This is a genomic window from Marinobacter xestospongiae, assembly GCF_023156385.1.
GTDB classification, from domain to species: domain Bacteria; phylum Pseudomonadota; class Gammaproteobacteria; order Pseudomonadales; family Oleiphilaceae; genus Marinobacter; species Marinobacter xestospongiae.
In genome coordinates, this window is sequence record NZ_JAKZAK010000022.1 from 1 (window position 1) to 103,478 (window position 103,478).

The following is a 103,478-nucleotide window of genomic DNA, read 5'->3' on the forward strand; positions in this document are numbered from 1 at the left end:
GCAGCCTGAGCCAGGGAAACAACCGAATCATAGCTTAGGGACACCATCAGGTTGTCCAACTGATTGGGTCCACCTCACAATTGACCAACTCTCGAATTCCGGCCAGGCGAGTTACAATTTAATTGAGCAATCTGGTAACCAATTAAAAATCAAAGATCCAGCAAAATTGCCCAGTATCTGTGTTGGTTGTGGATCGGAATCTGATTTAGTCAAAGTAAAAGAAAGGCTTAGATATGTGAACCCGGTTGTTATGTTGTGGATTTTGCTCAGTCCGCTCGCATTGATCATTGCATATTCCGTTTTCAGAAAAGATGTAAATATAGAGTTTGAGAGATGTAGTTCATGTCATAATAAAAAAGTCATTTGGTCAAAAATATCAATGATCTCGTGGTTGAGTTTTGTTGGTTCAATAATTTTAAGGTTTCAATTTGACGGGGTAGTTGGTGTGTTTTTTGGCGTCATGATTTTTGCGTTTTTTTTGTTTTCTTTGTTCGCATCTGCCATGAAAGATCCTGGGGTTTCGGTAAAAAAATATAGTGAACCATATTTTTATCTCAAAGGGTTGAAGAAGTCTGTTGCTAGTAAAATTGTTAATGGTTAAAAAGCCATTAATCTAAAAATCTTGTGCCGGGTTCTCACCACCTTACTTGTCCGTCGTGCGTGAAGCCGGTCCTCCGTCTAGGAGCGAGCGTCTAGCTGTGATTGCCTCACCCGCATAGTGATACTATAGTGTCACTATCAATTTGGATCAGGGTGAGCCCATGAAAGTTGAGCTTGTTACAAACCTTAAGCGTCAAGCTACAAAAATCTTGGCAGACCTGCGTCTGTCCAAAGAGCCGGTACTGATCACTGAACATGGCCAGCCATCCGCTTATCTTGTTGATGTGCAGGATTACGAGTTCATGCAGCGCCGACTTGAGCTACTTGAGGGGCTCTCACGGGGAGAGCGAGCTGTACTAGAGGGAAGAATGTACAGCCAAAGTGAGGCCAGGGAGAAAATGAGTAAATGGCTGAAGTAATCTGGACAGAGCCCGCCCTTCAAGAACTGGATGCCATCGCTGAGTATATTGCTCTAGACAATCCTGCTGCCGCACGCGATCTGGTCCAACTGGTTTTCGATAAGACCGAGCGTTTGGAAAGCTTTCCTCAATCCGGGCGGATTCCTCCCGAACTCCCCAATTCGGTATACAGAGAGGTCGTGGTTCCGCCGTGTCGTATTTTCTATCGTCAGGACGAGAGGCGGGTTCTCATCCTCTATGTCATGCGAGAGGAGCGGCAGCTTCGTGCGTACATGCTTGGAAGCAGCTAACCAGGCGCGTCACTCGGATGCCTTTGCCTCTGCTTTGCTACGCCAAAGCTACCGGCCCGGTGCGCTTCGGCGTCATACGGACGCTCGTCTTGACGTACGTACCTAAAGGCGTACACTTGGTTAAAAATTGAACTCACAAGAGGTGCGTCATGGCAGGAATCACAGCGACTGAGGCGCGCAGCAACCTTTATCGGTTGATTGACGAGACCGCCGAGTCCCACCAACCAATCGTCATTATGGGTAAGCGGAACAAAGCCGTTCTGGTTTCTGAGGAGGACTGGTCCGCAATTCAGGAAACACTCTACCTGCTCTCCGTACCTGGTATGCGGGAGTCTATTCGTGAGGGGATGGATACCCCCGTGGATGAATGTGATGAGGAGCTGGACTGGTGACATGGAAGTTGGTTTACACCAGGCAAGCCCAGAAAGATGCAAAAAAGCTTGCCTCCAGCGGTCTCAAACCAAAAGCCCAGGAGCTGTTAGCGCTGATAGCGGAAGATCCATACCGCAAGCCGCCTCCGCTTGAGAAGCTCATTGGTGATCTGGCGGGGGCCTATTCGCGCCGCATTAATATTCAGCATCGTCTGGTCTACCAAGTGCTAGAGGACGAGCAAGTGGTGAAAGTTCTCAGGCTCTGGAGCCACTACGAATAATGCATAACCAGCCGCTGTTGCCGGACAATCTTCCCACCGCTTCGCGGCTCCAAAATTGTCGCAAAGCTCCGCTATAAATCAGGGTTTAGCCATCAATGGAGTGGCGCAAGGGCGATTACCTAATCACTGACGATTCCAAGGTGCAACTGGGTATCGTCCACCGCTTGCTTGCGGCAACCTATTGGGGTGGCCGCCGTCCTCAAGAAACCGTCGAGCGTATGATGGTGTTGCAAACCCGCGATGCTCAAGGATTGTACGAGAAGTTTGGCTTCTCTGGAAATAGTGCTCGGCTTCGCGGGTCTTGTAGCACCGAAGCCAGACGAAGAGTCAGCCGATGTTGTCGGTCGACTTCACGGAACAGCAGTAATCCGGCATCGGAGGTGATGTGGCCACCAGAGAAATCGGCTTCAATCTGGCGGCGTGCGAGTGGCGAGAAAGTCAGTTTTTCAGGTGCCATTTGGAAGCGGCTGTTGGTGTTGGTTTCTTGGGTAAGGTCTTGAAACCTTAGCACTTTCAGCCGGACGTGATATTCACATGAAGTCAGGCTTCGTCATATGAAACTTGAAAACATTGAAATGCTCATTGATGGCTCGGGTGAAATTACCGTTGGCAGAGCTGGGCCGGTTCGTTGTGCGGCGACCGCATCTGATGAAGGGCAGTGCCTTGCGATGTTAGTTCGTCAGCCTGAAGAGCCATTCGAGGATTTGCTCGCACGATTGGATCGCGCCATTGCTGATGCAGTCGAGGAACAGATATTTGTTGATGAAATCAATGAATAGGCTGTCAAACGTCATACATCATTGCGACCGGATGCCGCGTGCCGGGGTTTCAATCTGTTGGGTGCCGCTCGTTTAGAGGCCGAAAGCCTTGGCTGGTGTTTGCTGACCCTCGCACACTATACTGTACTACAATGTATTAACCCGCATTGGAGGTACAGTCATGAGCGTTACCACCGTTCGTCTTCAGGCAGAAGTTGAAGAGCACCTGGAAGCAATCGCCGGCAGGCTCCACCGGAGCAAAGGCTGGGTGATTAACCAGGCGCTTTCGGAGTACATCGAAAAACAACAGCGTGAGCAGGCGCGTTGGCAGCAAACGCTTGATGCAATGGAGTCGGCGGCACAAGGAAAGGTAGTCGATGCTAACGACGTCCATAGCTGGCTCAATAGCTGGGGAACCGAAAACGAGCAGGATGCGCCGAGGTCAGGTAATTGAAACTGGTTTACACGGACGAAGCCATTGAAGACTTGAAGCGCCTTAGGGAATTTATAGCAGTCCACAATCCCTCTGCGGCCTCCAGGATAGCGGCCGAGCTGGTGACCAAGATCGAATTGCTACCAGACTTTCCAAAGATGGGCACACCGGTTGAAATGGCGCCGCTTCCCGATTCCATCCGCGATATGGTTTTTGGCAATTACGTTGTCCGTTATTCAGTACATGGGAGTGCCATTATCATTCTTCGGGTATGGCATGAAATGGAAGGTGAACGGTAGCAATTTAACCAGCCGCTGTTGTCGGAAATTGTCCAGCGTTACGCAGCTCCAAAATTGTCGTAGAGCGCAGGGTTAACTGTCTTATGAGCTTTTCTGTAGCCTCGCTATCACTCAGGGAAGATTTACTCGATGAGTTGCAATGCAACATTAAGAAACTTATTGAATTGCAAATTCAGAAGCTTTTTAAGAGTAACGTGTTCAGTTTTGTTGGCATCCGCTATTAGTGGGTGCGAAGTGATGTATGGCGTTGTCCTGATGGCTTCTTGCGGTTTTTCTTCGGACCTGGAGATCCACCCTGAAACATTGCCAGTGGCAATCGTGGGCCAACCTTACCGCGTGGATATTTCAGCTTCGGGAAAGCAAGCGCCAATTGGAGATTTTTATTTGTCTGCTGGTCAACTTCCGGTGGGTCTTGAGTTTATCTTTTTGGATAATAGATCAGGTGAATCTACGGCTGCTATCGAAGGTGTTCCATTAGAAACGGGAAATTTCCCGATCGCTGTTGGAGCGAGGACTTATGGTACCCACTGTGCCGGTCAAACAGCCAATAACGAATATGCATTGGAAGTTATTGATAAATAAAATTATTCACTGGGATTAAATTTGGCCGGATTTTTATTCGCTCTACGTTCGAGTCAAAAGTTTTAGTCTGCTACATTCGCAACTTGCCTGACTTGGCGTCGGCTTTGATGGAGGAATTGACATTGAAATCAGGAATCTTTATAGCATCGATACTTTTGCTGGTTGGATGTGCGTCTCAAGGACAAACTGTTCCTGCAGTAATCGATAAAGACGCAGTTATTGAGCCTGTTATCGAACAAAACGCGGCTGGAGAAGCCTCAATCATGACGAATCCGGCCCTGAAGTCTTACAGGGAGGAATATGTTAATGCAACCGAGCATAAGGCGTTTGCTCAGTCAGAGAGTGGTGCCTGGTCCTGGAAGTCGAATAGAACCTCAATAGGTTACGCAATAGATAACGCTCTAATTGGGTGTCAAAGGAACAATAGAAGATACGAAGAAGAGTATCCGTGTAAGATAATCAATATCGATGGAGTATGGGCCAAAGAGCACTAGATTTCAGAAAAACTGAATGAGGATTGCTCGAAACCACAAAATAATAGTGTGGTTTCCGGTCTTTCAATCAACCATGAAAAAGGGCAGTGATGAATAAGCGAAACGCATGGATAGCTGGAATCGCCTCTTTATTGGTCCCGGGATTGGGGCACATGTACGCAGGAGCTCCAGGGCGGGGACTGATGATTGTCGCCTGTTTTCTGAGTAGCCTCTTGCTGGGAGGAGTCTTCGGGGCATTTTCTACGAAATATGGCATGGTAATGCTCGCAGCCATTGCTTTACTGTTCTCCGTTGTTCTTATCGTCAGTGCGGTAGTTGAGGCCCGCCGTAGTGAAGAGTATGAGTTGCGCTGGTTTAACCGATGGTACTGGTATGTCGCAGCCTTTCTGGTCGTATCGCTGGGGCTTCAGGCGTTCTTTGTATTTCGCGGTTCCATACTCGGGTATGAATCCTTTCAGATCCACGCCCAGTCGATGGTGCCGACTCTTGAGGTTGGTGACTTCATCGCGGTTGATACGCGTTACCGGGAGCCGGCAATCGGTGATGTTATCGTATTTCATCCGCCTACAGATCCGGAAGGCTCGTATGTCAAACGTGTGGCAGCAATCGGTGGTGACAGGATTGCAATTCAAAATGGCGACGTGGTGGTAAACGGGGTTGTGGAAGACAAGCTTTTCGTGCCTGCTGATTCGAGAGGAAGAGAATATTCGGTGAGTATGGCTACCCGGCAAGTACCCGAAGGCAGTTTTTTCGTGCTTGGTGATCTGCGCGATAATAGTAATGACAGTCGCTTCTGGGGTACGGTTTCAGACGATAACCTTGTCGGCAAGGTCACATACATTTGGTATTCGAGTAACGCTAAGCGAATCGGGACACGCGTTCGCTGATTTTAATCCGCCCATCGCAACAAGGATTGTATTCGCTCATGAACATCAACCTGGCTATGGTCCCTTTTATTCTCGGCTTCGTAACGCTGGTGCCGGCGGCTCTGGCCGCTCTGGTTGCCCGGAAGCAGAAGCGCTCCGTTGGCATGTGCGCGCTGGTGGCGTTTGTCCTGGGGATGATCAGCATGATTGGTGGCTGGGTGTACCTGGCCGTGCTGACGTTGCTGCCTCCTGCCACCCCGGATAATCCGCCGGGTAATGCCGGATAACGCCAAAATGTGGTGACGGCTTTGCATCGCCGGAGGCCTCCATCGTCATGAAGGTTCTGCTGCTGCCGGGAATGGATGGCACCGGTCAGCTCTTCGAGCCGCTGCTGAGGGCGTGGCCGGGTGATCTGGCGCCGACGGTGGTGTCTTTGAACCATCTGTCGGCTGACGGTTACCGGGAACAGGTGGCGCAGCTTTGCGGCCAGTTGTCGGCGGCCCCGGTGGTGATCGTGGCGGAATCCTATTCGGGCCCCATTGCCTATGCACTGTGTCGGGAACTGGGAAGCCGGGTGGCCGGGGTGGTGTTTCTGGCAAGTTTTGTCTCCCGACCGTGTGGGGTGGTTCGGCTGGCGCGGCGATTACCGGCGGCGTCACTGCGACTCGACTGGTTGCCGGATCGGTTGCTCAATGGCATTGGATTTGGTGGTCTTGGCACGGCGGCGTCGATGGCGTCGGTTCGGCTGGCGGTGCAGGATGTTGCCCCGGCGGTTCTCAAGCAGCGGTTGAGCAACATGGCTGTGCTCAGGGAGCCTAGCGAGCGTATTTCAACGCCTGCGGTCTACATTCGCCCAACCCGTGATTACCTGGTCAGCCAGGCCGCTGTCGATATGGTCGCCCGGGTATTTCCCGCGCTCAGGGTAATCCCCCTGGAAGGCGGTCATTTCATCGCGCAAGGCCAGCCTGATGCCTGCGCACAGATCATTTTGCAGTTTGTACGCCAGGGCTTTCCTTCCTCTGATCGCGCGGGGCATTAGACGTCAGACGTTGGGGAAAGGACCCAATCAATATCAAATGCAGTGCCGGAATTGGCTATAAGGAAAACCATGATTCGCAGAAAGCGTCCACTTCGAATGGGAGTGTGTTTGCTGGTATTGGCCGTTGCGAGTCTCCTGGTCGGTCTGTTGAGCGGCTTTGAGGCTGGTGGCCGCTCATACGAGAACTATGGTTTTCTCCACGTATTGGGGATTGGAGTAGTTCTGTTGGTTGGCTCTGCACTGGTCGGCTATGGAATCTCCAGCAAAAGCCCTATGGGGAAGCTGGGAAGGTCCGTCTATCGTGTCTACCTGCGTAGCAAGCGCAGATGATACGGTTGCTGGTGGCTGACACTCTGCCCTGGCCAAGTCCGCTGACGAGAACGCTATGATCGAACTGCAACGGCCGAAGGATCTGGCGCGACTGCGTCGTCTTGCCCTGAACGCCCAGGGCCTGCTACAGGCGCAACCGTTTGGCCGTGGTTTGGCGGGTGCGCGGCGGGCCATTGGCCACGTTGGCTATGTCCAGATTGATACCATCTCGGTGGTTGAGCGCGCCCACCATCACGTCCTTCACACCCGGGTGCCCGGCTTCGAGTCGGTCATGGTCGACCGGATGCTGCGGGACCGGGATATCTTTGAGTACTGGTCCCACGCCGCGGCCTTTCTGCCCATCGACGATTTTCGTTTCTCATTACCCTACAAGCACGCCATCAGAAGCGGCCAGACGCACTGGTTCCGGAAGCCGGACCGAGCGCTGATGGCGGAGTTGCTGGCCCGCATTCGTGCCGAAGGGCCGCTGCGGTCCCGGGATCTCGAAGCCGGTGCTCGCAAGCAGGCCGGCTGGTGGGACTGGAAACCTGCCAAGAAGGCGCTGGAGCAGCTGTACATGGAAGGCGAGCTGATGGTCAGTGACCGCGAGGGCTTCCAGAAAAGCTACGACCTGACCGAGCGGGTGTTGCCTTCGGACGTCGACACCCGCATGCCCACCACCGACGAGTTTGCCAGCCACCTGCTTGAGCAGCAGTTGCGCTGCCATGGCCTGGTGTCGCTCAAGGGGCTGACCTACCTGCGCCGCAACGCCGATCTGCGTCAGGCCGTTAAGGCGTTGGTGGATGACAGGCTGGCGCAGGGGAGGTTGGAACCGGTGCGGGTGAACGGGGGTGAGGTGTTTCTGCTGGTCGCGGGGGCGCTCGATCAACCCCTGCCGCGGCTGGGCAACCGTTTGCGAATCCTGTCGCCGTTCGACAACAGCGTTATTCAGCGCGACCGCCTCCGGGCCCTGTTCCAGTACGACTACCAGATCGAGTGCTACGTGCCGAAAGCCAAGCGCCAGTATGGCTACTTTTGCCTGCCGCTGCTGTACCGCGACGAATTTATTGGCCGCATGGACTGCAAGGCCCATCGCAAGCGCCGGCAGCTGGAAATCAAGTCGCTGCACTTTGAGCCGCATCGCTTTGGCGACGACGCGGTTGTATCGGCCTTTGCCGATGCGATCGGCAACTTCTGCCGGTTTCAGGGTTGTGAGTCGGTGTCGTTGACGGCGGTTTATCCGCACCGGCTGGCCCAAACTCTGAACCTTGCGCTGGAATCCTTGCGGTGATGCCAGTCTGGGCGCGTTATTGTTTTGGGGTTTGTAGCACCAGCTCCGCTTGCGAACGGTTAGACGCTCTGTCGTCAATTACGGTATAACGTGCAGTCAGGGCTGAATCGGACGGGCCCGAAACAATTGGACTGTGGATACGATTGATGGACCGATACCGGACCCTGATCCTGCTGGCAGGCCTGTGGCTGCTGGCCTTTGGTGCCCAGGCGGAGCCGCGGGTAGTACTGGGCGATGGCGACATTGAGCTGACCGACTTTGCCATTGGCTACTTCGTCGACCAGAGCAAGGCCTTGTCCTATCCACAGGTTCGCAACCAGACGTTCACCGAAACCGGCAACCGAACCACCCTGGGCACCAACGCCCGGGTCACCTGGTATCGGGTGATCCTCGATAACCCTGGCCCTCAGCCCCGCACGGTCAGCGTGCACCTGCCCCACGCTTACCATGTACAGGAAGTGGCGCTTTATGAGGAGCAGGGAGGGCGCCTGGTGCGCGACGAGCACCTGGCCCTGGATGAGGCCGCCGACAGCCCGCTGATGTATCGCGGCGTGGTGGTGTACTCGCTGACGGTGCCGGCGGGGGCGTCCACCACGCTCTATGTCCGCAGCCATTCCTACTCCCACCAGTGGTTTGCCCTGGAGATTCTCGATCAGGACCATTCCCGGCGGACGCTGATGGGCAGCAAGCACGACATTGCCCTGATGGTGGGGATGATGCTGGCGCTGGTGTTCTACAACTGCCTGTTGTACTTCGCCACCAGCAAGAAAGAGAACATCTACTACTCGCTCTACCTGATTTCCGGGCTGGTGTGGATTGCCCTGTCCTACGGGCTGGTCGCCAGTCTGTTCAATGCCTATGGCGCAACGGTGTTCCAGCTCAACATGTCGCTGATCACCATGCCGATTTTCCTGCTGTTGTTCATGATGTCGATCTTCGACACCCGGCGACTCTATCCCACCGAACACCGCTGTCTGCAGGCGTTGCTGGTGCTGTTGGTGGCCACGCTGGCGTACAGCGTGTTCGATATTTCCGGCGCGCTGAAACCGGCCAGCAGCCTGGCGGCCCTGATGATGGTGGTGACGTTTTCGGTGAGCATTTCGCTGTACCGCAAGGGCAACCCGCTGGTGAAATTCTTTCTGGTGGGGCACACCTTCTTCGTGGTGTTCAACGGTATTGCGGTGCTGTTTTACAAGGGCCTGATTGCACCCAGCTACTGGAGCAGCCATGGCGTTGGTATTGGCATCGTGCTGGAAGCGCTGACCCTGGCGTTCATTATTTCCTACCGGATCAAGGTGCTGGAGGACATCCGCGCGTCCCAGGACGAACTCAAGAAGCAGGCGGCCACCGATCCATTGACCCGGCTCTACAATCGCCGGTATTTTCACTCCGAAGCCGACTTCCTGCTGGAGCTGGCCAAGTCCCGGGCGGAGCCGCTGTCAGTGCTGGTGCTGGACATCGACCATTTCAAGCAGGTGAACGACAGCCACGGTCACCATGTGGGCGACCAGGTCATCGTGCGTCTGGCCCAGGTGCTGCGGCAGTTCAGCCGTTCCAACGATCTGGTGGCGCGCTTCGGCGGCGAGGAGTTTGTGATGCTGCTGCCCAACGCCGACCGTGCGGAGGCGGAAATCTGCTCGGAACGGATTCGCGCCGCGACCGAGTCGTTGGCGGTGGCGGTAGACGCCAGCACCAGCCTGGGCTTCACCATCAGCATTGGTATTGCCGAAGTCGCTGTTGGCCAGGAGAGCACTGAGGCGGCTATCAAACGGGCCGACCGGGCACTCTACAGGGCCAAGCGCAGCGGTCGTAACCGGGTCTGTGTCGATCTGCCGGCACCGGCCTGAACCGCAAGGGTGGCCCCGCGAAGGCCGCCACCATCCCGACAGAGGAGCTGTCGGAGACCATCCACCAGGGACAGGATGTAACACATCATGACACCAACCCGTGTGCTGGCCGCGTTGCTGGCCGGCCTTGCCATCACTGCTGTTCAGGCGCAGGAATACGGCACCAACCCGATGCCCCAGGACATCGCGTCGCTGAGTTCATCGGACTACACGGTGATTGAGCGTTTTGCTGACACCTTTCGGGGCAATGGCAGCATGAACCCCGGCCTCTATCGGGTCTGCGACCGCTACACCCTGATGCTCAATCCGGCGGCCCAGCGGCAGGAATTTCCTGACCAGCACTACACGATTCCGGCGGATGATCCGCTGTTCGATGAGCTGATGGAGCTTGCGGCCAAAACCCGACATGCTTACTGCAATGTGGATTACGATGCCGTTGCAGAGCAGGCGCTGGCGGCGTTTTTGAGTGATCCGGCCTTCAACCGTCGATATCTGCCGGCGATGCGCCGGATCTCCCGCCATAAGCCGGAGCCGGGCGACCAGAACCGGGCCTATCAGGGCTTTGACCGTGCCCTGGAGAACTACCTCAGGGCAGAACGCCAACCGCTGTTGGATCGTTACTTCGCCCAGGTTCAGGAACTGCACGATCGCTACTTTGCCTGCGAAGGCTGTCAGTGATCCTTCATCAACACGATAGAGAGGAAAGCCGGCTCCGGTGTCCGGGGCTGGCGTTTGGGTATGGATAAGCAACCTGAAAAAGTGGTTCGCATCGCCACCGAGCGGGCCGAACAGCGTCGCCGTGGCTGGCGCTACCGGGTTCAGAAAACGGCTCCGTTGCTGATGGCGGCGGTGCTGGTAGTACTGGCGGTACTGTTTCACGAATCCGACAGCACCGTGCCGGTGATGGATGCGGATGAGCCGGTGAGCCGGGTGAACGCCGATGGCGACCTGGTGGTGACGATCCCGGCAGACCGTCGTGGTCATTATGTGTTTGCCGGCCGGATCAACGGTCAGCCGGTGAAGTTCCTGCTCGATACCGGCGCCACCCGGGTGGCGATTCCCGGCGGCGTGGCCAACCATCTCGATCTTACCCGCGGGGTGATGTACCAGACCCACACCGCCAATGGCACCTCCATGGCGTACCACACCCTGCTGGATTCGGTGCAGGTCGGCGGTATTGAGCAGCGCACGGTCAATGCGGCGATCCTGCCGGATTTTGACGGCGATGAAATACTGTTGGGGATGTCGTTCCTGAAAGAGCTGGACCTCCGCCAGAGCGGAGGCCAGCTGATCCTGACCCTGCCGGCCCGCTAGCGCTCCTGCTGGCTGACCGCCTGCCCCGGCGACGGGGCACCGGCCAGGGTGCGGTACAGGCCGACCATGGCCAATACCGTGTCGGTGCGGCCTTGGCTCAGGGCCTGGTCACTGGCGAGCTGTTCCCGCTCGGCGTCGAGCACCTCGAAGTAGCCGATGTAGCCCTGGCGGTAGCGGGTCCGGGCCAGGTCCGCCGCGGCCTGGGCTGCCTCGGCGGCGGTCTCCAGCTGGGCAGTGCGCAACTGACTGCGCTGGTAGCGTATCAGCCGGTTCTCGGTTTCCTCGAGGGCTTCCAGCACCACCTGGCGGTAGTCGGCCAGGGCCGCACGGGCGTCCGCATCCTCGGCGTCGATGCGGGCCTGGACCCGGCCGAAATTGAGGAAGGTCCAGTCGATACCCAGAGCGACCCGGCGGGACTCCGCGCCGGCGCTGAACAGGTCGCCGCCGTCCAGGGCCACGGTACCCAGCAGGGCATCGAGGCTGAAGCGGGGGAACAGGTCGGCGGTGGCCACGCCAATGTCGGCGGTGGCCGCCGCCAGCTGGCGTTCGGCCTGGCGCACGTCCGGGCGCCGGCGCAACACGTCACCGGGGCTACCCACCGGGATGGCGGGGATGACCGTGGGCAGCGCCGTGGCTGGCTGCAATTGCGCCACCAGCTGTCCCGGCGCCTGACCGGTCAGCACCGCCAGGCGATGCATGCGGACGCGAATGTCCGCCTCCAGCCGGGGCACCACGGCGCGGGTGCTGGCCAGCTGGGCGCGGGCCCGCAGGACATCAAAGTCGGTGCTGCGGCCGGCGTCCATGCGGGCGCTGACGATGGCCAGGGAATCCTGTTGCAGGGTGACATTGCGCTGGGCCACCGTCAGCTGCTGTTGCAGCCCCCGCAGTTCAAAGTAACTGCTGGCCAGTTGCCCGACCAGCGCCACCCGCAAGGCGTCCAGTTCCGCTTCGCTGGCCTGCAGCCGGGCACCCTGGGCCTCGGTGGCGCGGCGCAGGCGACCGAACAGGTCCAGTTCCCAGCTGGCGTTGGCGTCGATCCGGAACCGTTCAATGTCGCCGTCCCCGCCAGCGGGCCGCTCTGATTCGGGCAGGTGCAGTGCCGCCGCAGAGGCGCCTGTGCCAATTGTTGGCAACTGCTCGCTGCGGCTGCCTCGCAGCAGTGCCTTGGCCCGCTGGTAGCGGGTCAGCGCCGCCTGCAGGTCGAGGTTGGCGGTGAGGGTCTGGTCGATCAGTTGCGCCAGCAAAGGGTCGCCAAAGCCGCGCCAGAAGCGGGCTTCCTCAGCCGCATTGAAGGACTGCTGGTTGTGCTCGGTGCTGAACCGGGCCGGAGCCTCCAGCACCGGCGGCTGGTAGTCCGGGCCGACGGCGCAGCCGGCCAGCAGCACGAAGCTGCTGGCGATCAGGCGCATCTTAGGCATGGTTTCCTCCTGGCAGGGCTGCCGGGTTCTGGTCGTCGTCCCCGGACAGGGTGGAGCTGTGGTGGCTGGTCAGGGGCTTGCTGCCGGACAGCTTGCGCAGGGCCACGTAGAACACCGGGGTCAGGAACAGGCCGAACAGGGTGACCCCGATCATGCCGGCGAACACCGCGGTGCCCAGCGCGGCCCGCACTTCGGCGCCGGCACCGGTGGCCAGCACCAGCGGCACCACGGCGGCGGTGAAGGTGATGGACGTCATGATGATGGGGCGCAGGCGCAGACGGCAGGCTTCCAGTGCCGCATCCACAATGCCCCGGCCCTGCAGTTCCAGCTCACGGGCAAATTCGACGATCAGGATGGCGTTCTTGCAGGCGAGGCCGATCAACACCACCAGACCAACCTGAACAAAGATGTTGTTGTCGCCATCGCCGAACCAGACGCCAATCAGTGCCGACAGCATGCACATGGGCACGATCAGGATCACCGCCAGCGGCAGGGTCCAGCTTTCGTACAGCGCCGCCAGTACCAGGAACACCAGCAGGATGGCCAGCGGGAACACCACCAGCGCGGCGTTGCCCTGGTTGGCCTGCTGGTAGCTCAGGTCGCTCCACTCGAAGTCCATGCCCGGCGGCAGCACCTGTGCGGCAATGCCGCCGAGGGCGCCCATGGCCTGGGCCGAAGACAGCACCCGGGGGTCGGATTCGCCGGCCAGGTCTGCCGCCGGGTAGCCGTTGAAGCGGATCACCGGGTCCGGACCGAAGGTCTCGCGCAGGGTCACCATCGAGCCGATGGGTACCATCTCGCCCTGGTCATTGCGGGTCCGCAGCCGGGCGATGTCTTCAATGCTGTCGCGGTAGGGGGCATCGGCCTGGGCAATCACCTGCCAGGTACGGCCAAACTGGTTGAAGTCGTTGACGTAGCTGGACCCCAGGTAGGTCTGCAGGGTGTCAAACAGCTCGGTGAGCGGCACCCCCTGGGCCTTGGCCTTGAGGCGGTCCACCTCGGCATCCAGCTGTGGCACGTTGGCCTGGTAGCTGGTCACCGGGAAGCTCATGCCCGGAGTCTGGGCAACGGTGCCCTGGAACCGGTTGACCGCTTCCTGCAGGGCGCCATAGCCCAGGTTGCCGCGGTCTTCGATGAACATCTGGTAGCCAGACCCGCTGCCCAGGCCGAGGATCGGTGGCGGCATGAAGGAGAAGGCAAAGCCTTCCTTCAGCCCGGCGATCTGCTGGTTGATCCGGGCGTTGATCTGTTCGGCACTGAGGCTGCGTTCCTCGAACGGCTTGAGGGGGAAGAACACCACACCGGTGTTGGAGGTGTTGGTGAACTGCAGCGCATTGAGGCCCGGGAAGGCGATGGCATGATCGACGCCGTCGGTTGCCATGGCAATGTCGGTGACCTTTTGCAGCAGCTCATCGGTACGCTCCAGTGAGGCCCCCTCCGGCAGTTTCACGCCCGCCATCAGGTACAGCTTGTCCTGCACCGGGATAAAGCCGGGTGGCACCACCTTGAACATGAAGCCGGTGGCGGTGAGCAGCAGGGCATAGACCACAAACACCGCGCCGCGGCGCCGCAGCGACCGTGAAACACCGCCTTCGTAGCGGCGGGCACTGGCGTCGAAGAAGCGGTTGAAGGGCCGGAACAGCCAGCCGAACAGGGCGTCAATCAACCGTTGCAGACGGTCTTTGGGCGCACTGTGAGGTTTCAGCAGCATCGCCGCCATGGCCGGAGACAGAGTCAGGGAGTTGATGGTGGAAATCACCGTGGAGATGGCGATGGTGACCGCGAACTGACGGTAGAACTGGCCGGTGACACCGGACAGGAACGCCATCGGAATAAACACCGCACACAGCACCAAGCCAATGGCGACGATCGGGCCAGACACCTCTTTCATCGCCTGGTGGGCCGCCGCCAGCGGTTTAAGGCCTTCCTCAATGTTCCGTTCGACGTTTTCCACCACGACGATGGCGTCGTCCACTACGATGCCGATGGCCAGCACCAGACCGAACAGGGTCAGGGTGTTGATGGAGTAGCCCAGCAGGTACAGCGCCCCGAATGTGCCCACCACCGACACCGGCACCGCCAGCAGCGGGATGATGGAGGCGCGCCAGGTCTGCAGGAACAGGGTGACCACCAGCACCACCAGCAACACGGCTTCCAGCAGGGTGGAAATCACCGACTTGATGGAATCGCTGACAAAAATGGTGGTGTCGTACACCGCCTCGTAGCCGACGCCGTCCGGGAATAGCTCAGCGGCCTCGTCCATGGTGGCGATTACGTCGTTACGGATCTGCAGGGCGTTGGCGCCCGGGGCCTGGAAAATACCGATCGCGACGGCGTCTTTGCCGTTGAGCTGGGAGCGCAGGGTGTAGTCGCCGGCGCCCAGCTCCACCCGGGCGACGTCCGCCAGCCGCAGGATTTCGCCGTCGTCGCCGCGCTTGAGCACGATGTTGCCGAACTCTTCTGGAGTTTCCAGGCGGCCGCGGGCGTTGATCAGGGTGAGAAAGTCACTGTTGGCCACCGGCTCGGCACCGAGCTGGCCGGCGGACACCTGCACGTTCTGTTCGCGCATGGCCCGTACCACATCGCTGGCGGTCAGGCCGCGGGCGGCAATGCGCTCCGGATCAAGCCAGGCCCGCATGGCGTAGTCGCCGCCCCCGAAAACCTGGGCATTGCCGACGCCCTGGATGCGGGCCAGGCGATCGCGCACGTGTAGGCGGGCGTAGTTGCGCAGGTACAGGGTGTCGTAGCGGTCATCCGGTGAGGTCAGGTGCACCACCATCAGGAAGGTGGGGGACTGCTTCTGGGTGGTCACACCCTGGCGACGGACCGCTTCCGGTAACCGCGCCAGGGCCTGACTGACCCGGTTTTGCACCTTCACGGTGGCGTCGTCGGCGTCGGTTCCGGGGCGGAAGGTGACGGTCAGTTGCAGCACGCCGTCTGACCCGGCCACGGACTTGAAGTACATCATGCCTTCAACGCCGTTGATCGCTTCTTCCAGTGGCGTGGCCACGGTGTCGGCAATCTCCTTGGGGTTGGCGCCGGGGTAGACGGTGCGCACCATCACCGACGGCGGCACCACTTCGGGGTATTCGCTGATCGGCAGATTGGGGATGGAAATCAACCCGATGGCGAAAATTATGATGGATACCACGGCCGCAAAGATCGGCCGGTCCACGAAAAATCGCGAAAAATTCATGACAAAAGGCTCCTGTGCGACAGCCGTGGAGGCTGTCGCCGGTCTCTGGTTCCCTGGACGTGGGGTGTTAGATCACTGCGATCCGGGCCCCTGGCCCGGTCCGGTTCAGGGGCTGGCAGCCACCACGGTGGTGTCGTCCCCGGTCTCCCGCATTGCCACCTGTTGCGGGCTGACTTCCATGCCGGGGTAGAACACTTTCTGAACGCCGTTGACGATGACCCGGTCACCGTCCGCCAGACCGTCGCGGATCACCATCAGGTCATCGACCTGGCGACCTACGGTGACGTGGCGGGGCGTGGCCTGGTTCTGGTCATTGATGACGTAGACAAAGCGACGGTCCTGGTCGGTCAGTACGGCTTTGCGGTTGACCATCAGGGCCTGGTCCAGCTGCGCCACCGGCATTTCGACCCGGGCGAACTGGCCGGGTTTGAGGCGTTCACCGGGGTTGGCCAGAACGGCGCGATACTGCAGGGTGCCGGTGCTGGCGTTGAGCTGGTTATCGATGAAGTCCAGCTCACCGCTGAGGGGCTGGTCGCTGTCGTTGCCGAGCTGGATTTTCACCGTTTGCGGCCCGCCAGCGGCCAGCAGCGCCTGACTGGCGGCAGCGGTCTGTTCATCCGCTTCGAAATAGACGTACATCGGGTCGACGGACACCACCGTGGTCAATTCGGTCTGGTCGGCGTTGGCCAGGTTGCCTCGGGTGACCAGGGCGCGGCCGGCGCGACCGCTGACCGGTGCGGTCACCCGGGTGTACTCCAGGTTCAGCTCTGCGCTGGTGAGTGCCGCCCGGGCGGCTGCCACGCTGGCCTGGGCGCCCATCAGCGCGGCGTCGCGCTGGTCGTATTCCTCCTGGGAGATGGCCCGGCTCTTCAGCAGGCTGCGGGCCCGGCCGGCTTCGCTGCGGGCCAACGCCAGCTGGCTGTTGGCCTGGGCCAGCTCGGCCTGGGCAGCCTGCACCCGGGCTTGATAGGGGCGGGGGTCGATCTGGAACAGCAGATCGCCGGCTTCTACCAAGGCGCCTTCGTCGAACGCCACCTGCTGGATGTAGCCGCTGACCCGGGGCCTGAGCATGACCGCGTCGGTGGCCGCCACCCGGCCGGTGAAGGATTGCCACAGGGTGACCGGCTCGGCCAGTACCTGCGCCACGTCCACTTCCGGCGGCGGTGGCATGGTCATGGCTTCCTCGCTCTGGGCCTCACAGCCGCTCAGGAAAATGGCCAGCACCAGGGCCAGGCCGCCTGCCAGCGGTGAGCGCCGGCGTGTGTCGTTGGTCAGACGTTCCATGATTCTCTGCTCCCGTTGTCGAATAGGTACCAGCACCACCTGTTGCGACCGTTTTTGCCGGTGACTGTCCCCTCAATCGTTTGGGCGAGGGACAAATCGACAGCCACCGTAATGCCTCAAGTAAACTTGAGGTCAACAGGTTATTGTCGTTGCTACAGCTGGGCGGGGTGATGCTCTGGGTCGATGGAAGGTTTCTCCACGAATGGTTGAGAACCTTACCGAGTCGGGACAAACGGGTGGTATCGGATTACTGCGAAACGATTGCCTGATTCTGCAAAGCGATTAAGAAAAGGTTATGGCATGGGGTGCTGGGTTCATTCTATAGTCTCTGTTATAAAAGGCTTTTATTGTGATTCGGCCGAATTGTCGAACGTTCAAGGTGTAACAAAAGTGCAACGCCTATCGACGGTGATGGCTTGCCCGTTCCTGTTTTTTGATTGCCTATTACTGCAAAAATTCTCGTTGGCAAACCAAGTGATTCCTGTCCCGCCGTATACTTCGACGCAGTGTTCGGCGATCGCTGAGCGGATGTGATTCACCAGATGGGGCATGCACCAGGAACGGGAGTGACCGATGTTGACCAGTAATCAGGAAACTGGCGTGGAACTGGACGCCGACATTGAGCAGATGCGCCAGCGCATTGCCTCGACGGTGGAGCGCTGGACGCCGAACCAGCAGGTGCAGGACACCCTGGTGCCCGGGTTGCAGCTGTTCCGGTCCGACAACCCGACCAGTTGCACCGCCACGGTGTACGAACCGTCGGTCTGTTTTATGGTGCAGGGCACCAAGAGCGTCAGCTTTGGCGACCGGGAGCTGTTCTACCAGGCCCTGACCTACATGGTGTCCTCGGTTCACCTGCCGGTGCTGGGCCGCATTCTGGACGCATCGCCGGAGTCGCCCTACCTGGCGTTCAAGCTCACTTTCGATCCCCAGGAAGTCAGTAACCTGGTGCTGGAAATGGGCGCGCAGTTGCCGCCGGTGAACGATTGCTGCGCCGAGGGTAACTGTGCGCTCAGTATGGCCACCATTGAACGCCCGCTGCTGGATGCGCTGTGCCGGTTCACTGGCCTGCTGGATGTTCCCCAGGACATTCCGGTGCTGGCACCGCTGATCCGGCGGGAGATCCTCTATCGGGTACTGCTGGGGGAAATGGGGCCGCGGATGCGCAAGTTCGCGGTGGCGGATTCGTCAGTCCAGCGGGTTTCCAGGGTGATTGCGGTACTCAAGGACCGCTACACCGAATCTCTCAAGGTGCGGGAGCTGGCGGATGAGGTGAACATGAGCGAGTCGGCGCTGTTCCACACCTTCAAGCAGGTGACCCGGATGTCGCCGCTGCAGTACCAGAAAAAACTGCGGCTGCATGAAGCCCGCCGGCTGATGCTGTCGGAAGGGCTGGAGGCCGCCACCGCCAGCTACCGGGTTGGCTACGAGAGCCCGTCCCATTTCAGTCGGGAGTACAGCCGCCTGTTTGGCGCACCGCCACGGGCGGATGTGATCAAGCTGCGGGGCGAACAGGCGGTGACGGCGCTGTCCTAGGGAGACCCTCAAAGCGCAAGATCCGGCTGGCTGAGTGCGGGCGGCGCGGGCACACTGACGATTATCCCGTGATGATCAGGAGTGCCGCCGATGTCGGACTACGAGCGCATTGCCCGCGCCATCCAATACCTCCGCAGCCACACCGGCGACCAGCCCTCGCTGGCCGCCGTAGCCGAGCATGTCCACCTCAGTGAGTACCACTTCCAGCGGCTGTTCCGGCGTTGGGCCGGGGTGACCCCCAAGCGTTACCTGCAGGCACTGACCCTGGCCCGGGCCAAGCAACTGCTGGCGGACAGCCGCCGATCCCTGCTGGCCACCAGCGATGAGTTGGGACTGAGCAGCAGTTCGCGGCTGTACGATCACTTTGTACAGCTGGAAGCGGTGACACCGTCCGAGTTCCGCCTGCGTGGCGCCGGCATGACCATCACCTGGGGGGTGCACGCCACACCGTTCGGGCCCGCCTTTGTGGCGCTGACGCCAAAGGGCGTGTGCCAGTTCGAGTTCGTGGCGCCGGCGCAGCCGCAGGCCCCGCTCCAGCGCCTGCTCGATCTCTGGCACCAGGCCCGGGTGGTGGAAGACCAGCCCGGCACTGCCTGGGTGGTGGCGCGGTTGCTGGCGGCGCCCGCCGAGGACGGTGCCCCCCTGTCACTGTGGGTGCAGGGCACCAACTTCCAGGTTCAGGTCTGGCGCGCGCTGTTGCAACTGGCCCCCGGGCACCTGGCCAGCTATCGCGACGTTGCGGTTGCCATTGGCCGCCCCACGGCAGCCCGGGCGGTGGGCACCGCGATCGGCGCCAACCCGGTGGCGCTGGCGATTCCCTGCCATCGAGTGTTGCGCCAGGGCGGCGAACTGGGGGGCTACCGCTGGGGAGAAACCCGCAAGCAGGCGATCCTGGCGCGGGAGCTGGCTCGCGCCGATGCCCCCGATCTGACCTCCGCGTGACCTGGCTTAAGCGCGAGTGTGGCGGTCGGCCCCACTGGCGCTGGCAATCTGGTATCTTTCCGTCCGGGTCCTGTTGTTACGGGCCAGCGCTGGCGGTCGTCTGTGGATAACTTCGTGGGTAAGCGGTGGTCAAATGGGCGGACAGCCTGTGGACAGGGTGTGTAAAACACGCATGTGGATAACGCTATGTGGATTGAGAACGAAGCACTGACCGGCCAGGTGGTCACCCTGGAGCCGCTCACGGAAGCTCACATCGAGCCGTTGCAGCGGGCGGTGGCGGACGGTGAAGGCTGGAAGCTGTGGTACGCCTCGGTACCGACCGTGGCCGCGATACCGGAGTACGTGCGTCAGGCCATGGCGGCTGCCGAGCGTGGCGATATTGCCTACGCGGTGCGATCCCGGGCCAGTGGCGACATCGTGGGTACCACCCGCTACTACAACGTCGACGCCGCCAACCGTCGGGCGATGATCGGTTATACCTGGTATGCCGCCGCCGTGCGCCGCAGTGCCGTCAACACCGAATGCAAGCTGCTGTTGCTCGGCCAGCTTTTCGAGCAGGCCGGCGCCGTCGCCGTGGAGTTCCGCACCCACTTCTTCAACCAGGCGTCCCGAGCCGCCATCGAACGGTTGGGGGCCAAGCAGGACGGTATTCTGCGCAATCACCAGATCATGGCGGACGGCTCTTACCGCGATACCGTGGTTTATTCCATCATTGCCAGTGAGTGGCCAGCGGTGAAGAATAACCTGCTGAGCAAGATGCAGCCCTGAAGGTTCGCCCTGTGCGCGGTGAACTCAAACCATGAGTGGAGGCCCCATGTTCGTTGTATCCCTGACCTACGTTGTTGAGTTGTCTGAGGTTGAGCCCCACCTGGCCGCCCATGTCGAGTTTCTCGAGCGGCACTACGCCAGGGGCCACTTTGTTGCATCCGGGCGCAAGGTGCCCCGCACCGGGGGCATCATCCTGGCCCGGGTGGCCAGCCGTGAGCAGCTCGACGCAATCCTGGCGGAAGATCCGTTCCAGCAGGCGGGTGTGGCGGAATACGAGGTCACTGAGTTCCTCGCCACCAAGGTGGCGCCGGGGTTCGAGTCGATCAAGGACTCCCTGCAGTGAGACGGGTGTCGCGTCGATGAACGTCAAGCAGTTCGCCGAGCGGGTGGGGCTGAGTCCGCACACCATCCGCTATTACGACAAGCTGGGTCTGCTGGGAGAGGTGCGTCGCGGACCCAATGGCCACCGCTATTTCTCCGAGCGGGACCTGGAGTGGATCGGCTTCGTGCACCGCTTGCGGGACACCGGCATGCCGGTTGAACAGATGCTGGAATACGCCCGCCTGCGAGCCGAAGGCGACACCACCATGGCGGCGCGCCAGGCGGTGCTGGAGTGCCACGCTGAGGCGCTCGACGCCCACATCCGACAGCAGCAGGCTCACCTGGACAACCTGACCCGCAAAATCGCCTGGTATCGCCAGCAACTGGCCGGCAAGACCGGTTCTTGACTGAGAGTTCACTCCAAGGCGTAGCCTTCCTCCTGAGTCACAGTCGTTCAATAACCCAGGAGGATTCCGAACATGTCCCGTAACACCCTGTTTGTTTTTGCCAAGATCTCCCCCAAAGCGGCTCACCTTGAGGATGCCAAGGCGGCGCTGCTGGCGATGCTGCCGGCGACCCACGCCGAACCCGGTTGCCTGCAGTTCGAGCTGCACAGCTCACCGGACGATGGTTGCCTGTACCTGTACGAGGAATGGGTGGATCGTCAGGCCCTGGATGACCACCATCGCCAGCCCCACACCGAGGCGGTGGTGGCCCACTTCGAGCAATGGCTGGCGGTACCCACTGAAGTGACGCTGTTGCATCGGGACCGGGACACCACTCACTGAAGGCCACCCGCCGGCTTGTGCCGGCGGCAGAAATCCTTAAGGTGTTGTCCCTGATCGGAGGTTCCCTAATTCACCGGGCCGGACGGAGTCCGGCCAGCGACAGGTACAGAATGGACCCGGCCAACCTGCTGAAAATCGATTCTCTGGACAACGAATGGCGCGACAAGGACACCGTCATGCTGCATGCCTGTTTTCAATTGCTGAAAGATTGTGTGGAACAAGAACGCCTGCTCGATGGCAACACCGACTGGCAGGCGGATGAACGCCAGCGTGAGACCTACCGTGAACTCAAGGCCCTGTACGACTGGTGGTGTGGTTACGCTGACAACCGCTTCCCCGATGACGCCGATTACGCCCTGGAGACCCAGATGCTGGAGCGTCTGGTGCGGATTCGCTGGGCCATGTGGACCTGAACCCTGAAAGCCTGAGCCCTGGATGGCGGCTCCATGAGGACCGCCGTCAGGCCAGATCGCTTTCCAGGCTGTCGCGGCGATGGTCCTGCAGTTCACCGTCCTGAAACAGGTGGCTGTAATGGGTCCGCACACTGTCGACGATGAACTCGTGGGGCAGGTCATCGAACACGCCGTGGTCCTCAATGTATTCCATGTGGGCGTGGCCGTCGGCGGTGTACTGCTGGAATACCGAATCCCGCAGCCCGTCAAAGGCCAGTGGCTCAACCCCCATAATCTGACACAGGCGGTTGTTGAAGGCCGGGGTGGCCTTGACCCAGCGCTCATTCAGGTAAAGTTCGATATAGCCGTGCATGCGGAAGATGTCTGATCGCAGGAACTCGATCAGCTTGGGGCTGGACAGGTGGTTGCGGACATCCGCCAGACCCAGCCGGCTGGGCACGCCGATGGCCCGGGCGGCGGCCCCCAGCAGAACCGCCTTGGGAATGCAGTAGGATTCGCCGCTGATCAGGGCGTGACTGGCGCGGAAGGTGTCAGGGTCATCACTGAACACGTAGGGGTTGTAGTGCACCTCATCCCGCACGGCCAGGTACAGGGCCCGCACCTGACTCACCGGATCGGTGGCAACGCCGTCGAGCTGCTGGTCGATCCACTGCGCCAGCTGGGGCTGGTGGTAGTCGAAAAAACGGGTTGCCTGCAGGTAATTGTCCATACGTCACGTCCACGAAGTTGATCAGATGCGGTTTAGGGCGGATACAAGGGATGCTCCCGCACCTGGTCGTGGGCCACAATAGGAAAATCGGACAATTCGGTTGGCCCCATCGGCCACTGGTTTGCAGCGCTAATCTATGAGCAGGAGGCATCATGACCGTCACTCGCATTGTCGCTAATATTGCAACGCCGCAGATACAGCCCTCAGAACGCGCCCTTCGGGGCCTTCGGAGCGATCCACACTCGGTGTTGCGACTTCTTGAAAGGCAACCAGCCTTCCTGCAAAGCCGCGCCTTGAGTGTGAACCGCTCTGAAGGCCAGAGGTGATCCGGAGTTAATCAGAGGCTCCCGAGACGTTCTACGAGGATATCCTGGGGCTGTCGCTGTTGATGGACCACGGCTGGCTCCGTACCTATGGCAATCAGCAACGGATGTCGGTGCAGGTCAGCTTCGCCGAGCAGGGCGGTGGCGATACCCCGGTGCCCGATCTGTCGGTGGAGGTGGACGATCTCGACGCGGTGCTTGCCCGGATCAACGCGGCGGGTATCAATCTGGAGTATGGGCCGGTGACTGAGCCCTGGGGCATGCGCCGCTTCTTCGTGCGCGATCCCCTTGACCGGCTGGTGAACATTCTTGAGCATTTGACGGAGTAGTCTTTCCATGTCCGATTCGATCCATGTGCGCACCTGGCGTGGCCCGTTGGCGGAGTTTGTGATTGGCGCCTACCGGGGGCAGCTGTGCCTGCTGGACTATCGCTATCGGCGGTTACGTCAGCGTGTGGATCAGCGGATCCAGCGCAACCTGGGGGCGTCGTTCCTGGAGGCGGATGATCCGGTAATCGACGCCACGATTGCCCAGTTGGAGGAATACGGTCGTGGCGAGCGGCAACAGTTCGAGTTGCCGCTGCGGCTGGCGGGCAGTGAGTTCCAGCAGGCGGTGTGGCAGGCGCTGATGGCGGTGCCCTACGGCGGTACCGCCAGTTATGGTGAGCTGGCGGAACGGCTGGGGCAGCCGCAGGCGGTGCGGGCGGTGGCCAATGCCAACGGCGCCAATGCGCTGGCGTTGGTGGTGCCCTGCCATCGCATCATTGGCCGCCGCGGTGAGCTGGTGGGTTACGGTGGCGGCCTTGAGCTGAAGCGCCGACTGCTGCGGCTGGAACAGGAACATGTGGGGCAGCTGCCACTGTTTGCCGACCATCCCAGTGCGGAGACCAACGATGAATAAAGTATTACTCAGTGCCTGCCTGTTGGGCCGCCGGGTGCGTTACGACGGTGGTGGCCTGGCGGTGACGGACGACATCCTGGCCCGCTGGCAGTCCGAAGGTCGGGTGGTGACGGTGTGTCCGGAAGTGGACGCCGGTATGGCCATTCCCCGCTCACCGGCGGAGATTCAGGGAGGTGACGGGCGCGATGTACTGGCCGGTTCCGCAACGGTGATGGAGCGGGACGGCGGTGTGGTGACCGATGCCTTCCGGCGTGGGGCCGAACTGGCCCTGGCGGCATGCCAGCGCCATGGTATCCGGGTGGCGGTGCTGACCGAGTCCAGTCCGTCCTGCGGCAGCCAGACCATCTACGACGGTCGCTTTGCCGGCCACAAGCGCGATGGCGTCGGCGTGACCACCGCGCTGCTGACCGCCCACGGCATCCAGGTTTTCAGCCAGCACCGGCTGGCAGAGGCGGACGCCGCCCTGCGCGCCAGCCCCGGCGCTCGATAGTTACTGCTTTGGCGACTGCGTCAGATAGGACGTGAGTTACTGCACGGCCGGGCCGGTTTCCACCGTCAGCCCGGCGGCCTGCCACTGGGGATAGCCGTTGATCAGTCGCAGTGCCTCCAGCCCCCGGGCCCGCAGGGCGATCACGGTGTCGTGGGAGAGCAGGCAGTGGGGGCCGCGGCAGTAGGCCACCACCGGGCGATCGGCGGGCAACTCAGCCAGCCGCTGGGCCAACTCCTCAAACGGAATGTTGATGGCGCCGGGCAGATGGCCCAGGGCGTAATCGGCTTCAGTCCGCACATCCAGCAGGGTGACGTCACCGTCCTGCAACCGTTGCAGCAGCGCGTCGCAATCGATCGCCTCCAGGGTGTCTGGCTGATAGACGCTGTCATCCACCATCGCCTGGACCCGACGGCGCTGCTGTTCGCTGAATTCCCGCAGTGCCGCCAGCAAGGGAAGGATCGGGCCGTCTCCGAGCCGATACAGCACCCGTTTGCCGTCGCGGCGGGTTTGCACCAGTCCGGCCCGTTTCAGGTGTTGCAGGTGCTGGGAGGCATTGGCCACGCTCAGCCCGGAAAGCTGGGCCAGCGACTCCACCGCCCGTTCGCCCTGGGCAATGTGCTCCAGCAGCGACAGGCGGTGGGGGTGACCCAGGGTACGCGCCAGATCGGCGGAGTCCTGGACCAGGGATTGGGCAGAAGGCAGTCGTGTCATTGACCAGACGCTATCATCCCTTCATCATTCAATCAATCAATTGAATGTAGGGAATGGAGTATGAGCACAAGTCTCGAGTTGCTGTTCTGGGGTGCGCTGGTGGGAACGGGCGCCACCGTGGTGATGGATCTGTGGGCCTGGCTGGCCCGGCGGCTGCTGGGTATGGCGTCTCTCGACTGGGCGCTGGTGGGCCGCTGGGTTGGACAGTTGGCCCAGGGTAACTGGCGGCATGGACCTATTGCGAAAGTGCCGTCGATGGCGGGGGAACGCGCCCTGGGCTGGGCGGTGCATTATGCTGTCGGGGTGATCTTTGGTGTGGTGCTGTTGCAACTGTGGGGACTGGAGTGGGCCCTTCAGCCGACCCCCGGACCGGCCCTGGCCTTTGGCGTGTTGACGGTGGCGGCGCCGTTCCTGGTGATGCAGCCGGCGCTGGGGGCCGGCGTGGCCGCGTCCCGCACCCCTAATCCGGCCCAGGCCCGCTTCCGCAGCCTGCTGACCCACGCGGTATTCGGGCTGGGGCTGTACCTGTCGGCCTTGCTCCTGGCCCGGTGGATAACGGCATAATGGCGGACTCTGACGAACTCGACGTGAGGGCCGGCCATGGTTCGATCCCCATCTCCCGGGCAAACGCCCGAGATCCTCTTGGTGTACGACGGTGAATGCCCGGGAGGAGTCGGTGCCGACGCCATCCATGCCCTGGCGCTGATCAGCGGACGGTCCGGCTTGTTCAACCGCTTCAACTACTGGCTGTTCCGCTCCCCGCGGCGGGCGGCGCTGGTGTACCCTGTCTTGCGCAGCTGCCGCAATCTGTTGCTGAAACTGCTGCGCAAGACCCGTATCAACAACCTGGGCCTGCCGGACAACGACCGTTTTTAGGGAGCCTCAGATCAACTCTGAATCGCCTCTGCGCGATCCGAGGCGCCCGGCCGGCCCCATTTCAGGGAGAGAACCCATGGCGCTGTCCTCGCTGCTGGCTGAACTGGAAACCCTCGGAGAAACCAACGACGCTCGGGAGACCGACCGTGCCCGCAAACTGCTCAACATCACCCGCGATACCGGTGAGCTGCTGGCGGTGCTGCTGAAAGCCGGAGGCTGTCGCCGGGTGCTGGAGGTGGGCACTTCCAACGGCTATTCCACCCTGTGGCTGGCGTCGTCTTTGCCGGCGGATGGCTGCGTGGTTTCGCTGGACAGCGCCGCTGATAAACTGGCCATGGCCGCGGACAACCTGGCTCGCGCCGGGCTGACGGAACGGGTTGAGCTGGTGGAAGCCGACGCCACCGCCTACCTGGCGGAGCAGTCGACCGCGTTTGACCTGGTGTTCCTGGATGCCGACCGTAGCCAGTACCCGGCGATGGCGGAAGACGTGTTCCGGCTGGTCCGCCCCGGCGGTTTGCTGGTGTGCGACAATGTGCTGTCGCACGCGGATGAGGTGGCGCCCTTCCTGGCAGCGGTGGAGGCCAGTGGGCTGTTTACCAGCGCCATTGTGCCGGTTGGCAAGGGAGAACTGGTGGCCTGCCGTCATCCGGACTGACTGGCTGCTTTTGGCCAGGTCGGGACACTTGTTGTGGCGTCGCCGCCAGGCCGCAAGAGAGTAAAGGAAGAACAATGAAAGCGCTGTTGATCATCCTGCTGGTGGGCGGTGTGTCCTACCGGTTCTCAGACGCGGATTCCGGTCAGTTGCTGACCGGTTTCCTGTTCCCGTTCCTGTGTGGCGGCTCGGTGGTCGCCGGCGTAATCTGGCTGTTCTGCCACCTGGACTACCGCGGTGGTTCCGGTGGCGGCGGCGGGACTGGCAGCGGCGGTTTTGGCGGCTTCGGTGACGGCGGTGGCGGCTGCGGTGGTGGTGACGGCGGCGGGGGCTGCTAGCCCCGCGCCCCGGTGCCATTCAGGTACTCCGTCACCGTCCGCTTCAGAAGGTAAACACCCGCACCCTGGCGTCCCGCATCAGGCTGGCCATTGCTGGCGGTGTCGCGACGGTGACGCCCTCCGCCAGATCTTCCTCGCCATGCTCGCTGTTGGGCAGATAGAGCGCACAGACCTGGACTTCGGCGCCCTGCTGCTGCAGCCGCCGGAGCATTTGCGCCGGAGTGACCTGTTTCGGCGCCAGCACCGTGGCTGGCGGGTTGGCGAGCGCCAGGTCGCCGGCCTGGTCACACAGCAACACCCGCACCCGGGTGCCCTGACTGGCCAAGGTGTTGCCCAGCACCATGGCCATGCCCTGGGTTTGGGGCGAGGCGCTGGAAAGGATCAGCAGGGTCTGGTCGACGGTCATGGTGGGCGTCTCCTCGGCGGTGGCGACAGTGGTTGTCAGGCACAGCAGCACGGCGAGCCACAGTCGGCGGATGATGATGGACATGGCGGTCTCCTATTAGCGGGGTTTGCGGGTGTGGCAGGTGTTGATGCCCAGCAGCCGGTAGGCGGGGCAGTTGCCCAGGGCGGCGGTGGCCAGCGGCACTACCCCCAGCCAGCCCCACGGGGTCTGTGGGCCGATGAAGGCCAGCGCGATCAGCGCCAGGCCGACAACAAGACGCAGGCTGCGGTCGATGGGTCCAAGGTTTTTGCACATCAGCAGTTACTCCCAAACCGGTGGTTGATGGCCTGACTTTAAGGCTGCCGGCGTCGGCGCTCAGTGACTAAGTCACAGTCCCCGGGGTGGCGCGGCACTAAATTAGCGGGCGCAGCGCTGGTGTCAGAAGAGGAGGGTGTAATGAGTGAGCAGGGCGTGTGGCAGGGACTGCCGGAAGCGATACAGGCACGCATTCGTGATGGCAGTCAGGTCGTTGATATCGCCGCCGGCGAGGTACTGTTCCGCGCCGGGGATGGCTGCCGTGGCCTGCCTCTGGTGGTCACCGGCACGGTGCGGGTGCAGATGACCGGAGCGTCCGGCCACAGCATCGTGCTGTACCGGGTGGAGGCCGGGGATGTCTGTACCCTGTCCATCGGCTGCCTGATGACCGGCGCCGGCTACCGTGCCGAGGCGGTGACAGAGAGCCCGGTTACGGTCCAGCTGCTGCCGGTGGTGCTGTTCGAGCAGTTGATGGCCCAGTCGCCCGAGTTCCGTCAGGTGGTGATGGCCGCCTATGGCCGACGACTCGACGACCTGATGCTGCTGGTGGAGGAAGTGGCATTCCGGCGTATGGACGAGCGCCTGGCGGAATGGCTGGCCGGTCATCGTCCGCGGGGCGAGATACGCATCACCCACCAGCAACTGGCGGTGGAGCTGGGCACGGCCCGTGAGGTGGTGAGCCGACTGCTCAAGGAGCTGGAACATCAGGGCCAGCTGCAACTGGGGCGCGGGGTGATCCGTTTCCTGGCATCATCGACGTCTTCGGCTTGATTTCGGCAAGCCGCTGCTGGTCTGATAGGCGGCTTTGCCGCAAATACCGGAACCCGATGGTGGACCAACCATGACCATTACCCCTTTCCAGGCTCTGACCTGTCCGCTGGATGGCGCCCCGCTGAGCGCGGAGGAGCGGCGCTGGTGCTGCCCGTCCGGCCACAGCTTTGACACTGCCCGCCAGGGCTACGTGCATCTGTTGCCGGTACAGAACAAACGCTCCCGTGACCCCGGCGACAGCAAGGACATGGTCGCCGCCCGGCAACGGTTCCTGGCCCATGACGATTACCACCCCATTGCCGAGGCGGTCAGCCGCCGGGTGCTGGCGGCGGCTCCGTCCACCGCGCCCCTGTGTTGCCTGGATGCCGGCTGCGGCGAAGGCTACTACCTGCGGGTACTGGCGGAGTTGGCCACCGTTGCCGACCGGGACCTGGAACTGCTGGGGCTGGATATCTCGAAGTGGGCGGTGCAGGCCGCTGCCCGCCAGGACCGGCGGGTACGCTGGCTGGTGGCCAGCAATGCCAACCTGCCGGTGGCCGACAACGCCCTGGACTGGGTGCTGTGCCTGTTCGGGTTCCCGGTCTACGACCAGTTTGCCCGGGTGCTCAAACCCGGTGGCCGCCTGTTGCAGGTGGACGCCGGCCCGGAGCATTTGCGCCAGCTGCGGGAAATTCTCTATCCCCAGCTGCGTGAGTCCGCCAACACCGGGGCCGACGCCCCGGCCGGGTTTGAGCGCGAGGGTGAAGAGCGCATCCATTACCCCCTGACCCTGCCCAGCCAGGAGCGCATTGCCGACCTGCTGGCGATGACACCTCATGGCTATCGCGCCAAGCCGGAAGGCCGGGCCCGGGCTGCGGCACTGGACGCCCTTGAGGTCACGGTGGATGTGCGCCTCGTGAGCTGGCAGCGACGATAGCGGTCCGTGCTATGCTGGACGCTCCAGTGGCAACCGGGATGACCTGCCGTGACCGCAACCCCTGATCCGATCTTCTGGTGCGACGATCGTCTGCCTCACGTCGAGCTGCGTAAGGTGGCCGATGGTCGCCAGGTCTGTTACGCCCCCCACAGCCACCGGGAATGGTCCCTGGGGGCCATCACCGCCGGGTGCAGCACCTTCGACTACCGCGGCCAGCGCCATTACATGAAGGCAGGTGATCTGGTGCTGATCAATCCCGACTGGGTGCACAACTGCAACCCCATCGACAACCAGCCCTGGTCCTACCTGATGCTGTACGTCGATACCCACTGGCTGACCCGTCTGCGCCACGATCTTGACCAGCTGCCGGCCCCGGCCTGGCAGGACCTGGCCACTGCCACGCAGGATGATCCCGAGTTGTACCAGGGCTTCTGCGAGCTGGCCGACACGCTGCTGGACCCGGACCGGGAACTGCTGGCGAAGCAGGACCGGCTGGTGGACTATCTGACGCATCTGCTTGAGCGAGTCGCGGCGGCACCTTCGCCGGTGCCGGTGAGGGTGCCGCCCAGGATCGGTGAACTGGCGACGTATCTGGACCAGCACTGTACCGACGATCTCAGCCTTGACGCCCTCTGTCAGCAGGTTGGCTGCAGCCCGGGTTACCTGATCCGCGCCTTCCGTCAGGCCTTTGGCCTGACGCCCCATGCCTACCTGGTCAATCGTCGCATTCAGCTGGGCCGGCAACAGCTGCGCCAGGGACTGCCCATCGCCGAAGCGGCCCTCAATGCCGGGTTTAGCGATCAGCCCCATTTCCAGCGCACCTTCAAGCGCCTGGTAGCAGCCACCCCCAACCAGTACCGGCGTCAGACTTCTTCGGTAGGCGCCAGCGACTCCTAGCTCACCATCAGGAACACACAGCTGGCGGCCAGCAGTGCCGCCAGGGTCCGGTTCAGCCCCTGCAGCACTTTGGGCTGGCGGACGTAATGCCGCAGAAAGGCCCCGCTCACCACCCAGCTTCCCAGCGACAGCCAGCAGATCGGCAGGTACAGCGCGGCGAACAGCAGCACCTGGCCAGTCTCGGCGCCCTGGGTGTAGGCGCCAATACCGGAAACCGAGGCCAGCCAAGCCTTGGGATTGAGCCACTGCATCATCCACCCGGTGATGAAACCGGGGCCGTGCCCCTCAGTCTCCGGCAGCTCCCCGCTGTCCCGGGCCAGCTGGTAGCTGAGGTACAGCAGAAAGGCGATGCCGCCCCAGCGCAGGATCTGGTTGAAGCCGGGCAGTTGCGACAGCAGCGCGTGCAGTCCGAAACCGATGGCGAGAAACAGCACGATAAACCCCAGAGTGGCGCCGGTGACAAAGATCAGCCCGCGAGCCATCGGATAGCGGGTCCCGCTGCTGAGGCAGACCAGATTGACCGGTCCGGGGGAGATCGAGGCGGCCAGGGCAAAGGCGGACATGGGCAGAATCAGGGACAGGCTCATGGCTGGCTCCTTGTGGTTGTGAGAGTCCATTGACAGGGGCATTGATTGTGCCCGGCCGCAGTCGCCGGGTATTGAACAAAATGACACCCCGGGTCGTACCTCCCTCTGCTGTCTCCCTCTACGACCAGGGCACACTGGCAAGCCCGGGTAAGGACTGCTTCACTGATAGCCATGATCGTCGGACAGTGGGCCCAATGGCGACCATGGCAACGGTAGGGAGGGCGATGAAACGCGATGCAGAGCTGGAGTGATGCCGACTGGCTGGACCTGAGCCTGGCACTGGTTGAGGCGCCGACCGCCGGGCATGACAACGCCATTCACCGTTTCCTTGGCAAGCTGGGAGATCGTTTTCAGGCCTGTCGCTGCAGCCTGCATCTGCTGGATCATGCCGGTGCCGTGTTGCGGCGGTCCCATGCCTGGCAGGTGGAGGATCACACCCTGGCGCCGGGTTGGCAGCGGCTGACCCTGGCCCGCTTCCCCTGGTTGGTGGCGCAACTGCGGGGCCAGCGTCAGGTGACCATCGATCAGCCCGAGGCGCTGGGTCAGGAGGCGGCGGCGGAAAAATCGCTGTTGCAGAAACACCAGACCCGCTCCCTGGTGATGGTGCCGGTAAGCGCCGATGGCGCCGACCTCGGTTATCTCAGTTGTGAAGGTGTGCGCCAGGCGCTGCCATCGGTGTCGGAGGTGGCCAATGGCCTGGCGCCGGCGGCGCGGATGCTGGCGTCGGCGGTGCAGGGCTGGCTCGACGCCAACGAGCGGCGGCGTCTGGACCAGAGTCTCAGTACCTTTGCCAGCCAATTTCCCGGTGTGGTCTACCAGTTCCAGCTGTTCCCCGATGGTTTTGCCCGCTGTCCCTTTATCAGCGACACCGTGGAACAGCTGTTCGAGGTGCCGGCGGCCCAGGCCCGTGAGGACGTGCGACCGCTACTGGCCCGTATCCACCCGGAGGACCTGGGGCGGTTCTTCGAGGCCATCGAGACCTCCCGGGCCAATCTCACTCCCTGGTTCCTGCAGTTTCGTGGCCGCCGCCCCAGTGGTGAGGTGTTCTGGGTCGAGGCGCGCTCAGTGCCGGAACCGCAACCGGATGGCAGCATGCTGTGGCACGGCTACTTCCACGACATCACCGCCCAGGTGGAGGCGCAGCGGCGATTGCGCCAGCAGGCGGAACAGACCGAGGCCATCCTCGCCAATGTGGCGGACGCCATTCTCACCATTGACCACAAAGGCCGGATTCGCACCTTCAATCCCGCCGCCGAGCGGATCTTTGGTCTGCAGGCCGGGGATGTGATTGACCATCCGGTGGCGGAATTGCTGACCTATCCCCACCGCCGCAGGCTGTATCGGCTGCTGCGCAAGCAGGGCGGTCTGGTCGACGGTCGGGAAGTGGAAGGGGTGCGGGCCGATGGCAGCGTGTTTCCTGCTGAGGTCAAACTGTCGGTGATTGATACCCAGGGTGACCTGCGGTACGTGGCGGCGGTACGGGATCTGAGCCAGAGCAAGCGGGCGGAGGCGGAGATCGAGCAGCTGGCGTTTTTTGACCCGCTCACCGGCCTGCCCAATCGCCGCCTGCTGGTGGACCGGCTGGTCCAGGCCCAGGCTTCCAGTGAGCGCAATACCCAACACGCCGCCCTGGTGTTCATTGATCTGGACGACTTCAAGACCATCAACGACTCCGCCGGTCACGCAGTGGGCGATGAGCTGCTGCGGCAGGTGGGTCAGCGACTGTCGGCCACCGTCAAGGACCTGGACACCGTCGCCCGCCTGGGCGGCGATGAGTTCGTGTTGATCCTCAAGGGCTTTGCCGGTGATCCGACCCGGGCGGCCACCCAGGTGGAAAAAGTCTGTGAACGGGTCCGACGTCAACTGAACCGGCCCTACCGGTTGTCAGGAGGTGAGTACACTGGCTCCCCCAGCCTTGGGGTAACGCTGTTTTTCGGTCGCCGCCGTCAGCCGGACGAACTGCTGCGCCACGCCGACCTGGCGATGTACCGCGCCAAGGAAAACGGCAAGAACCGGATTGCCTTCTACGATGCCGAGATGCAGCGGATCGTCACCGAACGGCTACAACTGGAATCGGACCTGCACCTGGGGCTCAAGCATGGCCAGTTCCAGTTGCACTACCAGTTGCAGGTAGACTGCCAGCAGCAGCCGGCGGGAGTGGAAGCGCTGGTGCGCTGGCATTCGCCGGAACGCGGTTGGGTGTCGCCGAGGGCGTTCATTCCGCTGGCGGAGGAGAACGGCTTCATCGTGCCCCTGGGGCACTGGGTGCTGGACCAGGCCTGCCACCAGCTGGCGCAGTGGCAGGCTGCCCCGGCGCCGTTCAGCCAGTTGGTGATGGCGGTGAACGTCAGTGCCCGCCAGTTTCACCAGCCGGCGTTCGTGGCGTCGGTGGAGGCCGCGCTGGCGCGCTCCGGGGCACCGCCGCGGCTGCTCAAGCTGGAGTTGACCGAGAGTGTGTTCGCCCAGGATCTGGAGCTGATCCGGGATCGTTTGCAGCGCCTCAAGGCCCTGGGTATCCGGGTGTCGCTGGACGATTTCGGCACCGGCTACTCGTCGCTGGGTTATCTCAAGCGGTTGCCGCTGGACGAGCTCAAGATCGACCAGGGCTTTGTCCGCTGCCTGCACCGGTCCGCCGGTGACGCGGCCATCGCCCGGATGATCATTGCCCTGGCGGCGGAAATGGAGCTGACAGTGGTGGCCGAGGGGGTGGAGCGGGACGATCAGTTCCAGGCCCTGGTGGCCATGGGGTGCGACCGGTTCCAGGGCTTTCTGTTCGCGCGGCCGCTGGCACTGGCGGAGGTGGAATCCCTGCTGCAGGGTGTTAATGCGTAGCCGGGAACCATCGGCGAACACCCGGGTCACCTTGTCAGCGGTTTCCCGGGGCCGAAAGCAGGAGGATGACCATGGCCCAGTACCTGGGAAGGTACCTTGGAAAGCACCTGGTACGGTACCTGGCGCTGATCAGCGCCATGCTGATTGCCGGTTGCGTCGGCAAGCCCATTGATCAGTTGGCCGATCCACAGCGCCAGCACGCCTGTCGCTTCGAGACCGACCTTCACCAGCGCATGGAATGCCTGCATCACGGCGGCGGGCCCTGGCCGGATTGAGCCGCGTTGAACCTGGCCGAAGGCGCGCCATGGCGGGGCTGGCGATCAGATAGGTGAATTCTATTGGTCGCCTAGAAACAATCAATTTGAGCCTTCTGCCACTTCGGCCTACCTTATAAACTCGTTTCAAACACGCGAATCCAATCGACAGGAGATTGCTGGATGTCTTTGATCAATACCGAAATCAAACCGTTTAACGCCACTGCTTTCAAACAGGGCGAGTTCGTTGAAATCAGCGAAGCCAACGTCAAGGGCAAGTGGGCGGTCTTCTTCTTCTACCCGGCCGACTTCACCTTCGTCTGCCCGACCGAGCTGGGCGACGTTGCCGACAAGTACGACGAGCTGCAGAAGCTGGGCGTGGAAGTGTTCTCCGTCTCCACCGACACCCACTTCACCCACAAGGCGTGGCACGACACTTCCGAGACCATCGGCAAGATCAACTACTTCATGGTGGGCGACCAGACCGGCACCATCACCAACAACTTCGGTGTGATGCGTGAAGGTCAGGGCCTGGCCGACCGCGCCACCTTCCTGATCGATCCGGACGGCATCATCCAGGCGGTGGAAGTGACTGCCGAAGGCATCGGCCGTGACGCCGACGACCTGCTGCGCAAGGTCAAGGCCGCCCAGTACGTCCGCAACAATCCGGGCGAAGTGTGCCCGGCGAAGTGGAAAGAAGGCGAAGAGACTCTGGCGCCGTCCCTGGACCTGGTTGGCAAGATCTAAGCTGACCGGTCGCCGACCTGACGTTGTAATGAACCCCGGCTCGCCCGGGGTTTTTTTATGGCGATCAGAACGTTGGCGGGTGCGGACGATGAATAGAAATTCTCTATTGAACGTTTAATGGCAATCAATTTGAGCATATTTCAGCCGGGCCGTATCGTACGGGGTAATTCGATGACGATTCACCAAGCCCGCCGGCACCAACCCCGGCGGATTGCCAAAGGGGAACAGACACCATGTTGGATGCCAATCTGAAGGATCAACTCAAAGCCTACCTCGCCAACGTCACCCAGCCGGTGGAGCTGGTGGCGGCGCTGGACGACAGCGACAAGTCCCGTGAGCTGCATCAGCTGCTGCAGGAGATTGCCGGACTGTCGGACCAGGTCTCGCTGACCGACGAGGATGGCGCCGCCGACGTTCGTCGGCCATCCTTCGCCATCAACCGGGTGGGCACCGACATCGGGGTGCGGTTTGCCGGCATTCCCATGGGCCACGAGTTCACCTCGCTGGTGCTGGCTCTGTTGCAGGTGGGCGGCCACCCGTCCAAAGCCAGTCAGGAGGTGATTGAGCAGATTCAGGCGCTGGACGGCGAGTTTGAGTTCGAGACCTATTTCTCGCTGTCCTGCCAGAACTGCCCGGACGTGGTGCAGGCGCTGAACCTGATGAGCGTGCTGAACCCCAACATCAAGCACACCTCCATCGACGGGGCGCTGTTCCAGGACGAAGTGGCACAGCGGGAAGTGATGGCGGTACCCAGTGTCTACCTCAACGGTGAGCCCTGGGGCTCGGGTCGCATGACGCTGGAGGAAATTGTCGCCAAGGTCGACACCAACGCCGGTGCCCGTGAGGCCGAGAAGCTCAACCAGAAAGCGCCGTTTGAGGTGCTGGTGATCGGCGGTGGTCCGGCCGGGTCGGCCGCGGCCATCTACGCCGCCCGCAAGGGCATCGCCACGGGCATTGCCGCTGAGCGTTTTGGCGGCCAGGTCAGCGACACCATGGGCATCGAGAACCTGATTTCCGTGCCCTACACCGAAGGGCCGAAACTGGTAGCGGCGATGGAGCAGCACGTTGGCGACTACGATGTCGATGTGATGAACCTGCAGCGCGCCGAGAAGCTGGTGCCGGCCGCCCAGACCGGTGGCTACCACCAGGTCCGCCTGGCCAACGGTGCCACCCTTCAGGCCCGCAGTGTGGTGCTGTCCACCGGTGCCCGCTGGCGTCAGCTGGGTGTGCCGGGTGAAGCCGAGTACCGCAACAAGGGCGTGGCCTACTGCCCGCACTGCGACGGCCCGCTGTTCAAGGGCAAGCGGGTGGCAGTGATTGGCGGCGGCAACTCCGGCGTTGAGGCCGCCATTGATCTGGCCGGGATTGTCGGCCACGTGACCTTGATCGAATTTGGCGATCAGCTGCGGGCGGACGAGGTGTTGCAGCAGAAACTGCGCAGCCTGCCCAATGTCGACATTCTGGTGTCTGCCCAGACCACCGAGATCCTGGGCACCGATGGCAAGGTCAGTGGTCTGGCCTACACCGACCGCAGCAACGGCGAGAGCCATCAGCTGGCGCTGGAAGGGGTGTTTGTGCAGATCGGTCTGGTGCCCAACACCGAGTGGCTCAAAGGCGATATCGAGCTGAGCCAGCACGGCGAGATTGTGGTCAACGACCACGGTGAAACCTCCATCCCCGGTGTGTTTGCCGCCGGCGATGCCACCACCGTGCCCTACAAGCAGATTGTCATTTCCATGGGGGATGGCGCCAAGGCAGCGTTGAGCGCCTTTGACTTCCTGATCCGTCACAACAACCCGGATGCGGAGGACGGTGACCAGGCCGCCTGAAACCGCCCGCCAACGGACAATAAATGAGCGGCGAAGCCCGCTGAGAGAGCACAGGCACCGGAGTGATCCGGTGCCTGTTTTTGTTTGTGCCCCGGGGGTAAACCCTGCCGATTGGCGGTTCCGTTCCGGCCTTTTCCTGGCTTACCGGTAACTCTCTGAAAATAAAGGCCATAACTCCAGTTTCCTGGCGTTGTGCAGGCGCTCTGGTGACGACCGCTGATCACTAAGTGACCAGTTTGGCTTGTGTTCGCCCTGACATTTCGTTAATCTATGCCTTAATTGAACGTTCAATCAATAAAAAGAACGCCGTTCTTCCCAACCGATGCCATGGCCCGAGAGGCCGGTTTGATGTGGTGTTGGATCTATGCCCACGGGCGCTCTTGTTTGGCCGTTTTTTTATCAATTGATGCGGTGGCTGGCATGCCTGGCGATGGCGTGCGGCTGCAACTGGCCGGGCCCGACCATTGGGTGAACTTTCAACGGACCGAGGTGAATTGAAGATGACGCTACCCCGCTACCAGAGTTTTGTTGACGGCCGTGCGCTGGCCAATACCAGCGGCGAGACCTTTACCGTGGTCAATCCCGCCACCGGCGAGGCGATCTACGAGATGGAAGTGGCCGATGAGGGTGTGCGGGCCGCCGCCCTGGCCAGTGCCCAGCGCGGCTTTGCCCAGTGGTCGGCGACGCCGGCCATCGAACGCAGCCGCATTCTGCTGAAAGCGGTGGCGCTGCTGCGGGAGCGCAACGACGAGCTGGCGATGGTGGAAGTCCGGGACACCGGCAAGCCGCGCCAGGAAGCGGAAGCGGTGGACGTGGTCACCGGCGCCGATGCGATCGAATTCTTCGCCGGTCTGGCGCCGTCCATCGAAGGCAACCAGCAGGACCTGGGGGGCGACTTCTACTACACCCGCCGCGAGCCGCTGGGTGTGTGTGCCGGTATCGGCGCCTGGAACTACCCGCTGCAGATCGCCTGCTGGAAATCCGCACCGGCGCTGGCCTGTGGCAACAGCATGATCTTCAAGCCGTCTGAGGAGACCCCGCTGGGTGCCCTCAAACTGGCGGAAATCTTCATCGAGGCGGGCGTGCCCGCCGGCGTGTTCAACGTCATCCAGGGCGATGGCGCGGTTGGTGCCTGGCTCACCAACGAGCCGGCCATTGCCAAGGTCTCGTTCACCGGCGAAGTGGGCACCGGCAAGAAAGTGATGGCAGCCTCGGCGGCCTCCCTCAAGGATGTCACCATGGAACTTGGTGGCAAGTCACCGCTGATCGTGTTCGATGACGCCGATCTCGACGACGCCGTCTCCGCCGCCATGCTGGGCAATTTCTACACCCAGGGTGAGATCTGCACCAACGGCACCCGGGTGTTCGTTCACGACGCCATCTATCCGCAGTTCATGGAGCGCCTGCTGGCCCGTACCCGTGACAACATCCTGATGGGCGACCCCACCGATCCGGACACCAACTTCGGTGCCCTGATCTCCGCCGGTCACCGGGATCTGGTGATGGACTACATCGCCAAGGGCGTGGCTGAAGGCGCCACCCTGGCCCACGGTGGCCAGGCGGTGGCACCGGCCAACTGTCCGGGCGGCTACTTCGTCGAGCCCACCATCTTCACCGACTGCCGTGACGACATGACCATCTGCCGCGAAGAGATCTTCGGGCCGGTGATGTCGGTGCTGACCTTCAGTGACGAGGATGAGGTGATCCGTCGCGCCAACGACACCGAGACCGGTCTGGCGGCCGGGGTGTTTACCCGCGACATCCGCCGGGCCCACCGGGTGATTCATCAGATCCAGGCCGGCATCTGCTGGATCAACAGTTACGGTGCCTCTCCGGCGGAGATGCCGGTGGGTGGCTACAAGCTGTCCGGCATCGGCCGCGAGAACGGTCGCGTCACCCTTGACCATTACACCCAGATCAAGTCGGTGTACGTCGGCATGAGCAACCTCGAGAGCCCGTTCTAGGAGGTGGCCGATGACTGAACCGCGTTATGACTACATCATCGTTGGCGCCGGCTCCGCCGGCTGCGTGCTGGCCAACCGGCTGACCGAGGACGGCAATCACCGGGTCCTGTTGCTGGAAACCGGCGGCAGCGACAAGAGCATCTTCATCCAGATGCCCACCGCCCTGTCGATCCCGATGAACACCAAGAAGTACGCCTGGCAGTTCGAGACCGAACCGGAGCCGTACCTGGACAACCGTCGCATGCACTGTCCCCGTGGCAAGGTGCTGGGGGGCTCGTCCTCCATCAACGGCATGGTCTACGTCCGTGGCCACGCCCGGGATTTTGACGAGTGGCAGCAGCACGGCGCCGAGGGCTGGGACTACCAGCACTGCCTGCCGTACTTCCGCAAGGCGGAAACCTGGGCCTTCGGTGGTGACCGCTACCGTGGCGACCAGGGCCCGCTGGGGGTGAACAACGGCAACAACATGCGCAACCCGCTGTACAAGGCCTTTGTCGACGCCGGCGTTGACGCCGGTTACCTGGCCACCGACGACTACAACGGTGCCCAGCAGGAAGGCTTCGGGGCGATGCACATGACGGTCAAGAACGGCCGTCGCTGGTCCACCGCCAACGCCTACCTGCGTCCGGCGATGGCGCGGCCCAACCTCACCGTGGTGACCCATGCCCTGGTGCACCGGGTGCTGCTGGACGGCAAGCGCGCCGTCGGTGTGCGCTACGAGAAGGACGGCAAGCTGCACGACGAGCGGGTTGCCCGGGAGGTCATTCTCTCGGCCGGCTCCATCGGCTCGCCGCACCTGCTGCAACTGTCGGGCATCGGCAACCGGGCGCTGCTGGAGCAGGCCGGTGTCGAGGTCAACCATGAGCTGCCGGGGGTGGGCGAGAACCTGCAGGATCACCTGGAGTTCTACTTCCAGTTCCGCTGCAAGCAGCCGGTCTCGCTGAACCGCAAACTGGACTGGTGGAACAAGCTCAAGATCGGGGTGCGCTGGATTCTGCGCAAGGATGGCCTGGGGGCTACCAACCACTTTGAATCCTGCGGGTTCATCCGTTCCAAGGCCGGGGTCGAATGGCCGGACCTGCAGTACCACTTCCTGCCGGCGGCGATGCGTTACGACGGTCGCGAGGCCTTCGATGGCGACGGCTTCCAGCTGCACATTGGCCACAACAAGCCCAAGAGCCGGGGCATTGTCCACATCCAGTCGGACGACCCGCGCCAGCCGCCGCGCATCCGCTTCAACTACCTGCAGCATGAAGCGGACCGGGAAGGTTTCCGGGACTGTGTCCGGCTGACCCGGGAGATCATCAACCAGCCGGCGATGGACGCCTACCGCGGCGCGGAGATCCAGCCCGGCGAACAGATTCAGAGCGACGAGGACATTGACGCCTTCGTGCGTCAGGCGGTGGAGAGCGCCTACCACCCGTCCTGTTCCTGTCGCATGGGCCGCGATGACCTGGCGGTGGTGGACCCGGAGACCCGGGTTCATGGCCTGCAGGGCCTGAGGGTGGTGGATTCATCGATATTCCCGACCATCCCCAACGGCAACCTCAACGCGCCGACCATTATGGTCGCCGAACGGGCGGCCGACCTGATCCGGGGCAGGACGCCCCTGCAACCGACTGACGCCGAGGTCATCATGGATGATCAATGGGCCCAGCGTCAGCGCACGGGCCAGGCCAAACGAACCCCGGCCTGAGTCCGGTCAGGGGCTGCGGCCCCTGCCATGCAAACCATCAGGTTTTAGCGATCGCCGCCTTGCTCCGGCAAGCGGCTCCCTTCGCCTACGCAAGCGATCGCTAAGACCTGGCCCGTTGGCAAGCGGGGGTTTGTGTCCGATTCGAACTAGTAAGGAACCCGGCAATGACGCCACCGGCCATCCGGCTGTGGACGTGCCTGAGCGGTTCCCCAATAATGTAGAGGAGGAACACCCATGCTATTGCGCAAAATGATCGACTGCTTTTACCGGAGGCGCGCATGACACTCTGGTTATCTGCAGGCCTGCTATTCACCTTCGCGGCCATTGCCGTGGTCCTGTTCAAGTGGTGGGACCTCAAGTGCATTGGCGTTACCCCGGTTCACACCTTCACCTTCATTGCGATTCTGTTCACCTCCGGCCTCGATGTCGGGCTGATCATGTTCCCGCTGACCGAGTTCGGCGGCTACGCCGATCTGGCGGCAAGCCCCGAGTACGGCTTTGCCAATCCCCTGGCCATTGAGTTTGGTTTCTGGGCGTTTCTGATCTGGGGATTCTACTTCCTCACCTGCTTCTATTTCTGTGTCATCGAGCCGCGGGTGAAGTTCTTCGATATTCCACTGGTGAAAGTGATCAACAACGTGGTGATCATCGGCACCTGTGCCTTTACCGCCTTCCTGCTGCTGGTGAACCTGCCGTGGTACCTGCCGCAGATCGGTGACGGCGAATCGGTGGTACCCACCTTCTACCTGATTGTGATGCTGGCGATCGCGGCGGCGGTCTACTCCAGCAGCAACATCCGCTACGTCCGCCTGCTGAGCCTGGGGTCCAGTTGGCTGTTCATCGCCCTGATCGCGATGATGTGGGGCCAGGCGTTCCTCTCCGACAACGGCCAGGTCAGCGACTTTTTCGCCACCGCCGGCCTGATCGGTGACTATTTCACCAACCTGCACCAGTTCATGCTGCCGCTGAACGATTACCACGAGTTCTATCTCTACTGGTGGTTCTCCTGGAGCATCATGATTGGCCAGTTCACCGCCCGCTTCATCAGTGGCCTGCGCACCTGGCAGGTGTTCCTGGCGATGCTGGTGTTCCCGTCACTGGCGATCGGCATCTGGTTCAGCGTGCTGTACTACTTCCACGCCGAGAGCCTGGCCATCAGCAGCTTCGTCAACCTGGCGATGATCACTGTGGGCATCCTGATGGTGATCAACTCACTGGATTCGCTGGTGCGGCTGTACACCGACAACCTCGGCCTGACCACCCAGCGCATGGGCAAGCCTATGTACTTCGTGTTCAACTTCGTGGCCCTGGCGGTGCTGACACTGCTGTTCCAGTTCGACTTCCTGCAGATTCAGTGGGTGGGCGCGCTGGTGATTGCGATCTACTTCGGCTGCTTCGGCTACATCCTCCTGCAGAAGCGGGCAGAGGTGGCCTCGATCCAGAGTTCACCGAAGGAAAATACCCTCGATTTCAGCAAGATCGAGTACGTCAGCTAAGCTGATTACCCCGGCATTCCGCCTCTGGCGGGGGCCGGGGTTCCCTCCTCATCCCAGGTCGGTGGCTGATCGCCCCACAACTGCACCTGGAACCCCAGGTCATCGGCCTGGTCCTGAATCTCCGCCAATGACAGCCGTGCCACGCACGGGCCCGCGCCGCTGGGCCAGTGGCCCCGTTGCAGCCAGCGTCGGGCCAGCAGCAGTGCCGGCAGGATGGCCAGGTCGACGTTGTCTCCGGTTGCCATGGTCAGTTGCCAGCACAGGGTCTGGCGCCGGTTACGCCGGTCGGTGCCGGTCATGACCACCTGCAGGGCGGCGGGGTCGGCGCCTGGCTGGGTGGTGAGCGACGGCGCCGGTGCGGGAATCGCCGGCAGTTTCTGGCACGGTGCCGCCAGCGAGCGCAGCCGGGCCATGGCCATCGCCGGCAGCCGACGCCAGTTGCGGGGCACCGCGACCTGCAGCTGTACCCGTTCACTGATCTCGCAGGCGCCGGGCAACAGCACCTGATCGGCGGCATCGGCGGCGATGGTCCAGTGATGCCCCACCGCGCCCCCGAAGTCCCAGCGGCAGGGCAGGCGGGTGGCCAGCGGGTAACGGATTCCCACCTGACGGCCAGGGGCCAGCGCCAGGTCCACCGACGCCAGGGTGGCAAAATCGTCACGATAGTGGCTTACCACCGCCGAGGTCAGACCGGGCGCGGCGGTGGCACCGCTGATCAGCAACACGCCGGCCTGCTGCGCCGATTGGTTGAGCTGGGCCAGGTTACAGACATGGCGCCGCTCGGTGGCAGTGTCCAGATAATGGGCGCCTACCCGCAGGCAGGCCTCGGCCACCCGCAGGCGGCCACTGCGGAAGGGGCCATCGGCGTCGATGACCAGATCCGGTGCCAGCGCCTGCAGGCGGCTGCTGAAATCGCTTTGCTCCGGTGCCAGCAGGGAGGTGCTGAGCTGGGCCCGCGCCTGCGGGCTGAGCCGGCTGGCCAGGGCCGTGGTGGCGGCCTGACTGGCACCGGCGACCACCAGGTCCAGACCGGCCTGTTGGCTGAGATGGTGACAGAGGCGGGTGCCAAGCGGGCCATACCCGCCTACAACGACTACTCGCTTCATCCTGATTCCCCGAGTCCTTGGGTCGATACGGAGGCGGATTATAGCGGATGGGCGGTGGTCGGCGGCAGGTTGCCAGAAGCGTCACATCGTCCGAATGTGACGACGTTATCGCCCGCCGGGTCGACTCAGTGGCCGAACACCGGCAGGTAGACGTGCTGGTAGCCGATGGTGACGGCGACGTACAGCAGCAGGCTGGCCATCAGCCGGTTGAACCAGACCAAGTAGCGGGGGTTGGCGATGCGGCGGCCGACGGCGTCGCCCAGCAGGGCGTACACGCTGGGTGCGCCGAACGCCAGCACCGTGAGCGCGGCCACCCAGGGCAGGATGGCCAGCCCCTCCAGTCCGGCAGCGGGAAACTGAATGGTGGCAATGGGCAGGGTGGCGACTAGGCCCTTGGGGTTGAGCAATTGCATCACCAGCCCGGAGCGGAAATCCAGAGTGACGCCGTTACCGGCGTCGGGCTCATTCAGCGACGGTTTGGCCCTGACTAGCGCCTGCGCCAGATACAGGATGTAGAGGCAGCCGAGGGCACCGACCACCGACAGCAGCGGCCCCTGCACCAGCTGGCTGCCGAGCAGACCAAACACCAGCAGAAGCAGCAGCATGGCGCAGGCCACCCCGGTGAAGAACCCCAGGGACTGCCGCAATCGGCCCTGCAGGCCGGAATTGAGGCTGAGCAGGTTGACGGGGCCAGGGGTGTACATCACCCCGAACGCGTAGGCGAAGGTCTCGATCATCGGATATCTTCCTGGTGTTGCGGGCGGACTGTTCCGGGTGGAGTGTTGCAAGGCCGGGTTCAGGCGCAGACGCTGGCCTGGTACTGGCGCGGGGTCATGCCGTAGATGCGTTTGAAACGCCGGTTCAGGTGGCTGAGGTCGGCGAAGCCGTAACGGAACGCCACCTCGTTGGCGGCCTGTCCCGCCTCCAGATCATTGCGGGCGGCGTTGATGCGGCAGTTGAGTACGTACTGGTGCGGGGTGATGCCAAACTGGCGCCGGAACAGACGCAGGAAGTGGTACTTCGACAGGTGCACCGCGTCGCTGATGTCCTCCAGTGCCAGGTCGTCGTCCAGATGGGCATGGATGTAGTCCCGTGCCCGCAGCAGCAGGGTGTCGACCCGGGGGCTCACCGCGTTGGCCTGGTAACGGCCCAGGCGCTGGGCCACCCGGGCAGCCAGCTGGTACAGCGCGTGTTCCTGATCCAGCTGGCTGCCGCCGCCGGCGTTTACCAGCTCTGCCAGCTGCAGGATCACCTGACGCAGGGGCGCGTCTGCCAGCAGGGTTTCCCGTAGCCGCAGGCTGCCGTTGTGGGCCTGGCCGGCCGCTTCCGCCAGCAGCGGATCGAGACGGTCGGGGTGGATATAGACCATCACGTAGTTCAGCGGATCGGCGCCGCCGGACTCGCCATCGTGCACATCGCCGGCGTGAAAATGGATGATCTGGCCGGGCGTACTGCGGTGAAAATGACCGCCGCTGAAAAAGTCCTGACGACCGCTGAGAGTGACGCCGAAGGCATGTTCCTCGTGGGCGTGGCGATCATAGCGAAAGTCGCTCATGGCGGCCTGCAGTACCGTCAGCTCCGGTATGTGGCTACTCTTGTTGAACTGGAATTGGCTGCGCTGTTCCACGACGGTCTCCGCTGTGACGCCCCTCATCGTGCCGGGGGTCAGGTTCGGACACACTGTAGCCAGATTTGCCGTGGAACGCTTGGACAAAATTGCTCGTCTGCGCCGGAGGATACCGTGAGCCTGATGGACTGTGTCAGCCTGTTTGCCGTGCTAGTGGCGTTGGCGGCCCTGCCTTCCACCAGTGTGGTGCTGGTGGTGAGCCGGGCAGCCGAGGGCGGCCTGCGGGCCGGAGCCGCGGTGACGGCGGGCATTGTGCTGGGGGACCTGGTGTTCGTCGCTCTGGCCCTGGGGGGCATGGCGGTGCTGGCGCAGACCCTCGGGGGGCTGTTCCTTGTGGTGCGCTGGCTGGCGGGATTGTGGCTGATCTGGCTCGGTATCCAGCTGTGGCGCCGGCCGTCGGCGGACCCGGCGCCGGTATCGCCGCCATCACGGCGGGGGCTTGCCGGCGGTGTCCTGGCCGGTTTGGCGCTGACGCTGGCGGACCTCAAGGCGATTGTGTTCTACGCCAGCCTGCTGCCGCTGTTCGTCGACCTGGCCCAGCTGACCCCGCGTGACCTGGTGCTGGTGGTGGTGATCGACATCGTGGCGGTGGGTGGGGTCAAACTGATCTACGCCTCGGCGGCCCTTCGAATCGCCCGTCGTCTGGGGCCCAAACCCGGGCTGCGGCGGGTTGCCGCCGGTGCCATGGTCACTGCCGGCGGCTGGTTGCTGGTGCGGTCCTAGGGCCGCGGCGACGAATCAATCGGATGGGATACCCGTGTTAGAACCAGCGCTGAGGGTAGGGCTGGTGCGACACCCAGCGGTGGTAGCCGTAGCCGAAGGCAACGATGGTCACCGCGCCCAGGGCCACCGGTGTGAGCAGGAAGTGCCAGTCCTCCCCCGCTAGCATGATCAACAGCGGATTGGCGCCAGCCGGCGGGTGGGTGGTGTCGGTCAGCAGCATCACCGTGACCGCCAGGCCGACCGCCAGACCCAGCGACCAGGGCGTCAGCCCGAGCAGATCGGCCACCGCAAGGCCAATGGCGGCGGTGAGCACGTGGCCCAGCACGATGTTGCGGGGCTGCGCCAGCGGGCTGGCGGGCAGGCCGAACAGGATCACCATGGTGGCGCCAAACGGTGCCATCAGCCACAGCGCGCTGTCCAGATTGCTGAGGCTGCTGAGCAGGGTAATGCAGACCGCGGCGCCGAGGCCGGCGATCAGGGGCGTTTTGCTGGTGGTCAGTGACAGGTTCATAACGGGATACTCCGGGTGGTTTGGGGAGTGAGCGTGTTGGCTCACGCAAAGGTAGACCGGTCTGTCTACTTTCTAGGGTAGACAGGTCTGTCTCCCTGTGTCAATCTGGCCGTCACCGTTCAGAGCCGCCACTATGGAAACCGCAACATGGACAAGCGCCAACACCTGGTAACCACCGCCTTCGAGCTGTTCTATCGCGAAGGGGTTCACGCGGTGGGCATCAACCGCGTGCTGGAAGCCGCCGGGGTGGCGAAGAAAACCCTGTACCACCACTTCGACAGCAAGGAAGCGCTGGTGGCCGCGGTGGTTGAGTATCGCGATGGCTGCTACCGGGACTGGCTATTGGCACGGATGGCGCGCGCCGGCACGGGCCAGCGTGCGCTGGCCGGGCTGTTCGCGGCGCTGGACGACTGGTTCAACGATCGTGATCCGGCCATTCGGCCATTCCACGGCTGCTTTTTTATCAATGTCAGCGCCGAGTACGGCGATCCGGCTCATCCCATTCACCAGTTGTGCGCCGACCACAAACGCGCCATTGCCGCGCAGGTCACCGGGGTGATGGCGCAGATCACCGATGACCCGGAGCAGCAGCAGCGGCTGGCCCAGGCGGTGCTGTTGCTGAAGGAGGGTTGTATCGTCCAGGCTCACGTCTGCGGTGATCGCAGCGCCGCGGTGCGGGCGGGAGAGCTGCTGACGGCGCTGTTGCGGGAGGCCGGTCTGGCCGCTGAGCCGGCATAGGGGATTACCGAAGCGACACTACCGGTGTGAAGGGGCCAGGCGTAATTTTGGTAGCTTGCAAATCAAATCAAGTCAAATCAAATCAGAGCCAAGCCAAGGAGCACGCCATGTCCAATGACAGTCCGCAGCACACCGATACCCTGGGCAGCATCAACCGCCAGATCGTGGCGGACGGCGAAGACCTGCCGGCGGTCCAGTTGCGGGATGGCAGCCGGGTCCAGACCGGCACCGTGGCCGCCATGCTGCAGAACGTTGAGCGTTACAATCGCGGCGAGCGGGGGGAGGTGGAAACCGCCCTCTCGGTGGCCGTACCCACGTTGATCAAGGTGGGCCTGTTCGAACTGTTTTCACCGCAGGAATGGATGGCCGGGGACAACCCCGGACGCCGGTTTGTGGGTGAGCAGGCGCTGGCCTGGCTTGCGGAGCAGAACTGAGGATTACCATGATCAAGGCGCTTCGTTGCCTGCTGTTGATACCGCTGCTGTGGCTGGCGGGCTGTTCGCCCGCCGCCGAGGTACCGGCGCTGCGGCTGAGTGAGGATGAACTGGCCTGGGTCGGGGCCCAGATCTTCCGCAACGAATGCGCCAGCCGTCCCCGGTGCCTGGTGCACTGGAACGAAGGGGAGGCGTTTCCGTCGCTGGGGATCGGCCATTTCATCTGGTACCCGAGCGCGGTGGACGACCGCTTTGTGGAGAGTTTCCCGGAACTGGTTGCCTTCATGACCGAGCGCGGCGTGACGCTGCCCACCTGGCTGGCGGAGCTGTCGCCTCTGGACGCGCCCTGGCCGGATCGGGCCAGTTTCCTGGCCCAGGCTGACAGCCCCAGGGTGGTTGCCCTGCGGGACTTCCTGCAGCAGCATCAGGGGGTACAGGCGGAGTTCATTTTTGCCCGCGCCCAGACCGCGCTGACGCGGGTGCTGGCAGCGGCGCCGGAGTCCCAGCGTGACGAGATCGCGGAACAGCTGGCGGCTCTCAGCGCCACACCGGGCGGCGTCTATGCCTTGCTCGATTACGTCAATTTCAAGGGTGAGGGTCTGGCGGCCGGTGAGCGCTACCAGAGCCAGGGCTGGGGACTGTTACAGGTACTGCAGCAGATGACGGCCACTGAGGGGGCCACCGCCCTGGCACGTTTCCGCGATGCCGCCGCTGCGGTGTTGACCCGCCGTGCCGAGCTGGCACCCCGGGCGATTGAGCGGCAGCGCTGGTTGCCGGGCTGGCTGCGGCGGTTGCAAAGCTATCGGGAGCCGGCCATGCTCGGAGACGATAACGCCCAATCCTGACCCGACGGGACACCCACTTCATGACCCAGCCAGCACCCCACTCAACGCCCGGCCCGACCGGCTGGTGGCGCGCCCTGCCTCTGGCGGCCCTGCTGGTGCTTGCCGGTTGCGCCAGTACCCCTGGCCCAGCGCCGCTGGCACCTCCTTCACTGTTGCCCCTGCCGGCCGCTTCAACGGATGGCCAGAGCCGGTTGCAGCAGGTCTTCGAGCACTACCAGGGCACGCCTTACCGGTATGGTGGCACCGATGGCGGAGGCTTTGACTGTTCCGGGTTCATTCGTACCGCCTACCGTGAGGCGCTGGGGCAGGTGCTGCCACGGACCACCGGGCAGATGCTGGCGGCGGGGGCCGCGGTGCCGCCGGGCCAGGTCCGGCCCGGGGATGTGGTGTTCTTTCGACTGCAGGGCAAGGAGCGCCACGCCGGTATTTACCTGGGGCAGGGGCGCTTCATTCACGCCTCCACCTCCGTCGGCGTAACCGCTTCGCGGCTGGACCAGGGCTACTGGCGGCCGCGCTTCAGCCAGGTCCGGCGCTTTCGTTAGCCTTCAAACCCTTTCAACACGTTGACCACATTGACGCCTATGGCGTCGACGTCGTAGCCCCCTTCCATGGTAAACAGCGTGGGCAGCCCCAGCTCTGCCAGTCGCTGCCCCAGGGTGAGGTAGTCGCTGGACTTGAGCTTGAAGAACGAGATCGGGTCTTCCTCGAAGGTGTCCACCCCCAAAGCGATGATCAGGGCGTCCGGAGCATAGTCGACGATGCGCTGGCAGGCGGTCTCCAGCCCTTCGCGCCAGACCTCGAACGGGGTGTTGGGCGGGTAGGTGATGTTGAGGTTGTAGCCCTCGCCGTCGCCTTCGCCGGTTTCGTCCTCGAAGCCGAGGAAATGGGGGAATACCAGGTCCGGATCACCGTGCAGGCTGAGGGTCAGCACATCGCTGCGCTGGTAGAAGATGCTCTGGGTGCCGTTACCGTGGTGGAAGTCGACGTCGAGAATCGCCACCCGTTTGGCGCCCTGGTCGAGGAATGCCTGGGCGGCAATGCCGGCGTTGTTGAAGAAGCAGTAGCCGCCAAACAGTTCCTCGGCGGCATGGTGTCCCGGCGGCCGGCACAGTGCGAAGGCGGCACGTTCACCACCGGCCACCAGGGCCTGGGCGGTCAGCGCCACATCCACGGCGGCGCGGGCGGCTTCCCAGGTGCCCTCAGTGATCGAGGTTTCGGCGGCAAAGCTGTAGAAACCCAGGCGGCCGTCGATGTCTTTGGGCAGCCGCTCGCGCATGCCCCGCCCGGACCAGACCGCGGGGATGGCTTCGCCGGGTTTGCCCTCGGCCTGCCAGTCACGCCAGCAATGTTCCAGAAACTCGATGTAGCGATCGCTGTGAATCCGTCGGATCGGCGCCAGCCCATGGGACTCGGGTGGCAGCACCTCACCGAGTTGCTGTTCTTTCACCCGGGCGAGGATGGTTTCTGCCCGGTTGGGGTTCTCATGGGGTGGGATCAGTACCCCGCCGTCCAGTTCGGAGACAGCCGTACGACGGTGGTGCAGGGGCGAATACACGGTTTTCATCGATAACGCTTCCGGTTGGCCAAAGGAGCCACTGTCGCACAGCGTCCGGGGTGGCTCAATGGGGCCTTCGTAGGATCAGACGCATGCTTGCCGGTTGCAGGCTATCGATTGGCCATGTTAGGCCAAAGATTGCAAAACTATGTGTAAAACCAATGAATTGGCGGGTGGACTAATTGCCTTACTAACATAAGTGTCTAAACTGTAACCTCATAATTACGGATAATTATGAGAGTGCTATGGACACACGTAGAAGAACAATCATCGCGGTTTCCCTGACCACCCTGGTGTTGCTTGCGATTGCGGTGACCCTGGGCGTTCGCCACTACTCCGATACGGCTCCCGATACCGACTACCAGGAACTGGCCCAGGGCTGGGACAACCGGGTGCGGGAGCAGATGCATCACCTCAGCTTCGGTTCCCGTATTCTGCCCTACGACTGGCTGCTGCACCTTGAGCAGGCCGACAGCGACGAACCGTTGCGGGACAACGCCCACCTGGCGGGGCTCGGCTTCATTCCCGCCAAGGCCAGCCCGCTCAATCCGGACGGTCTGCCGGTGGGGTTCAGCCGTGACCATGCCCGTGATGGTCAGCTTTGGGCCGGGGTCAACTGCGCCGCCTGCCATACCGGGGTGATTCGTTACAACGGCGAGCAGGCCATCGTCGAGGGCGCCCCGGCGCTGATCGATTTCAGCGGGCTGGAAGCGGCGGTGGAGGCGAGCCTGGCGGCGACCCTGGCGGATGACGGCAAGTTCCAGCGCCTGGTCACGGCGCTGGCACCCGAGGACCCCGACGCCCTGCGCCAGCAGTTGCAACAGCGCCGGGACTACCTGAACTGGCGCCGTGGCATTAACCGCAGTGATACCGCCTACGGCCATGGTCGCCTGGATGCCTTTGGCCAGATCTTCAACACCGTGGCGGTGGAATTGCTGGAGGAGCCCGCCAACGCCCGTCCTGCCAATGCGCCGGTGAGCTATCCGTTCCTGTGGCGGGCCTCCCACCTGGATCTGGTGCAGTGGAACGGTTCCGCTCCCAACAAGGCCCCCGGTCCCCTGATCCAGAATGTCACCACCGCGTTGGCGGTGTACGGCACCGCCAACCTGGTCGATCATTCCGGCCGCACCGGCTACCCCAGTTCGGTGAATGTCAGCAACCTCGGTACCCTGCAGAAACACTACTACCAACTGCAGTCGCCACGCTGGCCGGCGTCACTGCTGGGCGCCCTGGACAGTGACCGGGTGGCCCGTGGTGAGACCCTCTACCGCAACAACTGCCTGGCCTGCCACCAGCTCAGTGACCGCAACCAGGCCAAGGAATCGCTACGGGTGACCCTGGTGCCGCTGACCGAAGTGGGTACCGATCCGCGTATGGCGGACAACTTCATCGACGCCCGGGCAGACACCGGCGCCCTGCAGGGCCGCAAGCAGTTCGTGCTGGCGGGTGACCGCTTTGGCGAGCAGGCCCGCACCATCGATATGGTGGTCCATGCCGCCATGGGCGCCACCCTGCGCCATCCGGTGGAGGCGGTGGTGGCAGCGGTGAAGGACTACCAGAAAGTGTATGGCACCCAGCCGGCCAACGAACCCCGCCAGTACAAGGCCCGTCCGCTGGCTGGCGTCTGGGCCACGGCGCCCTACCTGCATAACGGTTCGGTACCGACGCTGTTTGATCTGCTGACGCCGCCGTCCGAGCGTCCCCGGCAGTTCCATGTCGGCAGCGCCCACTTCGATCCGGAACGGGTGGGCTTTGATAGCACCGCCGGAGCGCACACCAGCCTGTTCGACACCTCGCTGCCGGGAAACCACAACGGTGGCCACGTCTATGGCACCGACCTGTCCGAGGCGGACCGGCTGGCGCTGATCGAATACCTCAAGAGTCTGTAGCGGCCGGGATCGGCCCTGAAATCGCACAAGGAACGCATCATGACCCTATCCCTGTCTCAACGTCTCTGGCTCTGGTGTGGCAAGGCCCTGAAGTGGCTGGTTATTCTGGCCCTGGTCCTGCTGCTGGCCGCAGTGGCGCTGTTTGCCTGGTACATGCTGTGGCCGACCTCGTCGGTGCCACCGCTGGAGCAGGTGGACGAAGTGGTGTATCTGGACCAGGGCTGGGGCGTCCGGCGGGAGTCGGCGCCACGCCAGCACTACTATTACACCCCCCAGGGCACCTCCATGCCCCAGGGCGCCACCACCGGGGCGGTCCGCTACGACTGGTTTGTGCATCTGGAACTGCCGTTCTCGGACCAGCGCTTCGCCGATCCGGATCACCTGCGCCAGCTCCGGTTTCTGGTGGACCCGGCGCCCACGGCGGGCAACCCGGACCAGTTACCGGTCGGTTTCACCCGCCATTTTGATCCGGTCACTGGCGATCAGTTGCTGGATGTCTCCTGCGCCGCCTGCCACACCGGTGAACTGCACATGGAGCGGGAGGGTCGTCGCTACGCCCTGAGGGTGGATGGTGGCCAGGCGATGCATGCGCTCACCGACACCACCCGTGGTGCCTTTGCCCCGAAACTGGTGGCCTCGCTGTTCTACACCGCGCTGGTGCCGTGGAAGTTCGATGAATTCGCCCGCCGGGTGCTGGCCCAGCGCTACCCGGACGGCAAGTACGAACTGCGTGACAAGCTGTGGGCATCGGTCAGGGCCTTTGCCAGCAGTCCCCAGAACAATCCCTTTGGTCACCTTTACCCGGTGCAGGAAGGTTATGGTCGAACCGACGCGCTGGGGCGCATTGGCAACACCGTCTTTGGCGACCACCTGAAGCCGGCCAACTCGCCGTCCGGCAACTACCAGCCCGGCAACGCCCCGGTCAGTTACCCCTATCTGTGGAACATCTGGAAATTCAGCTGGGTGCAGTACAATGGCTCGGTTGCCCAGCCGCTGGCCCGCAATATTGGCGAGGCCATGGGGGTTGGGGCACGGATTCCGCTGCTGAACGATACCGATGGTCCGTTGCCGGCGCCGGAGCGTTTCCGCAGTTCGGTACGGATCGAGGACCTGGTGGCCATCGAGCATACCCTGCAATCGCTGCAGCCGCCGACCTGGCCCGATACCCTGCTGGGGGAAGTAGACACCGCCCTGGCGGACCGGGGCGCCGGGCTGTTTGCCCGCCACTGCCAGAGCTGTCACGGTCCCCATCGGGTGTCGGAGGCTCGCCAGCAGGCGCTGGCACCGCTGAAGCCCTCGGCTGACAGTGAATGGCGCATTGAGGTGATTCCGGCGTCCCACATCGGCACCGATCCGGCAACCGCCGATGGCTTCATGGATCGCCGTTATGACCTCAGCCCCACCGGCCTGACCGATGCGGATCTGGAAGACGCGTTGCGTCCGTTACTGTACCGGCAACTGGTGCGTCAGGTGCGATACCGTCTGCGTGAAGTCATTGACGGTCGCCAGCGCCAGGGGCTGGCGCTGGGTGAGTTGCCGGCGTTGCTGGCGGATTACCCGACCCAGTCGCCGGACGCCCGCATTCCGCAGGCCCGCTTCGACGCCCTGCTGGCCAGTCTGAGCGAGCTGGTGGTGCCGTTGCCATCGGTACCGGGAGTGCGTACCCCCGCCCCGGACCCGCTCAGCTGCGACCTCGACTGCCAGACCGTGGCGCTGTTGTGGCAACTCCAGCATGGCCAGGATTACGCCGACATCCAGCTGGATGCGCTGGATGTGACCCGGTTGACCGAGGGCGAGGCCCTGAACGTCGTCGGTATCCTGGTCAAGAACCGCTACTTTGCTGATCAGCGCCTGGACTTTGACCAGCAGCAGTGTGTGGAAGGGTTTGGCACCCTTGACCTGCCGCAGCAGGTTCGCGGCTACAAACCGCGGCCGCTGGCCGGCGTCTGGGCCACGCCTCCGTTCCTCCACAATGGTTCGGTACCGACCATCTACCAGCTGCTGTCGCCGCCGGAAACCCGCAGCGAACGCTTCCTGGTGGGCTCCCGCCGCTACGATCCGGAGCACCTGGGCTACGATGTCCAGAGCGAGGGTGACGGCGACGGCTTCTGGTTTGATACCACCGTGTCCGGCAACCACAACAGTGGTCACGCCTTCGCCGCCGATCCGCAGTTGTGGCAGCAGCACCTGGCGGACCCCGACGCCCAGCCGCTGCCGCAGGGGGTCATTGGCCCCATCCTCAGCCATAACGACAAGATGGCCCTGCTGGAATACCTCAAGGTCCATCGGGATTCCCGCGACCAGGGCTATCAGCCGCCGGCGGCCAACTGCTTTGGGGAGGGCGGGGTATGACCGCCCGGGAACCCCGCCCGGAGCCGGTCTACACCGAAGACTTCAGCGAGGTCGAGGCCGCCGAGCGGCAATGGATTCAGGCCCGGCGACGGGCCTGTGGCCAGGATGTGGCCGAGGATGCGCCCATCACCGCACTGGCGCTGTCCGGTGGCGGTATCCGTTCCGCCACCTTCAACCTGGGGGTGTTGCAGGCCCTGGCCCGGGCCGGGCTGCTGCATCAGGTGGACTACCTGTCGTCGGTTTCCGGCGGTGGCTACATTGCCGCCTGCCTGAGCTGGCTGCGGGCCCACTTTCCGGTCTGTCAGCAGCGGGACATCGCCGCGGCGCCGCTGGCCAATGGCCGTGGTACCGTGCTGGCCAATGGCCGTGGTACCGTGCTGGACTGGCTGCGGGCCCATGGCAACTACCTGATCAACGGCAAAGGCATCTCGGGCTGGACTCTGGGAGCCTCCATCCTGGCGGGCACCCTGCTCAATCTGCTGGTGCTGATGCCATTGCTGCTGGGCCTGGTGGCGCTGGCCAGTGCCGAGTGGTGGTCGGTGTCCTGGCCCGTCTGGTTGCACCTGCCCGGGGCTCAGGCCATCTCCGGACATGACGGATTTATCCTGTTGCTGCTGACCGGGTTGGCGAGTGCGGGGCTGTATCTATTGGTGCTGCTGGTATTTGCCCTGGCCAGTTCCGAACGCGGGCCGGCGGGTCACCGCACCGAACGTCGGTTGCGGCTGGTGTTGGGCTGGTGCCTGGCGACAACTGTGATGGGACTGGTGGTGGGGCTGCTGCCGGTAGTGGCAGATCTGGAGATGGCCGCGCTGAGCCGGTTTGGCAGTGAACGGCTGGCGGGGGTGATGCACCACCTGACGTACCTGGGCCCCATGGCCACCGGGCTGTGGTCGTTGCGACTGGCCCGCAAGCAGGGTGGCGGCCTGGCCGTGGCCGGCCTGGGGTTGTTGCTGTACGGTTTCCTGACCCTGCTGTACTACCTCTGCACCGATACCGGCCTGATCGGTTCCAGCCTCTACATCGGCTGGCTGGGGCTGTCCCTGGTACTGGCTCTGGTGGGCAACATCAACACCCTGTCGATGCACAGCTTTTACCGGGGCCGGCTGGCCGACGCCTACCTGCCGGTGGTTGCCAACCCCGGTTCGGAGACCGCCGACTGGCCCAAGGACCCGCTGCGGTTCCGGCTTACGGAACTGCATCCGTCCTCCGGGGCACCGCTGCACCTGATCAACACCACCCTCAACACCCGCAATTCCCGCCGCCAGCGGCTGCAAAGCCGGGGCGGCGCGTCGATGGTGCTGAGCCCGCTGTACTGCGGTTCGGCGGCCACCGGCTATCGTCATACCGGTGATTACCTCGGTGGCGCCATGACGCTCTCCACCGCCTTTGCGGTGTCTGGTGCGGCGGTGGACCCGGACACCTTCAGTACCCGTTCCCGCCCCCTCAGTTTTCTGATGACGCTGCTCAATCTGCGGCTCGGGGTGTGGACCCGTAATCCCCGCAGTATCCGCCAGTGGCGCTGGCTGCCGGGCTGGTACCGTTACATGCTGCGGGAAATGCTGGGTCTTGGTCTGGCGGAGTCGGAGGCGGAAATCCACCTTTCCGATGGCGGCCATTTCGACAATCTGGGGCTCTACGAACTGGTTCGCCGGCGCTGCCGGTTCATTGTTATCAGCGATGCCGGTGCCGATCCGGACACCTCGCTGTCGGACCTGGGCCGGGCCATCCAGCGGGTGAGGGCCGACTTCGACGCCGAAGTGATGCTCAGCGCCGATGATCTGGTGCGCCGGACCGCCGATGGTATGGCGGAGCGGGCCTACGTCTGGGGGCGGGTGCGCTATGCCGATGGCAGCGAGGGGCAGATCCTCTACCTGCGGGCGTCGCTGTGTCCGGGGCTCAGCGCCGACATCTACGCCTACTGGCGTCGCAACCCCTCCTTCCCCAACCAGACCACGGCCGACCAGTTCTTCGACGAGATGCAGTTCGACAGCTACCGCCAGCTGGGTCTGGAGCTGATGACCGCAATCCTTGCCGATGCGCCGCGGGACTTTGCGACGCTGTTTGCCCGGGCGGAACGCGGAGCAGCTCCGGACTGCCCCCGGACCAGCGATGCCTGACGACAGTTTCTAACAGCGGCCGTCACGGCAGGGGGAGCCAGGCGTCGGCCGGCACCCGGTGGGCCAGGTGGCTCAGTTTGTGGGGATTGCGGGTGATGTAGACATCGGTCACACGGCCATGCTGGAGCGTCAGCGCGGTGGTTTGCAGGGTGCCGTCCTGCTCGACGGAGAGCCAGCCGGGCTGGCCGTTGATCGGCAGCGCTTCCGCCCAGCGCGGGTATCCGCTCTTGCGGGCCAGGGCCAGGAACAGTCGGCACAACCGGTCGACGCCGTCGATCCGCCGCAGTGCCGCTGGCCGGACGCCACCGCCATCGCTGTGCAGGCGGGCATCCTCCACCAGCAGCTGGCGCAGGGTGGATTCGTCGCCGCTGCGGGCGGCGGTGAAGAACGCCTCCGCCAGACGCTCGCCATCAGGCGGTGGCGCCGGAAACCGTGGCCGTTCAGCCCGCACCCGATCCCGTGCCCGCTTGGCCAGCTGACGGCAGGCGGGCTCGCTGCGGGCCAGTGCCCGCGCGACTTCCTGGAATGGCAGCTCGAACACGTCGTGCAGCAGAAAGGCCGCGCGCTCCAGCGGGCTGAGCCGCTCCAGCGCCAGCATCAGGGCGTAACAGACCTCCTGCTCCAACTGGTGTTCGGCGTCCGGGGTGGCCTCGGCAACCAGCGGTTCCGGCAGCCATTCCCCGACGTAGTGTTCGCGTCGATGACGGGCTTCCTTCCAGCGGTCCAGACACAGCCGGCTGACCAGGGTGGACAGGTAGGCCGCCGGATTATTGATGTCGCCGAGGCCGATGCCCTGCCAGCGTAACCAGGCATCCTGCAGAATGTCTTCAGCCTCGCTTACCGAGCCGAGCATACGATAGGCCAGCGCCGCCAGTCGCGGGCGCTGGTGCTGGAACAGGGTCAGGGCATCGTCTGTCATGGCTGCTCAGTGATCGTGGCTGGCGGTGGTGCTGCCGGCGGATTCGGTCGGGTGAATCAGGCGGAAGCCAATGGCCAACCGGTTCCAGGTGTTGATGGCACCGATCAGCAGGGTCAAGTCTACCAGCTCGCGGTCGCTGAATTGTGCCTTGGCGGCTTCATAGTCGCGGTCCGGGGCGCCGGTGTCCGCCACCAGGGTCAGCGCTTCGGTCCAGGCCAGGGCGGCGCGTTCCCGCGGGCTGTACAGGGGGGACTCGCGCCACGCCGCCAACAGGTGCAGGCGCAACTCGGACTCGCCGGCAGCCCGGGCGTCGGTGGTGTGCATGTGCAGACAGAAAGCGCAGCCATTGATCTGCGAGGCTCGGGTCTTGACCAGTTCGATCAGGCTGTACTCCAGCCCGCACTGCTGCAGGTAACCTTCCAGTTTCACCATGGCCTGGTAGGCCTCCGGGGCGGCACTTGGGGGATCGAGTCTTGCTTCCATTGGGAGTCTCCTTGAGGGTTGGGATAAGCTGTCACCCCTTAAGACGACACAGCGTGCGGCGTTGTGACATCAACAGAACATTTTTTCCGGTGACAGTCAGGGAGATCACAGCAAATGACGGAGATCCGCTTCTCGGCAGAGCAGAAAGCAGACCTGGTGCAGCGGCTGCAGGCCTATTTTGACATCGAGCTGGACCAGGAACTCAAGCAGTTCGATGCCGAGTTCCTGCTGGATTTCATCACCCGGGAACTGGGCGTTCACTACTACAATCAGGGCCTGTTCGATGCCCAGGCGGCGCTGTCCAACCGCTTGGACAGCCTGACCGAGGCAATTGACGAGCTGGAAAAACCGCTGCCCTCCCGACGCTGATGGCACTCTTGGGTGAGGGGGCTATGCTGTAGGCAGGTCCATGGCGAAAGGGGAGTATCCCCGGGAGGCAGCATGTTACTGGCCGAAACCGCAACCGGACACCTGGTCGAGGTGCTGGACCTGCAGGCCCTGTTCAACCCGTTTTCCGCCACCGTGCGTGGCTGTCTGCACTTCGGTGAGGAAGCCCAGGACCCCGAGCCGTTCGACAAGACCCGGCTCAGCTTCCCGTCCGGCGAGGCCCTGCCGCGGTGCTGGACGGATGCGGACTACCGCCGAGGTGAGTCCCGCCAATCAGCCTAACGCTGAGGCGTTAATCAGAGGCTCCCCAGGCATTTGATGGCAGTGGCGGCGGCAGAGGTGCGGTTTTCCACCCCCAGCTTGCGAAACACCTGCTCCAGGTGTTTGTTGACGGTGCGTGGGCTCATGTCGAGGATCTGGCCAATCTCCCGGTTGGTTTTACCGTTGGCGATCCACAGCAGCACCTCCGATTCCCGTCCGGTCAGCTCAAAGCGCTGACGCAGCGCCTCGCTGGCGGCATCCGGGCGCTGCGGTTCGTGCAGTCGCAGCAGGTATTCCCGCCGGTCCACCAGGGCCAGGAACTCGATCGCCAGCTCCTGATCCCCGAGGGTGAGCGGCAGGCTGTGGCCGGGTTGTGGTAGCCGTTGCAGCCAGCCCGCCAGGCTCTCGCGAAAGCGCTCGCCCGCTGGCTGATCGGCGGCGGGCAAACGCTGCTGGACGGCCGGGGTGGCCCACAGCGTCTCGCCCCGGAGATCGCAGGCGAACAGCTTCTGGCCAGTGCTGTCGAGGGCTGCTCGGGCACTGCGGGCCATGCGGGCATTGGCCAGGTGCACCCGCATGCGGGCCAGCAGCGCGGTGGTATCAATGGGTTTGGTGACATAGTCGACGCCGCCGGCATTGAGCCCCATCACCACATGCTCGGTGTCGCTGAGCCCGGTCATGAAGATCACCGGCGTGTCGGTCAGACCCGGCAGTGCCTTGAGCCGACGGCAGGTCTCAAAGCCGTCCATCTGGGGCATCAGGGCATCCATCAGCACCAGGTCGGGGGTCAGGGTCTGGCCGATGGTCAGGGCCTGGCGTCCCTCCAGGGCCACCAGCACGGTCAGGCCCTCGGCCTCCAGGGCATCACTGACCATGCGGATGCTATCGACGGAATCGTCCACCACCATCACCACCGGGGCGGTGGCGTTGTCAGCATTCAGATTCATGGCTTTCCTCCAGCTCGGTCAGCAGATCGTCAAAGCGGCAGTCCCCGGCCAGGGCGATCAGTCGATTGGCCGCTGCGTCAGCCAGTACGCCCTGCTCCCGCAGGGTCAGCAGGGTCTGCTGCAGGCCCTTGCGATGGCCGATGGCCACCAGTTCCGCCAGCGTTCTGCGTTGCTCCGGCGTCAGGGTCGCCGCAATCGGCGCTGCTGCCGTTGACGGCTCCTGAGGGGCGTTGACGGTCCGGGTCTGCCAGTGCAGATCCAGTCGCAGGGCCAACAATGCCAGCAGGGCGTCGAGGCGCACCGGCTTGAGCAGATAGCCGTCATGGCGTTCGGGCTGATCCTGGCCTTCCTGGGCATCGGCCGACACCATCACCACGGGCAGGGTCGGTGTGTTCTGGCGCAGGGTTGCCAGCACCTGCCAACCGCTCTGTCCGGGCATGGCGACGTCCAGCAGGACCAGGTCGGGGTGGAAGCTGGCCAATTGCCCGGGCACCCGCCAGGGGTTGGCTTCGCCCCGCACCTCAAACCCCAGTGGCGACAGCATCGCGACCATCAGCTGGCGGTGGGACGGGTCGTCGTCCACCACCAGCAGACGGCGGCGGCGACCGTGGTAGCCGACGATGTCCGCCGGGGGTTGTGGTACCGGGCTGGCAACCGGGGTCTGGCTGGCGAGCATCAGGCTGACCCGGAAGCAACTGCCCTGGCCGGGCTCGCTGTCGACCTGGATGTCGCCGCCCATGATGTCGGTCAGCAGTCGGGTGATGGTGAGCCCGAGACCGGTGCCGGTGCGACTGACGCCGGGGGTACGGATTCGTTCGAAGGGGTGGAAGATGCGCTCGAGGTTGTCGGCGGCGATGCCCTCGCCGGTATCGTGCACGGTGAATTCCGCCACCTGGTTGCGGTAGCGCACGGTCAGTGACACTTCACCGTGGTCGGTGTACTTGATGGCGTTGGACAGCAGGTTGATGAGGATCTGTCGCAGGCGCTTCTCGTCGCCGGTGACCACCGCCGGCAGCCGGCTGGGCCCGTGGTAGTGGAACGCCAGCCCCTTGGTTTCCGCCTGCAGCCGGAACAGGTGCACCAGCTGGGTCATCAGCAGTTCCAGCTGCACTGGCCCGCGGTGCAGCTCCAGCCGTCCGGCTTCAATCTTGGAGATGTCCAGCAGTCCCTCGATCAGGTCGGCAAGGTACTCGCTGCTGCGACGCATGACCGACAGCGCCTCGCGACGGTGCTCGGGGATGCTGCGATCGTGCTCCAGCAACTGGGCGTAGCCGAGGATGGCGTTGAGTGGCGACCGCAGCTCGTGACTAATGCCGGTGAGGTAGCGGCTCTTGGCATCGTTGGCGGCCTCGGCGTGCTCCTTGGCCTGTTGCAGGGCCTGATCGGTCTTCTCATGGGCGGCAATCTCCGCCATCAGCAGGCGGGTCTGGCGGTGGGATTCTTCTTCCGCCACCCGCCGGCTTTCCTGGGCCAGCACGAACAGCCAGCACACCACCCCGGTGATGATGATCAGCACCGAGAACACCTGCCACAGGGTGCTGGACATCAGCAGCTGCTCGGTGGCGGAGGTCACCGTGGTGTGGTGGTAGATCAGCGTCAGCAGCAGGCCGCAGGCGCCGTTGATCAGCACCATCAGCGTCAGGAAACGACTGACCCGGGTGCGCAGATGGGGTTGCCAGGCGGCGGGCAACCAGTCACCGAACCAGTGCCGTAGCTGGTCCCGGTAACCGGCACCGGGTTTGCAGCCATCACCGCAGCGGGCGTCCAGGGTGCAGCACAGGGAGCAGATGGTGCCGCCGTAGGCGGGGCAGTGGGTGATGTCCTCGGGCTCGAAACGGTGCTGGCAGATGGAGCAGGGGATGCGCTGGCCGCCACTGTCGATGGCCTGCCAGGGCCGGGCGATGTAGTAACGCCCCTTCGTCAGCCAGGCCAGGGTCGGGGCGGCGGCCAGGGCAGTGGCCAGGGTCAGGAAGTGGGCCAGGGCCTGGGCGGTGTTGCCCAGGGCGCCGGCGTAACAGAGCATCCCGGTCACGCTTGCCAGGGTCATGCTGCCGACCCCCACCGGGTTGATGTCGTAGAGGTGGGCGCGTTTGAACTCGATGTAGCGCGGGCTCAGCCCCAGTGGTTTGTTGATCACCAGGTCTGCGGCCAGGGCGCCCACCCAGGCCACCGCCACCAGGCCGTAGAACCCGAGCGTGGCTTCCAGCGCACGGTAGATGCCCAGTTCCATCACCAGCAGGGCGATGGCGACATTGAACACCAGCCACACCACCCGGCCGGGGTGGCTGTGGGTGAGGCGGGAGAAGAAGTTGGACCAGGCGATGGAGCCGGCGTAGGCGTTGGTGACGTTGATCTTGAGCTGGCACAGCACCACGAACAGCCCGGTCAGAGCCAGGGCGACGGCGGGTGAGGGCACCAGGTAGCCAAACGCCACCTGATACATGGTGACGGGGTTGCTGGCGTCGTCGTCCGCCAGGCCGTGACCGAGGGCGACGGTGACCAGAAACGAGCCGGCGAGGATCTTGAGCACTCCAATCACGATCCAGCCCGGGCCACCGAGTACCACCCAGCTCCACCAGCGTCCGCGCTGGCCCGCCGCCGGTGCCGGCAGGAAACGCAGGAAGTCCACCTGCTCACCGATCTGGGCCATCAGGGAGAACACCACCGCCGAGGCTGCACCAAAAAGCAGCAGGTTGAACTCGTCGCCCTCCGATGAGGCACGCCCCTGAAAGTCCTGCCATTGTCCCAGGCTGTCCGGCGCCACCACCGCGATGGCGATGAATGGCAGCAACTGCAGTCCCAGCCACAGCGGCTGGGTCCACAACTGGAAGCGGCTGATGGTACGGATGCCATGGGTGACCAGCGGGATGATCACCAGTGAGCACAGCAGGTAGCCAACGGTCAGCGGCACGCCGGCAACCCGTTCCAGCACCATCGCCATGATGGCCGCCTCAATGGCGAAGAACAGGAAGGTAAAGGAGGCGTAGATCAGCGAGGTGAGGGTGGAGCCAATGTAGCCGAAGCCGGCACCGCGGGTCAGCAGATCAATGTCGACGCCGTCACGGGCGGCGTAGTAGCTGATGGGTAAAGCCACCAGGAAGATGATGGCCCCCACTACCAGGGTGGCGGCGAGGGCGTTGGTGAAGCCGAAGCTGAGAGTGATGGCGCCGCCAATGGCTTCCAGGGCGAGGAAGGAAATGGCGCCCAGGGCGGTGTTGACCACTCGCCGGCCGGACCAGTGCCGCGCGCCCTTGGCGGTGAAGCGCAGGGCATAGTCCTCCAGGGTCTGGTTGGCGACCCACTGGTTGTAGCGTCGGCGCACGCGAAAGATGTTTTGCCTGGTGTGCATGGATGGTTTCCGCCAAGAGTTCCCGCTGGCTGTTACAAAAGCCGTGCCATGCTGGTGTTGTAACTCGTTGATCCCGGGAGGCCCATGCGTCAAATGACGTAGCGGGGTGGGGCATTTGCCGAATGGGCCGGCAACGGCGACGTGGACAGAATGTGAGCAGACGGTGGCGGTTCGTGACGCCGTCACTGTCCGAGCTCCAGACAGGATTGCAACCACGTGAGGACCCACCATGACTTCCAGACATTCCCGCATTTCCCCTCCGCCAGCCCGGGGCTGGCAACGGCTGAAAGCCCTGGCGGCCGGACTGATGTTGTCGGCCTCGGCACAGGCGGCGGTGCCCGCCACCGATGAGGTGAACACCACCGGCCTGGCGGTGACCGATGACGCCGTACAGGTCGGCATCCTGCACTCGGTGACCGGCACCATGGCCATCAGCGAGGCCGGGTCGGTGCAGGCCGAAATTCTCGCCATTGAGCAGATCAACGCCATGGGCGGCGTCCTCGGACGCCAGATCGAGTATGTCCAGGAGGACGGCGCCAGCGACTGGCCCACCTTTGCCGAGCGCTCCCGCAAACTGCTGCGGCAGGACAACGTTGCCGCGGTGTTTGGCTGCTGGACCTCGGCCTCCCGCAAGGCCGTACTGCCGATCTTCGAGCAGTACAACGGCATGCTCTACTACCCGACGTTCTACGAGGGCCTGGAACAGTCGCCCAACGTGATCTACACCGGCCAGGAGGCCACCCAGCAGATCCTGGCGGGGCTGGACTGGGTGGCCCGGGAAAAGGGTGCCGAGACGTTTTACCTGCTGGGGTCGGACTACATCTGGCCACGCACCTCCAACAAAATTGCCCGCAAGCACATCGAAGACGTGCTGGGGCTGGAAGTCGTGGGGGAGGATTACTTTCCCCTCGGCCACACCCAGTTCAACTCCGCCATCAACCGCATCCGGCTGAAAAAACCGGATGTGATCTACGCCATCATCGTGGGTGGCTCCAACGTGGCGTTCTATCGCCAGCTGGAAGCGGCCGGCATCGATCTCACCGAGGATGACGTCACCCTGCTGACCATCTCGGTCACCGAAGACGAGATTCTCGGTATCGGGGGCGACAACATCGAAGGCGCCTACGCCGCCATGAAGTACTTCCAGAGCCTCGACAACGCCAATAACCAGGCCTTCGTGGACGCCTTTAAGGCCCGCTGGGGTGAGGATTCGGTGATCGGCGATGTCACCCAGGCGGCCTACCTCGGTCCCTGGCTGTGGAAGGCGGCGGTGGAGAAAGCCGGCTCTTTCGACGTCGACAGGGTGCGCGAGGCCTCCATCGGCCTGGAGTTGGACACCGCGCCGGAAGGCTATGTCCGGGTCCATGAAAACCACCACCTGTGGTCCCGTACCCGCATTGGCCGCGCAGGAGCGGATGGCCAGTACCAGGTGGTCCACGAGACTGCCGAGCTGATGGAACCCGACCCCTTCCCGGAAGGCTACCAGTAAGCCCTTGCCAGGCTGCGCCCGCTCGGGCGCAGCCCGTCGATGCTTCCGTTATCCACAGTGCCTGCCAGCGATGACAGGCCGGAGGACCAACCATGTTTGACTATTCCATGTCCGAACTGACGGCCATCTTCGCCATGCAGGGTTTCGCCGGGCTGATCCTGTTCTCGGTGTTCCTGCTGATGGCGCTGGGACTGGCCATCATTTTTGGTCAGATGGGGGTGATCAACATGGCCCACGGGGAGTTCATGATCCTCGGGGCCTACGTCACCTATCTGACCTCCAACCTGTTTGCCGAATACGCCCCCGGGCTGTTCGACGGCTATTTCTTTGTCGCCATTGTGCTGGCATTCCTGGCGTCGGCGTTGCTGGGGATGCTGGTGGAATGGAGCATGATCCGCTTTCTCTACCAGCGGCCACTGGACACCCTGCTGGCCACCTGGGGCCTGAGCCTGGTGCTGCAGCAGGCCTATCGTTCGATCTTTGGTGCCCGTGAGGTGGGGGTGGTGATTCCCGACTGGCTGACCGGCTCCTATCCGGTCACCGACATCGTCGAGCTGCCGGTCAGTGGCATCTTCGTGATGGTGCTGGCGGTGGGGGTCACCCTTGCGGTGGCGCTGCTGATGTTCCGGTCCCGCTGGGGCTGCCAGGTGCGGGCTGTCGTCCAGAACCGGCCGATGGCCGGTGCGGTGGGTATCAACACCGCGCGGGTTGACCGGCTCACCTTTGCCCTCGGCTGCGGCATCGCCGGGATTGCCGGCAGTGCCTTCACCATGATCGGTTCCACCGGGCCGTCGTCGGGCCAGCTCTACATCGTCGACACCTTCTTGGTGGTGGTGTTTGGCGGTGCCGCCAGTCTGCTGGGCACGGTCGCCTCGGCGTTTGGCATCTCCCAGGCACAGTCCACCCTGGAGTTCTTCCTCGGCGGCTCGATGGCCAAGGTGCTGACGCTGATGGTGGTGGTGCTGATCCTGATGGTCCGTCCCCAGGGCCTGTTTGCTCTCAAAGTGCGTCGCTAGGAGGCCCATGCCATGTTTCGTACGACCTTCATGACCCGACACGACCTGTTGGGCTTCGCGGTGCTGGCGGTGTTGCTGCTGCTGGTGCTGCCGCTGTCGCTGGATGTGTTCCGCCTCAACCTGGTGGGCAAGTACCTCACCTACGCCTTCGTGGCGGTGGGCCTGGTGCTGTGCTGGGGCTGCGGCGGCATCCTCAGTCTTGGCCAGGGGGTGTTCTACGGCCTTGGCGGCTACGCCCTGGCGATGTTTCTCAAGCTGGAGTCGTCGGACCCGGAGAGCACCCGCATCCAGAGTACCCCCGGCATTCCCGACTTCATGGACTGGAATCAGCTCACCGAGCTGCCCTGGTTCTGGGAACCGTTCCAGAGTCTGGGGTTCAGTCTGCTGGCGGTGTTGCTGGTGCCGACCCTGTTCGCCTACCTGATCGGTGTGGCGATGTTCAAGCGGCGGGTGGGCGGGGTTTACTTCGCCATCATCACCCAGGCGATTGCCGCCATCCTCACCATCCTGATCATCGGTCAGCAGGGTTACACCGGCGGGGTTAACGGCATCACCGACCTGCGTACCCTGCTGGGCTGGAACATTCGCACCGACTTTGCCAGCTACGTGTTCTATTTCGTCTGTGTCGGGTTGCTGTTCGTTTGCCTGCTGGTGGCCCAGTTCATTCGCCGCAGCAAGCTGGGGCGCATCCTGCTGGCGATGCGGGAGCAGGAGGACCGGGTGCGTTTCTCAGGCTACGACGTCGCCGGCTTCAAGATCTTCGTATTCTGCGTGGGCGCGGCCTTTGCCGCCATTGGCGGTGCCATGTTCACCCTGCAGGAAGGCTTCATGTCCCCCAGCTTCGTCGGCATCGTGCCGTCCATCGAGATGGTGATCTTCTGCGCCGTGGGCGGTCGGCTGTCGCTGCTGGGAGCAGTGTATGGCGCGTTGCTGGTGAACCTGGCGAAAACGGTGTTCGGGGAGAGTTTCCCGGAGCTGTGGCTGTTTGCCATGGGGTTGCTGTTCATCGGTGTGGTGATGGCGTTTCCCAACGGCCTGGCGGGTCTCTACCAGCAGTTCCTGGGGGATCGGGTGGCACGTTGGTTGGATCAGTTGGGGCGGCCATCGCGGTCGCAGGCGCCGGTTGCCCTGGAAGGAGGTGCGCAATGAGTCATGGCAGCAATACCGATTTTGTGCTCGCGGTGGAGGGGCTGACGGTGTCGTTTGACGGCTTCCGGGCGGTGGACGATCTGAGCTTCTACGTCGACGACAGTGAGATCCGCGTCATCATCGGCCCCAACGGTGCCGGCAAGACCACGGTGCTGGACCTGATCTGCGGCCGCACCCGGGCCACCGCCGGCTCGGTGCGCTTCCGCAACCGTGAGCTGACCCAGCTGCGGGAACACGACATCGTCCGCGCGGGGGTTGGGCGCAAGTTCCAGACGCCGTCGATCTACGATGACCTGACGGTGTTCGAGAATCTGGAAATCTGCTACCCCCGCGGCCGCGGGGTGTTCGGTTCGCTGTTCTTCCGCCGTGACCAGGCGGTGATCGACAAGGTGCGGGAAGTGGCGGCCACGGTGCTGCTGACGGAGCGGCTCGAAGAGCCGGCGGCGCTGCTGTCCCATGGCCAGAAGCAGTGGCTGGAGATCGGCATGTTGCTGATCCAGGACCCCCAGTTGCTGATGCTGGACGAGCCGGTGGCGGGAATGTCGATCACCGAGCGGCGCCAGACCGCGGACCTGCTGCGGCGCATTAGCCAGGGCCGGTCGGTGATTGTGATCGAGCATGACATGGATTTTGTCGCCGAAATCGCCGACCGGGTCACCGTATTGCACCAGGGCCGCATCCTCGCCGAAGGCAGTGCCGAGGCGGTCAAGCAGGACCCGCAGGTCATCGACGTCTATCTCGGGCATTAGCGGCCGGGACACTCAGGAGGACACCGCATGTTGCAAGTATCCGATTACCACGTCCGCTATGGCCAGAGCGAAGTGCTCCATGGCCTGGACTTCACCCTCGGCGCCAACGAGATCGTTGCGGTGGTGGGCCGTAACGGCATGGGCAAGACCACGCTGATGAAATCGCTGATCGGCATGATTCCGTCGGCGTCGGGCCAGGTGCGGCTGGAAGGGCAGGAGTTGTCCGGTCTGCAAAGCCACCAACGGGTCCGCCAGGGACTGGCGTTTGTGCCCCAGGGCCGGATGGTGTTTTCCACCATGTCGGTGCAGGAGAACATCGAGACCGGCCTGACCAGCACCGGCCGCCGCCGTGTGCCGAGGGATCTGTATGACCTGTTCCCGGTGCTGCTGGAGATGCGTCACCGCCGGGGCGGCAACCTGTCCGGCGGTCAGCAGCAGCAACTGGCGATTGCCCGGGCCCTGGCCAGTGACCCCAAGGTGCTGCTGCTGGATGAACCCACCGAGGGCATTCAGCCTTCCATCATCCGGGACATGGCGCGCACCCTGAAGCTGATCCGCGACCAGCGCGGCCTGTCGATTCTGGTCTCTGAGCAGGTGCTGAGCTTCGCCCTCGACATCGCTGACCGCATCCTGGTGATCGAGAAGGGGAAAATAGTTCAGGACCAGCAACGAGAAGACGTGGACGAGGCAACGATAGCCTCCTATCTTTCTGTATAGCTCCGGCGAAGGTGCTGCGCCGAGTTAGGCCCCTACGTCATTTGGCGCAGTTGGCCGGGGTGATTGCCGTATGGTCTGGAGTTCCGGTCGGGGCCGATACTGGAATGACCATACGACTCAACCACTGTTCAAGGAGACGCCGTTATGGCCGAAACCATCATCAAGATCGACCTCAGCAAATCCGCCTACGAAAACGATGCCATCCACAACCGCTGGCATCCGGACATCCCCATGGTGGCTACCGTCAAACCCGGAGATGACTTCATTGTCGAGTGCTACGACTGGACCGGTGGCCAGATCAAGGACAACGACAGTGCCGACGACGTCCGTGACGTTGACCTCAGCCAGGTGCACTTCCTGTCCGGCCCGATCGCGGTGGAGGGCGCCGAGCCCGGCGACCTGCTGGAGGTGGATATTCTCGATATCGGTGCCTTTGATGAAAGCCAGTGGGGCTTTAACGGCTTCTTTTCCAAACAGAACGGCGGTGGCTTTCTGACCGAGCATTTCCCCGAGGCCCACAAGTCGATCTGGGAATTCAACGGTATGTTCACCAAGTCCCGCCACATTCCCAACGTCGAGTTCGCCGGCATGATCCACCCCGGCCTGATCGGCTGCCTGCCGTCACGGGAGCTGCTGGAGCAGTGGAACCAGCGCGAGAAGGCGCTCTACGACACTGACCCGGAGCGGGTACCGGCGCTGGCCAACCTGCCCTTCTCGGACACCGCCCACATGGGCCGGCTCAGTGGCGATGCCGCCCAGGACGCCGCGGCCGAAGCCGCCCGCACCGTGCCGCCGCGGGAGCACGGTGGCAACTGCGACATCAAGGATCTGTCGCGAGGCTCCAAGGTCTACTTCCCGGTGTACGTCAAAGGCGGCGGGCTGTCGGTGGGGGACCTGCACTTCAGCCAGGGGGACGGTGAAATTACCTTCTGTGGCGCCATTGAAATGGCTGGCTGGATTCACCTGCGGGTCAACCTGATCAAGGACGGGGTGGCCAAGTACGGCATCAAGAACCCGGTGTTCAAACCCAGTACCATCAAGCCCAAGTACGATGACTATGTGATCTTCGAGGGCATCTCGGTGGATGAACAGGGCCAGCAGCACTACCTCGACGTGCACGTGGCCTATCGCCAGGCCTGTCTCAATGCCATCGAGTACCTGTCCAAGTTTGGCTACAGCCCGGCCCAGGCCTATGCCCTGCTGGGCTGTGCCCCGGTGGAGGGCCACATCAGTGGGGTGGTGGATGTGCCCAACGCCTGTGCCACCCTGTGGTTGCCCACCGGCATTTTCGATTTTGACATCAACCCCAGTGCCGATGGCCCGACCACCCAGGTGACCGGGGGGATGGATGTGCCCAAATCACCGGATAAGGAGTAACGACCATGCCGGTCTATGACTACAAGTGCCGCGATCACGGTCTGTTCCATCGCCTTGCCACCCTGGCCGAAGCGGCGGAACCGGCGCCGTGTCCCGACTGCGGTGGCCTCGCGCCCCGGGTGATTGTGATGCCGTCGAACCTGCCACGGATGGCGCCGGATCAGCGCCGGGCAATGGACCGCAACGAGCGGGCCCGTCATGAACCGCTGCATTCCACCGCCGCCCAGCGGCAGGAGGACGCTGGTCATCGCCAGCAGTGTGGCTGCGGTTCACCGAACAGCCGGCCCAAGCTGTTCTACACCGCCGATGGCAAGAAGATGTTCCCGTCGATGCGGCCATGGATGATCAGCCACTAGCAAACTGCCAGCCGGCCCGCTCGGGCCGGCGTTTTTACATATCCCGCTGATGCTTCTGGGTTTTGGCGCCCGCCCTACATGCCCGCGGCGTCGGTGCTCTCGAAGATCTTGTCCGCCGAGGCGGCAACAAAGCCGCTGTACAGCGAGCCGTCCGCGGTGGGGTAGCGCTTGGCGAACTCGTAGAAACAGCTGGGAATCACCGCCGCCCGGTCACGGAAGGTCACTTCCGCCAGGTCTGCCATGGTGGAGGACTGTTCCAGCATGGCTTCCGGGGACCCCTTGATCTCGCCGCCGGAGCTGTTGATCGGGAAGCCTTCGGCCTTCAGTACCGCATTCACCTCGGCCACCGAGTCGAACCGGGCCAGTTCGTTGATGTTGACGGTGAAGTGGTTGGCGCGATAGCCCCAGGCAGCCATCCAGGCGGCGTATTCACTCTCCTTCAGCAGTTGCTGGTAAGTGGCGTAGTCCACCTGCCAGTGGGTACCCGAGTAGAGGAAATCATCGGCCTCGACCGCCTGCGCCGGAACCTGGGCCACCAGCTCACCGACGATCGCCTGCAGTTCCGGTGAACACTGCTCCACCAACAGTTCGGAGATGAACACCTTGGGCGCGGTGGGGTCCGGATGCTCATAGTGGCGGGCGTACAGTTTCTTGGCTTCGAAGTGGTACTCGCCACCCTGGACGTAGCCGAGACTGAGAAAGTGGGCGGCCAATTTGTCGAGGCCAACCCTGGGCAGGTTGAAGGTACGCAGGGCGATGTGGTCGTTGATGATCTCATCCGCCTGAGTGCCGCCGAGCAACTGGTGGATGCGCTCCGCCGACGGAGTCACGGTCTTGTAGTTCTCCCACAGGTGGTGGAACAGGGTGTCGCGATCAGAGTGCATGGCGGAACTCCTCGGTATTGGACCGGTTGAGACTGGAAAAACGGATAGCTGACGGCGAGGACCAGTGCTCCGCGGTCTGGCGCTCGCCAGAGCCGGTGTTCAGCGGCAGAAAACGGGCGATGGCGCCTTCCTCCAGGCTGAGCTGGCTGGCCAGATCGGCCGGTATCTGCAGCAACCGGTGCTCCGGCAGGTAGCGGGCCTGCTCGGTGATGGTGGCGCGGAAGCCGGCGGTGGCGGTGTTGGCCAGCAGCAGCGGCTCACCTTCGCCACACACCGGGCCGGGGTCGAGCACGGCGGTATCCGCATCCAGCACCTGAATGCGGCATTGCCGGGACTGGGCGATGCTGCGGATCTGGCTGCGTTCGGCCTCCACCGTGGGGCCGGCATCGAACAGGTCGACGTAGTCTTTGTGGCGGAAGCCCTCACGCTCCAGCATCGCCAGCGCGGGGCGGGTGTCCGGATGTACCTGGCCAATGACGTCGCGGGCACTGGCGCTGAGCAGGTTGGTGTACAGCGGGTATTTGGGCATCAGCTCGGCAATGAAGCGCTTGTTGCCGGCGCCGGAAAGGTGGGTCACGGTGGCGAAGTCGAGATTGACGAAGTGCACCCGCAACCAGTTCCAGAACGGCGATTCGCCGTTGTCGTCGGAGATCCCGCGCATCTCGGCAATGACGGTGTCGGCAAAACGCTGCGGGTGCTGGGCCATGAACAGGAAGCGGACCCGGGACAACAGCTTGCCGGCATTGGCGCGACGGAACCTGGGGCGCAGGTAGAGGGTGCAGATCTCGGTGCAGCCGGTGTAGTGGTTGCACATGTTGAGCACTTCAACGCTGTTGAACAGGTCCAGCTCGCTGGAATGATGCACCACCCGGCTCTTGTGGTAATGGTACAGCGGGCTGCTCAGGCCTACGCTGGCCTCGATACCGGTGGTGCCCATGAGCTCGCCGCTGTCCTCGTCCTCCAGTACGAACAGGTAGCTCTCCTGGCCGGGTTCGTAGACACGGCGGGCAAAGCTGTCGATGGAGTGCTGGATCTTGTCACGGAGGAACGTCCGGTCGTCGATCAGCGAGGTGAAGCCGGGGCCGGATTCGACGGCAATCTGTTGCAGGGCGTCCAGATCGTGATGGGCAACGGGACGGATGATCATGGGCAAGCTCCGGGTCGGGGACCTGTCAGGGATACCCGCTATTATCGCGACCACTGTTGTCAGCTTGCAGTTTCAGATTTAACGAATCAGTGCCATATTTAGGCAAATTGACCAACAGGTTTGCCAATATGATCAATAAACAGGATCTGCGCCTGATCGCCCTGCTGCGCAAGGACGCCCGCACCAGCGTCTCGGACCTGGCCCGGGCCCTCGACCTGTCCCGCTCCACGGTGCAGAACCGGCTGGCCCGGCTGCAGAGCTCCGGCATCATCAAGGGCTACTCGGTGGAGCTGGGCGGCGAATACACCGCCAACCAGGTGGAGGCCCATGTCTCCATCAAGGTGCACCAGAAACTGACTGTGCGCACCAACACCGCCCTGGAGGCGATGCCGGAAGTAAGCCAACTGTATGCCGTGAGCGGTGAGTACGACCTGCTGGCCATCGTCCAGGCCCAGAGCCTGGAGGCCCTGAGCGCGGTACTGGACGACATCGCCACCCTGGATGGGGTGGAGCGCACCAACTCGGCGGTGGTGCTGGAGACCAAGTTCAGGCGCTGAGCCAGGCCACCACAGGCTCGACCACGCGGTCGTGCCACAGTAACCGGTGGTGGCCCAGACCCTCACTGCGCAACAGTTCGGCGCCGGGCCAGCGATGGTAGACCCGTGCGCTCTGCGCTGGCGCCACTGCACGGTCCTGATCGTCGATGACCACCAGCCCCGGCTGGTTCAGCTGTGGCACCAGTTCATCCAAGGCCAGCCGCTGCCAGACCTCGGGACCAAAGCGGGCCTCCATGCGCGCCCGGTGCTGCGCCAGGGCGCCGGCAGACAGGCCCATCTGCACACCCAGATTGTCCACCACTTCCGACAGCGACGCCGGGGGCGCCAGCAGGACCAACTTGCGGGCACTGAGGCCGTCCACCAGGGCGCGGCCGGCAGCCAGACTGCCGAGGGAGTGGGCCATCACCGCCTCCAGCGGGCCGAACAGCTCGCCCACCCGGGTCAGTACCTCGGTCATTTCATAGAGATCGGTGCGTTCGCCCTGGGCGCGGCCGTGGGCGGGGGCGTCGTAGAGCACCACCCGATAGCCGGCGGCGACCAGTGGCTGGATAAAGGCACCAAACTGGATGCCGGCGCCGGACCAGCCGTGAACCCCGAGCACCACAGGGCCTTCGCCCCAGCTGTAGACCGGCAGGGTACGCGTGCCGACGTGCAGCTGGGTGTGGCTGTCGGCCTGCTCCAGCAGGTGCTCGTAGCGGCTGGGCATGGGCAGTCGCTGCGGGGTGAAGGCCAGGCGCTCGATCAGTCGGGCGGCACCATCGCTGGAGAGGCGGGCATACAGGGCCAGTCCCAGGCTCAGGGCCCGGTGTTGCCAGGAGCGGTGGCTCGCCGCAGTGGCTGATTGTTGTGATATGGATGGTCGTGATGCGAATGGCCGTGATGCGGATGATCGTGACGCCGATTGTGGCGATATGGATGGGGTGACCTGGGTCATGGTTGATTCCTCCCTTACGGGCGTTGGGCCAGGATGGCTGACAGGTTCAGATTAGGGCTTGTGGCGGGTGAGCTGGAGTGTCATATTTGACACTCTTGGTGCGAAATGGGACATGGCTCATGATCACTGTTGCGGTTCTCGCGTTGCCTCACTGCCACGCCACCGGCATTCACGGGGTGATGGATTTTTTCACCACCGCCACCTATTGCAGTCGCAAGTCCGGCGGTGATCCCGCGACCCGGTTTGATTGCCAGATCGTGACCCTGGATGATCAGCCGGTGCAGGCCTACAGTGGCGCCACGGTGGTACCCACCGCCCGGCGTATGGAGCTGACGCCGGATCTGGTGGTGGTGGGGTCCGGCATAGAAGCGGTATCGGCGCCGGCGCAGCTGGAGCAATACCTGGTGGCAACCGAGCCGGCCCTGGCCTGGCTGCAGGACTGCCATCGTCGTGGTGCGCTGATCGCCAGCGTCTGTACCGGCAGCTTTGTCCTTGCCGAGGCCGGTCTGCTGGAGGGCCAGGTGACCACCACCCACTGGCGCGCTGCCGCCCAGTTCCGGCAACGCTACCCGACCCTGCGGCTGGAGGAGGATCACCTGCTGGTGGACAACGGCCAAGTGGTCTGTGCCGGTGGCGCCTCGGCCTACGTGGATCTGTGCCTGTATCTGGTGGAGCGCCTGGTATCGCCGGCCATTGCCCTTGCCTGCAGCAAGCTGCTGGTGCTCGATGGCCGGCGCCGGGAACAGACCCCCTACATGGGATTCTTCGGTCGGCAGTCCCATCAGGACGAGGCGGTTCGCAAGGCCCAGGTCTGGATGGACCAGCACTATGCCGAAACCATCGTGATTGATGAGGTGGCGGCCCAGGCCGGCCTGGGGCCGCGAACGTTCAAGCGCCGTTTCAAGGACGCCACCGGCGACACCCCCCTGGCGTACCTGCAGCAACTGCGGGTGGAAGCCGCCAAGCACCTGCTGGAATCGACCCGTACCCAGACCGCCCAGATCATCTGGCAGGTGGGTTATGAGGACACCAGCTCCTTCCGCCGCCTGTTCAAGCGTACCGTGGGCTGCACCATGGAACAGTACCGTCGTCGTTTCAGCTACCTCACACCGGAACCGGTCAGCCAGCGGGCCGCAGCGGCGGATGAAATCGGGTAGACTGGTCGCCTTCGAATTGTTGGCGACGGGTGTTTAGGCGGTGATCCGACAGCTTCCACGATGGGTTGAAATTGGCGGTTTCTGGCTGGCGCTGGTGGCCGGTGCGGTCAATGCCATCGGCTTGCTGGGTTTTGAGCATCAGGCTGTGTCCCACCTCACCGGCACGTCCAGTCTGGTGGCCCTGGCCCTGGTGGATCTCAACCTGTCGGTGACCGTGCACTTGCTGCTGATCATGCTGTGCTTCGTGCTGGGGGCGCTGCTCAGTGGTGCCCTGGTGGGCAATGTGGCACTGCGGCTGGGGCGTCGTTACAGCGTGGCGCTGTGCCTGGAGGCAGCGCTGTTGTTGCTGGCGATGGTGGTGTTGCAGCAGGGCTCAACCCTGGGGCATTTGCTGGCGTCGGCGGCGTGCGGGTTGCAGAACGGCATGGTGAGTACCTACAGCGGCGCCATTGTTCGCACCACCCACGTCTCCGGCCTGTTCACCGATCTGGGCACCATGCTCGGCGCCCGCCTGCGGGGGCACCCCATCGACCGGCGCCGGATCGGTCTTTACCTGCTGCTGATCGCCGGTTTCATCACCGGCGGCGCGGTGGGCGCGATGGCGTTCCGGCACTGGCACTTCCTGGCGCTGATCGTGCCGGCGGCCGGCACCCTGTTGCTGGCCGTGGTGTATTGGGGCTACCGCCTGCGCCAGCGCCCCGTGCAAGAGGAGTAAGTCCCATGCTCTACCCGCTGACGACATTGCTGTTGCTGCCCTGGTTGCTGTGGCAGGGCCGACGGGTGCGGCGGGACACGCCGCGCCTGCCGGAGCCGGATGGGCCGCGCGAGGGAGTGTCCGGATCGGGGACGCCGCTGGCGGTGCTGATGGTGGGTGATTCTGCTGCTGCCGGCGTGGGCACCCGGGTTCAGACCCAGGCGTTGTCCGGCCAGCTGGTCCAGGCGTTGGCGCAGCGATTTCAGGTGCGCTGGCAGTTGCTGGCCCGCACCGGTGACAGCAGTGCCGATGTCTGCGACCGGCTGGCGGCGCAATCGCCGCGACCGTTCGATCTGGCGCTGGTGTCGGTGGGCGTCAATGACGTTACCGGCCGCACCACGCTGCGGCAATGGCACCGTCATCTGCAGCAACTGACCGGCCTGTTGCAACAGCGTTTCGGGGTGCGTGAGGTGGTGTTCACCGCGATACCGCCAATGCACCAGTTTCCGGCCCTGCCGCAGCCCCTGCGGTGGTACCTGGGGCGCCGTGCGGGTCAGCTCAACCAGGCGCTGGCGCAGTTCTGTCGGGACACCGGCGGCTGCAGTCTGTTGCAGGTGCCGTTCCCGCTCGAGCCGGGTCTGATGGCGAGTGATGGTTTCCACCCCGGTGAGGCCGCCTACGCGCTGTGGGGCCAACACGGCGCTGAATTGCTGGCTGACCTGCACATCAAGGCTCTCTCTGACGCATCCTCTAGCGCACTCTCTGGCGTAACCCCGGCGGCGTTGGCAGAATAGCCGCCCGCCCATCACCGAAGGAAGACACAGACGATGCAAGTGGCAGTCTATTGCGGTTCCAGTTCCGGTCATAACCCCGATTACGTTGAGGCCGCCCAGGCCCTGGGTCAGTACCTGGGTGAGCAGGGCATCAACCTGGTCTTTGGTGGTGGCAAGGTGGGGCTGATGGGCACGGTGGCCGATGCGGTACTGGCGGCCGGCGGTGAGGTCCATGGGGTGATTCCCGAAGCCCTGAAAGACCGGGAGCTGGCCCACCCGGGGCTGACTCACCTGGACGTGGTGGCCACCATGCACCAGCGCAAGGCGCGCATGGCCGAGCTGGCCGATGCCTACATTGCCCTGCCGGGTGGTCCCGGTACCCTGGAGGAGCTGTTCGAGGCCTGGACCTGGGGCCAGCTGGGCTATCACCGCAAACCCTGCGCCCTCTACAACGTCTGCGGCTACTACGACGCGCTGCTGGATTTCGTCGACCGGATGACCGGCGAAGGCTTCCTGTCACCGACCCATGCCGAGATGCTGATCGTCGCCAGTGAGCCGGCGCCGCTGGTGGATGCCCTGCGGGCCTACCAGCCTCCGGCCCGCAAGTGGAGCTGATCCCCGGCCACTCAGGGCATCAGCGTCAGCCAGCGTAAGCCGCCAAAGGTGGTGAGGCTGAGCACCACCACCCACAGCAGCGAACAGCGCAGGCCTGCCAGCACCACCGCGACGCCGCCGCCCACCAGATAGGGGCTGTCCGGTGTCAGCCACAGCGCGCCATGGGGCGCCACCGCAATGGGGGTGGCCATTGCCGTCAGCACGCAGGGGGCGGAAAACGACAACAGCCGTTGCAGGCGCGGTCCCGGCGTCAGAGTGACAAAACCGGCAAAGAAGGCGAAACGGAAGCCGAAGGTCACCAGCGCCATGGCCGCCAGCAGGGTCCACATCATCATGTCGTGGCTCCCTCTGTGGCGGGCCGGGAGCTGCCGTAACCCACGGCCATGCCGGCGACACTGGCAATCAGCAGACCCAGGGGCACTGCCAGCAAGTGGCAGGCGACGGCGACCAGGGCACTGGTCAGGGTCGCCGCCAGCGCCGCCGATGATGTGACCTGGGGAACCACCATGGCCAGGAAGATCGCTGCAATCGCGAAGTCGAAGCCAAACCGCTCCAGCCCCGCCACCGACTGTCCCAGGACGATGCCCGCCAGGGTGGCGAGGTTCCAGATCAGGTAGAACGTCAGCCCCGCCGCCAGGGCGTAGCCGCGATGAACGCGGCCGTGGCGCTGGCGGTAGGCCTGCACCACCACGAACAGCTCGTCAGTCAGCAGGAAGGCCAGCCCCAGTCGCCAGCGCAGTGGCTGCTCGCGCACATCCTGTCGCAACACTGCTGAATACAGCAGGTGGCGGGCGCTGACGATCGCGGTGCTGGAGAGAATCGGGCCGGGGGCCCCGACACCGCCGCTGATCAGGCCGATGGCCGCCAGTTGCGCGGCGCCGGCAAACACCAGTAGTGACAGGCACTGGGCCTGCCAGGGAGTGAGCCCGGCCTGCAGCGCCAGGGACCCGCACAGCAGGCCCCAGGGCACCACCGCCAGCGACAGCGGCAGAATATCCGCCAGCGCCTGGCGAGCGGGCGGATAGGGTGGGGCAACAGCAGATACACTCGACATTTTGGACTCCGGCAACATCTCGAATCTGTCGAGGTTGGCATCACCGAGAGCCGCTGGCTTGTAGCATCTTGCTCTGGCGGGCGTACTGGCCGGGCGCGACGCCCATGGCCCGCTTGAAATGGGTGGTCAGGTGGCTCTGGTCGTGGAACCCGCAGTCGATGGCCACGCTCGCCGGGGCCTGGCCCTGCCGCAGCAGCGTGCGTGCCAGCCGCAGGCGGTTCTGCACCTGGTAGGCGTGAGGCGGCAGGCCGTAGTGGCGGCGGAACTGGCGGACCAGATAGTAGGGGCTGAGGTCGGCCAGCCGGGCCAGGTCCTCCAGCGCGGCATCGGCGGCGGGGAAATCGTCAAGAAATTCCTTCACCAGCTGCAGGGCGCGGCTTGGCGCTTTACCCTCCCGGAAGCTGTGACGGCTGCGGGAATGGCGGGCAACCAGGCGGGTCATGACGGAGTACAGCAGGGTTTCATTGAGCAAGCGGTCGTGGCTGTCCCGCAGGTGACTGAACACCAGTCGCAACTGGGCCGCCAGTTCCGGGTCCTGCACCACCGCCTGGGGAAAATAGGGCACGCCATTGCGCCCCTGGAACAGCTCACGGCCGACGTGCTGGAACTGCTCCGGGGTCGGATACATGGCGCGATAGGCCCAGCCATAATCGGTGGCCGACTGGCCGGTGTGGACATCGTCGGCGTTCACCAGAATGATGCTGTCCTGGTCCGCCAGGTGCTGGTCTCCGGTGCGGTAGAACCGTTGGGCACCGTGCTCGATCACCGCCACGGTATAGCCCTCGTGGGTGTGGCGGGCGAAGTTCTGGCGGTAGTAGTGGGCGTTCAACAGTTCCAGCCCACCCAGTACCGGGGCATTGGCGTAGTCAGCGTTCTCTTTCATCGGACCTGTCCTGAATCACGCCAGTGCACCACAGTCGCCCACGCTTGTCTTGTAGAAAATTGCGGCCAGGGTTCCGTCTGCCTCATTCGTTGATCTATTGGGCCTTGGGCAGGCAGGAGGGGGGTGGCGGACAGCCGTTGCGATCCTGCCCCGGCTGGTGACCGGCCGGCAGCTGGGGAAAGCGGTTGGGGTCGTGGCGGTAGGCGCAGGCGCGGGCCTGGCTGGCCGCCTGGGGGCACTGCTGTTGTTCCAGGGTTTCTGCCAGGTTGTGCCAACCGGCACCCAGTTCCGGAAATGCCCGGGTCAATCGGGCGTAGTGCTGCCGGGCCAGGTCCCAGTCCTGCTGCTGATAGGCTACGTTGCCAAGCCCGAGTCGGGCCGCGGCCTGATCCGGCCAGTGGTACAGCGCGGTGCGGTAGGCCTCGCGTGCCGCCTCCAGTTGTCCGGTCGCTTCCAGGTCATGGGCACTGGCGAGGAACGCCAGTGGTGTGGTGGTCGCCGGTACCTGGTCGGGCGTCAGCATGACCCGGGCCCAGCGCTTCGCGCGGTCCCAGGTGGCAAGAAAAGCTGGCCTTGGCAACCGATAGTTGGCGTTGACCCCGGAATGCAGGATCAGCACATCCGCCTCGACGTCATAACCTGTTACCACCGCATAATGCCACTGGGGCCACCATCGCAGCCCGAGATTCTGCAAGACCAGCACCGGGTGACCGGCGTCAATCTCGCTCAGCAGGGCCTGGAAATCCGGCGCCAGCGGGTGAACCAGCAGACCTTCCTGCCGTGCGGTGGCGACCATATCGAGCTGCAGTGACCCCTGTCGCCCTGGCAGATACACCCGTTCCACCAGCGCATCCGGCGTGGCGCCAATCCCCTGGTCGTTCAGCATCATCGCCAGTGCTGCCGGCCCGCACTGGTAGCGCGTTTGGGGGTGGAACGGCACCGCCAGCTGGTGTGCGGCCGGTGCCGGCTCCCGGACCGTGCTGGGCCAGGGCTGGCTGGCGCAGCCCGTAAGCAGCGTTGCCACCACCAGGCCGGCGAGCAGAAAACCTCGTACCATCACGGGCGCCGATCAGCGAATGCAGTTCACGAACGGGAACAGGTCCGTGGCGCAGAGCATGTCGGTGATGATGAAGACCAGCACAAACAGCACGATGACGCCCACGACGCCCTCGCCGGCGGGGGCTTCGTTGAGCTGCTGGTTGAAAGACGCGAGCTCCGCCGGGGTGAGCCGGTCGATGCGTTGCTGCACCTGGTCCTCACTCACACCAAGGGCTTTGAGGGACTGACGCACGTCGTCCTGGGACAGCGCCTGACTCAGGGACGCGCGGGACTGTGTCTGGTGTTGCTGCTGGATCAGTTCGCCGGTGCCGACGATGGCGGCCTGGGCCGGCACGGTGAGCATGCTGGCCAGCAAGGCCAGGCATAACAGTGGCGCCAGTTGGCGAATGGTTCGGGTGGCAATGATCATGTTGGGCTCCCCCTTCTCCGGACCTCAAGGACTGCGGACTCGTCCCGGGAGGTCTGTGACTGCAGGTGACAGCGAGCGTCCAGTCCCGAACTGCCGATATATACCCCAAGTGTATACAGGTTCTGCTGGATTGCCCCGGTTCCGGTGGTTACCGTTCGATGAGGGATTGGTCATCTGGTGAACATAAAAAAGCCCCGGAGGCGGGCTCCGGGGAACAGGGTGCTGCCGGAAGCCCGGCCGGCGCAGGGTGCGCCGGGGGAGGGCCACCGAAGGGGAGGTCAGGACGTCAGCTGACTTCTCAGGACGTGTTTCTGCAGTTTGCCGGTGGATGTCTTCGGCAGTTCTTCGGAGAAGATGATCCGTTTGGGTACCTTGAAGCCGGCCAGATTGGCGCGGCAGTGGGCGACGATGTCGTCCTGACCCAGATGCTCATGGCCCCGCTTGAGGGTGATAAAGGCACAGGGGATTTCCCCCCAGTGATCGTCCGGCGCCGCTACCACCGCCGCTTCCAGCACGGCGGGGTGATCGTAGAGGGTGCTCTCCACTTCCAGGGTGGAGATGTTCTCGCCCCCGGAGATGATGATGTCCTTGGAGCGGTCCTTGATCTCGACGTAACCGTCCTCGTGCCAGACCCCCAGATCACCGGTGTGGAACCAGCCGCCAGCGAACGCCTTGTGGGTTTCGTCCGGGTTGCTGAGATAGCCCTTCATCACACTGTTGCCACGCACGAACAGCTCGCCGATGGTGGTGCCGTCACGGGGGACCGGGGCCAGGGTATTGGGGTCGGCCACCATCATGTCGGTCATCGACAGCGACAGGATGCCCTGGCGTGCCATCTTGGCGGCCCGGTCCTTGAGGGACAGGTCCTGCCAGTCGTCCTGGAATTCACACACCAGACTGGGGCCGTAGGTCTCGGTGAGGCCATACAGGTGCACCACCTTCATGCCCAGGCCTTCCATCGCTTCGATGGTGGCGGCTGGGGGCGCGGCACCGCCGGTGGCCACGGTGACGGCCTGGTCAAACGGCTTGCGCAGCTCTTCCGGGGCGTTGATCAGCATGTTCAGCACCACCGGTGCGGCGCAGAAGTGGGTGACGCCGTGGTTGGCGATGGCATCGTACACCGGCTCCGGGTGGGGCTGGCGCAGGCAGACATGGGTGCCACCCACCGCGGTGACCGCCCAGGGGTAACACCAGCCGTTGCAGTGGAACATCGGCAACGTCCACAGATACACCGCGCCGGAGGGCAGGCCAAAGCCAATCACGTTACTCAGGGCATTCAGGTAGGCGCCGCGGTGGTGGTAGACCACCCCCTTGGGGTTGCCGGTGGTGCCGGAGGTGTAATTGAGGGTGATGGCCTGCCACTCGTCTTCCGGCGGCTGCCACTGGAAATCGTCATCACCGGTGGCCAGCAGCTGGTCGTAGGTCATGGTGCCCAGGGCCTCGCCACCGTCGAAGCTGGGGTCATCGACGTCGATCACCGTCGGTTTGGCGTCACAGCCTTCCAGCGCCGCCCGGGCGCGGTCGCTGAATTCCCGGTCGGTGAAGAAGATCCGCGCCCGGCTGTGGTTGAGCATGAAGGTCATGGTCTTGGCATCGAGCCGGGTGTTCTGGGTGTTGAGCACGGCGCCGATCATCGGTACCGCGAAATGCAGTTCCAGCATTTCCGGCACGTTGGGCAGCAGGGCGGCGACGGTGTCGCCACGGCGCACCCCAAGCTTGCGCAGTGCCGACGCCATCTTCAGGCAGCGACGGTGGGTCTCGGCCCAGGTCCGTCGTACCTCACCATGGATCACCGCCAGGCGATTGGGATGGGCCAGGGCGGTACGCTCCAGAAAAGTGACCGGCGACAGCGGTGTGTGGTTGGCGGTGTTGGCCGCCAGGCCGGTTTCGTACAGGTTGTCCATGCAAGTGAGCCTCTTGTTGTTGTGTCTGCGATCGGGGGGCCGCTCAGCCCTGTTCGGTGGCGGCGTCCCCGGCATCCGGTTGTTCCTTTGCCGGCGCGGGAGCGGTGGCGAACCAGTTCTTCTCCAGTACCAGCCACAGTACCAGACCGGTACCCAGACCCCAGGCCGCGCCCTTGGTGGCCAGGATGGCACCGACAATGACAGCCACGCCCCGCTGCAGGTTACTTTGCCGTTCCAGCATCTCGATGGCCAGGTAGCCGCAGAGGTAACCCTGAATCAGCAGGGTCAGCGCCATGCCGATATTGAGACCGGGCTTGAGCAGGGTGATCACCGGTACGAGGATCAGTGCGATGCTCATGCCCCAGTAGATGCTGGTGGCGCCGCCCCAGTAGCTGTCCATGGCCTTGCGGGGATTGTTCATGTAACGGTTGATCACCAGTGCCTGACCGCCGGTCCAGGCCGGGCCGGAGAGGCTGATGAACGGTGCCAGCAGGCCGTGGATCAGGTTGCGGATACCCACGATGATGCTGTTGCGGCGGGGGCTGAACACCAGTTTCTCGTCCTTGCGAACGCCGTCGGCGTTCTTGAACAGGGAGTCCACCACCAGGATGTCGCCAAAGGCGATGATGTACGCCGCCAGTGCCAATGGCAGGGCGTCGATGAAGTACTGCAGTGGCGGCAGGCCGAGACCGAAGACGCTGTAGTCCCGGATGATGTCGCCGATGGGGATGGCGGTGAAGCCCCACTCCACCTGCGGCACCGGCACTTCACCGATGAGGATGCCGAACACATAGGCCAGGATGAACGGAATGGCGATGCCGTACTGGGCCACGAAGCGGAAGAAGCCATAGCGGGCCCGCAGCGGCGCTGCGGTCTCCGAGAACAGCATGAAGAAGCCCAGTGCGGCACCGGACAGGATGGTGATCGGCATGGTCCAGACCCGACCGTCGGCGCCGAATTCCCCCATCACCGCCGAGATCCCGGCGCCAATCAGGATGCCGGCTTTCAGCGACATCGGCATCTTGCGCACCATGGCGTCGGCACCCTTGAAGATGCCGAGCCCGAGGAACAGCACCGCGACCGTGATCTGTAGCGCAATCAGGGCGAGTATTCGCGCGTCCCCCTCCGGGTAGCCGGACAGGAAGGCGATGTACAGCGGAATCCCGGCGGTGATCCAGCCGGACACCGCCGGGTCCCCGAAGTGGGTGTGCAGCAGGTAGAGGAAGTTGTTCAGCAGCACGAAGGCGACGGCAACCTCGAAGGGAATGCCGAGAATGTCGGTCATCAGTGCGGTGATGCCCAGAGGCACCACGCACAGGATCACCCCCTGGAGGATGTCCGGAATCTCCAGCTTGTAATGCACCAGCGGTATGCGGAGCTTGAGTGCGCCGAGCATGGACGGTTGTTCGGCACCGTCCGGGCGTTGCTTGAGGGACATTGTTGTTGTTCTCCATCCACGATTGTGTGTGAGACGGCCGGCGAGAATGATTCACGGCCACTCCCGATCCTAGGCACTAATACGGTTAAAAGCAATGGTATTTACTTGGTTTTATGAGTGGATACTCTCAATCTGGCTGAAAGTATGATGTCGCTGGAAATGGCGCTTGCAGGCAGGGGCGGGCCGGCGGCCTGAATGGCCGCCAGCGAATGTCGCAGATGGGGTTCCGGGAGGGTGGAACCGGGCGGCTCCGCCAGCGGGGACTGTCTTAGCCGGTGTAACCTTCGACAATGCCCAGGGCGATGGCGATCTGCACCAGCTCGGCCAGGGAATCCACCGCCATTTTGGTCATCATGTGGGCGCGATGGCCTTCCACGGTCTTGCGGTTGATGCCCAGGTCGTCGGCCGCCTCCTGGTTGGACATGCCCTGGACGATCAGCGCCAGCACCTGTTTTTCCCGCCGGGTGAGACTGTCGTAACGCTGCTGGATCTGGGATTGCGAGCGCTGTTTCTGATGGCGTTCCCGGTCCAGGGTAAGGGCGTTGTGGACGTGGTCGATCAGGACCTGGTCATCGAACGGTTTCTCGATGAAGGTCAGGGCGCCCTGGGTCAGGGCGGTCACCGCCATGTCGACATTGCCGTGGGCGGAAATCATGATCACCGGCAGATCAATGCGGTACTCCGGCAGTTTCTTCTGGGCATTGATGCCACTCATGCCGGGCATGCGGACGTCCATCACCAGGCAACCGCTGTCGCCGGGCCGGTAGTTCTCGAAGAACGCCATCGCGTCCTCGAACGTGCGTACCGTCAGGCCGACGGACTCCAGCAGCCACTGAAGCGAATCGCGGACATCGGGATCATCGTCGATGACAAAGACGGTCTGGTCGTGATTGGTGGAGTTCATCGAGCCTGTCTGGTCATGTTGGGGGTGAATCAATCGTGAGGGTGAACGAGAAGCGGGCACCGCCGCCGGGCAGGTTGTCGGCCCACAGTTCACCCCCGAGATTTTCCACCAAAGAGCGGCTGATCGCCAGCCCCATACCCAGACCGCTGGACTTGGTGGAGTAGAAGCGCTCGAAAATACGGGTCATGGCCTCCGGTGGTATGCCGCCACCCTGGTCGGTGACGCGGACCATCAGGTGGCCGTGATCGAAGCGCTCGGCGGTGATCTCCACCATCGCAGCGCTGCTGTCGTCGTCACGACGACTGGCCTCAATGGCATTGACCAGCAGGTTGAGGATCACCTGTTCCAGCTGGATCTTGTCGCCCCGCACCGCCGGCATGGGCTGGTCGACCCGGTTGACCAGTTGGACGTTGTGACGCTCGGCGGTGGACTCGCAGAAATCACACAGGTCGCCGATCAGCGCAGTCAGGTCGAGGGCTTCGATCACCGGCTCCTGTTTGCGGGTAAAGTCCATCATCCGGTGAATGATCTCGCCGGCCCGCAGCGCGGTGTTGATGGAGCGGGTGATGGGCAGCTCGATATCGGCCCAGCTGAGGGCGTCGTGGCCGGCAAAGCGGCGTTCCACCCCGCGCAGAAAGTTGACCATCGCCGCCAGGGGCTGGTTGAGTTCGTGGGCCAGGCTGGAGGCCAGCTCGCCCATGGTGACCAGGCGGCCGGCGTGGTCGAGTTCCTCCCGGTAGGCCTTGAGCTGCTGTTCGGCGGCCTTTTTCTCGCTGAGGTCGTGGGCCACCAGGGAGAAGTACTCGACATCACCGTGCAGTGAACGGTGGGCCAGCAGTTCCAGCATCACTGGCAGCGGCCGGCCGTCACGGCTGGTCAGGGCCAGCTCTCCCCGCCACTGGCCCCGCGCCAGCGCTGCCGGAAAGGCCTCCTGCACCAGCAGTTCGTTGCCCCGTTCGGACACCAGCCGGTGCAGGGGAAAGGCAGTGTAGTCCTGCTGTTCCAGGCCCAGGGCGCGGCGGGCGGCCTCGTTGAGGTGGGACAGGGTGTGATCGAGATGGACAAACAGCACCAGATCCTGGGTGCTCTCCAGTACCCGCGCCAGGCGTCGGTTGGCCTTGTCGGCCTTGATGCGGTGACTGGCATCCCGGGACACCACCAGGATCTCGCGAATGGCGCCGGACTCCGGGTCGCGGATGGTGCGACTGGTGCTTTCCAGCCAGGTGTAGTGACCATCCTTGCAGCGAAAACGGTAGGTGTGGGTGTACAGGCCGCGGTCGTAGTTGACGCTGGGCGCCCGACGCTTGAAGTCTTCAACGTCGTCCGGGTGGTAGAGATCGTAGGCCGACATGCCCACGATTTCCTGCACGCTGTAGCCCAACAGATGGGTCACCGCCGGCGAGGCATAAATGAAGCGCCAGTCATCGGGGGTGTGGCGGGATATCATGTCGGTCGACTGTTCCGCCATTTCCGCCAGCAGGCGATTGCGCTCGGCGTCGTCGGTCAGCGCGGAATAGCCTTCTTCGGGTGTTCGGGTCTTCATGGTTCTCCTGGTCCAGCCTGGCCGGGTTGCGCGATGCCAACCCGGGCCAGGTGGTGGCGATCAGCGCAGGAAGTCCTTGCTGAACGTCTTGAAGGCCGGGGCGTCGGAGCGGCGAATCCACTCAAAGCCCACCATTTCCCGGGTCACCAGGGTGACACCGGCCTGTTCCAGGCGGCGCAGGGTGATCTCGGTATCGCGATGATTGCGGGCAGAAATGGCGTCGGCCACCACGAACACGTCGGCGCCGGTTTCTTTCAGCCGCAGCGCGGACTGTAGCACGCAGGCCTGGGATTCCATGCCACACAACACCACCTGCTGCCGGCCTTCCTGCTCAAAGCGGGCGGCAAAGCCTTCGTCGTCGATGCAGGAAAAGGTGGTCTTGCCGTACAGGTTGGCCTCGCCGATGCGGGCCTGCAAGCTCTCTTCGGTGTGGCCCAGACCCTGTGGGTACTGCTCGGAACCAATCACCGGCACCTCGGCCAGCTGGGCCAGGCGAACCAGCCAGTCGCAGTGTTTGACCAGGGTGTCGTTGTCCTGAACGCCCGGCAGCAGCCGGGCCTGGACGTCGACCACCACCAGAATCGATTGTTTGCTATCCAACAGCATAGTCATCTCCCCTTACTCCGCCGGACGACGGTCCACCATGTTGGTGGCGTAGCCTTCAGCAACCACCTTGTCACCCACCTTGCAGACGGTCTTCAGTTTGACCCGGCGGCGTTGTTCGTTGATCTCCACCACCTCGGCGCTGGCCACCACGGTATCACCGATGTGCACCGGGGCCTTGAACTTGATCTCCTGGTCGACGTAGATCGCGCCCGGTCCCGGCAGACGGGTGCCCAGTACAGCGGAAATCAGCGCCGCGCTGAACATGCCGTGGACGATCCGCTCTTTGAACGGGGTGGTCTTGGCGTACTCGACGTTGAGGTGGACCGGGTTGTCGTCACCACTGATGCCGGCAAACAGCACCACATCGGCTTCGGTGATGGTCTTGGCATAGCTGGCGCTCATGCCAATGGACAGGTCTTCAAGATAGTAACCGTGCAGGTCATTCATGGTTGATTGTCTCCATAGGTTTGATCCATTCGCTTAGGAGGTTAATGGTTTGTATTGAATAAACCAAGTAGTTTTACTTGGTTTTGTTCAAAAGCTCTGATAGCCTCCCGTCAACAACATCAACAAGTAAAGCGGAATCATCGGGTTCCGCGACGTCCCGGACGTCCTTTTAGTGCCACGGACGTTCTTTCAATGCCAAGTGGGGTAGTTGTCATGCAAAGCCAGCCAGCCAACATCTTTGAGCGGGCGTTCAAGCGCCTGGTTCCCGGTGGGGACGCCGGCGCCGGTCGTCGCGCCGCCAACGAGTCGCTGACCGTCGCCGCTGATCTGCCGGAAGCCGATCTGGAAGTGGTACGGCAGTGGATCGATCACTGCCTGGCGGAGAACGGCGGCCAGGTGGCGGCCCGCAATCGCGCGGCGGAACTGGGGCGCACCTACCTGACCCTGTCCCGTCAGGGCCGCATCCGTTTCCTTGGTCTGCTGGCGGAGCACTACGGGGTTGATGAGGCCCGCGTGGGTCGGGAAATCGATCACTGGCAGGCTGCCGGTTCCGGTCACAAAACCGCGGTGGCCCAGGCCCTGCGTCAGGCTCTGGAGCCCAGCCGGGTGGCCCTGCTGAAGCAGTTCAACGGGGTACCCTCCGGCGTCAAGTTCCTGGTCGATATGCGTGAGGAGCTGTTGGGTCTGCGCAAGGAGCACCCATCGCTGCAGCCGCTGGAAAGCGACCTCAAGGAACTGCTCAGTCACTGGTTCGATGTCGGCTTGCTGCAGCTTGAGGAAATCAGCTGGCGTTCCGGTGCGGTACTGCTGGAAAAACTGATTGCCTACGAGGCGGTGCACGCCATCAAGAGCTGGAGCGATCTCAAGAATCGGCTTGATTCCGACCGCCGCTGCTTTGCCTTCATGCACCCGAGTATGCCGGATGAGCCGTTGATCTTCGTTGAGGTGGCGCTGGTCAGCGGCATGGCCGACAACGTCCAGGCGCTGCTGGACGAATCCGCGCCGACCCAGGATCTGGAGGCGGCGGACACCGCCATCTTCTATTCCATCTCCAACGCCCAGCGCGGGCTGGCGGGCATCAGCTTCGGCAATTTCCTGATCAAACAGGTGGTGCGCAAACTGCGGGAGGAATTTCCCCAGCTTAAGCAGTTCGCCACGCTGTCGCCGATTCCCGGTTTCTGCCGCTGGCTCAACCAGAGCGACGCCGACACCCTGCGGGGCTTGCCCGGTGGCGAACAGTGGCTGTCGCTGCCACCACCACGCACCCCGGAGCAGCTTGATCCCAATGGCAACAACGAGGTGCGGCGTGACGCCCTGACCCGGCTGGCGGCCAGCTACCTGTGCCAGGTTCGCCGCCAGGGCAACAAGGCTCAGGACCCGGTGGCCCATTTCCATCTCAGCAACGGCGCCCAGGTGGCGCGGCTGAACTGGCTGGCGGACAGCTCTGACAAGGGGCTGAAGCAGTCCGCCGGGTTGATGGTCAACTACCTCTACGAACTGCCGAAGATCGAGCAGCGCAGCGAGCGCTACACCTCGGAGGGCGCGATCGCGCAGTCGTCAGCGATCAAGAAACTGTTGAAGTAGTTGCCAGGCAGCTGCGTCAACCACTACCCCAACAAGTATTGAGACAACCACCAAGGAGAGCACCATGAGCAAACGTATCGCAGTTGTAACCGGAGCCACCGGCGGCCTTGGCACCGCTATGTGCAAGGCGCTGGTCGACCAGGGTCGCCAGGTCATTGCCAGCCACCTGCCGGGTGAGGCCGACACTCAGGCCGCCCAGGCGTGGCAGGCGGAAATGAACGGCGCCGGTTATGAGGTTGCCATCCTACCGCTGGACGTGACCGATTTCGAAGCCTGCAGCAACTTCGTTGCCACCGTGGAGCGGGATTTCGGTGCCATTGACGTGCTGGTCAACAACGCCGGTATCACCAACGATGCGCCGCTGAAGAAGATGGCCCAGGACCAGTGGCTGCAGGTGATCAACGTCAACCTGAACTCCATGTTCAACATGTGTCGCCAGGTCTTTGAGGGCATGTGCGAGCGGGGCTTTGGCCGCATTGTCAACATCTCTTCCCTCAATGGTGAGAAGGGCCAGTTCGGACAGTCCAACTACGCCGCCACCAAGGCCGGCATCTACGGCTTTACCAAATCCATCGCCCAGGAAGGTGCCCGCAAGGGGGTGACCGCCAACGCGGTGTCACCGGGTTACATCGATACCCCGATGGTGCGTCAGGTTCCGGAGAAAGTACTGGACGGCATCATTGCCGGTATTCCAGTGGGCCGGCTGGGCCAGCCTGAGGACATTGCCCGCGCCGTGGCGTTCCTGACGGACGACAACGCAGGGTTTGTGACCGGCACCAACCTGTCCGTCAACGGCGGCCAGTACATGAGCTAAGGAGCGTTTCCATGGCAGAGTACAGAGCACCCACCCGCGACATGGCGTTCATTCTCAGCGACGTGGCCGGGTTCCATGATATGGCGAAAGCCTGTGGTCACGAAGAGGTCGGTGACGACCTGGTAACCGCGATCCTCGATGAGGCGGCGCGTTTTTCCGGCTCGGTGCTGGCGCCGCTCAATGGCTCCGGCGATCGCGCCGGACTGAGCTTTGGCAGCGACCACACCATCACCACGCCGGCCGGGTTTGCCGATGCCTACCGTCAGTATGTGGACGGCGGCTGGGGTAGCCTGCAGTTTGCACCGGCGTTTGGTGGCCAGGGCCTGCCGTTCTCACTGGCGATACCGGTCCAGGAGATGTGGCACGCCGCCAACATGGCGTGGGGGCTTTGTCCTCTGTTATCCCAGGGTGCGGTTGAGGCGTTGTCGGAGAACGCCAGTGAGGCCCTCAAGGCTGAACTGCTGCCCAAGATGGTGTCGGGTCAGTGGACCGGCACCATGAACCTGACCGAACCCCAGGCCGGCTCTGATCTGGCCACCATCCGCACCACCGCGGAACGGGATGGGGCGCACTACCGCATTCGTGGCCAGAAGATCTTCATCACCTGGGGTGAACACGATATGGCGGAGAACATTGTTCACCTGGTGCTGGCGCGGCTGCCGGATGCCCCGGCCGGGGTTCGCGGCATCTCGCTGTTCGCGGTGCCCAAGTACCTGCCGGACGCACAGGGCGAGCCCGGCGAACGCAACGACTGTCACGCGGTCTCCATTGAACACAAGCTGGGCATCCACGCCAGCCCCACCTGTGTCATGAGCTACGGCGACAACGACGGCGCCATCGGCTATCTGGTGGGCGAGGAAAACCAGGGCCTGGCCTGCATGTTCACCATGATGAACAACGCCCGCCTGACCGTGGGTCTTCAGGGGGTGGCGGTGGCCGACCGTGCCTACCAGGCGGCCCGGGATTATGTGTTTGAACGTCAGCAAGGGGTGGCACCGGGTGCAACGGGCGCCTCGGCGATCATCCGCCACCCCGATGTGCGACGCATGATGATGACCATGAAGGCGCTCACCGAGGCCGGTCGCTGTCTGGCCTACAGTGGTTGCGTCGGGGTGGACCTGGCACGGGCGCGGGATCTGGATGAGGATCAGCGCCGCTATCATCGTCGGCGGGTGGAGGTAATGACGCCGCTGGTGAAGGGCTGGTGCACCGAGATGGCTCAGGAAGTCACCTCGTTGGCGGTACAATGCCATGGTGGCATGGGCTTTGTGGAGGAAACCGGCGTCGCCCAGTACTATCGGGATGCCCGTATCCTGCCCATCTATGAGGGTACCAATGGCATCCAGGCGATGGATCTGGTGGGCCGCAAGACCCTGCGGGATCAGGGTCAGGGCATGACGGAACTGGTTGCTGAAATGCGTGGCTTTGCCGAGGCCATCGCCGGCGATGCCGCGGTAACGGGCGAGCGTCTGGATCGCTTCCGCCAGTCGGTGGCGTTCGTGGATGAGGCGGTGCGGCTGGTACTGGATGGCCAGGCCGATGCCAATCACGCCGGTTCGGTGGCCTTCAACTATCTGATGCTGACCGCCACCACCGTGGCTGCCTGGCTGATGCTGCAGTCGGCACAGCGGGCCGCAGCCCGGGATGACGGCAGCGACCCGTTCCTGCAGGGCAAGCGGGTGACGGTGAATGTCTACATCGACCAGATCCTGCCCCGCTGCGCCGGCTACCTGTCGGCCATTCGTGCCGGCAGTGAGGCTATCATGGCGATGGCGGACGACAGCTTCTGAACGAACACGAGGTGAGATCATGTACATCAACGGGGAATGGCTGAGCGATCGGCCCACCTTCGCGGTCACCAACCCGGCCACCGGCGAGGCGCTGGGGTCGGTGCCGGATTGCAGCGACGCCGACATCGACCAGGCCATCGCGGCGGCGCACAGCGCCTTTGACAGCTGGAAGAAGACCACGGCCTACGAGCGTTCGCGGTTGCTGTACCGGGCCTGGGAGCTGATGATCCAGCGCAAGCAGGCGCTGGCGGAACTGATGACCAAAGAGCAGGGCAAGCCGCTAAAGGCCTCGTTGAACGAGGTTCAGTACGGTGCCGATTTTCTGCAGTGGTTCGCCGAGCAGGCCAAACGCATCCAGGGTGAGACCATCCCGTCGGCGCGGGAAAACCAGCGCTTTCTGGTACACCGGGTGCCGGTCGGTGTGGTGGGGGCGATCACCCCCTGGAACTACCCGATCTCGATGATCACCCGCAAGCTGGCGCCGGCGCTGGCTGCCGGCTGCACGGTCATCCTCAAGCCGGCAGAATCGACGCCGCTGTGCGCCCAGGCAATGATGGAGATCTTCGCCGAGGCCGGCTTCCCGGCCGGCGTGGTCAATGCCATCACGGTACAGCAGCCAGCCCGGGTCGGTGAGGCGTTCTGCCGCGACCCGCGGGTGCGCAAGCTGACCTTCACCGGGTCCACCGAGGTGGGTTGCCAGCTCAACGCCGAGGCTGCCCGTCATATGAAGCGGGTATCGATGGAACTGGGTGGGCATGCCCCGGCCATCGTCTTCCCCGATGCCGATCCAGTGCATGCGGCCAAGGGACTGTCGCTGGTGAAGTTCCTCAATGGCGGCCAGGCCTGTATCAGTCCCAACCGGATCTACGTCCATGAAGATCACCGCGAGGCGTTTGTGGCCGAGCTGGTGAGCCGCGCCGAGCGGCTGCAGGCGGGTAACGGTCTGGACAGCACCACCTCCCTGGGGCCGCTGATTGACCAGCGGGCACTGGACAAGGTGGATCGCCAGGTCAAGGATGCCGTGGCCAAGGGCGCGACCCTGGAGACCGGTGGCGACCGGCTGCACAACGGCGAGCTGGCCCAAGGCTGCTTCTACGCGCCAACGGTGCTGTCCGGGGTGACGCCGGAGATGGCGATCTATCGCGAGGAAACCTTCGGTCCGGTGGCGCCGGTGATCAGCTACCGCGATGGTGACGATGTGCTGGCGATGGCCAACGACACCGCCTATGGCCTGGCGGCCTACGTCTACACCGACCGCCTGTCCACCGCCCACCGGGCCTTCGAGGCGCTGAACTTTGGCATCATCGGCATCAATGACATCAACCCCACCAGTGCCGCCGCGCCCTTTGGCGGCATGAAGACCAGTGGTCTGGGGCGCGAAGGTGCCGAGGAAGGCATCGACGAGTACCTGGAAACCAAGCTGGGTGGCTTCGCCATCTGACGTCCGGCAAGCGGCCTGCGGCGACTTCGGGTGCGCCGTGGGTTGGCACCGGTGGTGATCATGGCCGGCCGGATTTGCCGCCGGCAATGAATCCAATCCCTCGCTGACGTATCATGCTGCTCTATAACAGGCCCGTTCAGGGCCGTCGATCATACGATGACAGAGGAGCACCCCATGATCTGGACCGTCTACCTATCCGGCGAAATCCACACTGACTGGCGCCAGCAGATCCAGGCGGGCGTCGAGGCCGCGGGCCTGCCGGTGGAGTTCACCGCCCCGGTCACCGACCACGACGCCAGTGACGCCGCCGGCGATGTGCTGGGCAAGCCGGAGGTGGGTTTCTGGCGGGACCATCAGTCCTCCAAGGTCAACGGTATTCGCACCAAGACCCTGCTGGAGCAGTGTGACCTGGCGGTGATCCGCTTTGGCGACAAGTACAAGCAGTGGAACGCGGCGTTTGATGCCGGTTTCTGCGCCGCCATGGGTACCCCCTACATCACCCTGCACGACGACAGCATTGTGCACCCGCTCAAGGAAGTCGACGCTGCCGCCATGGCCTGGGCCCAGACCCCGGAGCAGGTGGTTGAGGTGCTCAAGTACGTCACTACGGCCCAGTAACCCGGGCGGGAGAAACACCATGATCAAGCGACTGATGATGACCCTGGCGCTGGCCGTTGGCCTCGCCGGCTGTGCGCCGGAAGTGGGCAGCGATGCCTGGTGCGCGGACATGGATGAGAAGCCCAAGGGCGACTGGACCATGAACGAAGCCGGTGACTACGCCAAGCACTGTGTGCTGCCCTGAGCGGCGGGAAGATCGCCATGAGTGAACGCTGTTTCAGCACCGACGACCAGCAGTTGCTGACCGACATCCTGCGTCATCGCCGTGATGTCCGCGGCAACAACTTCCGCCCGGAGCCGGTTCCGGAGCCGGTGCTGGAGCAGATCCTGCAGGCGGCGACGCTGGCGCCCTCGGTCGGGTTTTCCCAACCCTGGGAGTTTGTGCAGGTGGCTGACCCGGCACTGCGGGCGCAGGTGGCGGAAAGTTTCGATGCCGCCAACCGGCAGGCCCGTGAACGCTTCAGTGGCGAGCGCGGTGAGCTCTACGCCCGCCTCAAGCTTGAGGGCATTCACGAGGCGCCGGTCAACCTGGCGGTGTTCTACCGCGCCAGCGAGGGGCCGGTGCTGGGCCAGACCGCCATGGCGGAGGCCGGAGAATACAGTGTGGTGTGCGCGGTGCAGAACATGTGGCTGATGGCCCGGGCGCTGAACGTCGGCATGGGCTGGGTCAGCATCCTCGACCCCCGCCGGGTGGCGGAGATCCTGCAGGCGCCCGCCGACCGCAAACTGGTGGCCTACCTGTGCCTGGGCTATGTCCATCGCTTTGACGACCGCCCGGAACTGGAGCGGCTGGAATGGGAGCAGCGTCGCGCCCTGGCCACCGTGCTCCACACCGACGGTTACCGGTGACCCCCATGCTGCCACTGTCCAACGCCGTCAGCCTCGCCGATGATGAAATCGAGATCCACCAGATCCGTGCCCAGGGCGCTGGCGGCCAGAACGTCAACAAGGTCGCCTCGGCGGTGCATCTGCGGTTTGATATCCAGGCCTCACGGCTACCGCCCTACTACAAGGAGTGCCTGCTGGCGCTGCGGGACAGCCGAATCACCAAGGACGGGGTGATTGTGATCAAGGCCCAGAACCACCGTACCTTTGAGGCCAACCGGGACGATGCCCTGGCGCGGTTGCAGGCGCTGATCCGGGATGCGGTCAAACCCCGCAAGGCCCGTCGCCCCACCAAACCCTCCCGCGCTGCCCGCAAGCGACGGGTGGACAGCAAGACCCAGCGCGGCCGCACCAAGGCCCTGCGGGGCAAGGTGATGTAGCCCGCCGGCGGCGAACGGCTGCGCGTTAGTCAACCGGGCTGTGGCCGACTACCGGCGTGGTCGCGGTGATCAGCGGGGTGGCGGGTCTGAGCGATACCGGATGCTCACCCACCGCATGCCAGTAGCGTTGCGGAATCACGTCCAGGCTCTGGTAGGTTTCCGGCAGCGCCAGTCGCACCACCCGCCGGCTGGTGAGCTCGCCGTCTTCCAGGGCACGGCGGATCGCCGGATGGCTCAGGAAGTTGGCCATGAAGGCGCCGCTGTTGTAGGCGTTGACCAGCCCGGTCAGCAGCAGGTCGTGCAGATCTGGCCGGTTGACCGAGACATAGAAGAAATAGTCGTAGGGAAACACCACCATCATGCCTGGCAGGACTGCCAGTTGCTGGTGCTCCGGCCGCGCCAGTTCGGTGTAGATTTCCTGGACGCCGCGATGGAACAGGTCGAAACGCTCCATCGCCAGCATGCGCCAGAGGTTGTCGTAGCGGCTGGTGATCACTTCCAGGCCGTTGGCCTGCAGGACATCGTTGTCGGGCCAGCCAATGCCCGAGCCGATCCGGTAACGGCGCAGTTCCGCCAGTGAATCAATGCCTTTCAGCTCCGCCAGCCGTTCCGCCTTCACCACCATCAGCCGATAGCCCAGCAGGCCACGGGTGAGGGGAATGTTGACCTGAAGCAGGCGCCGTTCCCGTTCCGGACTGTAGCCACTGAAGAACACGTTGATGGGTTCCCAGGCCGAGTCGAGCATGGCGAATATGCGTTGCTGGGGCGTTTCCGGCAGGGGCACCACTTCCAGGGTGTGGTCTCCGGGGGCGTGGGCCAGCGCCAGTTTCAGCACTGACAGCTCGTAATCGAAGATTTCGGTGTCGCCGTGCAGCACGCCGACCCGGAAGGACTGGGCCGCGGCCGGGGCCATCAGCAGTAACCCCAGGATCAGCAACAACATTCTGGAGACCATGGCGTGCTCCACTCGCTTGTGCCTGTCTGCTTTATCAAAGCACATAATCCGGCTTCCTTCACACCGTGGTGCGGTTGCGGGTGAATTAAAGTGGCTATCGCCGCAGGACTCTGTTACCGTGCCCGCCATCCTGCCTCGAAGGATTGCGCAGTTACGGCCCCGGGCCGAGCGCGACCCCCATTCGAAACGACCTGTCAGAGGACGGCGCGCCCAACATCCGGTGCACAGCCGTAGTCGTCTTAGTTTCGCCGCTCCAACTGCGGCACTCCCGCCCGATGTCGGGAGTCATATCAAGAGTTTACAATTATGAGTTTTGCTTCCCTCGGTCTGTCCGAGTCGCTGGTCCGTGCTACCTCGGATCAGGGGTATGAAACCCCCTCCCCCATTCAGTCCCAGGCCATTCCCGCCGTACTGTCCGGCCAGGACGTCATGGCCGCTGCCCAGACCGGCACCGGCAAGACCGCCGGCTTCACCCTGCCGCTGCTGCAGCGTCTGGGTGAGCTGCCCCGGCGTTGCCAGGGCGTCCGCGCGCTGATCCTGACCCCAACCCGGGAGCTTGCAGCCCAGGTGGGCGACAGCGTCGCGCTGTACAGCAAGTACCAGGCTACCTCCTCGGCGGTGGTGTTCGGTGGCGTCAAGATCAATCCCCAGATCCGCACCCTGCGCAAGGGCGTGGACGTGCTGGTGGCTACCCCGGGCCGGCTGCTGGATCTGCACCAGCAGGGCGTGGTCAATTTCGATGCCCTCGACGTGCTGGTGCTCGATGAGGCCGACCGCATGCTGGACATGGGCTTTATCCGGGATATCCGCAAGGTGCTGACCCTGCTGCCGGCAAAGCGCCAGAACCTGCTGTTCTCCGCGACCTTCTCCGGTGACATCCGCAAGCTGGCCGAAGGCCTGCTGAATGAGCCGGTGCAGGTGGAAGTGGCCCCCCGCAACACCACCGCGGAGACCATTCAGCAGACGGTGTATCCGGTGGACAAGAGCCGCAAGTCGGCGTTGTTGAGCCGGCTGGTGAAGGATCACGACTGGCAGCAGGTGCTGGTGTTTACCCGCACCAAGCACGGTGCCAACCGTCTGACCCAGAAGCTGGAGCGCGACGGCATCGCCGCAGCGGCGATCCATGGCAACAAGTCCCAGGGTGCCCGTACTCGCGCGCTGAGCCACTTCAAGAGTGGTGAAATCCGGGTGCTGGTGGCCACCGACATCGCAGCCCGGGGGCTGGACATCAAACAGCTGCCGCAGGTTGTGAACTTTGAACTGCCTAATGTGCCGGAAGACTACGTCCACCGCATTGGCAGAACGGGCCGGGCTGGTGAGCAGGGGCAGGCGCTTTCGCTGGTGAGTGCGGATGAGGGCAAACTGCTGGCGGGGATCGAGAAGGTTATCAGCCAGTCGATCCCGCGGAAGACGATGGCGGGATTCGAGCCGGAGACACCGCTGTCCGTCACCCCAAAATCGGCCCCGGGTCGCGGTGGCCGGTCACGTCCGTCCGGTCGCAATGGCCAGGGACGTGGTGGTAACAGCCCGGGGCAGGGCCGTGGCCGCGCCCGCTCCCGTCAGGGAGACGGCGGGTCCAAACGCGGCTAGGCCCTGACCCAACCCCCGGGTTCCGGGCGCCTCTGGTGGTTTCCCTGCTGTAAAGCCACTCCGCCAGAGGCGCTGTCAGGTCTCAGAACTTGTAGCTGAGGCCGATCATGTACACCATCGGATCGATTTCCACGTCCACCTTGGCGGTGCCAACGCGCTGACCGTCGCTGATGGCGTGGATGTCGGCGGTGGTGTCGATGTCTGCCCACCACATGGCGGCGTTCACACCGAGTTGGTCGGTGATCTGCACGTCCACACCCAGCTCGGCGGCGATGCCGAAGCTGTCATCCAGTTCCAGCTCGGTGGCGTCAATCACCCCGCCGCCCAGGGCTGCGTCGACCGCGCCGGTCAGTGTCGGAGTGGTGTCTTCCTCAAAAAAGTTGGTGTAGTTCAGGCCAATGCCGACGTACGGGTTAATCTGCTGATTGGCTCCCAGCGGGTAGTACTGCGCGGTGATGGTCGGCGGCAGGTGCTTGGTGGAACCCAGCTTGCCGGCACCGGCGATGGAGCCGGCCGCACTGATGTCGTGCTTGAACGGCGTGGCACCCAGAATACCCACCCCGAAGTTGTCGTTGAGCATGTAGGTGGCGGTAATACCCAGCTGGGTATTGGAATCAACACCGACTTCCCAGTTGCCATCGCCAACACCAGCGCCGCCCAGAGTCACGGTATCGCTGGATTCCTGCGGGTCCACTACGACGGCGCCGGCGCGGATCAGGAAGTCTCCGGCTTCGTGGGCCTGGGCAACACCAGCCGCCAGCAGGCAGCCAGCAAGGATTCCGGTCTTGAGGGTATGGGACATGGCAAACTCCTTCGGGAAACAGGGAAGTAATGATCAGAAGCATCGATCAACAGTGATCTATGACCCCAAGGGTACGCCGTTGGCAAAAACGCAACTTGACCTGACGCAAGAATCGGTCTTGAGATCCGGCCGGCGCCGGCCGGAAGTTGATTGGGCTCAATAGAAGGCTGTGGTGGGTCGCAGGCAGGTGCGAACGGGCCAGCGGTGATCCGGCGTCAAGCAGGGGCTCCCTGGACGCTGATCCGTGGCATAATGCTTTGCTGCTGTATTTCGCATCCAAGGACGATACGTTTTTTAAGGAGGAATCCCATGTCGCTATATTTCCTGCAATCCCTGCGTTTACCTGTCGCCGGTGCTGCCGTCGCCGCTGCGCTGACGGTGTCGGGCTGTTCCGACGCGGTGGAGTCGATGACAGAGAAGTATGTGAAATCCCAGTTTGAAGAAGCCGGTATGCAGTTCGATGAAAACGGCGAGCTAAGTGGGTTTGACTACGGTGAAGGCCAGATGTCCTTCGCGCTGGAGGTGGACGAACTGCCGGAGGACTTCCCGGCAGATGTGCCGGTTTACCAGGGCATGGCACTGGAATCCATGTTCCGCAACACCCGCGAGCAGGGCGAACACTTCATGGTGGCCGGCTCGACACTGGATGACGTTAAAACCGTGGTGGACACCCTGGTGAAGGACGCCTCCGACGCGGGCTGGCAGTTAGACGAAGAAGAGCTGGACGGGGTGATGTGGATTGAAGGTGAGGACGGTACCGCCAGTGACGCAACGGCCTGGCTGCGCAAGCAGGACCGGGTGCTGAACTTCATGGTGTCACCGGAGGGTGAGGGCACCCAGATCATGGTGATGACCGGATACGACAAAGATCGTGGCTGAGCGCGCCTTGCGCTCAACGTTTTCGGAGGCTCGGCAGATCAGCGAATCACCCGGACGGGACCTTAGCTGTCAGCGGCCGGGTCGTCAGCAGACGTCGCCCCCGGCAGGCACACCTCGCGGATGGTCAGTGGCTGGCCATCCGCATCCCGCACACACACAGGGCTGATCGGCCGGCCACTGGCCCGGTCCCGCAGATCCAGCGGGGCCTGGTCCGGCGCCGGGTTCCACCTGTCCCCCCATTGCCGCAGGGCGATGACCACCGGAAACAGCTCCCGGCCCTTGTCGGTCAGCCGGTATTCGAAGCGGCAGCCATGCTCCCCCACATCGACCTTGGTCAGCACCTGGTTTTCCACCAGGCGCCCCAGCCGGTCGCAGAGAATGTTCTTGGCAATCCCCAACTCCTTCTGGAAATCGACATAGCGGCGGGTGCCGTACATTGCCTGCAGCACGATCAGCAGTGACCACCAGTCACCCACTTCGTTGAGGGCGCGGGCGACGGAGCAGTTGGAATCATCAAAACGTTTTCTGGCCATGGATCACAGTCTACCGAAAAGGGTTGCATCAAGAAACCAGATTAAATAGGGTTGCGTTATGAAACCAAATCAACCGGACTGCCAACGCAGCGGAGACCGATCATGACGATGAACCTTGGACCCCTGTTCGAGCCTTTCGAGACCACCAAACTGACCCTCGCCAACCGGGTGGCCATGGCGCCCATGACCCGCAACTTTTCACCGGGCAGCGTGCCGGGCGATGATGTGGTGGCCTACTACCGCAGGCGCGCCGAAGGCGGCGTGGGACTGTTGATCACCGAGGGCACCACGGTGAACCATCCGGGCGCCAACGGTTATCCCAACGTGCCGGCGTTCCACGGCACCGAGGCGCTGGCGGGCTGGAAAAAGGTGGTGGATGCCGTTCACGACGCCGGTGGCAAGATCTTCCCCCAGCTCTGGCATGTGGGTGCGGTACGCAAGGAAGGCACCGAACCGGATGCCAGTGTGCCGGGGTTCAGCCCGTCGGGGCTGTTTGCACCGGGCAAGCCCAATGGCCGGGCGATGAGCAAGGGCGACATCGACGAGGTGGTTCAGGCCTTCGCCGATGCGGCTCAGGACGCCAAGGCCATCGGGTTTGATGGCGTCGAGATTCACGGTGCCCACGGTTACCTGATTGACCAGTTCTTCTGGCAAGGCACCAACCAGCGGGACGACGAATACGGTGGCTCAATGGCCAACCGTCAGCGCTTCGCCATCGAGATCATCGAAGCGGTACGTGAGCGGGTGGGTCCCGACTTCCCGATCATGCTGCGGTTCTCGCAATGGAAGCAGCAGGACTATGAGGCCCGCCTGGTGGAGTCCCCAGAGCAGCTGGAGGCCTTCCTCAAACCACTGGCGGAGGCCGGGGTGGACATCTTCCACGCCTCCACCCGTCGTTTCTGGGAGCCGGAGTTTGAAGGTTCCGACCTCAACCTGGCGGGTTGGACCCAGAAACTGAGCGGCGTTCCCACCATGTCGGTGGGCAGCGTGGGGCTGACCGAAGACTTCATCAGCGGCACCTTTGCCAGCAAGCAGGAGTCGGTGGAGCAGTCCGGCATTGACGAGTTGGTGGAGCGGATGAACAACCACGAGTTCGAACTGATTGCGGTCGGCCGCGCGCTGCTGCAGGACCCGGAATGGCTGGTGAAAGTGAAGGAAGGCCGGCTCGACGAGGTTGAGGCCTTTGCCCGCAAGTCCCTGGCCAAGCTGTACTGACACCCGGATTGACGACCTCCGAAGACTGGACGTCCCCTGTTGCCCCGCCTTGGCGGGGCTTTTTTCGGCGCCCCGGGTTGGCCTGCCGGCGCAGTGCCGGCCAGTGTGTTGATCGAACCGCGCGAATGCCGGTTGACAGGGTTGGCCCGGGCGCGGCATTCTGCGGATTCGTTATTTGTTGATGTTCCAATTTTTTTCAGGGTTACCCATGTTCTCCTGTTGTGCTGCAGCACCGAAAGCGATTCGCCGACTGGCCGACAAGGCCGTCTGGCACCGTGCGCGCGTGGCTGTGGCTGGGGACGTTAACGACTGACGTAACACCGAATCCTCCAAAGGCCGCAGCGCAATCGCCCTGCGGCCTTTTTTGTTCGTGGGGTGGTGGCTTCCGGAGGCGTGACGACGGACGCTTTACCAAGGAAGAACCTCATGCACATACCTGCTGCGTATCTGACGGTGGTCCTGGTCTGGGCCACCACTCCCCTGGGCATCGCCCTGAGCGGTGCCACCCTGCACCCGATTCTGGCGGGGGCCCTGCGGATGGCAATTGCCGCCGTGCTGGGCCTGTTGCTGGTGGCGGCGCTGCGGATTCCCCTGCGCTGGCGGGGGCCGGCGCTGCGCAGCTACGGCTGGGCACTGTTGGGGGTCTATGCTGCCCTGAGCCTCAGTTATCTGGCCGCCCAGTCGGTGCCATCCGGGCTGATTTCGGTGCTGTATGGGCTGTCGCCGATGGTCTCAGCGGTACTGGCCCGCTGGCTGGTGGATGAGCCGGCAATGCCGGCCTACAAGTGGCTGGCCTGTGGCATTGCGCTGACCGGCCTGGTGGTGCTGTTCGGTCACGACCTGGCGGTTGGCAGTGCCCGGCTGTCGGGGCTGCTGATGCTGCTTGTGGCGGTGTTTCTGTTCAGCCTGAGTGCGGTGATGGTGAAGCGTACCGATGCCCGCTCCCACCCGCTGGCCCAGACTGTGGGCACGGTGGTGTTGAGCGTACCGCTGTTCGTCTTGACCTGGTGGTTGCTGGATGGCCAGGCGCCGACCCTCGACTGGGCCAGTCCCTCGCCCTGGGCGGTGCTGTACCTGGCGGTGTTCGGCTCGCTGCTGGGGTTTGTCAGCTATTTTCACGTGCTGCACCACCTGCCGGCGAGCACGGTGGCGCTGGTGACGCTGATTACGCCGGTGTTTGCTATGGCGTTGGGGCACTGGTTCAACGACGAGGTACTGTCAGCCACCGTGTTGCAGGGCAGTGGTCTGATCCTGGTGGGGTTGGCGGTATTCTTCTTTGGCGGCCGCTGGAAAGCTGTCGGCAAGGTTGCGGCATCGTAATCGCGTTGACGCCGGGCTGACGTATCATGGCATCAGCAACCCATAGCAGGAGGTCACCATGCCCTCGATCAAACCCGTTGCCCTGGCGACGCTGTTGCTGACTGTGACCATCGGCGGCTGTGCCACGGTCGGTCAGGATTTCGCCACTCACAATGTCGACCAGATCCGCCTGGGAGACACCACCCGTGACGAGGTCCAGCGACTGTTTGGCCAGCCCTGGCGTACCGGCCTCAAGGATGGTCAGCGTACCTGGACCTACGGCAAGTACCGCTGGTCGGCGTTCGATGATGCCCAGACCACCGACCTGGTGATCACCTTCGACGACGACGGTACCGTCGAGTCCTATACCTTCAACACCACCCAGTAAACCAACCCGGCCCTGCGTTCTGCGGGGCCGTTCCTTTCCTCCCGGCGTCCCGTTCAGCCGGCCAGTGTCCCGGCTGGTTGGTATCACCGATGTTTGATGGATGCGGCCAGGGCCTCAAGCTCGGCGGCGTCCAGCTGGTCCAACAGGGCGCCGCGGAACTGCCGGTTGATGAAGCGCTCGCTTTCCTGCTGGATCGCCAGCCGTTGCTCAGGTTTCTCGATGTAGTCCATGGCGCGAAACAGCAGGTACCGAATCGTCATGTGGGAGATTTCCAGCACGGTGGCCTGTGGTAGCCGGCTGGACACCAGGCGCAGGTTGAGGATGTCCTCCGCCATCTCCCGGGCGCTGGCATCAAGCTGGTTTTCCAGGGCCCGCCGCAGCAGCGGTGACGGGCCGTACAGTTCCCGCACCGCCACTGTGGTGGCGGCCCGGTTCTCCAGAAAGTAGCGATAGACGAAGCTGACGGTACTGGCCACCGCCTGGTCGGAAGTGTCCGCAACGTTGCGCAGCTCCCGTACCCCCGTTTTCAGCTCGTCGGCAATGTAGCCCAGCACCTGCAGACCCAGTTCGTCCAGGTTGCGAAAGTGCCGGTAGAAGGTGTTGGGGTTGAGCCCGGCTTCCCGGGCCAGCTCCCGCAAGCCCAGGGAAGTCAGGCTGCGACTTTCGGTCGCCAGCTTAAGGGCGGCCTGGATCAGTTTCAGTTTGCCTGCGCTCATCACGCTCATTGGGACGCCTTACCGTCATTCAGGGCCAATTGACCGCTGTTCGTGAACTTGAAGTATACAGTCGTCTACTTTCGGGTGTATACATTTGTCTACCGACGGACGGGCGCCCATCGCAGCCAGTCCAGCATGCCAATAACAATCGGGTTGCAACAGGAGTGGGAGCATGAACGACAACACACAGATCGCCATCATCGGTACCGGCTTTTCCGGGCTGGGCATGGCCATCCGGCTCAAGCAGGCCGGCTACAGCAACTTTGTCATTCTGGAACAGAGTGACGACGTGGGCGGCACCTGGCACGAGAACCACTACCCGGGCTGTGCCTGTGACGTGCAGTCGGCGCTGTATTCCTTCTCCTTCGAGCAGAACCCGAACTGGTCCCGGATGTTCGCACAGCAGCCGGAGATCCAGGCGTACCTGCGTCACTGTGCCGAGAAGTATGACTTGTTGCCCCACATCCGTCTGAACACCCATGTCGCCGGTGCCCGCTACCAGGAGGGCCGTCAGCAGTGGACCCTGGAAACCTGCGACAGTCCGGCACTGTGGCAGTACATGCAGGCCCGGGGCATCAAGCCGGGTGATGAGCTGGACCGCAGCGACGACCAGTTGCCGGCGTTCCAGACCCTGACGGCCCAGGTGGTGGTATCCGGCATGGGTGGTCTGAGCACGCCGGCCTACCCGGAGATTGCCGGCATCGAATCCTTTACCGGCAAGGCGTTTCACTCCCAGGACTGGGACCACGATTACGATTTCCGCGGTAAGCGGGTGGCGGTGATCGGTACCGGTGCCAGTGCCATCCAGTTCGTACCGGAAGTGGCCCGGGACGCGGCCCATCTGGATCTGTACCAGCGCACACCACCGTGGATCATGCCCAAGCCGGATCGGGCCATCTCGCCGCTGGAACGGGCGCTGTTCCGACGGGTACCGCAGACTCTCAATGCCCTGCGCAACAGCATCTACTGGTATCTGGAAGCCCGAGTGTTGGGCTTTGTCGGCAATCCCCGCATCCTCAAGCTGGGGGAGCTCCAGGCCCGTCGCCACATTCGCAGTCAGATCAAGGACAAGGCGCTGCGCAAGAAAGTGACCCCGGATTTCCACTTTGGCTGCAAGCGGGTGCTGATCTCCAACAACTATTACCCGGCGCTGGATCAGGACCATGTTGACGTGCTGACCGACGGTATCCGTGAGGTGCGGGGCAACGTCATCGTCGACAACCACGGTGTCGAACGGGAGGTGGACTGCATCATCTACGGTACCGGCTTCAAGGCCCAGGACCCGATCCCCCGCGGCATGATCTACGGCCGTGACGGCCAGGATCTGTTGGATGCCTGGCAGGACGGCGCCGAAGCCTACAAGGGCACCACCGTGGCCGGCTTCCCCAACCTGTTCCTGCTGATGGGGCCCAACACCGGTCTGGGCCACAGCTCCATGGTGTACATGATCGAATCCCAGGTGCAGTACGTCATCGCGGCCCTTGAACAGATGGCGCACCAGGGCTGGTCCAGCGTGGAAGTGAAGGCCGACAGCCAAAGCCGTTACAACGCCTCGATGCAGGCCAAGCTGGGGGATTCGGTGTGGCAGACCGGCTGCAAGAGCTGGTACGTCAACGACAATGGCAAGAACACCACGCTGTGGCCGGGCTTCACCTGGCAGTTCCGCCAGCAGACCCGGTCATTCGATGCGGCCCAGTACCGCTGCCAGCCGCTCACGGCAAACGCTCCCGAAGCGGCACCAGTACCAGCCTGATTTCAGGTCTTTGTTCCCTTGCATGTTGGAACATTGCGTTGCCGGGGCTTTGCCCCGGCTCAGACTGCTGACAAACCCTCGCCATGGCAGCGGGGGTTTGTTGTAATTGGGTCAGCGACTTTCCAGAGGCTGCCCCATGCTCAAAGAGCCCTCCCCACAACAACACGAACTCGAGATGGTCTGTC

The 103,478-nt window shown here is 63.4% G+C and carries 112 protein-coding genes and 2 pseudogenes; 77 read left to right on the top strand and 37 right to left on the bottom strand.

The window, feature by feature from the left end; all coding sequences use genetic code 11:
• The 5 genes from MLD24_RS15535 to MLD24_RS15555 all read left to right on the top strand — a co-directional run.
• On the top strand, positions 1-601 hold a 601-nt coding region (locus MLD24_RS15535; RefSeq protein ID WP_248167803.1), incomplete at its 5' end, for a hypothetical protein.
• A 160-nt stretch (positions 602-761) separates the two neighbouring features.
• Positions 762-1,019 (top strand): type II toxin-antitoxin system Phd/YefM family antitoxin, encoded by a 258-nt coding sequence (locus MLD24_RS15540; protein WP_248167805.1) that lies wholly within the window; start codon positions 762-764, stop codon positions 1,017-1,019.
• Positions 1,007-1,309 (top strand): type II toxin-antitoxin system RelE/ParE family toxin, encoded by a 303-nt coding sequence (locus MLD24_RS15545; protein ID WP_248167807.1) that lies wholly within the window; start codon positions 1,007-1,009, stop codon positions 1,307-1,309. The genes MLD24_RS15540 and MLD24_RS15545 overlap by 13 nt, the downstream gene beginning before the upstream one ends.
• Positions 1,310-1,458: 149 nt before the next feature.
• The gene (locus MLD24_RS15550) at positions 1,459-1,701 is read left to right on the top strand and encodes a type II toxin-antitoxin system Phd/YefM family antitoxin (protein WP_075878843.1); all 243 of its coding nucleotides are present in this window, start codon (positions 1,459-1,461) and stop codon (positions 1,699-1,701) included.
• Entirely contained in the window at positions 1,698-1,961 is a 264-nt protein-coding gene (locus MLD24_RS15555; protein WP_227173068.1) for a Txe/YoeB family addiction module toxin, read from the top strand. The genes MLD24_RS15550 and MLD24_RS15555 overlap by 4 nt, the downstream gene beginning before the upstream one ends.
• 268 nt (positions 1,962-2,229) lie before the next feature.
• Here the strand turns inward: MLD24_RS15555 and MLD24_RS15560 are convergent.
• A pseudogene (locus MLD24_RS15560) lies at positions 2,230-2,418 on the bottom strand (transposase); the annotation flags it as partial.
• Between the two features lie 97 nt (positions 2,419-2,515).
• Between MLD24_RS15560 and MLD24_RS15565 the strand changes: the two are divergent.
• The 12 genes from MLD24_RS15565 to MLD24_RS15620 all read left to right on the top strand — a co-directional run bounded on the left by MLD24_RS15565 (position 2,516) and on the right by MLD24_RS15620 (position 11,193).
• Positions 2,516-2,740, top strand: coding sequence for a hypothetical protein (locus MLD24_RS15565; RefSeq protein ID WP_248167810.1), 225 nt, complete (start codon positions 2,516-2,518; stop codon positions 2,738-2,740).
• Positions 2,741-2,900: 160 nt separating this feature from the next.
• Positions 2,901-3,173 carry a CopG family ribbon-helix-helix protein gene (locus MLD24_RS15570; RefSeq protein WP_227173070.1) on the top strand — a complete coding sequence of 91 codons (273 nt, stop codon included), beginning with the start codon at positions 2,901-2,903 and terminating at the stop codon, positions 3,171-3,173.
• Entirely contained in the window at positions 3,170-3,451 is a 282-nt protein-coding gene (locus tag MLD24_RS15575) for a type II toxin-antitoxin system RelE/ParE family toxin (RefSeq protein WP_227173071.1), read from the top strand. Before MLD24_RS15570 ends, MLD24_RS15575 begins: the two co-directional genes overlap by 4 nt.
• Before the next feature lie 237 nt (positions 3,452-3,688).
• Complete coding sequence (locus tag MLD24_RS15580) at positions 3,689-4,033, top strand: hypothetical protein (protein WP_248167813.1); 345 nt, start codon at positions 3,689-3,691, stop codon at positions 4,031-4,033.
• Between the two features lie 122 nt (positions 4,034-4,155).
• Complete coding sequence (locus tag MLD24_RS15585; RefSeq protein WP_248167815.1) at positions 4,156-4,527, top strand: hypothetical protein; 372 nt, start codon at positions 4,156-4,158, stop codon at positions 4,525-4,527.
• 182 nt (positions 4,528-4,709) lie between these two features.
• Positions 4,710-5,414: a signal peptidase I gene (gene lepB, locus MLD24_RS15590; RefSeq protein WP_248167817.1), complete on the top strand. Its 705-nt coding sequence runs from the start codon at positions 4,710-4,712 to the stop codon at positions 5,412-5,414.
• 38 nt (positions 5,415-5,452) lie between these two features.
• On the top strand, positions 5,453-5,680 hold the full coding sequence (locus tag MLD24_RS15595) for a hypothetical protein (RefSeq protein WP_248167821.1): 228 nt from the start codon (positions 5,453-5,455) through the stop codon (positions 5,678-5,680).
• Positions 5,681-5,727: 47 nt separating this feature from the next.
• Positions 5,728-6,432 (top strand): alpha/beta fold hydrolase, encoded by a 705-nt coding sequence (locus tag MLD24_RS15600; RefSeq protein ID WP_248167824.1) that lies wholly within the window; start codon positions 5,728-5,730, stop codon positions 6,430-6,432.
• A gap of 385 nt (positions 6,433-6,817) precedes the next feature.
• The gene (locus MLD24_RS15605) at positions 6,818-8,032 is read left to right on the top strand and encodes a winged helix-turn-helix domain-containing protein (RefSeq protein ID WP_248167826.1); all 1,215 of its coding nucleotides are present in this window, start codon (positions 6,818-6,820) and stop codon (positions 8,030-8,032) included.
• Between the two features lie 146 nt (positions 8,033-8,178).
• Positions 8,179-9,879 carry a sensor domain-containing diguanylate cyclase gene (locus tag MLD24_RS15610; protein ID WP_248167828.1) on the top strand — a complete coding sequence of 567 codons (1,701 nt, stop codon included), beginning with the start codon at positions 8,179-8,181 and terminating at the stop codon, positions 9,877-9,879.
• An 87-nt stretch (positions 9,880-9,966) separates the two neighbouring features.
• On the top strand, positions 9,967-10,557 hold the full coding sequence (locus MLD24_RS15615) for a hypothetical protein (RefSeq protein ID WP_248167830.1): 591 nt from the start codon (positions 9,967-9,969) through the stop codon (positions 10,555-10,557).
• A 60-nt stretch (positions 10,558-10,617) separates the two neighbouring features.
• Positions 10,618-11,193: a retropepsin-like aspartic protease family protein gene (locus tag MLD24_RS15620; RefSeq protein WP_248167832.1), complete on the top strand. Its 576-nt coding sequence runs from the start codon at positions 10,618-10,620 to the stop codon at positions 11,191-11,193.
• On the opposite strand, the gene MLD24_RS15625 is transcribed toward MLD24_RS15620, so the two are convergent.
• From MLD24_RS15625 to MLD24_RS15635, 3 genes are all read right to left on the bottom strand, one after another.
• The gene (locus tag MLD24_RS15625) at positions 11,190-12,611 is read right to left on the bottom strand and encodes an efflux transporter outer membrane subunit (protein WP_248167834.1); all 1,422 of its coding nucleotides are present in this window, start codon (positions 12,609-12,611) and stop codon (positions 11,190-11,192) included. The genes MLD24_RS15620 and MLD24_RS15625 overlap by 4 nt on opposite strands.
• Complete coding sequence (locus MLD24_RS15630; RefSeq protein WP_248167836.1) at positions 12,604-15,807, bottom strand: efflux RND transporter permease subunit; 3,204 nt, start codon at positions 15,805-15,807, stop codon at positions 12,604-12,606. The genes MLD24_RS15625 and MLD24_RS15630 overlap by 8 nt, the downstream gene beginning before the upstream one ends.
• Positions 15,808-15,912: 105 nt before the next feature.
• Entirely contained in the window at positions 15,913-17,091 is a 1,179-nt protein-coding gene (locus MLD24_RS15635; RefSeq protein WP_248167838.1) for an efflux RND transporter periplasmic adaptor subunit, read from the bottom strand.
• Positions 17,092-17,664: 573 nt separating this feature from the next.
• Between MLD24_RS15635 and MLD24_RS15640 the strand changes: the two genes are divergently transcribed.
• The 7 genes from MLD24_RS15640 to MLD24_RS15670 all read left to right on the top strand — a co-directional run bounded on the left by MLD24_RS15640 (position 17,665) and on the right by MLD24_RS15670 (position 21,859).
• Positions 17,665-18,627 (top strand): AraC family transcriptional regulator, encoded by a 963-nt coding sequence (locus MLD24_RS15640; protein WP_248167840.1) that lies wholly within the window; start codon positions 17,665-17,667, stop codon positions 18,625-18,627.
• Positions 18,628-18,717: 90 nt separating this feature from the next.
• Complete coding sequence (locus MLD24_RS15645) at positions 18,718-19,569, top strand: bifunctional transcriptional activator/DNA repair enzyme AdaA (protein ID WP_248167842.1); 852 nt, start codon at positions 18,718-18,720, stop codon at positions 19,567-19,569.
• Between the two features lie 186 nt (positions 19,570-19,755).
• Positions 19,756-20,337 carry a GNAT family N-acetyltransferase gene (locus MLD24_RS15650; protein WP_248167844.1) on the top strand — a complete coding sequence of 194 codons (582 nt, stop codon included), beginning with the start codon at positions 19,756-19,758 and terminating at the stop codon, positions 20,335-20,337.
• A gap of 46 nt (positions 20,338-20,383) precedes the next feature.
• Entirely contained in the window at positions 20,384-20,680 is a 297-nt protein-coding gene (locus MLD24_RS15655; RefSeq protein WP_227173087.1) for a YciI family protein, read from the top strand.
• A 16-nt stretch (positions 20,681-20,696) separates the two neighbouring features.
• Entirely contained in the window at positions 20,697-21,065 is a 369-nt protein-coding gene (locus MLD24_RS15660; RefSeq protein WP_248167846.1) for a MerR family transcriptional regulator, read from the top strand.
• 72 nt (positions 21,066-21,137) lie between these two features.
• Entirely contained in the window at positions 21,138-21,446 is a 309-nt protein-coding gene (locus MLD24_RS15665) for a putative quinol monooxygenase (RefSeq protein ID WP_248167848.1), read from the top strand.
• 110 nt (positions 21,447-21,556) lie between these two features.
• A complete protein-coding gene (locus tag MLD24_RS15670) occupies positions 21,557-21,859 on the top strand; it encodes a hypothetical protein (protein WP_248167850.1) in 303 nt (100 codons plus the stop codon).
• A gap of 46 nt (positions 21,860-21,905) precedes the next feature.
• Here MLD24_RS15670 and MLD24_RS15675 read toward each other — a convergent pair whose 3' ends face one another.
• Positions 21,906-22,568: a transglutaminase-like domain-containing protein gene (locus MLD24_RS15675; protein WP_248167852.1), complete on the bottom strand. Its 663-nt coding sequence runs from the start codon at positions 22,566-22,568 to the stop codon at positions 21,906-21,908.
• A gap of 361 nt (positions 22,569-22,929) precedes the next feature.
• Here MLD24_RS15675 and MLD24_RS15680 point away from each other — a divergent pair.
• From MLD24_RS15680 to MLD24_RS15690, 3 genes and pseudogenes are all read left to right on the top strand, one after another.
• Positions 22,930-23,220 (top strand): annotated as a pseudogene (locus tag MLD24_RS15680) (VOC family protein); the annotation flags it as partial.
• A gap of 7 nt (positions 23,221-23,227) precedes the next feature.
• Entirely contained in the window at positions 23,228-23,791 is a 564-nt protein-coding gene (locus MLD24_RS15685) for a methylated-DNA--[protein]-cysteine S-methyltransferase (protein ID WP_248167856.1), read from the top strand.
• Complete coding sequence (locus tag MLD24_RS15690; RefSeq protein WP_248167858.1) at positions 23,784-24,281, top strand: 2-thiouracil desulfurase family protein; 498 nt, start codon at positions 23,784-23,786, stop codon at positions 24,279-24,281. The genes MLD24_RS15685 and MLD24_RS15690 overlap by 8 nt, the downstream gene beginning before the upstream one ends.
• Positions 24,282-24,317: 36 nt before the next feature.
• Here MLD24_RS15690 and MLD24_RS15695 read toward each other — a convergent pair whose 3' ends face one another.
• A complete protein-coding gene (locus MLD24_RS15695; protein WP_248167860.1) occupies positions 24,318-24,992 on the bottom strand; it encodes an ArsR/SmtB family transcription factor in 675 nt (224 codons plus the stop codon).
• Positions 24,993-25,052: 60 nt separating this feature from the next.
• Here MLD24_RS15695 and MLD24_RS15700 point away from each other — a divergent pair, with 60 nt between their 5' ends.
• The 4 genes from MLD24_RS15700 to MLD24_RS15715 all read left to right on the top strand — a co-directional run bounded on the left by MLD24_RS15700 (position 25,053) and on the right by MLD24_RS15715 (position 26,858).
• Positions 25,053-25,556 (top strand): DUF2938 domain-containing protein, encoded by a 504-nt coding sequence (locus MLD24_RS15700; RefSeq protein WP_248167861.1) that lies wholly within the window; start codon positions 25,053-25,055, stop codon positions 25,554-25,556.
• A gap of 36 nt (positions 25,557-25,592) precedes the next feature.
• Positions 25,593-25,868 carry a hypothetical protein gene (locus tag MLD24_RS15705; protein WP_248167863.1) on the top strand — a complete coding sequence of 92 codons (276 nt, stop codon included), beginning with the start codon at positions 25,593-25,595 and terminating at the stop codon, positions 25,866-25,868.
• Between the two features lie 76 nt (positions 25,869-25,944).
• Entirely contained in the window at positions 25,945-26,523 is a 579-nt protein-coding gene (locus MLD24_RS15710) for an O-methyltransferase (protein WP_248167864.1), read from the top strand.
• A 74-nt stretch (positions 26,524-26,597) separates the two neighbouring features.
• On the top strand, positions 26,598-26,858 hold the full coding sequence (locus MLD24_RS15715) for a hypothetical protein (RefSeq protein WP_248167866.1): 261 nt from the start codon (positions 26,598-26,600) through the stop codon (positions 26,856-26,858).
• A 43-nt stretch (positions 26,859-26,901) separates the two neighbouring features.
• On the opposite strand, the gene MLD24_RS15720 is transcribed toward MLD24_RS15715, so the two are convergent.
• Together MLD24_RS15720 and MLD24_RS15725 are read right to left on the bottom strand one after the other, a co-directional pair.
• Complete coding sequence (locus tag MLD24_RS15720) at positions 26,902-27,348, bottom strand: DsrE family protein (RefSeq protein ID WP_248167867.1); 447 nt, start codon at positions 27,346-27,348, stop codon at positions 26,902-26,904.
• 12 nt (positions 27,349-27,360) lie between these two features.
• On the bottom strand, positions 27,361-27,558 hold the full coding sequence (locus MLD24_RS15725) for a YgaP family membrane protein (protein WP_248167870.1): 198 nt from the start codon (positions 27,556-27,558) through the stop codon (positions 27,361-27,363).
• A gap of 141 nt (positions 27,559-27,699) precedes the next feature.
• Between MLD24_RS15725 and MLD24_RS15730 the strand changes: the two genes are divergently transcribed.
• The 3 genes from MLD24_RS15730 (at position 27,700) to MLD24_RS15740 (ending at position 30,142) form a co-directional block, all read left to right on the top strand.
• Positions 27,700-28,329, top strand: coding sequence for a Crp/Fnr family transcriptional regulator (locus MLD24_RS15730; RefSeq protein WP_248167873.1), 630 nt, complete (start codon positions 27,700-27,702; stop codon positions 28,327-28,329).
• A gap of 70 nt (positions 28,330-28,399) precedes the next feature.
• Positions 28,400-29,245, top strand: a complete 846-nt coding sequence (locus MLD24_RS15735) for a putative RNA methyltransferase (protein ID WP_248167875.1) — start codon at positions 28,400-28,402, stop codon at positions 29,243-29,245.
• A 48-nt stretch (positions 29,246-29,293) separates the two neighbouring features.
• On the top strand, positions 29,294-30,142 hold the full coding sequence (locus tag MLD24_RS15740; protein ID WP_227173103.1) for an AraC family transcriptional regulator: 849 nt from the start codon (positions 29,294-29,296) through the stop codon (positions 30,140-30,142).
• Here MLD24_RS15740 and MLD24_RS15745 read toward each other — a convergent pair.
• Entirely contained in the window at positions 30,139-30,723 is a 585-nt protein-coding gene (locus MLD24_RS15745; RefSeq protein WP_248167970.1) for a LysE family translocator, read from the bottom strand. The genes MLD24_RS15740 and MLD24_RS15745 overlap by 4 nt on opposite strands.
• Before the next feature lie 240 nt (positions 30,724-30,963).
• Here MLD24_RS15745 and MLD24_RS15750 point away from each other — a divergent pair, with 240 nt between their 5' ends.
• The 7 genes from MLD24_RS15750 (at position 30,964) to MLD24_RS15780 (ending at position 41,547) form a co-directional block, all read left to right on the top strand.
• Entirely contained in the window at positions 30,964-33,561 is a 2,598-nt protein-coding gene (locus MLD24_RS15750; protein ID WP_248167877.1) for a putative bifunctional diguanylate cyclase/phosphodiesterase, read from the top strand.
• Positions 33,562-33,632: 71 nt separating this feature from the next.
• Positions 33,633-33,836, top strand: coding sequence for a hypothetical protein (locus tag MLD24_RS15755; RefSeq protein WP_248167879.1), 204 nt, complete (start codon positions 33,633-33,635; stop codon positions 33,834-33,836).
• Between the two features lie 162 nt (positions 33,837-33,998).
• Positions 33,999-34,562: an alkyl hydroperoxide reductase subunit C gene (ahpC, locus tag MLD24_RS15760; protein WP_227173107.1), complete on the top strand. Its 564-nt coding sequence runs from the start codon at positions 33,999-34,001 to the stop codon at positions 34,560-34,562.
• Positions 34,563-34,795: 233 nt separating this feature from the next.
• Positions 34,796-36,391: an alkyl hydroperoxide reductase subunit F gene (gene ahpF, locus MLD24_RS15765; protein ID WP_248167880.1), complete on the top strand. Its 1,596-nt coding sequence runs from the start codon at positions 34,796-34,798 to the stop codon at positions 36,389-36,391.
• A 500-nt stretch (positions 36,392-36,891) separates the two neighbouring features.
• Positions 36,892-38,355, top strand: a complete 1,464-nt coding sequence (gene betB, locus MLD24_RS15770; protein ID WP_248167882.1) for a betaine-aldehyde dehydrogenase — start codon at positions 36,892-36,894, stop codon at positions 38,353-38,355.
• A 10-nt stretch (positions 38,356-38,365) separates the two neighbouring features.
• Positions 38,366-40,051 carry a choline dehydrogenase gene (betA, locus tag MLD24_RS15775; protein ID WP_227173113.1) on the top strand — a complete coding sequence of 562 codons (1,686 nt, stop codon included), beginning with the start codon at positions 38,366-38,368 and terminating at the stop codon, positions 40,049-40,051.
• Positions 40,052-40,329: 278 nt separating this feature from the next.
• Entirely contained in the window at positions 40,330-41,547 is a 1,218-nt protein-coding gene (locus MLD24_RS15780; RefSeq protein WP_248167884.1) for a BCCT family transporter, read from the top strand.
• Positions 41,548-41,552: 5 nt separating this feature from the next.
• Here MLD24_RS15780 and MLD24_RS15785 read toward each other — a convergent pair whose 3' ends face one another.
• The 3 genes from MLD24_RS15785 to MLD24_RS15795 form a co-directional block, all read right to left on the bottom strand.
• Complete coding sequence (locus tag MLD24_RS15785) at positions 41,553-42,653, bottom strand: saccharopine dehydrogenase NADP-binding domain-containing protein (protein ID WP_248167886.1); 1,101 nt, start codon at positions 42,651-42,653, stop codon at positions 41,553-41,555.
• A 125-nt stretch (positions 42,654-42,778) separates the two neighbouring features.
• Complete coding sequence (locus MLD24_RS15790) at positions 42,779-43,390, bottom strand: LysE family translocator (RefSeq protein ID WP_248167888.1); 612 nt, start codon at positions 43,388-43,390, stop codon at positions 42,779-42,781.
• 59 nt (positions 43,391-43,449) lie between these two features.
• Positions 43,450-44,280, bottom strand: coding sequence for an AraC family transcriptional regulator (locus tag MLD24_RS15795; RefSeq protein WP_248167890.1), 831 nt, complete (start codon positions 44,278-44,280; stop codon positions 43,450-43,452).
• A gap of 123 nt (positions 44,281-44,403) precedes the next feature.
• Between MLD24_RS15795 and MLD24_RS15800 the strand changes: the two genes are divergently transcribed.
• On the top strand, positions 44,404-45,003 hold the full coding sequence (locus MLD24_RS15800; RefSeq protein ID WP_248167972.1) for a LysE family translocator: 600 nt from the start codon (positions 44,404-44,406) through the stop codon (positions 45,001-45,003).
• 37 nt (positions 45,004-45,040) lie between these two features.
• Here MLD24_RS15800 and MLD24_RS15805 read toward each other — a convergent pair whose 3' ends face one another.
• Positions 45,041-45,514, bottom strand: coding sequence for an HPP family protein (locus tag MLD24_RS15805; RefSeq protein ID WP_248167893.1), 474 nt, complete (start codon positions 45,512-45,514; stop codon positions 45,041-45,043).
• Between the two features lie 147 nt (positions 45,515-45,661).
• Between MLD24_RS15805 and MLD24_RS15810 the strand changes: the two genes are divergently transcribed.
• From MLD24_RS15810 to MLD24_RS15825, 4 genes are all read left to right on the top strand, one after another.
• On the top strand, positions 45,662-46,252 hold the full coding sequence (locus MLD24_RS15810; RefSeq protein WP_248167896.1) for a TetR/AcrR family transcriptional regulator: 591 nt from the start codon (positions 45,662-45,664) through the stop codon (positions 46,250-46,252).
• A gap of 107 nt (positions 46,253-46,359) precedes the next feature.
• The gene (locus MLD24_RS15815; protein WP_227173121.1) at positions 46,360-46,686 is read left to right on the top strand and encodes a DUF7709 family protein; all 327 of its coding nucleotides are present in this window, start codon (positions 46,360-46,362) and stop codon (positions 46,684-46,686) included.
• Between the two features lie 8 nt (positions 46,687-46,694).
• Complete coding sequence (locus tag MLD24_RS15820; protein WP_248167898.1) at positions 46,695-47,531, top strand: hypothetical protein; 837 nt, start codon at positions 46,695-46,697, stop codon at positions 47,529-47,531.
• 20 nt (positions 47,532-47,551) lie between these two features.
• The gene (locus MLD24_RS15825) at positions 47,552-48,073 is read left to right on the top strand and encodes a C40 family peptidase (protein WP_227173123.1); all 522 of its coding nucleotides are present in this window, start codon (positions 47,552-47,554) and stop codon (positions 48,071-48,073) included.
• Here MLD24_RS15825 and MLD24_RS15830 read toward each other — a convergent pair.
• Positions 48,070-49,095, bottom strand: coding sequence for a histone deacetylase family protein (locus MLD24_RS15830; RefSeq protein ID WP_248167900.1), 1,026 nt, complete (start codon positions 49,093-49,095; stop codon positions 48,070-48,072). The two genes, MLD24_RS15825 and MLD24_RS15830, sit on opposite strands and share 4 nt — an antisense overlap.
• Positions 49,096-49,331: 236 nt before the next feature.
• Between MLD24_RS15830 and MLD24_RS15835 the strand changes: the two genes are divergently transcribed.
• From MLD24_RS15835 to MLD24_RS15845, 3 genes are read left to right on the top strand one after another with little or no spacing between them, the layout of a single operon-like run.
• Positions 49,332-50,975, top strand: coding sequence for a di-heme-cytochrome C peroxidase (locus MLD24_RS15835; protein WP_248167902.1), 1,644 nt, complete (start codon positions 49,332-49,334; stop codon positions 50,973-50,975).
• A 39-nt stretch (positions 50,976-51,014) separates the two neighbouring features.
• Positions 51,015-53,327 carry a c-type cytochrome gene (locus tag MLD24_RS15840; RefSeq protein ID WP_248167904.1) on the top strand — a complete coding sequence of 771 codons (2,313 nt, stop codon included), beginning with the start codon at positions 51,015-51,017 and terminating at the stop codon, positions 53,325-53,327.
• A complete protein-coding gene (locus MLD24_RS15845) occupies positions 53,324-55,444 on the top strand; it encodes a patatin-like phospholipase family protein (RefSeq protein WP_248167906.1) in 2,121 nt (706 codons plus the stop codon). The genes MLD24_RS15840 and MLD24_RS15845 overlap by 4 nt, the downstream gene beginning before the upstream one ends.
• 22 nt (positions 55,445-55,466) lie before the next feature.
• Here MLD24_RS15845 and MLD24_RS15850 read toward each other — a convergent pair whose 3' ends face one another.
• Positions 55,467-56,363 carry a sigma-70 family RNA polymerase sigma factor gene (locus MLD24_RS15850; protein ID WP_248167908.1) on the bottom strand — a complete coding sequence of 299 codons (897 nt, stop codon included), beginning with the start codon at positions 56,361-56,363 and terminating at the stop codon, positions 55,467-55,469.
• Positions 56,364-56,369: 6 nt separating this feature from the next.
• Positions 56,370-56,846 (bottom strand): carboxymuconolactone decarboxylase family protein, encoded by a 477-nt coding sequence (locus MLD24_RS15855; protein ID WP_248167910.1) that lies wholly within the window; start codon positions 56,844-56,846, stop codon positions 56,370-56,372.
• A 114-nt stretch (positions 56,847-56,960) separates the two neighbouring features.
• Between MLD24_RS15855 and MLD24_RS15860 the strand changes: the two genes are divergently transcribed.
• Both MLD24_RS15860 and MLD24_RS15865 read left to right on the top strand, forming a co-directional pair.
• Positions 56,961-57,215: a DUF2164 domain-containing protein gene (locus tag MLD24_RS15860; protein ID WP_248167912.1), complete on the top strand. Its 255-nt coding sequence runs from the start codon at positions 56,961-56,963 to the stop codon at positions 57,213-57,215.
• 72 nt (positions 57,216-57,287) lie between these two features.
• Positions 57,288-57,515: an acetyltransferase gene (locus MLD24_RS15865; RefSeq protein WP_227173132.1), complete on the top strand. Its 228-nt coding sequence runs from the start codon at positions 57,288-57,290 to the stop codon at positions 57,513-57,515.
• 14 nt (positions 57,516-57,529) lie between these two features.
• Here the strand turns inward: MLD24_RS15865 and MLD24_RS15870 are convergent, their stop codons facing one another.
• Positions 57,530-58,441, bottom strand: a complete 912-nt coding sequence (locus MLD24_RS15870) for a response regulator transcription factor (RefSeq protein ID WP_248167914.1) — start codon at positions 58,439-58,441, stop codon at positions 57,530-57,532.
• A complete protein-coding gene (locus MLD24_RS15875) occupies positions 58,425-61,790 on the bottom strand; it encodes a hybrid sensor histidine kinase/response regulator (protein ID WP_248167916.1) in 3,366 nt (1,121 codons plus the stop codon). Before MLD24_RS15875 ends, MLD24_RS15870 begins: the two co-directional genes overlap by 17 nt.
• A 307-nt stretch (positions 61,791-62,097) precedes the next feature.
• Between MLD24_RS15875 and urtA the strand changes: the two genes are divergently transcribed.
• The 7 genes from urtA to MLD24_RS15910 all read left to right on the top strand — a co-directional run bounded on the left by urtA (position 62,098) and on the right by MLD24_RS15910 (position 68,643).
• On the top strand, positions 62,098-63,279 hold the full coding sequence (gene urtA, locus MLD24_RS15880) for an urea ABC transporter substrate-binding protein (protein WP_227176188.1): 1,182 nt from the start codon (positions 62,098-62,100) through the stop codon (positions 63,277-63,279).
• A gap of 92 nt (positions 63,280-63,371) precedes the next feature.
• The gene (urtB, locus tag MLD24_RS15885; RefSeq protein WP_227173135.1) at positions 63,372-64,295 is read left to right on the top strand and encodes an urea ABC transporter permease subunit UrtB; all 924 of its coding nucleotides are present in this window, start codon (positions 63,372-63,374) and stop codon (positions 64,293-64,295) included.
• 12 nt (positions 64,296-64,307) lie between these two features.
• Entirely contained in the window at positions 64,308-65,444 is a 1,137-nt protein-coding gene (gene urtC, locus MLD24_RS15890) for an urea ABC transporter permease subunit UrtC (protein ID WP_248167918.1), read from the top strand.
• Entirely contained in the window at positions 65,441-66,193 is a 753-nt protein-coding gene (gene urtD / locus MLD24_RS15895) for an urea ABC transporter ATP-binding protein UrtD (protein WP_227173137.1), read from the top strand. The genes urtC and urtD overlap by 4 nt, the downstream gene beginning before the upstream one ends.
• Positions 66,194-66,220: 27 nt before the next feature.
• Positions 66,221-66,910: an urea ABC transporter ATP-binding subunit UrtE gene (gene urtE, locus MLD24_RS15900; RefSeq protein WP_248167920.1), complete on the top strand. Its 690-nt coding sequence runs from the start codon at positions 66,221-66,223 to the stop codon at positions 66,908-66,910.
• Between the two features lie 144 nt (positions 66,911-67,054).
• Positions 67,055-68,287, top strand: coding sequence for a formamidase (gene fmdA, locus MLD24_RS15905; protein ID WP_227173139.1), 1,233 nt, complete (start codon positions 67,055-67,057; stop codon positions 68,285-68,287).
• 5 nt (positions 68,288-68,292) lie between these two features.
• Complete coding sequence (locus tag MLD24_RS15910) at positions 68,293-68,643, top strand: zinc ribbon domain-containing protein (protein ID WP_248167922.1); 351 nt, start codon at positions 68,293-68,295, stop codon at positions 68,641-68,643.
• 74 nt (positions 68,644-68,717) lie between these two features.
• On the opposite strand, the gene MLD24_RS15915 is transcribed toward MLD24_RS15910, so the two are convergent.
• Complete coding sequence (locus tag MLD24_RS15915) at positions 68,718-69,527, bottom strand: DUF1338 domain-containing protein (RefSeq protein WP_248167924.1); 810 nt, start codon at positions 69,525-69,527, stop codon at positions 68,718-68,720.
• Entirely contained in the window at positions 69,517-70,674 is a 1,158-nt protein-coding gene (astA, locus tag MLD24_RS15920) for an arginine N-succinyltransferase (protein WP_248167926.1), read from the bottom strand. The genes MLD24_RS15915 and astA overlap by 11 nt, the downstream gene beginning before the upstream one ends.
• A 128-nt stretch (positions 70,675-70,802) precedes the next feature.
• On the opposite strand from astA, the gene MLD24_RS15925 reads away from it, so the two are divergent.
• Positions 70,803-71,231 (top strand): Lrp/AsnC family transcriptional regulator, encoded by a 429-nt coding sequence (locus MLD24_RS15925; protein ID WP_248167928.1) that lies wholly within the window; start codon positions 70,803-70,805, stop codon positions 71,229-71,231.
• Here MLD24_RS15925 and MLD24_RS15930 read toward each other — a convergent pair.
• Entirely contained in the window at positions 71,221-72,165 is a 945-nt protein-coding gene (locus MLD24_RS15930; RefSeq protein WP_248167929.1) for an alpha/beta hydrolase, read from the bottom strand. The genes MLD24_RS15925 and MLD24_RS15930 overlap by 11 nt on opposite strands.
• Before the next feature lie 119 nt (positions 72,166-72,284).
• On the opposite strand from MLD24_RS15930, the gene MLD24_RS15935 reads away from it, so the two are divergent.
• Genes MLD24_RS15935 through MLD24_RS15950 form a run of 4 tightly spaced genes read left to right on the top strand, consistent with a single transcriptional unit; the run spans position 72,285 to position 75,404 of the window.
• Complete coding sequence (locus MLD24_RS15935; RefSeq protein WP_248167931.1) at positions 72,285-73,322, top strand: GlxA family transcriptional regulator; 1,038 nt, start codon at positions 72,285-72,287, stop codon at positions 73,320-73,322.
• Between the two features lie 40 nt (positions 73,323-73,362).
• Positions 73,363-74,037 (top strand): YoaK family protein, encoded by a 675-nt coding sequence (locus tag MLD24_RS15940; RefSeq protein ID WP_227173146.1) that lies wholly within the window; start codon positions 73,363-73,365, stop codon positions 74,035-74,037.
• A 5-nt stretch (positions 74,038-74,042) separates the two neighbouring features.
• Positions 74,043-74,810: an SGNH/GDSL hydrolase family protein gene (locus tag MLD24_RS15945; RefSeq protein ID WP_248167933.1), complete on the top strand. Its 768-nt coding sequence runs from the start codon at positions 74,043-74,045 to the stop codon at positions 74,808-74,810.
• Between the two features lie 33 nt (positions 74,811-74,843).
• Entirely contained in the window at positions 74,844-75,404 is a 561-nt protein-coding gene (locus MLD24_RS15950) for an LOG family protein (RefSeq protein ID WP_227173148.1), read from the top strand.
• A gap of 11 nt (positions 75,405-75,415) precedes the next feature.
• Here the strand turns inward: MLD24_RS15950 and MLD24_RS15955 are convergent, their stop codons facing one another.
• From MLD24_RS15955 to MLD24_RS16005, 11 genes are all read right to left on the bottom strand, one after another.
• A complete protein-coding gene (locus tag MLD24_RS15955) occupies positions 75,416-75,739 on the bottom strand; it encodes an AzlD domain-containing protein (RefSeq protein WP_248167935.1) in 324 nt (107 codons plus the stop codon).
• Positions 75,736-76,458 (bottom strand): AzlC family ABC transporter permease, encoded by a 723-nt coding sequence (locus MLD24_RS15960; RefSeq protein WP_248167937.1) that lies wholly within the window; start codon positions 76,456-76,458, stop codon positions 75,736-75,738. The genes MLD24_RS15955 and MLD24_RS15960 overlap by 4 nt, the downstream gene beginning before the upstream one ends.
• Before the next feature lie 40 nt (positions 76,459-76,498).
• Positions 76,499-77,341: an AraC family transcriptional regulator gene (locus MLD24_RS15965; RefSeq protein ID WP_248167938.1), complete on the bottom strand. Its 843-nt coding sequence runs from the start codon at positions 77,339-77,341 to the stop codon at positions 76,499-76,501.
• 94 nt (positions 77,342-77,435) lie between these two features.
• Entirely contained in the window at positions 77,436-78,398 is a 963-nt protein-coding gene (locus MLD24_RS15970) for a PA2778 family cysteine peptidase (protein ID WP_248167939.1), read from the bottom strand.
• Between the two features lie 12 nt (positions 78,399-78,410).
• Positions 78,411-78,806: a PA2779 family protein gene (locus MLD24_RS15975; RefSeq protein ID WP_228752892.1), complete on the bottom strand. Its 396-nt coding sequence runs from the start codon at positions 78,804-78,806 to the stop codon at positions 78,411-78,413.
• Positions 78,807-79,087: 281 nt separating this feature from the next.
• On the bottom strand, positions 79,088-80,713 hold the full coding sequence (locus tag MLD24_RS15980) for a long-chain-fatty-acid--CoA ligase (protein ID WP_248167940.1): 1,626 nt from the start codon (positions 80,711-80,713) through the stop codon (positions 79,088-79,090).
• Between the two features lie 43 nt (positions 80,714-80,756).
• Positions 80,757-82,151 (bottom strand): hypothetical protein, encoded by a 1,395-nt coding sequence (locus tag MLD24_RS15985; RefSeq protein WP_227173155.1) that lies wholly within the window; start codon positions 82,149-82,151, stop codon positions 80,757-80,759.
• Between the two features lie 268 nt (positions 82,152-82,419).
• Positions 82,420-83,055 (bottom strand): response regulator transcription factor, encoded by a 636-nt coding sequence (locus MLD24_RS15990; RefSeq protein ID WP_248167941.1) that lies wholly within the window; start codon positions 83,053-83,055, stop codon positions 82,420-82,422.
• A 13-nt stretch (positions 83,056-83,068) separates the two neighbouring features.
• A complete protein-coding gene (locus MLD24_RS15995; RefSeq protein WP_248167942.1) occupies positions 83,069-84,598 on the bottom strand; it encodes a PAS domain-containing sensor histidine kinase in 1,530 nt (509 codons plus the stop codon).
• A 60-nt stretch (positions 84,599-84,658) separates the two neighbouring features.
• Positions 84,659-85,204 (bottom strand): hydrolase, encoded by a 546-nt coding sequence (locus tag MLD24_RS16000; protein ID WP_227173158.1) that lies wholly within the window; start codon positions 85,202-85,204, stop codon positions 84,659-84,661.
• A gap of 12 nt (positions 85,205-85,216) precedes the next feature.
• The gene (locus tag MLD24_RS16005) at positions 85,217-85,651 is read right to left on the bottom strand and encodes a MaoC family dehydratase (protein ID WP_227173159.1); all 435 of its coding nucleotides are present in this window, start codon (positions 85,649-85,651) and stop codon (positions 85,217-85,219) included.
• 213 nt (positions 85,652-85,864) lie between these two features.
• On the opposite strand from MLD24_RS16005, the gene MLD24_RS16010 reads away from it, so the two are divergent.
• The 8 genes from MLD24_RS16010 (at position 85,865) to arfB (ending at position 93,163) form a co-directional block, all read left to right on the top strand.
• The gene (locus MLD24_RS16010) at positions 85,865-87,235 is read left to right on the top strand and encodes a malonyl-CoA decarboxylase (protein ID WP_248167944.1); all 1,371 of its coding nucleotides are present in this window, start codon (positions 85,865-85,867) and stop codon (positions 87,233-87,235) included.
• Positions 87,236-87,299: 64 nt separating this feature from the next.
• On the top strand, positions 87,300-88,049 hold the full coding sequence (gene phbB / locus MLD24_RS16015) for an acetoacetyl-CoA reductase (RefSeq protein WP_227173161.1): 750 nt from the start codon (positions 87,300-87,302) through the stop codon (positions 88,047-88,049).
• 11 nt (positions 88,050-88,060) lie between these two features.
• Positions 88,061-89,839 (top strand): acyl-CoA dehydrogenase, encoded by a 1,779-nt coding sequence (locus tag MLD24_RS16020; RefSeq protein WP_248167946.1) that lies wholly within the window; start codon positions 88,061-88,063, stop codon positions 89,837-89,839.
• A gap of 19 nt (positions 89,840-89,858) precedes the next feature.
• On the top strand, positions 89,859-91,280 hold the full coding sequence (locus tag MLD24_RS16025; RefSeq protein ID WP_248167948.1) for an NAD-dependent succinate-semialdehyde dehydrogenase: 1,422 nt from the start codon (positions 89,859-89,861) through the stop codon (positions 91,278-91,280).
• Between the two features lie 174 nt (positions 91,281-91,454).
• The gene (locus tag MLD24_RS16030; RefSeq protein ID WP_248167950.1) at positions 91,455-91,898 is read left to right on the top strand and encodes a YtoQ family protein; all 444 of its coding nucleotides are present in this window, start codon (positions 91,455-91,457) and stop codon (positions 91,896-91,898) included.
• A gap of 19 nt (positions 91,899-91,917) precedes the next feature.
• Positions 91,918-92,082, top strand: coding sequence for a DUF3012 domain-containing protein (locus tag MLD24_RS16035; protein WP_227173165.1), 165 nt, complete (start codon positions 91,918-91,920; stop codon positions 92,080-92,082).
• A gap of 17 nt (positions 92,083-92,099) precedes the next feature.
• The gene (gene bluB, locus MLD24_RS16040) at positions 92,100-92,747 is read left to right on the top strand and encodes a 5,6-dimethylbenzimidazole synthase (protein WP_248167952.1); all 648 of its coding nucleotides are present in this window, start codon (positions 92,100-92,102) and stop codon (positions 92,745-92,747) included.
• Between the two features lie 5 nt (positions 92,748-92,752).
• Complete coding sequence (gene arfB / locus MLD24_RS16045; RefSeq protein ID WP_227173167.1) at positions 92,753-93,163, top strand: alternative ribosome rescue aminoacyl-tRNA hydrolase ArfB; 411 nt, start codon at positions 92,753-92,755, stop codon at positions 93,161-93,163.
• Positions 93,164-93,188: 25 nt separating this feature from the next.
• Here arfB and MLD24_RS16050 read toward each other — a convergent pair whose 3' ends face one another.
• Positions 93,189-94,118, bottom strand: coding sequence for a hypothetical protein (locus MLD24_RS16050; RefSeq protein ID WP_248167954.1), 930 nt, complete (start codon positions 94,116-94,118; stop codon positions 93,189-93,191).
• A 306-nt stretch (positions 94,119-94,424) separates the two neighbouring features.
• On the opposite strand from MLD24_RS16050, the gene MLD24_RS16055 reads away from it, so the two are divergent.
• Positions 94,425-95,708 (top strand): DEAD/DEAH box helicase, encoded by a 1,284-nt coding sequence (locus MLD24_RS16055; protein WP_227173169.1) that lies wholly within the window; start codon positions 94,425-94,427, stop codon positions 95,706-95,708.
• Between the two features lie 82 nt (positions 95,709-95,790).
• Here MLD24_RS16055 and MLD24_RS16060 read toward each other — a convergent pair whose 3' ends face one another.
• A complete protein-coding gene (locus tag MLD24_RS16060) occupies positions 95,791-96,510 on the bottom strand; it encodes an OmpW/AlkL family protein (RefSeq protein WP_248167956.1) in 720 nt (239 codons plus the stop codon).
• Between the two features lie 309 nt (positions 96,511-96,819).
• On the opposite strand from MLD24_RS16060, the gene MLD24_RS16065 reads away from it, so the two are divergent.
• Complete coding sequence (locus MLD24_RS16065; protein ID WP_248167958.1) at positions 96,820-97,389, top strand: hypothetical protein; 570 nt, start codon at positions 96,820-96,822, stop codon at positions 97,387-97,389.
• A 62-nt stretch (positions 97,390-97,451) separates the two neighbouring features.
• Here MLD24_RS16065 and MLD24_RS16070 read toward each other — a convergent pair whose 3' ends face one another.
• Positions 97,452-97,922, bottom strand: coding sequence for a winged helix-turn-helix transcriptional regulator (locus MLD24_RS16070; protein ID WP_248167960.1), 471 nt, complete (start codon positions 97,920-97,922; stop codon positions 97,452-97,454).
• A gap of 102 nt (positions 97,923-98,024) precedes the next feature.
• On the opposite strand from MLD24_RS16070, the gene MLD24_RS16075 reads away from it, so the two are divergent.
• The 3 genes from MLD24_RS16075 (at position 98,025) to bamE (ending at position 100,824) form a co-directional block, all read left to right on the top strand.
• Positions 98,025-99,137, top strand: coding sequence for an NADH:flavin oxidoreductase (locus MLD24_RS16075; protein ID WP_227173173.1), 1,113 nt, complete (start codon positions 98,025-98,027; stop codon positions 99,135-99,137).
• Between the two features lie 426 nt (positions 99,138-99,563).
• The gene (locus MLD24_RS16080; RefSeq protein ID WP_248167962.1) at positions 99,564-100,457 is read left to right on the top strand and encodes a DMT family transporter; all 894 of its coding nucleotides are present in this window, start codon (positions 99,564-99,566) and stop codon (positions 100,455-100,457) included.
• A 58-nt stretch (positions 100,458-100,515) separates the two neighbouring features.
• Entirely contained in the window at positions 100,516-100,824 is a 309-nt protein-coding gene (bamE, locus tag MLD24_RS16085; RefSeq protein WP_227173175.1) for an outer membrane protein assembly factor BamE domain-containing protein, read from the top strand.
• A gap of 83 nt (positions 100,825-100,907) precedes the next feature.
• Here the strand turns inward: bamE and MLD24_RS16090 are convergent, their stop codons facing one another.
• A complete protein-coding gene (locus MLD24_RS16090) occupies positions 100,908-101,549 on the bottom strand; it encodes a TetR family transcriptional regulator (protein ID WP_248167964.1) in 642 nt (213 codons plus the stop codon).
• 163 nt (positions 101,550-101,712) lie between these two features.
• Between MLD24_RS16090 and MLD24_RS16095 the strand changes: the two genes are divergently transcribed.
• A complete protein-coding gene (locus tag MLD24_RS16095) occupies positions 101,713-103,293 on the top strand; it encodes a flavin-containing monooxygenase (protein WP_248167966.1) in 1,581 nt (526 codons plus the stop codon).
• Here MLD24_RS16095 and MLD24_RS16100 read toward each other — a convergent pair.
• Positions 103,253-103,478: hypothetical protein (locus MLD24_RS16100; protein WP_248167968.1), on the bottom strand; the 226-nt coding region annotated here is incomplete at its 5' end. The two genes, MLD24_RS16095 and MLD24_RS16100, sit on opposite strands and share 41 nt — an antisense overlap.

What these genes read in the sequence shown, in the direction of transcription:
- MLD24_RS15540 (WP_248167805.1), top strand. Translation starts at nt 762, where the DNA reads ATGAAAGTTGAGCTTGTTACAAACCTTAAGCGTCAAGCTACAAAAATC.
- MLD24_RS15545 (WP_248167807.1), top strand. Translation starts at nt 1,007, where the DNA reads ATGGCTGAAGTAATCTGGACAGAGCCCGCCCTTCAAGAACTGGATGCC.
- MLD24_RS15550 (WP_075878843.1), top strand. Translation starts at nt 1,459, where the DNA reads ATGGCAGGAATCACAGCGACTGAGGCGCGCAGCAACCTTTATCGGTTG.
- MLD24_RS15565 (WP_248167810.1), top strand. Translation starts at nt 2,516, where the DNA reads ATGAAACTTGAAAACATTGAAATGCTCATTGATGGCTCGGGTGAAATT.
- MLD24_RS15570 (WP_227173070.1), top strand. Translation starts at nt 2,901, where the DNA reads ATGAGCGTTACCACCGTTCGTCTTCAGGCAGAAGTTGAAGAGCACCTG.
- MLD24_RS15580 (WP_248167813.1), top strand. Translation starts at nt 3,689, where the DNA reads ATGTATGGCGTTGTCCTGATGGCTTCTTGCGGTTTTTCTTCGGACCTG.
- lepB (WP_248167817.1), top strand. Translation starts at nt 4,710, where the DNA reads ATGATTGTCGCCTGTTTTCTGAGTAGCCTCTTGCTGGGAGGAGTCTTC.
- MLD24_RS15595 (WP_248167821.1), top strand. Translation starts at nt 5,453, where the DNA reads ATGAACATCAACCTGGCTATGGTCCCTTTTATTCTCGGCTTCGTAACG.
- MLD24_RS15600 (WP_248167824.1), top strand. Translation starts at nt 5,728, where the DNA reads ATGAAGGTTCTGCTGCTGCCGGGAATGGATGGCACCGGTCAGCTCTTC.
- MLD24_RS15605 (WP_248167826.1), top strand. Translation starts at nt 6,818, where the DNA reads ATGATCGAACTGCAACGGCCGAAGGATCTGGCGCGACTGCGTCGTCTT.
- MLD24_RS15610 (WP_248167828.1), top strand. Translation starts at nt 8,179, where the DNA reads ATGGACCGATACCGGACCCTGATCCTGCTGGCAGGCCTGTGGCTGCTG.
- MLD24_RS15615 (WP_248167830.1), top strand. Translation starts at nt 9,967, where the DNA reads ATGACACCAACCCGTGTGCTGGCCGCGTTGCTGGCCGGCCTTGCCATC.
- MLD24_RS15620 (WP_248167832.1), top strand. Translation starts at nt 10,618, where the DNA reads ATGGATAAGCAACCTGAAAAAGTGGTTCGCATCGCCACCGAGCGGGCC.
- MLD24_RS15625 (WP_248167834.1), bottom strand. Translation starts at nt 12,611, where the DNA reads ATGCCTAAGATGCGCCTGATCGCCAGCAGCTTCGTGCTGCTGGCCGGC.
- MLD24_RS15630 (WP_248167836.1), bottom strand. Translation starts at nt 15,807, where the DNA reads ATGAATTTTTCGCGATTTTTCGTGGACCGGCCGATCTTTGCGGCCGTG.
- MLD24_RS15635 (WP_248167838.1), bottom strand. Translation starts at nt 17,091, where the DNA reads ATGGAACGTCTGACCAACGACACACGCCGGCGCTCACCGCTGGCAGGC.
- MLD24_RS15640 (WP_248167840.1), top strand. Translation starts at nt 17,665, where the DNA reads ATGTTGACCAGTAATCAGGAAACTGGCGTGGAACTGGACGCCGACATT.
- MLD24_RS15645 (WP_248167842.1), top strand. Translation starts at nt 18,718, where the DNA reads ATGTCGGACTACGAGCGCATTGCCCGCGCCATCCAATACCTCCGCAGC.
- MLD24_RS15650 (WP_248167844.1), top strand. Translation starts at nt 19,756, where the DNA reads ATGTGGATTGAGAACGAAGCACTGACCGGCCAGGTGGTCACCCTGGAG.
- MLD24_RS15655 (WP_227173087.1), top strand. Translation starts at nt 20,384, where the DNA reads ATGTTCGTTGTATCCCTGACCTACGTTGTTGAGTTGTCTGAGGTTGAG.
- MLD24_RS15660 (WP_248167846.1), top strand. Translation starts at nt 20,697, where the DNA reads ATGAACGTCAAGCAGTTCGCCGAGCGGGTGGGGCTGAGTCCGCACACC.
- MLD24_RS15665 (WP_248167848.1), top strand. Translation starts at nt 21,138, where the DNA reads ATGTCCCGTAACACCCTGTTTGTTTTTGCCAAGATCTCCCCCAAAGCG.
- MLD24_RS15670 (WP_248167850.1), top strand. Translation starts at nt 21,557, where the DNA reads ATGGACCCGGCCAACCTGCTGAAAATCGATTCTCTGGACAACGAATGG.
- MLD24_RS15675 (WP_248167852.1), bottom strand. Translation starts at nt 22,568, where the DNA reads ATGGACAATTACCTGCAGGCAACCCGTTTTTTCGACTACCACCAGCCC.
- MLD24_RS15685 (WP_248167856.1), top strand. Translation starts at nt 23,228, where the DNA reads ATGTCCGATTCGATCCATGTGCGCACCTGGCGTGGCCCGTTGGCGGAG.
- MLD24_RS15690 (WP_248167858.1), top strand. Translation starts at nt 23,784, where the DNA reads ATGAATAAAGTATTACTCAGTGCCTGCCTGTTGGGCCGCCGGGTGCGT.
- MLD24_RS15695 (WP_248167860.1), bottom strand. Translation starts at nt 24,992, where the DNA reads ATGACACGACTGCCTTCTGCCCAATCCCTGGTCCAGGACTCCGCCGAT.
- MLD24_RS15700 (WP_248167861.1), top strand. Translation starts at nt 25,053, where the DNA reads ATGAGCACAAGTCTCGAGTTGCTGTTCTGGGGTGCGCTGGTGGGAACG.
- MLD24_RS15705 (WP_248167863.1), top strand. Translation starts at nt 25,593, where the DNA reads ATGGTTCGATCCCCATCTCCCGGGCAAACGCCCGAGATCCTCTTGGTG.
- MLD24_RS15710 (WP_248167864.1), top strand. Translation starts at nt 25,945, where the DNA reads ATGGCGCTGTCCTCGCTGCTGGCTGAACTGGAAACCCTCGGAGAAACC.
- MLD24_RS15715 (WP_248167866.1), top strand. Translation starts at nt 26,598, where the DNA reads ATGAAAGCGCTGTTGATCATCCTGCTGGTGGGCGGTGTGTCCTACCGG.
- MLD24_RS15720 (WP_248167867.1), bottom strand. Translation starts at nt 27,348, where the DNA reads ATGTCCATCATCATCCGCCGACTGTGGCTCGCCGTGCTGCTGTGCCTG.
- MLD24_RS15725 (WP_248167870.1), bottom strand. Translation starts at nt 27,558, where the DNA reads ATGTGCAAAAACCTTGGACCCATCGACCGCAGCCTGCGTCTTGTTGTC.
- MLD24_RS15730 (WP_248167873.1), top strand. Translation starts at nt 27,700, where the DNA reads ATGAGTGAGCAGGGCGTGTGGCAGGGACTGCCGGAAGCGATACAGGCA.
- MLD24_RS15735 (WP_248167875.1), top strand. Translation starts at nt 28,400, where the DNA reads ATGACCATTACCCCTTTCCAGGCTCTGACCTGTCCGCTGGATGGCGCC.
- MLD24_RS15750 (WP_248167877.1), top strand. Translation starts at nt 30,964, where the DNA reads ATGCAGAGCTGGAGTGATGCCGACTGGCTGGACCTGAGCCTGGCACTG.
- MLD24_RS15755 (WP_248167879.1), top strand. Translation starts at nt 33,633, where the DNA reads ATGGCCCAGTACCTGGGAAGGTACCTTGGAAAGCACCTGGTACGGTAC.
- ahpC (WP_227173107.1), top strand. Translation starts at nt 33,999, where the DNA reads ATGTCTTTGATCAATACCGAAATCAAACCGTTTAACGCCACTGCTTTC.
- ahpF (WP_248167880.1), top strand. Translation starts at nt 34,796, where the DNA reads ATGTTGGATGCCAATCTGAAGGATCAACTCAAAGCCTACCTCGCCAAC.
- betB (WP_248167882.1), top strand. Translation starts at nt 36,892, where the DNA reads ATGACGCTACCCCGCTACCAGAGTTTTGTTGACGGCCGTGCGCTGGCC.
- betA (WP_227173113.1), top strand. Translation starts at nt 38,366, where the DNA reads ATGACTGAACCGCGTTATGACTACATCATCGTTGGCGCCGGCTCCGCC.
- MLD24_RS15780 (WP_248167884.1), top strand. Translation starts at nt 40,330, where the DNA reads ATGACACTCTGGTTATCTGCAGGCCTGCTATTCACCTTCGCGGCCATT.
- MLD24_RS15785 (WP_248167886.1), bottom strand. Translation starts at nt 42,653, where the DNA reads ATGAAGCGAGTAGTCGTTGTAGGCGGGTATGGCCCGCTTGGCACCCGC.
- MLD24_RS15790 (WP_248167888.1), bottom strand. Translation starts at nt 43,390, where the DNA reads ATGATCGAGACCTTCGCCTACGCGTTCGGGGTGATGTACACCCCTGGC.
- MLD24_RS15800 (WP_248167972.1), top strand. Translation starts at nt 44,404, where the DNA reads ATGGACTGTGTCAGCCTGTTTGCCGTGCTAGTGGCGTTGGCGGCCCTG.
- MLD24_RS15805 (WP_248167893.1), bottom strand. Translation starts at nt 45,514, where the DNA reads ATGAACCTGTCACTGACCACCAGCAAAACGCCCCTGATCGCCGGCCTC.
- MLD24_RS15810 (WP_248167896.1), top strand. Translation starts at nt 45,662, where the DNA reads ATGGACAAGCGCCAACACCTGGTAACCACCGCCTTCGAGCTGTTCTAT.
- MLD24_RS15815 (WP_227173121.1), top strand. Translation starts at nt 46,360, where the DNA reads ATGTCCAATGACAGTCCGCAGCACACCGATACCCTGGGCAGCATCAAC.
- MLD24_RS15820 (WP_248167898.1), top strand. Translation starts at nt 46,695, where the DNA reads ATGATCAAGGCGCTTCGTTGCCTGCTGTTGATACCGCTGCTGTGGCTG.
- MLD24_RS15825 (WP_227173123.1), top strand. Translation starts at nt 47,552, where the DNA reads ATGACCCAGCCAGCACCCCACTCAACGCCCGGCCCGACCGGCTGGTGG.
- MLD24_RS15830 (WP_248167900.1), bottom strand. Translation starts at nt 49,095, where the DNA reads ATGAAAACCGTGTATTCGCCCCTGCACCACCGTCGTACGGCTGTCTCC.
- MLD24_RS15835 (WP_248167902.1), top strand. Translation starts at nt 49,332, where the DNA reads ATGGACACACGTAGAAGAACAATCATCGCGGTTTCCCTGACCACCCTG.
- MLD24_RS15840 (WP_248167904.1), top strand. Translation starts at nt 51,015, where the DNA reads ATGACCCTATCCCTGTCTCAACGTCTCTGGCTCTGGTGTGGCAAGGCC.
- MLD24_RS15845 (WP_248167906.1), top strand. Translation starts at nt 53,324, where the DNA reads ATGACCGCCCGGGAACCCCGCCCGGAGCCGGTCTACACCGAAGACTTC.
- MLD24_RS15850 (WP_248167908.1), bottom strand. Translation starts at nt 56,363, where the DNA reads ATGACAGACGATGCCCTGACCCTGTTCCAGCACCAGCGCCCGCGACTG.
- MLD24_RS15855 (WP_248167910.1), bottom strand. Translation starts at nt 56,846, where the DNA reads ATGGAAGCAAGACTCGATCCCCCAAGTGCCGCCCCGGAGGCCTACCAG.
- MLD24_RS15860 (WP_248167912.1), top strand. Translation starts at nt 56,961, where the DNA reads ATGACGGAGATCCGCTTCTCGGCAGAGCAGAAAGCAGACCTGGTGCAG.
- MLD24_RS15865 (WP_227173132.1), top strand. Translation starts at nt 57,288, where the DNA reads ATGTTACTGGCCGAAACCGCAACCGGACACCTGGTCGAGGTGCTGGAC.
- MLD24_RS15870 (WP_248167914.1), bottom strand. Translation starts at nt 58,441, where the DNA reads ATGAATCTGAATGCTGACAACGCCACCGCCCCGGTGGTGATGGTGGTG.
- MLD24_RS15875 (WP_248167916.1), bottom strand. Translation starts at nt 61,790, where the DNA reads ATGCACACCAGGCAAAACATCTTTCGCGTGCGCCGACGCTACAACCAG.
- urtA (WP_227176188.1), top strand. Translation starts at nt 62,098, where the DNA reads ATGTTGTCGGCCTCGGCACAGGCGGCGGTGCCCGCCACCGATGAGGTG.
- urtB (WP_227173135.1), top strand. Translation starts at nt 63,372, where the DNA reads ATGTTTGACTATTCCATGTCCGAACTGACGGCCATCTTCGCCATGCAG.
- urtC (WP_248167918.1), top strand. Translation starts at nt 64,308, where the DNA reads ATGTTTCGTACGACCTTCATGACCCGACACGACCTGTTGGGCTTCGCG.
- urtD (WP_227173137.1), top strand. Translation starts at nt 65,441, where the DNA reads ATGAGTCATGGCAGCAATACCGATTTTGTGCTCGCGGTGGAGGGGCTG.
- urtE (WP_248167920.1), top strand. Translation starts at nt 66,221, where the DNA reads ATGTTGCAAGTATCCGATTACCACGTCCGCTATGGCCAGAGCGAAGTG.
- fmdA (WP_227173139.1), top strand. Translation starts at nt 67,055, where the DNA reads ATGGCCGAAACCATCATCAAGATCGACCTCAGCAAATCCGCCTACGAA.
- MLD24_RS15910 (WP_248167922.1), top strand. Translation starts at nt 68,293, where the DNA reads ATGCCGGTCTATGACTACAAGTGCCGCGATCACGGTCTGTTCCATCGC.
- MLD24_RS15915 (WP_248167924.1), bottom strand. Translation starts at nt 69,527, where the DNA reads ATGCACTCTGATCGCGACACCCTGTTCCACCACCTGTGGGAGAACTAC.
- astA (WP_248167926.1), bottom strand. Translation starts at nt 70,674, where the DNA reads ATGATCATCCGTCCCGTTGCCCATCACGATCTGGACGCCCTGCAACAG.
- MLD24_RS15925 (WP_248167928.1), top strand. Translation starts at nt 70,803, where the DNA reads ATGATCAATAAACAGGATCTGCGCCTGATCGCCCTGCTGCGCAAGGAC.
- MLD24_RS15930 (WP_248167929.1), bottom strand. Translation starts at nt 72,165, where the DNA reads ATGACCCAGGTCACCCCATCCATATCGCCACAATCGGCGTCACGATCA.
- MLD24_RS15935 (WP_248167931.1), top strand. Translation starts at nt 72,285, where the DNA reads ATGATCACTGTTGCGGTTCTCGCGTTGCCTCACTGCCACGCCACCGGC.
- MLD24_RS15945 (WP_248167933.1), top strand. Translation starts at nt 74,043, where the DNA reads ATGCTCTACCCGCTGACGACATTGCTGTTGCTGCCCTGGTTGCTGTGG.
- MLD24_RS15950 (WP_227173148.1), top strand. Translation starts at nt 74,844, where the DNA reads ATGCAAGTGGCAGTCTATTGCGGTTCCAGTTCCGGTCATAACCCCGAT.
- MLD24_RS15955 (WP_248167935.1), bottom strand. Translation starts at nt 75,739, where the DNA reads ATGATGATGTGGACCCTGCTGGCGGCCATGGCGCTGGTGACCTTCGGC.
- MLD24_RS15960 (WP_248167937.1), bottom strand. Translation starts at nt 76,458, where the DNA reads ATGTCGAGTGTATCTGCTGTTGCCCCACCCTATCCGCCCGCTCGCCAG.
- MLD24_RS15965 (WP_248167938.1), bottom strand. Translation starts at nt 77,341, where the DNA reads ATGAAAGAGAACGCTGACTACGCCAATGCCCCGGTACTGGGTGGGCTG.
- MLD24_RS15970 (WP_248167939.1), bottom strand. Translation starts at nt 78,398, where the DNA reads ATGGTACGAGGTTTTCTGCTCGCCGGCCTGGTGGTGGCAACGCTGCTT.
- MLD24_RS15980 (WP_248167940.1), bottom strand. Translation starts at nt 80,713, where the DNA reads ATGGACAACCTGTACGAAACCGGCCTGGCGGCCAACACCGCCAACCAC.
- MLD24_RS15985 (WP_227173155.1), bottom strand. Translation starts at nt 82,151, where the DNA reads ATGTCCCTCAAGCAACGCCCGGACGGTGCCGAACAACCGTCCATGCTC.
- MLD24_RS15990 (WP_248167941.1), bottom strand. Translation starts at nt 83,055, where the DNA reads ATGAACTCCACCAATCACGACCAGACCGTCTTTGTCATCGACGATGAT.
- MLD24_RS15995 (WP_248167942.1), bottom strand. Translation starts at nt 84,598, where the DNA reads ATGAAGACCCGAACACCCGAAGAAGGCTATTCCGCGCTGACCGACGAC.
- MLD24_RS16000 (WP_227173158.1), bottom strand. Translation starts at nt 85,204, where the DNA reads ATGCTGTTGGATAGCAAACAATCGATTCTGGTGGTGGTCGACGTCCAG.
- MLD24_RS16005 (WP_227173159.1), bottom strand. Translation starts at nt 85,651, where the DNA reads ATGAATGACCTGCACGGTTACTATCTTGAAGACCTGTCCATTGGCATG.
- MLD24_RS16010 (WP_248167944.1), top strand. Translation starts at nt 85,865, where the DNA reads ATGCAAAGCCAGCCAGCCAACATCTTTGAGCGGGCGTTCAAGCGCCTG.
- phbB (WP_227173161.1), top strand. Translation starts at nt 87,300, where the DNA reads ATGAGCAAACGTATCGCAGTTGTAACCGGAGCCACCGGCGGCCTTGGC.
- MLD24_RS16020 (WP_248167946.1), top strand. Translation starts at nt 88,061, where the DNA reads ATGGCAGAGTACAGAGCACCCACCCGCGACATGGCGTTCATTCTCAGC.
- MLD24_RS16025 (WP_248167948.1), top strand. Translation starts at nt 89,859, where the DNA reads ATGTACATCAACGGGGAATGGCTGAGCGATCGGCCCACCTTCGCGGTC.
- MLD24_RS16030 (WP_248167950.1), top strand. Translation starts at nt 91,455, where the DNA reads ATGATCTGGACCGTCTACCTATCCGGCGAAATCCACACTGACTGGCGC.
- MLD24_RS16035 (WP_227173165.1), top strand. Translation starts at nt 91,918, where the DNA reads ATGATCAAGCGACTGATGATGACCCTGGCGCTGGCCGTTGGCCTCGCC.
- bluB (WP_248167952.1), top strand. Translation starts at nt 92,100, where the DNA reads ATGAGTGAACGCTGTTTCAGCACCGACGACCAGCAGTTGCTGACCGAC.
- arfB (WP_227173167.1), top strand. Translation starts at nt 92,753, where the DNA reads ATGCTGCCACTGTCCAACGCCGTCAGCCTCGCCGATGATGAAATCGAG.
- MLD24_RS16050 (WP_248167954.1), bottom strand. Translation starts at nt 94,118, where the DNA reads ATGGTCTCCAGAATGTTGTTGCTGATCCTGGGGTTACTGCTGATGGCC.
- MLD24_RS16055 (WP_227173169.1), top strand. Translation starts at nt 94,425, where the DNA reads ATGAGTTTTGCTTCCCTCGGTCTGTCCGAGTCGCTGGTCCGTGCTACC.
- MLD24_RS16060 (WP_248167956.1), bottom strand. Translation starts at nt 96,510, where the DNA reads ATGTCCCATACCCTCAAGACCGGAATCCTTGCTGGCTGCCTGCTGGCG.
- MLD24_RS16065 (WP_248167958.1), top strand. Translation starts at nt 96,820, where the DNA reads ATGTCGCTATATTTCCTGCAATCCCTGCGTTTACCTGTCGCCGGTGCT.
- MLD24_RS16070 (WP_248167960.1), bottom strand. Translation starts at nt 97,922, where the DNA reads ATGGCCAGAAAACGTTTTGATGATTCCAACTGCTCCGTCGCCCGCGCC.
- MLD24_RS16075 (WP_227173173.1), top strand. Translation starts at nt 98,025, where the DNA reads ATGACGATGAACCTTGGACCCCTGTTCGAGCCTTTCGAGACCACCAAA.
- MLD24_RS16080 (WP_248167962.1), top strand. Translation starts at nt 99,564, where the DNA reads ATGCACATACCTGCTGCGTATCTGACGGTGGTCCTGGTCTGGGCCACC.
- bamE (WP_227173175.1), top strand. Translation starts at nt 100,516, where the DNA reads ATGCCCTCGATCAAACCCGTTGCCCTGGCGACGCTGTTGCTGACTGTG.
- MLD24_RS16090 (WP_248167964.1), bottom strand. Translation starts at nt 101,549, where the DNA reads ATGAGCGTGATGAGCGCAGGCAAACTGAAACTGATCCAGGCCGCCCTT.
- MLD24_RS16095 (WP_248167966.1), top strand. Translation starts at nt 101,713, where the DNA reads ATGAACGACAACACACAGATCGCCATCATCGGTACCGGCTTTTCCGGG.